At 56.1% G+C, this 94376-nt stretch carries 79 protein-coding genes, 5 tRNA genes, 1 other RNA gene and 4 pseudogenes (1 of these 89 cut by a window edge); 43 read left to right on the forward strand and 46 right to left on the reverse strand.

Going from position 1 to position 94376, the window contains the following annotated elements:
* The 5 genes and pseudogenes from waaA to K5I40_RS20955 form a co-directional block, all read right to left on the reverse strand.
* Positions 1-187: the beginning of a lipid IV(A) 3-deoxy-D-manno-octulosonic acid transferase gene (gene waaA / locus K5I40_RS20930; protein WP_039030212.1), read on the reverse strand. It extends 1088 nt beyond the left edge of the window; the window shows 187 of its 1275 coding nt (coding positions 1-187); it begins with the start codon at positions 185-187; its stop codon lies off the left edge, out of view.
* A 154-nt stretch (positions 188-341) separates the two neighbouring features.
* A pseudogene (locus tag K5I40_RS20940) lies at positions 342-1975 on the reverse strand (sulfatase-like hydrolase/transferase).
* A gap of 18 nt (positions 1976-1993) precedes the next feature.
* Entirely contained in the window at positions 1994-2965 is a 972-nt protein-coding gene (locus K5I40_RS20945; RefSeq protein ID WP_223075509.1) for a glycosyltransferase, read from the reverse strand.
* Between the two features lie 9 nt (positions 2966-2974).
* Complete coding sequence (locus K5I40_RS20950; RefSeq protein ID WP_223075510.1) at positions 2975-3958, reverse strand: glycosyltransferase; 984 nt, start codon at positions 3956-3958, stop codon at positions 2975-2977.
* Positions 3959-4083: 125 nt separating this feature from the next.
* Complete coding sequence (locus K5I40_RS20955; protein ID WP_223075511.1) at positions 4084-5454, reverse strand: O-antigen ligase; 1371 nt, start codon at positions 5452-5454, stop codon at positions 4084-4086.
* 254 nt (positions 5455-5708) lie between these two features.
* Between K5I40_RS20955 and K5I40_RS20960 the strand changes: the two genes are divergently transcribed.
* Positions 5709-6812, forward strand: coding sequence for a glycosyltransferase family 4 protein (locus tag K5I40_RS20960; RefSeq protein WP_223075512.1), 1104 nt, complete (start codon positions 5709-5711; stop codon positions 6810-6812).
* On the opposite strand, the gene K5I40_RS20965 is transcribed toward K5I40_RS20960, so the two are convergent.
* Genes K5I40_RS20965 through rfaD form a run of 5 tightly spaced genes read right to left on the reverse strand, consistent with a single transcriptional unit; the run spans position 6791 to position 11968 of the window.
* A complete protein-coding gene (locus tag K5I40_RS20965) occupies positions 6791-7900 on the reverse strand; it encodes a glycosyltransferase family 4 protein (protein ID WP_223075513.1) in 1110 nt (369 codons plus the stop codon). The genes K5I40_RS20960 and K5I40_RS20965 overlap by 22 nt on opposite strands.
* Entirely contained in the window at positions 7897-9000 is a 1104-nt protein-coding gene (rfaQ, locus tag K5I40_RS20970) for a putative lipopolysaccharide heptosyltransferase III (protein WP_138370826.1), read from the reverse strand. The genes K5I40_RS20965 and rfaQ overlap by 4 nt, the downstream gene beginning before the upstream one ends.
* Positions 8993-9976 carry a lipopolysaccharide heptosyltransferase RfaC gene (gene rfaC, locus K5I40_RS20975; protein WP_223075514.1) on the reverse strand — a complete coding sequence of 328 codons (984 nt, stop codon included), beginning with the start codon at positions 9974-9976 and terminating at the stop codon, positions 8993-8995. The genes rfaQ and rfaC overlap by 8 nt, the downstream gene beginning before the upstream one ends.
* Before the next feature lie 3 nt (positions 9977-9979).
* The gene (rfaF, locus tag K5I40_RS20980; protein WP_223075515.1) at positions 9980-11026 is read right to left on the reverse strand and encodes an ADP-heptose--LPS heptosyltransferase RfaF; all 1047 of its coding nucleotides are present in this window, start codon (positions 11024-11026) and stop codon (positions 9980-9982) included.
* 9 nt (positions 11027-11035) lie between these two features.
* The gene (gene rfaD / locus K5I40_RS20985) at positions 11036-11968 is read right to left on the reverse strand and encodes an ADP-glyceromanno-heptose 6-epimerase (protein WP_039030154.1); all 933 of its coding nucleotides are present in this window, start codon (positions 11966-11968) and stop codon (positions 11036-11038) included.
* 215 nt (positions 11969-12183) lie between these two features.
* On the opposite strand from rfaD, the gene kbl reads away from it, so the two are divergent.
* The 3 genes from kbl (at position 12184) to K5I40_RS21000 (ending at position 15358) form a co-directional block, all read left to right on the forward strand.
* Positions 12184-13380 carry a glycine C-acetyltransferase gene (gene kbl / locus K5I40_RS20990; RefSeq protein WP_039030153.1) on the forward strand — a complete coding sequence of 399 codons (1197 nt, stop codon included), beginning with the start codon at positions 12184-12186 and terminating at the stop codon, positions 13378-13380.
* 9 nt (positions 13381-13389) lie between these two features.
* Positions 13390-14415 carry an L-threonine 3-dehydrogenase gene (tdh, locus tag K5I40_RS20995; RefSeq protein WP_039030152.1) on the forward strand — a complete coding sequence of 342 codons (1026 nt, stop codon included), beginning with the start codon at positions 13390-13392 and terminating at the stop codon, positions 14413-14415.
* Positions 14416-14554: 139 nt separating this feature from the next.
* Entirely contained in the window at positions 14555-15358 is an 804-nt protein-coding gene (locus tag K5I40_RS21000; protein WP_223075516.1) for a glycosyltransferase family 2 protein, read from the forward strand.
* Positions 15359-15379: 21 nt separating this feature from the next.
* Here the strand turns inward: K5I40_RS21000 and K5I40_RS21005 are convergent, their stop codons facing one another.
* The 3 genes from K5I40_RS21005 to gpmM are packed head-to-tail and all read right to left on the reverse strand — an operon-like array spanning position 15380 to position 19168.
* A complete protein-coding gene (locus K5I40_RS21005; RefSeq protein ID WP_039030150.1) occupies positions 15380-16324 on the reverse strand; it encodes a divergent polysaccharide deacetylase family protein in 945 nt (314 codons plus the stop codon).
* A 3-nt stretch (positions 16325-16327) separates the two neighbouring features.
* Positions 16328-17587, reverse strand: a complete 1260-nt coding sequence (envC, locus tag K5I40_RS21010) for a murein hydrolase activator EnvC (protein WP_251929835.1) — start codon at positions 17585-17587, stop codon at positions 16328-16330.
* A 33-nt stretch (positions 17588-17620) separates the two neighbouring features.
* Positions 17621-19168 (reverse strand): 2,3-bisphosphoglycerate-independent phosphoglycerate mutase, encoded by a 1548-nt coding sequence (gene gpmM, locus K5I40_RS21015; protein WP_223075518.1) that lies wholly within the window; start codon positions 19166-19168, stop codon positions 17621-17623.
* Between the two features lie 247 nt (positions 19169-19415).
* On the opposite strand from gpmM, the gene K5I40_RS21020 reads away from it, so the two are divergent.
* From K5I40_RS21020 to cysE, 5 genes are all read left to right on the forward strand, one after another.
* Positions 19416-19847, forward strand: a complete 432-nt coding sequence (locus K5I40_RS21020; RefSeq protein WP_039030147.1) for a rhodanese-like domain-containing protein — start codon at positions 19416-19418, stop codon at positions 19845-19847.
* Between the two features lie 14 nt (positions 19848-19861).
* A complete protein-coding gene (grxC, locus tag K5I40_RS21025; protein ID WP_032615744.1) occupies positions 19862-20113 on the forward strand; it encodes a glutaredoxin 3 in 252 nt (83 codons plus the stop codon).
* A 32-nt stretch (positions 20114-20145) separates the two neighbouring features.
* Positions 20146-20613, forward strand: a complete 468-nt coding sequence (secB, locus tag K5I40_RS21030; protein WP_039030146.1) for a protein-export chaperone SecB — start codon at positions 20146-20148, stop codon at positions 20611-20613.
* On the forward strand, positions 20613-21632 hold the full coding sequence (gene gpsA / locus K5I40_RS21035; RefSeq protein ID WP_039030145.1) for an NAD(P)H-dependent glycerol-3-phosphate dehydrogenase: 1020 nt from the start codon (positions 20613-20615) through the stop codon (positions 21630-21632). Before secB ends, gpsA begins: the two co-directional genes overlap by 1 nt.
* A gap of 79 nt (positions 21633-21711) precedes the next feature.
* Entirely contained in the window at positions 21712-22530 is an 819-nt protein-coding gene (gene cysE / locus K5I40_RS21040; protein ID WP_223075519.1) for a serine O-acetyltransferase, read from the forward strand.
* On the opposite strand, the gene trmL is transcribed toward cysE, so the two are convergent.
* The 11 genes from trmL to K5I40_RS21095 form a co-directional block, all read right to left on the reverse strand.
* The gene (trmL, locus tag K5I40_RS21045; protein ID WP_039030210.1) at positions 22527-23000 is read right to left on the reverse strand and encodes a tRNA (uridine(34)/cytosine(34)/5-carboxymethylaminomethyluridine(34)-2'-O)-methyltransferase TrmL; all 474 of its coding nucleotides are present in this window, start codon (positions 22998-23000) and stop codon (positions 22527-22529) included. The genes cysE and trmL overlap by 4 nt on opposite strands.
* Positions 23001-23101: 101 nt before the next feature.
* A complete protein-coding gene (gene lldD / locus K5I40_RS21050) occupies positions 23102-24289 on the reverse strand; it encodes an FMN-dependent L-lactate dehydrogenase LldD (protein ID WP_039030143.1) in 1188 nt (395 codons plus the stop codon).
* Positions 24286-25059 carry a transcriptional regulator LldR gene (gene lldR, locus K5I40_RS21055; protein ID WP_223075520.1) on the reverse strand — a complete coding sequence of 258 codons (774 nt, stop codon included), beginning with the start codon at positions 25057-25059 and terminating at the stop codon, positions 24286-24288. The genes lldD and lldR overlap by 4 nt, the downstream gene beginning before the upstream one ends.
* Positions 25056-26711: an L-lactate permease gene (lldP, locus tag K5I40_RS21060; protein WP_039030141.1), complete on the reverse strand. Its 1656-nt coding sequence runs from the start codon at positions 26709-26711 to the stop codon at positions 25056-25058. The genes lldR and lldP overlap by 4 nt, the downstream gene beginning before the upstream one ends.
* 276 nt (positions 26712-26987) lie before the next feature.
* Entirely contained in the window at positions 26988-27413 is a 426-nt protein-coding gene (gene nudI, locus K5I40_RS21065) for a nucleoside triphosphatase NudI (protein ID WP_223075521.1), read from the reverse strand.
* Position 27414: 1 nt separating this feature from the next.
* Positions 27415-28002, reverse strand: a complete 588-nt coding sequence (locus tag K5I40_RS21070; RefSeq protein WP_251929830.1) for a deoxynucleoside kinase — start codon at positions 28000-28002, stop codon at positions 27415-27417.
* A gap of 115 nt (positions 28003-28117) precedes the next feature.
* The gene (locus K5I40_RS21075) at positions 28118-28984 is read right to left on the reverse strand and encodes a radical SAM protein (RefSeq protein WP_223075523.1); all 867 of its coding nucleotides are present in this window, start codon (positions 28982-28984) and stop codon (positions 28118-28120) included.
* Between the two features lie 311 nt (positions 28985-29295).
* Complete coding sequence (locus K5I40_RS21080) at positions 29296-29658, reverse strand: YibL family ribosome-associated protein (protein ID WP_039030140.1); 363 nt, start codon at positions 29656-29658, stop codon at positions 29296-29298.
* Positions 29659-29717: 59 nt separating this feature from the next.
* Positions 29718-30308, reverse strand: a complete 591-nt coding sequence (gene mtlR, locus K5I40_RS21085) for a mannitol operon repressor MtlR (protein WP_039030139.1) — start codon at positions 30306-30308, stop codon at positions 29718-29720.
* Positions 30305-31453: a mannitol-1-phosphate 5-dehydrogenase gene (gene mtlD / locus K5I40_RS21090; RefSeq protein ID WP_072036667.1), complete on the reverse strand. Its 1149-nt coding sequence runs from the start codon at positions 31451-31453 to the stop codon at positions 30305-30307. Before mtlD ends, mtlR begins: the two co-directional genes overlap by 4 nt.
* A 108-nt stretch (positions 31454-31561) precedes the next feature.
* Entirely contained in the window at positions 31562-33475 is a 1914-nt protein-coding gene (locus K5I40_RS21095) for a PTS mannitol transporter subunit IICBA (RefSeq protein ID WP_223075524.1), read from the reverse strand.
* A 651-nt stretch (positions 33476-34126) separates the two neighbouring features.
* Between K5I40_RS21095 and K5I40_RS21100 the strand changes: the two genes are divergently transcribed.
* The 5 genes from K5I40_RS21100 to selB all read left to right on the forward strand — a co-directional run bounded on the left by K5I40_RS21100 (position 34127) and on the right by selB (position 39663).
* Entirely contained in the window at positions 34127-34483 is a 357-nt protein-coding gene (locus K5I40_RS21100; RefSeq protein ID WP_039030136.1) for a DUF3302 domain-containing protein, read from the forward strand.
* A 2-nt stretch (positions 34484-34485) separates the two neighbouring features.
* Positions 34486-35622: an HlyD family secretion protein gene (locus K5I40_RS21105; RefSeq protein ID WP_039030135.1), complete on the forward strand. Its 1137-nt coding sequence runs from the start codon at positions 34486-34488 to the stop codon at positions 35620-35622.
* Between the two features lie 92 nt (positions 35623-35714).
* Positions 35715-36323: a glutathione S-transferase gene (locus tag K5I40_RS21110; protein ID WP_039030134.1), complete on the forward strand. Its 609-nt coding sequence runs from the start codon at positions 35715-35717 to the stop codon at positions 36321-36323.
* Between the two features lie 104 nt (positions 36324-36427).
* Positions 36428-37813, forward strand: a complete 1386-nt coding sequence (gene selA / locus K5I40_RS21115; RefSeq protein WP_223075525.1) for an L-seryl-tRNA(Sec) selenium transferase — start codon at positions 36428-36430, stop codon at positions 37811-37813.
* On the forward strand, positions 37810-39663 hold the full coding sequence (selB, locus tag K5I40_RS21120) for a selenocysteine-specific translation elongation factor (RefSeq protein ID WP_223075526.1): 1854 nt from the start codon (positions 37810-37812) through the stop codon (positions 39661-39663). Before selA ends, selB begins: the two co-directional genes overlap by 4 nt.
* Here the strand turns inward: selB and K5I40_RS21125 are convergent.
* Positions 39660-40547 carry an ROK family protein gene (locus tag K5I40_RS21125; RefSeq protein WP_223075527.1) on the reverse strand — a complete coding sequence of 296 codons (888 nt, stop codon included), beginning with the start codon at positions 40545-40547 and terminating at the stop codon, positions 39660-39662. The two genes, selB and K5I40_RS21125, sit on opposite strands and share 4 nt — an antisense overlap.
* A 166-nt stretch (positions 40548-40713) precedes the next feature.
* Here K5I40_RS21125 and aldB point away from each other — a divergent pair, with 166 nt between their 5' ends.
* Entirely contained in the window at positions 40714-42252 is a 1539-nt protein-coding gene (gene aldB, locus K5I40_RS21130) for an aldehyde dehydrogenase AldB (protein WP_039030130.1), read from the forward strand.
* Here aldB and K5I40_RS21135 read toward each other — a convergent pair.
* Positions 42249-43211 (reverse strand): LysR family transcriptional regulator, encoded by a 963-nt coding sequence (locus K5I40_RS21135; RefSeq protein ID WP_223075528.1) that lies wholly within the window; start codon positions 43209-43211, stop codon positions 42249-42251. The two genes, aldB and K5I40_RS21135, sit on opposite strands and share 4 nt — an antisense overlap.
* Before the next feature lie 119 nt (positions 43212-43330).
* Between K5I40_RS21135 and K5I40_RS21140 the strand changes: the two genes are divergently transcribed.
* A complete protein-coding gene (locus tag K5I40_RS21140) occupies positions 43331-44071 on the forward strand; it encodes a MipA/OmpV family protein (protein ID WP_223075529.1) in 741 nt (246 codons plus the stop codon).
* 165 nt (positions 44072-44236) lie between these two features.
* Here K5I40_RS21140 and K5I40_RS21145 read toward each other — a convergent pair.
* The 3 genes and pseudogenes from K5I40_RS21145 to K5I40_RS21155 all read right to left on the reverse strand — a co-directional run bounded on the left by K5I40_RS21145 (position 44237) and on the right by K5I40_RS21155 (position 48899).
* A pseudogene (locus K5I40_RS21145) lies at positions 44237-45318 on the reverse strand (type I restriction endonuclease).
* Positions 45319-45529: 211 nt separating this feature from the next.
* Positions 45530-47488, reverse strand: a complete 1959-nt coding sequence (locus tag K5I40_RS21150; protein WP_223075531.1) for a glycoside hydrolase family 127 protein — start codon at positions 47486-47488, stop codon at positions 45530-45532.
* A 10-nt stretch (positions 47489-47498) separates the two neighbouring features.
* Positions 47499-48899, reverse strand: coding sequence for an MFS transporter (locus K5I40_RS21155; protein ID WP_223075532.1), 1401 nt, complete (start codon positions 48897-48899; stop codon positions 47499-47501).
* 226 nt (positions 48900-49125) lie between these two features.
* Between K5I40_RS21155 and K5I40_RS21160 the strand changes: the two genes are divergently transcribed.
* Complete coding sequence (locus K5I40_RS21160) at positions 49126-49944, forward strand: helix-turn-helix domain-containing protein (RefSeq protein ID WP_138370845.1); 819 nt, start codon at positions 49126-49128, stop codon at positions 49942-49944.
* A 126-nt stretch (positions 49945-50070) separates the two neighbouring features.
* Positions 50071-50541 (forward strand): 4Fe-4S dicluster domain-containing protein, encoded by a 471-nt coding sequence (locus K5I40_RS21165; protein WP_223075533.1) that lies wholly within the window; start codon positions 50071-50073, stop codon positions 50539-50541.
* Between the two features lie 4 nt (positions 50542-50545).
* Here the strand turns inward: K5I40_RS21165 and avtA are convergent, their stop codons facing one another.
* Entirely contained in the window at positions 50546-51802 is a 1257-nt protein-coding gene (avtA, locus tag K5I40_RS21170; RefSeq protein ID WP_138370852.1) for a valine--pyruvate transaminase, read from the reverse strand.
* Positions 51803-51976: 174 nt separating this feature from the next.
* Positions 51977-54007, reverse strand: a complete 2031-nt coding sequence (locus K5I40_RS21175) for an alpha-amylase (RefSeq protein ID WP_223075534.1) — start codon at positions 54005-54007, stop codon at positions 51977-51979.
* Between the two features lie 313 nt (positions 54008-54320).
* Here K5I40_RS21175 and K5I40_RS21180 point away from each other — a divergent pair, with 313 nt between their 5' ends.
* The gene (locus tag K5I40_RS21180; RefSeq protein WP_072036702.1) at positions 54321-55145 is read left to right on the forward strand and encodes a protein bax; all 825 of its coding nucleotides are present in this window, start codon (positions 54321-54323) and stop codon (positions 55143-55145) included.
* Between the two features lie 35 nt (positions 55146-55180).
* On the opposite strand, the gene xylR is transcribed toward K5I40_RS21180, so the two are convergent.
* The 4 genes from xylR to xylF form a co-directional block, all read right to left on the reverse strand.
* A complete protein-coding gene (xylR, locus tag K5I40_RS21185; protein ID WP_039031153.1) occupies positions 55181-56359 on the reverse strand; it encodes a D-xylose utilization transcriptional activator XylR in 1179 nt (392 codons plus the stop codon).
* A 42-nt stretch (positions 56360-56401) separates the two neighbouring features.
* On the reverse strand, positions 56402-57583 hold the full coding sequence (xylH, locus tag K5I40_RS21190) for a xylose ABC transporter permease XylH (RefSeq protein ID WP_223075535.1): 1182 nt from the start codon (positions 57581-57583) through the stop codon (positions 56402-56404).
* A complete protein-coding gene (locus K5I40_RS21195; RefSeq protein WP_138370855.1) occupies positions 57561-59102 on the reverse strand; it encodes a xylose ABC transporter ATP-binding protein in 1542 nt (513 codons plus the stop codon). Before K5I40_RS21195 ends, xylH begins: the two co-directional genes overlap by 23 nt.
* A 70-nt stretch (positions 59103-59172) precedes the next feature.
* Positions 59173-60165 carry a D-xylose ABC transporter substrate-binding protein gene (gene xylF / locus K5I40_RS21200; RefSeq protein ID WP_039031150.1) on the reverse strand — a complete coding sequence of 331 codons (993 nt, stop codon included), beginning with the start codon at positions 60163-60165 and terminating at the stop codon, positions 59173-59175.
* 371 nt (positions 60166-60536) lie between these two features.
* On the opposite strand from xylF, the gene xylA reads away from it, so the two are divergent.
* Complete coding sequence (gene xylA / locus K5I40_RS21205) at positions 60537-61859, forward strand: xylose isomerase (protein ID WP_138370856.1); 1323 nt, start codon at positions 60537-60539, stop codon at positions 61857-61859.
* A 59-nt stretch (positions 61860-61918) separates the two neighbouring features.
* Positions 61919-63373, forward strand: coding sequence for a xylulokinase (gene xylB, locus K5I40_RS21210; RefSeq protein ID WP_223075536.1), 1455 nt, complete (start codon positions 61919-61921; stop codon positions 63371-63373).
* A 112-nt stretch (positions 63374-63485) separates the two neighbouring features.
* Here the strand turns inward: xylB and K5I40_RS21215 are convergent, their stop codons facing one another.
* A complete protein-coding gene (locus K5I40_RS21215) occupies positions 63486-64481 on the reverse strand; it encodes an acyltransferase (RefSeq protein ID WP_138370858.1) in 996 nt (331 codons plus the stop codon).
* Positions 64482-64679: 198 nt separating this feature from the next.
* Between K5I40_RS21215 and K5I40_RS21220 the strand changes: the two genes are divergently transcribed.
* From K5I40_RS21220 to K5I40_RS21235, 4 genes and pseudogenes are all read left to right on the forward strand, one after another.
* Positions 64680-64967, forward strand: coding sequence for a YsaB family lipoprotein (locus K5I40_RS21220; protein ID WP_375540655.1), 288 nt, complete (start codon positions 64680-64682; stop codon positions 64965-64967).
* Positions 64968-65126: 159 nt separating this feature from the next.
* Positions 65127-66038, forward strand: coding sequence for a glycine--tRNA ligase subunit alpha (glyQ, locus tag K5I40_RS21225; RefSeq protein ID WP_003860141.1), 912 nt, complete (start codon positions 65127-65129; stop codon positions 66036-66038).
* Positions 66039-66047: 9 nt separating this feature from the next.
* On the forward strand, positions 66048-68117 hold the full coding sequence (gene glyS, locus K5I40_RS21230) for a glycine--tRNA ligase subunit beta (protein WP_223075537.1): 2070 nt from the start codon (positions 66048-66050) through the stop codon (positions 68115-68117).
* A gap of 232 nt (positions 68118-68349) precedes the next feature.
* Positions 68350-69968: pseudogene (locus tag K5I40_RS21235) on the forward strand (ATP-binding cassette domain-containing protein).
* A 36-nt stretch (positions 69969-70004) separates the two neighbouring features.
* On the opposite strand, the gene K5I40_RS21240 reads toward K5I40_RS21235, so the two are convergent.
* Positions 70005-70295, reverse strand: coding sequence for an HTH-type transcriptional regulator (locus K5I40_RS21240; RefSeq protein WP_039031143.1), 291 nt, complete (start codon positions 70293-70295; stop codon positions 70005-70007).
* 332 nt (positions 70296-70627) lie between these two features.
* Here K5I40_RS21240 and K5I40_RS21245 point away from each other — a divergent pair, with 332 nt between their 5' ends.
* Both K5I40_RS21245 and cspA read left to right on the forward strand, forming a co-directional pair.
* Entirely contained in the window at positions 70628-71338 is a 711-nt protein-coding gene (locus tag K5I40_RS21245) for a DUF3053 domain-containing protein (protein WP_039031142.1), read from the forward strand.
* Between the two features lie 269 nt (positions 71339-71607).
* Positions 71608-71820: an RNA chaperone/antiterminator CspA gene (cspA, locus tag K5I40_RS21250; protein WP_032615822.1), complete on the forward strand. Its 213-nt coding sequence runs from the start codon at positions 71608-71610 to the stop codon at positions 71818-71820.
* Positions 71821-71875: 55 nt separating this feature from the next.
* Here cspA and ghrB read toward each other — a convergent pair whose 3' ends face one another.
* From ghrB to K5I40_RS21280, 6 genes are all read right to left on the reverse strand, one after another.
* Positions 71876-72850: a glyoxylate/hydroxypyruvate reductase GhrB gene (gene ghrB / locus K5I40_RS21255; protein ID WP_223075539.1), complete on the reverse strand. Its 975-nt coding sequence runs from the start codon at positions 72848-72850 to the stop codon at positions 71876-71878.
* A 27-nt stretch (positions 72851-72877) separates the two neighbouring features.
* Entirely contained in the window at positions 72878-74158 is a 1281-nt protein-coding gene (locus tag K5I40_RS21260) for an MFS transporter (RefSeq protein ID WP_039031140.1), read from the reverse strand.
* An 83-nt stretch (positions 74159-74241) separates the two neighbouring features.
* Complete coding sequence (locus tag K5I40_RS21265; RefSeq protein WP_223075540.1) at positions 74242-75180, reverse strand: sugar kinase; 939 nt, start codon at positions 75178-75180, stop codon at positions 74242-74244.
* Positions 75181-75184: 4 nt separating this feature from the next.
* Positions 75185-75934 (reverse strand): sugar phosphate isomerase/epimerase, encoded by a 750-nt coding sequence (locus tag K5I40_RS21270; RefSeq protein ID WP_223075541.1) that lies wholly within the window; start codon positions 75932-75934, stop codon positions 75185-75187.
* 103 nt (positions 75935-76037) lie between these two features.
* Positions 76038-77054 carry a LacI family DNA-binding transcriptional regulator gene (locus K5I40_RS21275; protein ID WP_039031137.1) on the reverse strand — a complete coding sequence of 339 codons (1017 nt, stop codon included), beginning with the start codon at positions 77052-77054 and terminating at the stop codon, positions 76038-76040.
* Between the two features lie 169 nt (positions 77055-77223).
* Complete coding sequence (locus K5I40_RS21280) at positions 77224-77886, reverse strand: OmpA family lipoprotein (protein ID WP_039031136.1); 663 nt, start codon at positions 77884-77886, stop codon at positions 77224-77226.
* A 168-nt stretch (positions 77887-78054) separates the two neighbouring features.
* On the opposite strand from K5I40_RS21280, the gene K5I40_RS21285 reads away from it, so the two are divergent.
* Entirely contained in the window at positions 78055-80382 is a 2328-nt protein-coding gene (locus K5I40_RS21285) for a molybdopterin guanine dinucleotide-containing S/N-oxide reductase (RefSeq protein ID WP_223075542.1), read from the forward strand.
* Here the strand turns inward: K5I40_RS21285 and K5I40_RS21290 are convergent.
* Entirely contained in the window at positions 80345-80791 is a 447-nt protein-coding gene (locus K5I40_RS21290) for an N-acetyltransferase (RefSeq protein ID WP_039031134.1), read from the reverse strand. The two genes, K5I40_RS21285 and K5I40_RS21290, sit on opposite strands and share 38 nt — an antisense overlap.
* Positions 80788-81351 carry a DNA-3-methyladenine glycosylase I gene (gene tag / locus K5I40_RS21295; protein ID WP_223075543.1) on the reverse strand — a complete coding sequence of 188 codons (564 nt, stop codon included), beginning with the start codon at positions 81349-81351 and terminating at the stop codon, positions 80788-80790. Before tag ends, K5I40_RS21290 begins: the two co-directional genes overlap by 4 nt.
* 126 nt (positions 81352-81477) lie before the next feature.
* Between tag and K5I40_RS21300 the strand changes: the two genes are divergently transcribed.
* The 10 genes from K5I40_RS21300 to dppF all read left to right on the forward strand — a co-directional run bounded on the left by K5I40_RS21300 (position 81478) and on the right by dppF (position 92293).
* Positions 81478-82233: an autotransporter domain-containing protein gene (locus K5I40_RS21300; RefSeq protein WP_251931037.1), complete on the forward strand. Its 756-nt coding sequence runs from the start codon at positions 81478-81480 to the stop codon at positions 82231-82233.
* A 205-nt stretch (positions 82234-82438) separates the two neighbouring features.
* A complete protein-coding gene (locus tag K5I40_RS21305) occupies positions 82439-83641 on the forward strand; it encodes an MFS transporter (protein ID WP_039031131.1) in 1203 nt (400 codons plus the stop codon).
* A 265-nt stretch (positions 83642-83906) separates the two neighbouring features.
* A complete protein-coding gene (eptB, locus tag K5I40_RS21310) occupies positions 83907-85598 on the forward strand; it encodes a kdo(2)-lipid A phosphoethanolamine 7''-transferase (RefSeq protein ID WP_039031130.1) in 1692 nt (563 codons plus the stop codon).
* Between the two features lie 91 nt (positions 85599-85689).
* Positions 85690-85766 (forward strand) — tRNA-Pro (locus K5I40_RS21315).
* Between the two features lie 35 nt (positions 85767-85801).
* Positions 85802-85933: non-coding RNA, RtT sRNA (locus K5I40_RS21320), on the forward strand.
* Positions 85934-86578: 645 nt separating this feature from the next.
* Positions 86579-88186, forward strand: coding sequence for a dipeptide ABC transporter periplasmic-binding protein DppA (gene dppA / locus K5I40_RS21325; protein ID WP_039031129.1), 1608 nt, complete (start codon positions 86579-86581; stop codon positions 88184-88186).
* A gap of 177 nt (positions 88187-88363) precedes the next feature.
* Positions 88364-89383, forward strand: coding sequence for a dipeptide ABC transporter permease DppB (gene dppB / locus K5I40_RS21330; protein ID WP_039031128.1), 1020 nt, complete (start codon positions 88364-88366; stop codon positions 89381-89383).
* A 9-nt stretch (positions 89384-89392) separates the two neighbouring features.
* Complete coding sequence (gene dppC / locus K5I40_RS21335) at positions 89393-90289, forward strand: dipeptide ABC transporter permease DppC (RefSeq protein ID WP_039031127.1); 897 nt, start codon at positions 89393-89395, stop codon at positions 90287-90289.
* 10 nt (positions 90290-90299) lie between these two features.
* Positions 90300-91283, forward strand: a complete 984-nt coding sequence (gene dppD, locus K5I40_RS21340; RefSeq protein WP_223075544.1) for a dipeptide ABC transporter ATP-binding protein — start codon at positions 90300-90302, stop codon at positions 91281-91283.
* Positions 91280-92293 carry a dipeptide ABC transporter ATP-binding subunit DppF gene (gene dppF / locus K5I40_RS21345; RefSeq protein ID WP_039031125.1) on the forward strand — a complete coding sequence of 338 codons (1014 nt, stop codon included), beginning with the start codon at positions 91280-91282 and terminating at the stop codon, positions 92291-92293. The genes dppD and dppF overlap by 4 nt, the downstream gene beginning before the upstream one ends.
* Positions 92294-92342: 49 nt before the next feature.
* On the opposite strand, the pseudogene coaA reads toward dppF, so the two are convergent.
* Positions 92343-93292, reverse strand: a pseudogene (coaA, locus tag K5I40_RS21350) (type I pantothenate kinase).
* A gap of 337 nt (positions 93293-93629) precedes the next feature.
* Here coaA and K5I40_RS21355 point away from each other — a divergent pair.
* From K5I40_RS21355 to K5I40_RS21375, 5 genes are all read left to right on the forward strand, one after another.
* Positions 93630-93705: transfer RNA gene (locus K5I40_RS21355), tRNA-Thr, on the forward strand.
* Between the two features lie 8 nt (positions 93706-93713).
* A tRNA-Tyr gene (locus K5I40_RS21360) sits at positions 93714-93798 on the forward strand.
* A 117-nt stretch (positions 93799-93915) separates the two neighbouring features.
* Positions 93916-93990, forward strand: a tRNA-Gly gene (locus K5I40_RS21365).
* A 6-nt stretch (positions 93991-93996) separates the two neighbouring features.
* Positions 93997-94072: transfer RNA gene (locus K5I40_RS21370), tRNA-Thr, on the forward strand.
* Between the two features lie 118 nt (positions 94073-94190).
* Positions 94191-94376: GTP-binding protein (locus tag K5I40_RS21375; RefSeq protein WP_044347782.1), on the forward strand; the 186-nt coding region annotated here is incomplete at its 3' end.

Genomic DNA, 94376 nt, shown 5'->3' on the forward strand with positions numbered 1-94376 from the left:
CGGCCAGCGTTTCGCCCACCGAAACGGAGTGGAGCAGGATACCGTCCGGCGCAACTTTGTTGCGGCAATAACCATAGCGTTCAGCCCAGCGTTTACGGTAGGCAGGCGCTTTACGGCTACGCAGCAGCAGTCGTAGCCACACCAGTGGCTGAATAATATAGAGCAGAGCGGTATACAACAATTCCAAGCGATTATCCGTTTTTTCAGTTTCGGCGGGCAAATTCTAAGCATTTAGACCGTTTAAAGCTATCCCTTTGGCGCTTTTGCTCAGCCATTTGCCTGCGTTACGTGCGTTCACAGATAAAAAAACGGGCATTAGCTGCCCGTTTAATTATTTCTGCTTAACGTTCCGCTTCCGGCAGCTCGTTCAGGTGATAGGTGACGCGCTCCGACAGTCCCCGAATATCACCCCCGGTGATGTAGTAGCTGTCGTCTTTCTGGTTCGGGTTACTGACCGCATACCCCAGCATCTTGTTGATCAGCGTCGCCATCTGGTAATGGTTGAGCGGGACCTGCGGGCTAATGTCGCTCATCGTATACGCCGGGTCGTTGCTGAAGTAGAGGAACGGCACCTGGGCAATGGGCATCTCGACGATGGAGTGACCGAACAGACCGCCATCGCCCACGCGTTCGCCGTGATCCGAGGTAATAAAGACCAGTACCGGCAGTTTGGATTTTGCCATCGCAGTCCGGATCGCCGACGCCAGCTCTTTGTCATACAGGCGCACGGCATCATCGTACTCGTTCTTCTTCTGCGCCACGTCATCACTCAGGCGTGGGGTAGAGAATTTGGCAAAGCCCTGCGGGATATTGCGCTCGTAAGGGATGTGCGGCGCACGGCTGTTCAGCACCATCAGGAAGGGTTTGTTCCAGTCCAGCTTCGCCTGTTCAACTGAAGGGGTCAGCACCACATCGGCACCCACGTCCGGCGCCGGCGGATCTGCGTATCTTCCCACAGGTCGATATCGTGGATGCCAATCCAGTTGCTCAGCCCTTCCAGGCCCTGGGCGGAGATAAACGCCGTCTGGTAGCCCTGCTTTTTGGCATTGGTGAAGATGTTGGTCGACTTCGACTTATAGGCGGCGTAGTTGTCCGGCTCGCGCAGGTTGTTGACCAGCATCGGGATCGCCACACGTGTGGAGACCGCGTTCGACACGATCAGACGGCCGGTCCCCTGATACTGCTGCATCAGCGCGTTCAGCTCAGGCGTGGTGTCGCGCTCATAGCCCAGCGCGCTGACGTGGTGCGGATTCAGGCTCTCGCCAATCGCCAGGATGATGGAGTATTTCCCGACCTGGCTGCCTTCAACCGGCTTAACCTCATAGGGCTCATAGTGCGCGATGTTCTGGTTCTCACCGGAAAGGGCTTCCGGGATCAGGCGAATGGCGCTGTAGCTCATGGCCGACAAACCGTTACGCAGCAGGGAGTGGCGCAGATCCGGGTTGAATTTGTACATCTGCCCGTCGATGGCTTTATAGAACTGACCGGCAAACATCACCACGATAGCCAGCAGGCACGGCATAGCCACCCACTTATGCCACTGCGGCGCAAGGCGACGGGTAAAGACCAGCGCGAAGATCACCGCGACGGCCATGATGACAAAGTAGATCCCAAGCGATCCCAGACTGTCCGTAATGCCGCTGGCGATATCTTTGGTTTCGACAAAGGCCAGCCACACTTCGCTCGGGCCATAAAACTGGCCGTAGAACTGGTAATAGACCGCTTCCGATATCTGCACGATAAAGGTGACCGCCAGCAGGAGCCGGGTCAGGAAGTAACGGGCGCTGACGGCTGCCAGCAGGGAGATAATCAGGTACAGCGACATGTCGCTGGATTTCGGCTGGTACACATGGTCTTTCAGCAGGATGATGATTTCACACAGTGAAAACAGCACCAGGAATACCAGGGTTAATATCAGAGTACGCAGAATATTGCGGCGTGGCGTCAATGACGATCGTAAGGATGCTTTAAACATAAATGGACTCAAAGTAACTCAAAACTTTTTAGTCAGCGGGCGAATGGCTTTACCGAAACCAAAACGCAGTGCACGAACCAGGGTAGGGCGTTTATGCAGTCCTTTACGCCAGATATCTTCAAACAGGCTGAACCAGCGCGCGGCGACCGCTTCGCGGGAGTAGACCTGCAGACGCTTGTCACCCTGCTCACGCATCTGACGATAGAGTTCAGGGTGGTTTTTCAGCCGCATAATGGCATCGAAGGCTTCATCAGGCGTTTTGGCTATCAGGTAATCGAGTTCGCTTTCGCGAATAGCGCGGAAGGACGGTTCATCATCACATACCATGACGGTGCGCCCCAACCAGTTGTTGATCAATTTACTGGCGGGTTTGCGGGCAAGTTTATGATCATGAGATTTACGGAAACTCACGCAAATATCCACATCCTGATAATCGGTCCAGTTATCAAAAGAGATACGGAAACCGATACCTTGTTCGGCCAGACGCTGTTTGAAAGAACCTGAAGTGTACTCTTCCGGGAAGCTATCGACACGACCAAAGTACGCTACTGTTTTGACATCGTTATCGCTCCGCTCGCGAGGCTTAACCCCAGGTTGTGGCCAGTTAGGTATAAAGATGCGCCCAGGAATCGCTGCAACTTCTGGGTTCTGTTCTACCACATAGTCAGCACCAATAACGGGTGGCCGATCGGCACGAGCGACAACGGTAACCCCTACCCAAGGCTTTACGCGTGAGCCGAAGTGGTCGTTGTGCATCAGATTAATTGCATCAGGGCGGCATTCCGTTCCCCAGGAACATTCGATTTGGCCGTTATAGTAGTAGTTCAGGCTTAGAAGGGTCTGGAAAGTCCAGACACCGCGGCCACCACAGTAAAAGCGATGCGGGATATCATCAGGATTTATCGCCTGATCAACTAACATCTGGAAATCAGCAAAATTCGTCGCGATAAAATCCGGTCTGGAGACAACATGCAGTTTGAGCTTGTTCATAATTACACTTTATTTGACGAGTTTCTTAAGACGGAAGTAGCGACGCCCCAGGCGCCAGCGCTGACGCAAACCACGCGCGTTTTGCCAGATCATCGACCAGATGCCGCGATCGAACAGTTCCTGGGTGATTTCGCGTTTTTTCGCGCTGTCTTCGATGTTGTTAATGCTGTGCAGAATACCCAGACCCTCTTTGGCGATTTGCCACTGACAGGCCGGGACACGCTTCACCTGTTCCGGGTAGCGCTTATTAATGGCGTCCAGCATTTCGAGGATCTTCATATAGTGACGTGACGAACGCATACGGGTGTCGTCGGTGCCAGGCGTATGGGAAACCGATGCAGAGTGGATCAGATAGTCGTAATAGACTTCGTCAATATACTGAACGCGTTTTGCGGTAAGCAGCACTTCTGTAGTCCAGGGGATATCCTGATGGCGCAGGCCATGCTCGAAGGTAAAACCCTGGGCTTTGATAAAGGCGTGGCGATAAATATTCAGCCAGGTGACGTGCAGGAATTTGCGCGAGGCCAGCGCCATCTGCAGCCATTCAGGGCCGTCCAGTACGCCGGTTGAGGCCAGTTTGTCGGACGGGAAAATCTTTTTCGACGGGCGGCCATCGTCATAAATATAGGTGCCGTTGCAGGTCGCGACATCCAGCTGGCCCGCAAAGGCGATCTCCAGCAGACGGGGATACATGCCAGGGTAAATAACGTCATCAATATCCGGGAACGCAACGTATTCGCCGGTAGCCACGGCAAGGCCGGTATTGCGCGCGGCTGAGACGCCGCCATTAGGCTGGTTAATGACCTGAAAATGGGTAAATTCGTCGGCATAGCGGGAAATAATTTCAGCTGAGCGATCCGTCGAGCCGTCATTAACAATAATCAGTTCCAGACTCGATAAATTCTGCTGTTTAATGCTGTCAAAAAAAGCGCTCAGAAATTTTTCGCCATTATAAACGGCAACGATGAGGCTTAATTGAGGCGTTTCAGACATGCTTTCTCCGTAAAAATACGCAGCAATTAAAAGGGTATAACCATTACATTCAACGGCATTTCGACAGCCGACAGGCTAAAGCGTTCCGCGCCAGGGTGTTAAACACCTCTGGCGCGGATAAATTATCAGGATGTGAGCTTTTCAGTCGGCGCAGGGCGTAGCGCGCACATGCCAACCAGCAGGCCGGTCAGTAACATATACTGCTCAAGATAGTGATCTTTGAGGTTATGGTCGACCATGGTTCGGCAGAAGAAGCCGACGGTAAAGAGCAGCAGGAACATCCCTACCATCATGTTGCCGCGACGGAACTCCCGCCAGCCGATGTACCAGCAGCCCACCAGCAGGAGCAGCCAGCCCGCGATGCCTACAACACCGTTCTGAATACCGAATTCAATCAGGCCGTAGTGGCTGTGAGGGATGTTAATCCGGTTATCCTGGGTATCCCGGCGCAGCACATAGCGGAAGGCCTCTTTTTTGGCCCCTACGCCTGCCGGGTGTTCGGCAATCAGCATCCAGCCCTGGTGGAAGAAGCTGGCCCGACAGCCATTGGAGTGGTCCATTGGGACGCCCAGGCTATTAACCGGTACCGTTCCGTTCGTTTTGTTATAGCAAAAGCTGGTGAAGGGAGCGTTCCAGCCAGTAACAGCATCACTTTCCAGATTTTGCCAGCGTGGATCCGTTTTCCAGGAGGCGTAACCGAGCAGAGCAGAAGTAATAATCAGACCAACCAGAATGCCACCGGTGACGATAACCCGGCTGCGGCGCATGCTGTGCAGGCTCAGCAGAATAAAGGTAGAGAACAGGCTGCCGACCAATCCGATGGTGCCCCAGCGGGTATCTACCAGCGCGGTACAGACCAGGTTGCTCAATAGCATCAACCCCAGCACCGACGTGTTCAGGCGCAGGAAACGTTGATGTAACAGACCACGCGCCAGCAACTCCGCAAGGATAAAGCCGGTGATCATGTTGACCTGGAAGCTCATGCGGGTGCGGTTATAAACGATTCGCGTTTCGCCCCAGTGAATATAGCCGTCACGCCAGTAGAGCCAGACAGTGTCCAGCAGATGAACGCAGACCACGCCCCAGAAAAAGAGGATCACCAGCGTAAAGTAGCGCGCGGCGGTGATGGAGGGGTATGTCCTTTGGATAGCCGGTAATAGTACCAGGCCCGCACAGAACAGTAATACCGGTCGTAACCACTGGCCGCTCCAGGCAGAAACCATCTCTTTTATGTCTGGCGCGACAAAAAAACCATTAATCAGAATAAAGAAAGTTAACGCCCATATAACAATAAGAACGAACTTAATTTTGCTTAAATCCAGCCGTTGTCTGGTAGTGCTTTTGCTAAAAAACAGGCCAAGGGCGACAGCAACAATGGGATAAATCAAACCATTGCGGTGAAACGGCAGCTGATCGTTGGGAATAGGCCAGACAAAACATAAAGCCAGTACAGCAAGGACTAACAGACCTGTCAGAATGTTACGAGTATTTGTCATATATTTTGGGCTGGTTAAGGATTTTCGGTTCTTACCGGCTAATTAACAATGCAGTGAGCGATTTCCACGGTTTTTCAGTGGGAAATAAAAAGCCAAAGAAAACTATCACAAATACCTGACCTACAGAAGGACAATGTTTGTAAGCAAGAATAATCCCTATCGCGCCTTCCGGCACCGGGAGTTTATGTATTACCGGGTCCGTAACGGTTATAATTTGTTGTTATGCCAGCTATTGCACAATAACCAGGAAAAGTATGCATATTGTTCACACTGAAGCAGACGGGGGTAAGGGCGGCCAGCCGTTACGCATTATTAATGAATCTCATGGGATGATTCAGCGCGGCCATCAGGTGACCATACTTTGCCCGGAGAGTGCCCCGCTGCACGCCCTGGCACGCGATGCCGGGTTAACGGTGGTCACCATGCCGTTAAGGCGCAAGAACCTTCATAACCTGCAGCAGCTGCGCGGCTGGCTGAAAGCGAACCGCCACTCTGTTGATGTCATAAACAGTCACAATTCTGCCGATACCTGGCTGGTGGCGCTGGCTAATCTCACCCTGTCAAATCCGGTCCCGCTGGTGCGTACCCGTCATGCCTCCGGCGTGCCGCGCAATAACTGGACCACCCGCTGGCTGTTTCGCAAAGCCTGCGCCCACATCGTGACCACCGGGGAGGCGCTGCGCCAGCAGATGGCGGACATTGGCGTGCCAATGGCCCAGAGCACCTCGGTGCCCAGCGGCGTCGATACCCGGCGTTTTCATCCGGCGGATAAACAGCAGGCCCGGGCGCACTGCGGTCTGTCGCAGGAGGATTTCTGGCTGGGGGTAGTGTCGCATCTGCGTCCAAACAAAGGCCATAGCGTGCTGTTACGCGCTCTCGCTGCCATTGATAACCCGCACATTAAGCTGGCGATTGTCGGTGAAGGGCCGCATAAAGCGACGCTGGAGCAGGAGATCGTGGCGCAGGGGTTACAGGAGCGGGTGGTGATGGCGGGGCACCGCAGCGATCCGGAGCGCTGGTTCCCGGCGTTTGATATCGCGCTCAGTCCTTCGCACGATATGGAGGGCGTTCCGCAGGGGGTACTGCAATCGCTGGCTTCGCGGATCGCGACCATTGCCACCGACGCAGGCGGCACGGCAGATGCGGTGATTAACGGCCAGACCGGGATGTTGATTGCGCAGCGCGACGAAGCGGCGCTGCGCGAGGCGATTATGAAGCTGTATGAGGACGCTTTGCTGCGCGAAACGCTGGCGCAGCAGGGTTACGATTACCTGTGCAGCCATTTTACCCGGGAATGCATGCTTGAGTCGATGGAGAAGGTCTTCTCCACCGCGGCTCAGCGCAGCAGTTCGCGATAGAGTGCCTGCAGCTCTTTCGCCATTCGCTCCAGGGTATAAGGCTCAGCAGTCGCGCGTGCTGCTGCTGAGTAATCAATGCCCTGCCTGCGTCCTTCAAGCCAGAGTCCGATTGTCTGCTGATAACCGTCGCTGTCGAGCGCGTCGCGCACCCAGCCGTTTACCCCCTCTTCAATCCACTCCGCCGCACCGCAGCCATGGCTGGTGAGCAGCGGCAGGCCGCAGGCCAGCGCTTCGACACAGACGTTCGGAAAGGGATCGTAAAGCGTCGGCAGGATCAGCGCATCAGCGGTGCCGTAAACCTGGCGCACGTCGGCAACCGGCCCCAGAAAACGTACCCGGGATGCCACACCGAGCGTCTGCGCCAGCTTTTCAAATTTGCGGGCGTGCTTGTCGCGCCCGGCAATCAGCAGCCAGACGTCAGGATGCGGCACAATAGCCCGCAGCGCCGTCGCCACCCCTTTACGGCTGAAGCCGGAACCCACATAGGCCAGAACAGGCGCATTCTGTGGGATCCCCTGCGCATCGCGCAGAGAGTGCGTGCGCACCGCCGGGCTGAAGTGGTTGGTATCCACACCGTTGTAGATCACCGTCAGCTTGTCATCCGTCAGGCCAAAGCGGCGGGCAATATCGTCCCGCACCATCTTCGAGTTGCAGATCACTTTGCGCAGTGCAGGGTGAGTAAACATCTGCGCTTCCGCCCGCAAAATATAGCGATGGTAGCGGCTCAGGGACTGCGCCCAGCGCGCCAGCGGCGACTGGATGCGGTTGTACTGCTCAAGCCAGGTGGCGTGTACGCCGTCACCGGCCCGGAAGATGGTTGCCCCCGGAATGCGCTCGTGGCTCTGCACGATATCGAACTGCGCAAACTGCGCCGCCGCGGCGTCGGCAAAGCCCGATTCGCGGTCAAGGCGGTTACGGAATGAGGGATTAACGGTCAGCGTTTTCCAGCCAGCGGCATCTTCCCACTGGCGGGCGATCAGCGTGACGTCCAGGGCCGTATCCTGAGCCAGGACGTTCAGCGCGCGGGAGACGAAGCGCTCCGCGCCGCCGTTAGGGTTATAGGTCTGTCGGACGATAGCCAGCTTCATGCCGGATTTTCCAGCAGCAGGGTATCAATGGCGCTCAGCACCATTTGCGGGGTGATGGCCGTAATACAGTCGGAGACGCCGCTGTCGCCGCAGCCCGCTTTACCGCAGGGCTGACAGGTAAATCCTGCAGTGATGACGCGATAGTTTACTCCCCACGGCGCCCATTTGATCGCCCCGGTCGGGCCGAAGATGGCGACGGTCGGGGTGCCCACGGCGCTGGCGAGGTGCATCGGCATAGAGTCGACGCCAAAGTAGATCCGCGCATGCTTCATCAGCGCACCCAGCTCTTTCAGGTTCAGCTGGCCGCTCAAATCAAACACCGGCTGGGTGAGCGCAGCGCGCAGCTCATCCATATAGGCTGTCTCTTCTTTTGACGGCGCGGCAGAGAGGATAATGGGCAGGCCGCGGGCCGCCAGCGTATCGATGGTCGCCGCCAGCTTATTGATATCCCAGGCCTTAAACATCCAGCGCGACGTGGGGTGGACCAGAATATAAGAACCGCTGCTCAGCCCGAATCCGGCCAGTTTCTCCGCAATCGAGGCTTCAGCCGCGTCGCCCGGCACAAACAGGGTATGTTTGTCGGCATCGGTCTGCGGATGAATGCCGATCCGCCGCAGCGCATCCAGGTTCACCTCCACCATATGGCGGCTGTTATCCTGGATCGCCGGATAGAGGGTGGTAAAGGATTTCACCCAGCGGCGACGCGCCAGCCCGCCACGCTTATCAGGCTTAAAGCCCACGGAGACGCGGGGCTTCAGCCGACGCGCCAGACGCGCGCCGTGCCAGTGTTCGGTCAGGTTGATCAGCACGTCGTAGTCACGCGCTTTCAGGGTGTTCAGCAACGCACGGTACAGCCGGAACTGCGCGAACCAGCCTTTTTTACGCCAGTTACGCCCGATGGTGTGCACCTGGTCGATAAACGGATGGCTGGTGAGCATCGCCTGGGTGTCGTCATACACCAGGGCATCCACTTCGACGTTGGGATAGTTAGTTTTCAACACCGTGAAGACCGGCGAGGTCAGCAGAACGTCACCGTGATGACGCAGCTTAACAATCAGCACGCGCTTCGGTGGGCGCTCCGCTGAGAAAAAATCAGACATAGGCTCTCTCTGCTGCCAGCAAAGGCTCTAATTGCGCAAATACCGCAGTGGCGGACAGGTCGCTCAGCTGCGATGAATGTTCCGGGCGGCAGATATATTGATTTTTGCCGTAGCCGCCAATCAGACCCGGATCCGTCGGGCCGTAAAGCGTAATATTAGGACGATCCAGCGCCGCCGTCAGGTGGCTGAGTCCGGTATCAACCGAGACGACTGCCGTTGCTCCCGCCAGCTCCTGCGCGACGCCATCCAGCTTCATGCGGGGCAGCACGTCCACGTATGCAAACCCTTCTGCCAGACGTTTCGCCCTCGCCTCTTCATGCGGGGCGCCCCACGGCAGCCTGATGCGCAGGCCCGCGTTGCCCAGCAGGCCGATAAGCTCACGCCAGTGCGCTTCCGGCCAGTGTTTATCATCCCGGGTGGTGGCGTGCAGGAAGATGAGATAAGGCGCGTCTGGTTTTGCATCGTGCAGGAAATGCTGCGAAATCGCATAGTCGCCCTGCATCTCTGGTCTGGCATAACCCAGGCTTTTGGCGAACAGCTCCCGGGTGCGTTCTACCGCGTGCTGCTGTTTAGCGATGGCGTGACGGCGGTTATAGAACAGGCTGGCCAGCGGTTCGCGGGCGCTCTGCCAGTCCATGCCGTGCTTCACGCCGTGCGCCAGCCGGGTGACCAGCGCCGCGCTTTTCACCAGCCCCTGGGCGTCGATGATGGCATCGTAACGCTGAGCCTGCACCGCATCGCGAAAGGCCTTACGCTCGGTCTTGATCGGGGCGGAGAACCAGGCTTTGCGCCAGCGACGGATCGCGACCGGGATCACCCGATCGACGGCGGCATGCCAGGTGGGGATCTGCGCGAAGCCTTCTTCCACCACCCAGTCAAAACGGATGCCCGGAATAGCCTGCATGGCGTCAGTGAGCGAGGGCAGGGTGTGCAGCACATCGCCCATGGAGGAGGTTTTAACGATCAGTACCCGCATCCGTTATCCTTCTTCGCTCAACAGCAGCTCGTTGAGCTCGTCGAGGACACGCTGCGGGGTAATATCGATCAGGCTCTGGTGATAGCCTTCGGCGGCGTCACCTTTACGCACTTTGTGGTAGCCGGTGATCAGACGAATGACGCGCGCCTTACTGGACAGCGGCGGCGTGAAGTCCGGGCTGCTCGGGCCGTACAGCGCTACCAGCGGGCGGTTCAGCGCCGCGGCAACGTGCATCAGGCCGGAGTCGTTCGTCACCACCGCCTTACAGGCGGCGAGCAGGATCACCGCCTGCTCCAGCTGGGTCTCCCCGGCCAGGTTACGGCACCAGGCCTGCTGCTCGATGCTCAGGGCGGCGAGAATTTCATTGCCCGCCTCGTGATCTTTCGCCGAGCCGAACAGGACAATCTGATAGCCTTCGTCGATCAGCTGCTTCGCCAGCTCGGCATAGTGATAGTGCGGCCAGCGCTTCGCCGGGCCGAACTCCGCGCCGGGGCAGAAGCCAATCATCGGGCGATCGGCCAGCAGGCCAAAGGTGTTGCAGGTGTGGGATTTCTCACCCTCGTTGACCTGAAGCTGCGGCCAGAGCAGCGGCTGCGGCAGGTCTTTCGCGCTGCGCATCACCCCTTTGTCATAGGCCAGGGCCACATAGCGCTCCACCATCAGCGGCCAGGCCTCTTTATCCAGCACGCGGGCGTCATTCAGCAGGCCGTAGCGCATCTCGCCGCGCCAGCCGGTACGGTGCGGCACCCCCGCAAAGAACGGGACAAGGGCAGACTTAAAGGAGTTAGGCAGCACGAAGGCGCGGTCGTAGCGTTTGTCGCGCAGGTTATGGCCAAGCTTGCGGCGCTCTGCGAGCTCCAGCGCCCCGTGGCCAAGCGGCATCGGGATCGCCTCGTTAACTTCCGGCATCCGCGATAACAGCGGACGGCACCACGCGGGTGCCATCACGTCAATTATCGCCTGGGGATAGCGCGCCTTGAGCGTGCGATAGAGACTTTGCGACATCATCATGTCGCCCACCCATGACGGGCCGATCACCAGTATCTTCATGCTTATTTCTTACGCCTTGCGGTTCAGCCAGGCCATATATTCCGTTACCCCTTCGGCAACGGTCTTAAACGGCTTGTCATAGCCCGCCGCGCGCAGGTTGGTCAGATCTGCCTGAGTAAATGCCTGATAGCGGCCTTTCAGCTTATCCGGGAACGGGATGTACTCAATGCTGCCTTTCTGGTGGTACGCCAGGGTTGCGTCAGCCACCGCCTGGAAGGACTCTGCGCGACCGGTCCCCAGGTTGAAAATGCCGGAAACGCCGTTTTCCCAGAACCACAGGTTAACTGCGGCGACGTCACCCACGTAGACGAAGTCACGCTTGAAGCCATCGCTGCCTTCGAACAGTTTCGGGGTTTCGCCATTGTTCAGCTGGGTATTGAGGTGGAAGGCCACGCTCGCCATGCTGCCTTTGTGGCCTTCGCGCGGTCCGTAGACGTTGAAGTAGCGGAAGCCGACAATCTGGGAGTTCGCTTCTGGCAGCACCTGGCGCACGTATTCGTCGAACAGGAACTTGGAGTAGCCATAAACGTTCAGCGGCTGCTCGTATTCGCGGGATTCGATGAAGTCGGAGGTGCGTCCGCCGTAGGTCGCCGCAGAAGAGGCGTACAGGAACGGAATTTCACGCTCCAGGCAGTAGTGCAGGATCTCTTTAGAGTACTGGTAGTTGTTGTCCATCATATACTTGCCGTCCCACTCGGTGGTGGAGGAGCAAGCACCTTCATGGAAGATTGCGTCGATATCGCCGAACTCTTCACCCGCCATAATCTGGATCAGAAAGTCTTCTTTATCCATGTAGTCGGCAATGTTCAGATCCACCAGGTTTACGAACTTGGTGCCGTCTTTCAGGTTGTCCACCACCAGAATGTCGGTGATGCCTTTGTCATTGAGGGCCTTGATAATGTTGCTGCCGATAAAGCCCGCGCCGCCGGTAACGATGATCATAACTGTAACCTTTGAAGTGTGGAGCCCGGGGACAATCCCGGGCACTAATATTCATATCATATCATTAGTATGACCACCCTTCAGCCATTCACCGACTTAGCGCAAGGGTACACGTGATTTATGCTGCAAAAACGATAACTGTTAAAGCGTCATCTCGTATCAACGTATAGCTTTGGGTAATATGTGCCAAAATTTGTTGAGTCTGGAGAATTGCAATGCGTGGTGATTTTTACAAACAGTTAACCAGTGACCTGGAAACCGCGCGGGCGGAAGGGTTGTTCAAAGAAGAGCGAATCATTACTTCCGCTCAGCAGGCGGATATCACCGTTGCCGACGGCAGCCAGGTGATTAACTTCTGCGCCAACAACTACCTGGGTCTTGCGAATCACCCGGAGCTGATTGCCGCTGCGAAAGCAGGCATGGACACCCACGGTTTTGGCATGGCCTCCGTGCGTTTCATCTGCGGTACCCAGGACAGCCACAAGGCGCTGGAGAGCAAGCTGGCCGCCTTCCTCGGTATGGAAGACGCCATTCTGTACTCGTCCTGCTTTGATGCCAACGGCGGTCTGTTCGAAACCCTGCTCGGCGCGGAAGATGCGATTATTTCCGATGCCCTGAACCACGCGTCGATCATCGACGGCGTGCGTCTGTGTAAAGCGAAGCGTTTCCGCTACGCCAATAACGACATGGTTGAGCTGGAAGCGCGTCTGAAAGAGGCCCGTGAAGCCGGTGCGCGTCACGTGCTGATCGCCACCGACGGCGTGTTCTCCATGGACGGCGTGATCGCCAACCTGAAAGGCGTCTGCGACCTGGCAGACAAATACGATGCGCTGGTGATGGTCGATGACTCCCACGCCGTCGGCTTTGTCGGCGAAAACGGCCGTGGATCCCACGAATACTGCGACGTGATGGGCCGCGTGGACATCATCACCGGCACCCTGGGTAAAGCCCTCGGCGGCGCGTCTGGCGGCTATACCGCGGCGCGCAAAGAGGTGGTGGAGTGGCTGCGTCAGCGTTCCCGTCCGTACCTGTTCTCCAACTCCCTGGCCCCGGCCATCGTTTCCGCCTCCATTAAAGTGCTGGAGATGGTGGAATCGGGTGCCGATCTGCGCGACAAACTGTGGGCCAACGCCCGTCTGTTCCGCGAAAAAATGACCGCCGCAGGCTTTACGCTGGCCGGTGCCGATCACGCCATTATCCCGGTCATGCTGGGTGATGCCGTGGTGGCGCAGAACTTCGCCCGCGAACTGCAGAAAGAGGGTATTTACGTCACCGGTTTCTTCTTCCCGGTGGTGCCAAAAGGTCAGGCGCGTATCCGCACCCAGATGTCTGCGGCGCATTCCCCTGAACAAATTGAGCGTGCGGTGGAAGCCTTTACCCGCATCGGCAAACAACTGGGCGTGATTGCCTGAGGACGTGTGATGAAAGCGTTATCCAAACTGAAAGCGGAAGAAGGCATCTGGATGACCGACGTTCCGGAGCCGGAAGTCGGTCATAACGATCTGCTGATTAAAATTCGTAAAACCGCCATCTGCGGTACTGACGTACATATCTACAACTGGGACCAGTGGTCGCAGAAAACCATTCCAGTCCCGATGGTTGTCGGTCACGAATACGTCGGCGAAGTGGTTGGCATCGGTCAGGAAGTGAAAGGCTTTAAAATTGGCGATCGCGTCTCCGGCGAAGGCCATATCACCTGCGGCCACTGCCGTAACTGCCGCGGCGGACGCACCCACCTGTGCCGCAACACCGTCGGCGTGGGCGTTAACCGCCCGGGCTGCTTCGCAGAATACCTGGTGATCCCGGCGTTCAACGCCTTCAAAATCCCGGACAACATCTCCGACGATCTGGCCTCCATCTTCGACCCGTTTGGTAATGCGGTGCACACCGCGCTGTCGTTCGATCTGGTGGGCGAAGACGTACTGGTTTCCGGTGCAGGCCCAATCGGCATCATGGCAGCAGCCGTGGCGAAACACGTGGGTGCGCGTAACGTTGTGATCACCGATGTGAACGAATACCGTCTGTCGCTGGCGCGCAAAATGGGCGTTACCCGTGCGGTGGACGTCTCTAAAGAGAATCTGAACGACGTGATGGAAGAGCTGGGCATGACCGAGGGCTTTGACGTCGGTCTGGAGATGTCCGGTGCGCCGCCGGCGTTCCGCACCATGCTCGACACCATGAACCACGGCGGACGTATTGCAATGTTAGGTATTCCGCCGTCGGATATGTCCATCGACTGGAACAAAGTCATCTTCAAGGGGCTGTTCATCAAGGGTATTTACGGCCGCGAGATGTTCGAAACCTGGTACAAGATGGCGGCGCTTATCCAGTCTGGTCTGGATCTCTCCCCAATCATTACTCATCGCTTCTCCATCGATGAGTTCCAGCAGGGCTTTGACGCGATGCGTTCAGGCCAGTCAGGGAAAGTTATCCTGAGCTGGAATTAAGTAAAAAGCGCCTGCGGGCGCTTTTTTTTCGCTGGCCTCACGTTTTTTAGTCCACAACCGGATTGCCACCAACTTTTCTTCGCTTTTTTCCCCCTGCGCTTATAGAGTCTTTGGAAGTTTACTCAACTTTACAGCGCCTATGTTCAAGCTCACCGTTTGTTTATTGACCTGTAACTCAGCGCGACTGCTGCGAGAGGTGTTACCTCCGTTGATGGTGGTCGCCGATGAGATCGTTGTCCTCGACTCCGGCAGTCACGACGGCACGTTAGCCATTTGCCAGGAGTACGGCATCAGCACCCATCATCACCCTTATGCCATGCATGGCTTACAGATGAATCACGCCATCGATCTGGCGAGCAACGACTGGGTGTTATGCATGGACAGCGATGAGATTCTGGATGCGGAAACCGTGGATTTCATCCTGCAGCTGAAGGCGGGCGAGGAACCTCATCCGCAGCTGGCGTGGCGCATCTCCCGCTACTGGCACGTATTGGGAGAAGAGGTACGCACTATTTATCCCATCTCTTCACCTGACTTCCCGGTACGGCTGTTTAACCGCACCCAGGCGCGCTTTAATCAGCGGCCGGTGGATGACAAAGTGGAAGGGGCGATCCAGTCGGTAAAAATCCCGGGCCGCGTGCGCCATGACACCTTCTATTCCCTGCATGAAGTGTTCAACAAGCTCAACAGCTACACCACTCGCCTGGTGAAGTACCAGACCATCAGGCCGTCGATTGCGCGCGGTGCAATCAGCGCCATCGGCGCGTTCTTCAAGTGGTATCTGTTCAGCGGCGCGTGGCGCCAGGGGAGAGTCGGCGTAGTGACCGGTCTTTACGCCACCTTTTACAGCTTTCTGAAATATTTCAAAGCCTGGTATCAGCACAAGGAGCAAAAGGCGTCCGCGAGCAAAAAAAAGCACGCGGACTCCCACGTCATTGAGTAAGCCATCCCGCCTGAGGTGGAATTAACTTTTCTTACCCCATCCCTGCCACTGCAGCTGAACATATTTCACCAGCGTGCTCTGGCTGATGCTTTCACCAATCACCGAGAAGTAGCGGGTAACGTAGACCGGCTCCGGCGGCTGTTTAGGTGCGCAAAGCGTCACGCCACGGAAAGGGTTACGCGGTTTTGTGCCAGGCGCAGCGCCGGCGGGCGGCGGGCTGACCGGCCGGGAGGTATCCACCTGCGGCTCGTTGAGCAGGCTGCTCGCCGGAACCAGGGTGATATCCGCAGGCAGGGATGGCAGCATCTGCTGCAATACGCGAACGGTGGACGGATGCGGGTGACCAATAGCGATAGCCGAACCTGAGCGACGGGCTACCTGCACGGCGCGGTTAAACTGGAAGCGGATATCGGCTTCGTTCTGCGTGTCATCGAGGAACACTTTGCGCTTAATCACCTTCACGCCGGTGCCCTGGGCAGCGCGCATCGCCTGGCTGTTGCCGATGGTCATGCTGTCCAGAAAGTAGAGGTTATAGCGCGCCAGGGACTGCATCACCTTCTGCATGCCAAACAGGCTGGAGGTCATGGCGCTGCCCATATGGTTGTTCAACCCTACCGCGTAAGGCACTTTGTTGTACGCCTCGCGGATGATGCGGTCGATCTCGTCGCTGCTCATCTCCGGGCGCAGCGTATCCTTTTCCAGCGGCTGTTTACTGAGCGGCGCCATCGGCAGATGGATCAACACTTCATGCCCGCTGTTATGGGCTTTGGTGGCCATTTCATGCGCGTGAGGTGCGTTTGGCAGGACGGCGACAGAGACGGCGGACGGCATCGCCAGGACCTGATTTTCTGTGTGTGGACGATAACCGAAGTCATCAATAACGATAGCGAGTTTACCTGCGTAAACCGGCATCGCCAGCGCCAGTGCGCTGACGAGGGGAAAAACCATACGACGAAATTGAAGCAAAACTTATCTTCCCAACCACGGCTGTGGATTGACCGCCTGACCCTGGCGACGAATTTCGAAATAGAGTGACGGGCGGCCCTGACCGCCACTGCTGCCCACAAGGGCGATAGCCTGACCGGCCCGCACCTGGGTACCAACGCTGACCAGCGCGCTCTGGTTGTAGCCGTAAAGACTCATGTCGCCTTTACCGTGCTCAACCACAACCACCAGGCCGTAACCCTGCAGCCAGTCGGCGAGAATCACCCGGCCATCGGCAATAGCTTTCACTTCGCTGCCTTCCGATGCGCCGATTACAATCCCCTTCCAACGTAGCTCACCCTGCAGCTGTTCGCCATAGCGATGCAGAATTGAGCCCCGTACCGGCCAGTAGGCCTGACCACGCGGAGAGCCCAGACCGCCGGTGCGGGACATCAGCGAGCGTTCGTTTTCGGTGGGTTTGTAGGTGGTGCCTTTGCGGGAGGCTTCCTGCTGCTTGTCGCGCACGGCCTGCGCTTCACGGGCCTCTTTCTCGGCGCGCGCTTTGGCGGCCGCTGCCGCGCGGGCGATGCTGTTGCGCAGTTTAGATTCGTTAGCGCGCATTTCGCTCAGCTGGCTCTGGCCTTCCTGAATGGAGGACTCCAGCCCGGTAAGGGTTTTCTTACGCTCGTTGCGCGCCTGCTCGAGTTTGGCCTGCTGGGCCTGCTGATCGTAAAGCAGGGTCTGCTGCTGGCTCTGCTTCTCTTCCAGCTCCGCTTTTTGCGTGGTGACCTCTTCCCGCGTCTGCTTCAGCTGAGCGATGGTCTCCTGGCGGGACTGGTTGAGATAGCCGAAATAGGCCTGCAGGCGCTGACCGCGCTGGCTCTCTTCGCCGCTGAGGATCAACTGAACGCCGGTGTGTTCACCCTGGCGAAAGGCCGCGTCTAACTGGGCGGCAAGGCTGCGCTCCTGAGCCGCACGCTGGCGCTCAAGTTTGGCGATAGACGCATTCATCTCGTCTATTTGTTTATTCAACTGGGCGAGGGTGTTCTGGGTTTCACGCAGCTGACGCGCGGCGGCGGAGATGGCCTCTTCCTGCTTTTTGAGTTGCGCAAGCAGCGAGGAGCGCTGCTGCTGCTGCTGGCGTACCGCGCGCTCTTTGGCGGCGATATCGGCCTGAATGGTTTTGAGCTGATCGCGCTCGTCCGCGTGTACGGATGCAGCGCACAACAATACGCCAGCGCTGAGTGCGCTGGCGTACAGTAAAGGCCTGACTGATAACCGTAACGGCTTCACGACCCATGTGATTGAAACAATCGCCTTTCCCCTCATGGGGAGGGATTATTCCACGATGAACAGCGGCTTACCAGTCATCTCTTGCGGGATTTCCATGCCCATCAGGGCCAGCATGGTCGGGGCAACGTCCGAAAGCTTACCGCCATCCACTGCTTTGACTGATTTATCACCGACATAAATCATTGGGACCGGCAGGTTAGTATGCGCGGTGTGCGCCTGGCCGGTGGCCGGGTCGCGCATCTGTTCGGCGTTTCCGTGGTCGGCGGTGATCAGCATCTGGCCGCCCGCCGCTTCTACTGCTTTGGTCACCTTCGCAATGCACTCGTCCAGCGCTTCAATGGCTTTGATTGCCGCTTCCATCACACCGGTGTGGCCAACCATGTCGCCGTTCGGGTAGTTACAGATGATGGTGTCATATTTGCCGCTTTCGATAGCCGCGATCAGCTTCTCGGTCAGCTCGGCAGAGCTCATCTCTGGCTGCAGATCGTAGGTCGCCACTTTCGGCGAGTTGATCAGAATGCGATCTTCGCCTTTGAACGACTCTTCAACGCCGCCGTTAAAGAAGAAGGTAACGTGAGCATATTTCTCGGTTTCGGAGATGCGCAGCTGGGTCTTGTCGTGCTTCGCCATCCACTCGCCGAAGGTGTTCGCCAGGGAAGACGGCGGATAGGCGCATGGCGCTTTGATATCGGCCGCGTATTCGGTCAGCATCACGAAATCGCTGAGCTTAACCTCTTTTTTACGGGCGAAGCCGTCGAAGTCGGCATTCACGAAGGCGCGGGTAATTTCGCGGGCGCGGTCGGCGCGGAAGTTCATGAAGATCAGCGCATCGCCATCTTCCATCGCGGCATCGGCCTGGCCTTCAGCACGGATGACGGTCGCTTTCACGAATTCGTCGTTTTCATCGCGGGCGTAAGCGGCTTCCAGCGCGGCAACGGCGGTGTCTGCCCGGAACTCGCCTTTGGCTTCAACCAGCAGGTTGTAGGCCTGCTCAACGCGATCCCAACGGTTGTCGCGGTCCATGGCATAGTAGCGGCCAATGATGGAGGCCACGCGGCCTTTGCCCAGCGCGGCAAACTTCTCTTCAAAAGCTTTCAGAGAAGATTCAGCGCTGCGCGGCGGGGTATCGCGGCCATCGAGGAAGGCGTGCAGATAGATTTTGTCCGCCCCTTTTTCCGCAGCCAGCTCCACCATCGCCATGATGTGATCTTCGTGGCTGTGAACGCCGCCCGCAGAGAGCAGGCCCATAATGTGCACGGCTTTGCCCGCTGCCGCCGCTTTCTCAACCGCGCCGGTCAGGACCGGGTTAGCAAAGAAGGTACGTTCTTTAATTTCAACATCCAGACGGGTCAGATCCTGATAAACAATGCGGCCCGCGCCCAGGTTGACGTGTCCAACTTCGGAGTTGCCCATCTGGCGATCCGGCAGACCCACTTCCAGGCCGGAAGCATCGATCAGCGTATGCGGACGTTTTGCCCACAGCGCATCCATGACCGGGGTTTTAGCGTTGAAAATGGCGTTATCCTGCTGATCTTCGCGATAGCCATAGCCGTCCAGAATCATCAGTACCATAGGTTTTTTAGAAACCGACATTGCGACAACCTCTTTGCTCAAAAGACAAAAAATTTGCGTAATTTTACTACAGCTGAATCGATCAAATAGCCGCAGAAGATCAAAGAAACCGCCGGGCTAAGGGTAAGGATAGGGGAATTTTGGTCTTTTTTTCGTGGCAGTACGCAGAAAATGGATTAGCTTATTGTCGCTGGCTGTATTTGCCACAACGCACAGGTATACTCCTGTCCTGGTTTTTTATTCACTCAGTCGGGAGTCGTTACCCCCCATGCAAGAAATTATGCAATTTGTCAGCCGCCACCCCATACTTTGTATCGCGTGGATTGGTCTACTGGCAGCAGTACTGTTCACCACTTTTAAAGGCCTCACTTCGAAAGTGAAGGTGATCAACCGCGGCGAAGCAACGCGTCTCATCAATAAAGAAGAGGCCGTCGTTGTCGATCTGCGTCAGCGCGACGATTTCCGTAAAGGTCACATTGCAGGCGCCATTAACCTGCTGCCGACCGAAATCAAAGCCAATAACCTTGGCGAACTGGAAAAGCATAAAGATAAACCCGTTATTGTCGTTGATGGCACCGGTATGCAGGCTCAGGAGCCGGCAAATAACCTCGTCAAAGCAGGCTTTGCTAACGTCACTGTCCTGAAAGACGGCATCTCTGGCTGGAGCGGCGAGAATCTGCCTCTGGTTCGCGGTAAATAAACAGGAGTTGAGTCATGGCCAATATCGAGATCTACACCAAAGCGACCTGCCCGTTCTGCCATCGTGCAAAAGCGCTGCTGGACAGCAAAGGCGTTGCTTTCCAGGAGTTGCCTATTGATGGCGATGCTGCAAAGCGTGAAGAGATGATTAAACGTAGTGGCCGTACGACGGTTCCGCAGATTTTTATCGATGCGCAGCACATTGGTGGCTGTGATGACTTGTATGCGCTTGATGCGCGTGGTGGACTTGATCCCCTGCTGCGCTAAGGCGTTTTAGGACAATTAAAAAGGGTTTTTCCATGTCAGAACAAAACAATACCGAAATGACTTTCCAGATCCAGCGCATCTACACCAAAGATGTCTCCTACGAAGCACCTAATGCGCCGCACGTTTTCCAGAAAGACTGGCAGCCAGAGGTTAAACTTGATCTGGATACCGCTTCCACCCAGCTGGCGGAAGATGTGTATGAAGTCGTGCTGCGTGTTACCGTAACCGCCTCTCTGGGCGAAGAGACTGCATTCCTGTGTGAAGTACAGCAGGGCGGCATCTTCTCCATCGGCGGCATCGAAGGTAATCAGATGGCGCATTGCCTGGGCGCATACTGCCCGAACATCCTGTTCCCGTATGCCCGTGAATGCATCACCAGCCTGGTTTCCCGCGGTACGTTCCCGCAACTGAACCTTGCGCCGGTGAACTTCGATGCGCTGTTTATGAACTATCTGCAGCAGCAAGCTGGCGAAGGTACTGACCAACATCAGGATGCCTGATGAGTACTGTCAATGCGTCAATGACTGTGATCGGTGCCGGCTCTTACGGCACCGCTCTTGCTATCACCCTGGCAAGAAATGGTCACGAAGTGGTTCTCTGGGGCCACAATCCTGAACATATCGCGACGTTAGAAGCCGATCGCTGCAACGTTGCGTTTCTCCCCGATGTGCCTTTCCCTGACTCACTACATCTTGAAAGCGACCTTGCGACTGCGCTTGCTGCCAGCCGTAATATTCTGATCGTGGTGCCGAGCCATGTCTTTGGCGAAGTGCTGCGTCAGATTAAACCGCTGATGCGTGATGATGCCCGCGTGGTCTGGGCGACCAAAGGGCTGGAAGCCGAGACTGGCCGCCTGCTGCAGGATGTCGCCCGTGAAGCGCTTGGGGATGCTATTCCGCTGGCGGTGATCTCCGGCCCGACCTTTGCGAAAGAGCTGGCGGCAGGGCTGCCAACGGCTATCTCGCTGGCCTCCACCGACGAGACCTTCGCTGACGATCTGCAGCAGCTGCTGCACTGCGGCAAAAGCTTCCGCGTCTACAGCAACCCCGATTTTATCGGCGTCCAGCTGGGCGGCGCGGTGAAGAACGTGATCGCTATCGGTGCGGGCATGTCCGACGGCATCGGCTTTGGCGCGAACGCGCGTACCGCCCTGATCACCCGCGGGCTGACTGAAATGTCCCGCCTTGGCGCGGCGCTCGGTGCCGATCCGGCCACCTTTATGGGGATGGCAGGGTTAGGCGATCTGGTGCTGACCTGTACCGACAACCAGTCCCGTAACCGTCGTTTCGGCATGATGCTGGGCCAGGGCATGGACGTGATCGGCGCGCAGGAGAAGATCGGCCAGGTGGTGGAAGGCTACCGCAATACCAAAGAAGTCCGCGAGCTGGCACACCGTTTTGGTGTCGAAATGCCAATAACCGAGGAAATTTATCAGGTATTGTATTGCGGAAAAAATGCGCGCGAGGCAGCATTGACCTTATTAGGTCGTGCACGCAAGGACGAGCGTAGCAGCAGTTAACTGCAGGAAAGCGTTGTCACCTGAATGACCCGGCCGGCAAAGAACTGGCCGGTCATTATCATTACGTCTGGAGTAAGCAATGCCGTGTGAAGAACTGGATATCGTCTGGAACAATATTAAAGCCGAAGCCCGGGCTCTGGCTGACTGTGAGCCTATGCTGGCCAGCTTCTACCACGCGACGCTACTCAAGCACGAAAACCTCGGCAGCGCCCTGAGCTATATGCTCGCCAATAAACTGGCTTCACCGATCATGCCCGCTATCGCCATTCGCGAAGTGGTGGAAGAGGCCTATGCGGCCGACCCGGAGATGATCGCCTCCGCCGCCTGTGACATTCAGGCGGTTCGCAACCGCGACCCGGCGGTGGATAAATACTCCACACCGCTGCTCTATCTGAAAGGTTTCCACGCCCTGCAGTCCTACCGTATCGGCCACTGGCTGTGGAACGAAGGCCGCCGCGCGCTGGCCATCTTCCTGCAAAACCAGGTTTCCGTGACCTTCCAGGTGGATATTCACCCGGCGGCGAAAATTGGTCGTGGCATCATGCTCGACCACGCGACCGGTATTGTGGTGGGTGAAACGGCGGTGATTGAAAACGACGTCTCGATCCTGCAGTCCGTAACCCTCGGCGGGACCGGGAAAACCAGCGGCGACCGTCACCCGAAAATTCGTGAAGGGGTAATGATTGGCGCAGGCGCGAAGATCCTCGGCAATATCGAAGTCGGGCGCGGCGCGAAGATTGGCGCCGGTTCAGTCGTGCTGCAACCCGTACCGCCGCATACCACCGCCGCAGGCGTTCCGGCGCGTATCGTCGGCAAGCCGGACAGCGATAAACCGGCGATGGATATGGATCAGTTCTTCAACGGCCACCATACCTTTGAGTATGGCGACGGGATTTAACTTCTGAGAATGGCGCCAGGGTATCCCAACTGGCGCCAGGCCTCATACACCACCACCGACACCGCGTTCGACAGGTTCATGCTGCGGCTGTCCGGCATCATCGGAATACGGATTTTTTGTTCAGCTGGCAGGGCATCAAGAATGGTGGCCGGCAGGCCGCGCGTTTCCGGGCCAAACAGCAGATAGTCGCCTTCCTGATAGCTAACTGCGCTGTGGGCAGGCGTGCCTTTAGTGGTCAGGGCAAAGATCCGTTCCGGCTTTTCCGCTTCCATAAATGCGGCCTGATCCTTATGGCGGATCACGGCGGTAAATTCATGATAATCCAACCCGGCGCGGCGCAGACGCTTGTCGTCCCACGTAAAGCCCATCGGCTCGATGATGTGCAGACGAAAACCGGTGTTGGCGCACAGGCGGATAATATTGCCGGTATTAGGCGGAATTTCTGGTTCAAATAAGACGATGTTAAGCATGCTGCCCCATTTCATTAGGCTCTGAAATTGCGGGGGGCAGCTTACCATCCCCTCTCCCCTTTGGGGAGAGGGTCAGGGTGAGGGGATCAGACCGCACCAACCTAAGCCGCATTTCCCTGCGCCAGTGGTGCCAGCCCGGCAGGGATCTTACTCAACTCCTGCACCAGCATCTCCTTGCTGATTTCCGGGATGGTTTTCGCGCCGGTCAGCGTCATCGCCACCTTCATCTCTTTCTCGATAAGGTTCAGCAGATTCGCCACCCCCGCCTGACCGTGGGTCGCCAGAGCGTACAGATACGCCCTGCCCAGCAGCACGGTGTCGGCCCCGAGGGCAATCATGCGTACCACGTCCAGACCGTTGCGGATACCGGAATCTGCCAGTATGGCGATATCGCCTTTGACCGCATCGGCAATGGCGGGCAGGGCGCGGGCCGAAGAGAGCACGCCGTCGAGCTGACGACCGCCATGGTTCGACACCACAATCCCGTCCGCGCCAAAGCGCACCGCATCCCGGGCATCTTCCGGATCGAGGATCCCTTTGATCACCATCGGGCCATCCCAGAACTCGCGGATCCACTCCAGGTCTTTCCACGAGATCGACGGATCGAAGTTATTCGCCAGCCAGCCAATGTAATCTTCCAGTCCCGTCGGTTTACCCAGATAGGCGGAGATATTCCCCAGGTCATGCGGGCGACCGTTCACCCCCACATCCCAGGCCCATTGCGGATGCGTCACCGCCTGCCAGTAGCGGCGCATCGCTGCGTTCGCACCGCTCATCCCGGAGTGGGCATCGCGGTAACGTGCGCCGGGCGTCGGCATATCCACGGTAAAGACCAGGGTCGAACAGCCTGCCGCTTTGGCGCGCTCCAGGGCATTGCGCATAAACCCGCGATCGCGCAGGACGTACAGCTGGAACCACATCGGGCGCTTGATGGTCGGGGCGACCTCTTCAATCGGGCAGACCGAGACGGTGGAGAGGGTAAAGGGAATGCCTTTCGCATCCGCCGCCGCTGCGGCCTGCACTTCACCGCGACGGGCATACATGCCGCACAGCCCGACCGGGGCGAGGGCCACCGGCATGGAGAGCGTTTCGTTGAACAGTTTTGTCTCAAGGCTCAGGTCAGACATATTCTTCAGCACGCGCTGACGCAGGGCCACTTCCGACAGGTCTTCCACGTTGCGACGCAGGGTGTATTCGGAATAGGCTCCGCCGTCGATATAGTGAAACAGGAACGGCGGCAGAATGCGCTGGGCGGCGGCGCGATAATCGCTGGCTGCGGAAATGATCATGAATTGTTCTCCCTGGAAATAGCGTTGTCGCCAGGCAGACGGGTAATACGCGCCTGTCGGGCCTGATCTTCATCGAATCGTTTAATGGTGGTGTGGACGAAGCCCAGATGCGCCATCATCGCTGCGCGTGCGGCTTCGGCATCACCGGCAAGAATGGCGTTGAGTACCGCCTCGTGCTGCTCGGTCAGCCTGGCAAAAACGGGGGGCACCAGGTACATGCGCTGGCGGCTCTGCTTAACGGAGGATTGCAGCAGGTCGAAGAAGCCGCGCATGGTCTGGAGCAGAACGACGTTGTGCGAGGCCTCGGCGATGGCCAGATGAAAACGCACGTCCGCCTGCGAGGCGATATCCGGGTCGCTGCTTTGCGTGGCTTCAAAGCAGGCCTTGAGCTTCTCTTTATCCGCCTCGGTCGCCCGCATGGCCGCATGCCAGGCGGTGCTGGTTTCGATGGCGTGGCGGGCTTCGAGGATATCAAAGCTGTAGTCCGGGTCGTTCTCCATCAGGGTTTTCAACGGCTGAACAATGTTCTGTCCGGACCAGTCATCATGCTGCCAGCGCACAAAAGTGCCGCCACCGCGACGGCTCACCAGAACCCCTTCGCTGACCAGGGTCGCTAAGGCTTCGCGCAGCGAGTTGCGCGACACGCCAAGCTGGGTGGCAAGCTGGCGCTCGGCGGGCAACTTCATGCCCGCCTCCAGCTGCATCTCTTCAATCAGCGCCCGCACGCGAGAAGCGATCTCGTCGGACAGGCGTCTGGGCATCACTATCATGGGATCATCCAGGTTAAGACATAGGCCTGCAGGGTGGTGATCACCCCGACCATGCAGGTAAATATCAGGCTGTGTTTAACGGTAAAGCGGAACAGATCCGACTCTTTGCCCACCAGGCCTACCGCCGCACAGGCAATGGCGATGGACTGAGGCGAGATCATCTTGCCGGTCACGCCGCCGGTGGTGTTGGCCGCCACCAGCAGCACATCCGACACGCCAATCTGCTGGGCGGCCGTGGCCTGCAGGGCCGCAAACAGGGCGTTTGACGAGGTATCTGACCCGGTCAGGAACACCCCCAGCCAGCCGAGGAACGGCGAGAAGAAGGTAAACGCGGAGCCGGTATGGGCCAGCGCCAGCGCCAGCGTCGATGACAGACCGGAATAGTTCGAGATAAACGCGAACGCCAGCACCATGCCGATGGAGTAGATCGGCAGCATCAGCTCTTTAAGGGTAGCGGCAAACGTCTGCACCGCAGCAGCCGGCTTCATGCGCAGCCATACCACGGAGAGGAGAGCGGCAAACAGGATTGCCGTGCCGGTGGCAGAGAACCAGTCGAACTTGAATACCGCCGCGTACGGCGTGGCGTCGTGCACCACCGGCGGCATACGCGCGACCATCTTGTCGAGGAACGGCACGGAGATATTCACCACCATGTCGTACAGCGCGCCGTTCGGAGCGAACAGGGCTTTAAACGGCGGAATACTCCACAGGGTAACGGTCGCGGTCAGGAACAGGAACGGCGACCAGGCGCGGACAATCTGTCCCGGCGTGTAGCCGGTGCGGGCCAGGGTCTGATCGACCTGCGAGGCGCCCATATCGGCAAAGCGGAAGATACGCACCGGCTGCCAGCGTTTCAGGAACAGCGTCAGGCAGACCAGAGAAACCAGGGACGAGATAATGTCCGGCAGTTCCGGGCCGAGGAAGTTTGAGCTCAGGTACTGGGCGATAGCGAACGAGCCACCGGCGACCATCACCGCAGGCCAGGTCTCCTTCACGCCGCGCCAGCCGTCCATAATCGCCATGATCCAGAACAGCACGATAATGGTCAGGAACGGCAGCTGACGGCCCACCATCTGGCCAATCTCAAAGCTGTCCAGCCCGGTCACCTGCCCGGCGACCAGAATCGGAATGCCCATCGCACCAAACGCCACCGGCGCGGTGTTAACGATCAGACACAGCCCGGCGGCATACAGCGGGTTAAAGCCCAGCCCGACCAGCAGCGCGGCGGTGATCGCCACTGGCGCACCGAATCCGGCGGCCCCTTCAAGGAACGCGCCGAAGGAGAAGCCGACGATCAGCATCTGCAGGCGCTGGTCCGGCGTAATGGAAAGAATCGACGAGCGGATAATGTCGAACTGCCCGGTCTTGACCGAGATTTTATAGACGAAGACCGCAGCAATGATTATCCAGGCGATCGGCCACAGGCCGTAGAAGAAGCCATAGACGACAGAGGCCAGCGCGCGATCGACCGGCATTTTGTAGAAGAACAGCGCGACCATCAGGGCAATAGCGACGGTGTACGTCGCGGCAAGGTATCCCTTCAGCTTGAGTTTAATCAGCGCGAAGAAGAAAAACAGGATAGGTAGCGAGGCGATCAGGCTCGACAGCCAGATGTTTCCTGCCGGATCGTAGTTTTGTTGCCAGAGGCTCATTGCAGGTCTCCTGAGGACCACACTGGTTGTGAGGCGGTGAGTCTGTGCTCATCTCTGCGTCACATTCAGTGTAAAAGTGGTCCTGCCAATAGTGTGATGTAGGGTTAATGACAACAAATGGTTAACCAAATGTTATTGGTCGGCAATGATTTTGTAAGTGAAGATTATGGAAGTGTGAACCAGGGAAGGGTTGGTTGCGGAATTGGTTGGGCCAATTTGAGCGGGGCTTGCAAAGAATGCACTAACCCCGCGCTCATCAAGCAAAACGAAAAATCGTTAAAGGAGCCCTTTTTGAGCGAAAGTGATCAGGGTGGCCTCGTTTAGGTCCATATCTTTAAGCTTTTCAGGTGATACCCAGATAATTTCCTGAAATTCCTCATTGAAGCTGATATTCCGGTTGGCACTCACGCAATCAAAAATAAGATAGATCATGTAAATTTCCTCAGTGGCACCATCATGATAGGTTTTAAGACGGGTATCGTCCCGGAATGCCCACGGTTGAATGTCAGTGATAAGAAGATCTTCACCTAGCTCTTCCTTGATTTCTCGCCTTAGTGCGATTTCCATTGTCTCACCCGGTTCCATACCGCCGCCAGGGAGGGCCCATTGTCCCGGAAAAACGCCACGGTCCGATGCCATTTTACAAAGCAGATACTCGCCTTTGTTTTGGATCACTGGGCACACGATTATTCTCTGACGCATTTTATCTCCTTAAAAACATAATTTTTTGAATTATTTTATCAGAAAATGATTCGATATTATCAGGATGATTACACACCTGCACCCGTTGGCTTAGATGTTCTGGAAGATTATCCACATAATTCTGGTACTCTGCATGCCAACCTGATATCCATTTAATTTTCATTTCTTCATTAGGAAATTCTTCTGGCCTTATTCCTTGCATTTCATCATTTTTAAGATGAGAAAGAGAATGATCTACTGAATAATTAATTAAAGCAATGATATCGGGTTCTATGAGTAATTCGCTAATTCTTTTCCATAGTTCAATATAGGAGTCGTATTGAATCTTATTTACGTAGCCAGCTTTGTACATAAAACTTATAAATATATAATCTTCAAGATGAGAACGTTCCATTATTAGATTGTAGCCTTTATCCAGCCAGGATTTTATGATCAGTGCACGTTGTATCATAAAATTAAGTTGAATAAGATAACCGTAATTTCTTGTATCATCGAACAGATAAGGCAGAAGAGAATGATGAACGCTTTTTTCATCTATAGCGATTGTGTACGAGTCTTGTTTAAATAAACGTGTGGATAACTTCTTCAAAAGTGTACTTTTACCTACCCCAGAATTTCCGGATAAACATATGTAAAGGGGTGGCCTTTTATTATTGCACTCTTTTTATCTGCAGACCAAGGATCCATATTAAGATAGTTATATCTCATGCCTTAAACTCCCTATCTTCCAGCCAGAAACGGTTATTCTCACATTTTCTCATGATTTCACTATTCCCAAAAATAGCACTGATAATTTTATCCGGTGAGTCGGTCAGCATATTGCCCAGCAGAGTATAATTTTCACCATCGGGGATGATAATGTCAAAATTTGGTTCCATGACTACATTTGCTTTATCCCTCTCTTCGAAGGTAGCCCAACTGATGGGCATAAATGGATATTGTAGTTTCAACATATTCATTTTATATGAAAAAAGATCTGTGTTAATTTCAAGTTTGTCTCTTCTTTCTTTTCCCACCCCTAAAGGACAGAATTGATAAAATCGCCATGCCTGAATTTTATATGGAAGAGCCTCAACCCAGTTAACAATATCATTCAACATATTAATATTAGACTTAGAAACTACAGTAGTAAGTTTTATATTAATATGGTTATTATTGTTTGGTAGCCAAGTTAATATGCTTTTAATGACTCTATGTTGATTACTCATTTTATCACTGCGAATATCTGTGTTAACACGCTTATCAATTCCATCTATTGGCAATCCCACCCAATCCAGAACCGAATTTAACCGCTCATGATCCATAATAAAGCGGTGTCCAACTGTAGATAGATAGGTCATAAAACCCATTTGCTTTGCATATTCAATTAAATGAATATAATCCGCTCTGGACGTCGGTTCACCACCAGTAAATCCTATACGACGGAAACCAATATTATACATGCGCTCAATAATATTTAGCGCGTTTATGAGAGTGGAATCTTTTATACCAGGATTACGGAAGCACAAATCACATCCGAGATTACAGTGTGAGGTTATTCTAAAGTCCAGAAGTAGGTTGCTCATGTCCATTACGAGTCCTCAAATAGAAAAGTAGGAGAAGCATAACCATAGTTACTGTACGGTTATTGATCAGAGTACTCTCTGGCTGGATTTTTTTAAAGTAAAAATGTCGTGTGACTTTGATTAATTCTGAACAACTTAATTCACAAATTTAACAATCTCGGAAGGATTGATTAAAAGCGGGGGTAATAGCGGTATCTACGTGATATTACATGCCGACTTAAATCGGCAAGATGAAAATTTTAAAATACTAAAAGCCCAATATATTAATCGCGCGAATATATTGGGCTAAAACGACTAAATTAATAGAGATGAAACTATCAAAACTCAGTCTTGCAAAAACCGGTCATCTCTTTCAGACCCATTTCACGACCCAGCTCGGTCATCGGGTGTACAACCACCAGGCCACGCACGCTTTTCTTCAGCTTGCCCATATCGGCCTGCTCTTTTTTGGTGATGGCACGGCGGAAAGGCAGTTTGGACAACTTCTGCGCTTCTTTGCTCAGCTTCTGCTCTTTCACGCCGCGCAGGCGCTCGATTTCGGTTTCCAGCGTCGCTTTCTCTTTTTCCAGCTCGGCGTACTTCTCGGCGGCGTCAACCAGCGACAGGCTGGCCTGCTGGTGGCGGATCAGATCCAGGCGATCGCTCAGGCGTTTGATTTCACTCTTTTCGACTTCTTTCATGACAAATGGCTCTAAAAACAGGGGGAATTACTACAAATGATACACGAATGTGCGCAGGCTTACTTCTGAAACGCTTTTTTTAAGCTGATTCGGGAAATCAGCTCGGTCAGGGAGAGTACCATCGTGGAGCGAACGATCTGCTGGTAACGCTGTTTCTGCATGGCGTACAGCTCAGGATCGCTGGTATCAAAATGCGGTGCCGGGGGCAGGGCGGTGACGCAGTGCAACTCGCCCAGCGGGCCGAGGATCTCATCGTCGGTAAACGCATACTCGTTACCGTCGTGATTCAGCTCTTCACGCAATGCCATCAGCAGTTCGGCATCTTCATACTCGTGACGGCTGATGACGCCCAGGCCATAGATCAGTTTCATACGCACGGATAAATCGCCCAAGGGGCCGTCACCGTCGAGCAACGGTTCAACTGCGTATTTCACCGCGTAGTCGTCTTTGCGAAACACCTGAAGCACCAGGATATTCACCGCCTCGGTTAATAACTCGACGGCGGATATCAGGAAGCTTCGTACGGTTTTGCCAGCATTCAGACGCTCCAGCACACGGTTTTCAAAGGCCTGGGTTTGTTCCATTATTGCCTGCATATCTGACAATCTATCTTCCGGGCGCAGGATGACCTGCGCCAGTTCCTGCATCATTTGGTTGCGTTATAAACGTTCACCGCCTCCACAACCACGTTGCTGTTGGCATCCAGACCGGATACCTGCGCCAGCGCGGCCTGTGGACCTTTCTCGGCAATTAGCTGCGCCAGCTCCTGCGCCTGCGGATCTTCTTCGCTGCGGTAGTGCATCGCGGCGGCAATACCCTGAACCAGGTTGCTGTGCGGCAGACCGTATTCCAGGGTGCCAAGCAGCGGTTTGATCAGGCGATCGCCCGCACTCAGTTTGCGCAGCGGCTGACGGCCAACGCGCTCAACGTCATCTTTCAGATACGGGTTTTCAAAACGACCGAGGATTTTCTGAATATATGCCGCATGCTTATCGGCATCAAAACCGTAGCGTTTAATCAGTACCGCGCCGCTCTCATCCATTGCACCTTTTACCACGGCGCGGACGTTCTCATCGAGAATGGCGTCACGAATGGTCTGATGACCGGCTAATTTACCGAGGTAGGCGGTTATAGCATGCCCGGTGTTCAGCGTGAAGAGCTTACGCTCGACAAATGCCATCAGGTTATCAGTTAATTCCATTCCGGCGATCTCAGGCAGCGCGCCCTTGAACTGGGTTTTATCGACGATCCACTCGCTGAAGGTCTCAACGGTCACTTCCAGCGGATCGTTAGTGGCGGATTCTGACGGAGGAACGATGCGGTCCACGGCGGAATCAACAAAGCCGACGTGCTCTTCAACCCAGGCTTTATCTTCTTCAGCCACTGCGGCCATGACGTGGCCTTTCAACTGGGTGGTGCCGCGCACCATGTTTTCACAGGCGATGATGTTCAGCGGGGCCTCGTTGCCCTGAGCTTTACGTTTTGCCAGACCTTTCGCCACCGCCGGCGCGATACGCTCCAGAACCACCGGACCGACGGCGGTGGTGACCAGGTCAACCCCGGCAATCAGATCGATAACGTCGTCGCCAATGCTGCTAACCGCGTTCACGCCGCTTACGGTTTCGACCTGCTCGTTTTCACCTACCACATGCACCTGATAGCTATGACGTGCATTCAGGGCATCAAGTACCGTCTGATTTACATCGGCGAATGTCAGCGTAATGCCCGCGTCTGCCAGCAGTTTGCCGATAAAGCCACGACCGATGTTACCTGCGCCAAAATGTAATGCTTTCATAGTATTAACCTTTATCAATGTTTTTACCCGAGAGGGCTGGGGTGAGGAACCACGCTAATTTCCCCTCACCCTAGCCCTCTCCCCGACGGGGAGAGGGAGGTACAGAACTTACTTGTTCAGCAGCGCCAGAACTTCTTCGACGCTGGTGGTGTTAGCCAGACGTTCGATAACGGTCTCGTCGTCCAGGGCATTGGTCAGGCTGGTAATCACCTGGATGTGCTCGTTGTTACGGGCCGCGATACCAATCACCAGACGGGCGATATCGTCTTCTTCTTCACCGAAGCGCACGCCTGCCGGGTACTGACAGAACACCACGCCGGTTTTCAGGACGCGATCTTTCGCTTCAACCGTACCGTGCGGCACCGCAATGGATTCGCCCAGGTAGGTCGGGGTCAGTTTTTCACGTTCCAGCATCGCTTCAACATATTCTGGCTGAACGTAGCCGCCTTTCACCAGCTGCTCACCGGCGAAGCGAATCGCTTCTTCTTTATGGCTCGCGGTACGGCCAAGGAAGATGTTCTCCGCACCCAGCTTGAACAGGTGGCTGTTGCTCTCGTCGAAGCTGTCCTGCAGGCTGGTACGCACTTTCACTTCGTTATCTTCGTGGCGCTGCGCCGCAACCAGACGTTCGGTCAGACTGGTGTACAGGCCGCTGTCGAGGAAGTTGGTCAGAGAAATATGCTGCGCCTGCGGTACCTGGCGCATCGCACGCTCGGTCAGATCGCGGTGGGTGATGACCAGGTCAACATCCGGCGGCAGGCTGTTAATCGCGCTGTTGTTCACGGAGATCTGGGTCAGACCCGCATCCGCCACTTTCTTACGCAGGACGCCTGCACCCATGGCGCTGGAACCCATACCAGCGTCGCAGGCGACGATGATTTTACGTACGTGGCTCAGGTCGTTAGAGACATCACCCGCAGCCAGCGGCGTTGCAGCAATACCTTTAGACTGGGATTTCATGTCCTGCATACGACGGGTTGCCGCTTCGATATCGTCTTCTTCTTTCACCTTGCTGGTTTTCAGCAGGATTGCAGAGACCACGAAGGAGACCGCCATGGCCGCGAAGATTGCTGCCAGGTTAGCGAAGTAAGCGCCTTTCGGGGTCATCGCCAGTACCGCCAGGATAGAACCCGGAGATGCCGGAGAAACCAGGCCGCCACCCAGCACGCTCAGTGTGAACACGCCAGTCATACCGCCGAGGATAACGGCGAGGATCAGACGTGGGTTCATCAGCACGTACGGGAAGTAAATTTCGTGGATACCGCCCAGGAAGTGGATGATTGCCGCACCGCCCGCAGACTGTTTAGCGCTACCGCGACCGAAGAAGATATACGCCAGCAGGACGCCCATACCCGGACCCGGGTTAGCTTCGATCAGGAAGAAGATAGACTTGCCGAGATCGTGAGACTGCTGAATACCCAGCGGTGAGAAGATACCGTGGTTAATGGCGTTGTTCAGGAACAGGATTTTCGCCGGTTCAACAAAGATGGACGCCAGCGGCAGCATGTCGTGGGCAACCATGAAGTTAACGCCCGCCGCCAGAATTTTGGAGAGCACTTCAACTGCCGGGCCAATGCCGAGGAACGCCAGAATCGCCAGGATCATACCGATGATGCCGGCAGAGAAGTTGTTCACCAGCATTTCGAAGCCGGATTTGATCTTGCCATCGACCCAGACGTCAAATTTCTTAATCGCCCAGCCGCCCAGAGGACCGGCAATCATTGCGCCGAGGAACATCGGCATATCCGCACCGACGATAACACCCATGGTGGTGATCGCACCGACCACGCCGCCACGGTCACCGCCCACCAGACGACCACCGGTATAACCGATGAGCAGCGGCAGCAGATAGGTGATCATTGGGCCAACAAGTTTCGCCAGCGTTTCGTTAGGCAACCACCCTGTCGGAATAAATAACGCGGTGATGATACCCCACGCGATAAACGCGCCGATATTTGGCATCACCATGTTGCTGAGGAATCGACCAAAGCTTTGTACTTTGATCTTAAAATCGGATGACATAAAACACCCCTTCTTCTGTTTACGCAGGCCTTGAGCCCGAGGTTTGTTGTTAATGCGGCGGCAGAGGTTGCCCTGTTCTGATGCGTGAAATCTGGCACTTAATTGTTTAGCTGTCCAGACAGGCCAAATTTGTGTGATCTGAGTCACGTAAATGTAGGGGGTGTGGTGAGAAATGAAGTGATCAATATCACAAAAATGACGTGTAAAAAAAATACAATGAACGCAAAAGCGGCAGCTAAGGCCATTAAATGTGAAACAAATCACATTTCGTCGTCGCGGATTTGTTTCCGGAGTGTGATCAAATCCACAAAAATTTTTATGCGGATTTCTCTGGATGTGATCGCTGGCAACATCTGCTCTTACAATCGACGCCAGGCTGTAACTCAGCAACACTTATAGCTAAAAAAGCGTAGCGGTAATGTGGTATGGCGAAAAGTTCTAAGCTGGATTAAGCTCAAACTGTAAACTTAAGTCTATTATTATTCAGGATATATTTTGACACGCTTCTAAACTTGCATGGAGATATAAGAAAAAACCATACTCCCCGGCTCTGAAATAATAAGTACATCTTTATGTGCTTAAGAATGAATTAATGTGGCTACTTACCATTAATTATTTTAATGAGTTTACGATTTATTTAGTGAGGCAAATATGTTTCTCAACTATTTTGCGCTGGGTGTGTTGATTTTTGTCTTCCTGGTTCTTTTTTATGGAATCATCGCTATCCATGACATTCCGTATAACATGGCCAAAAAGCGCAATCATCCCCATGCTGATGCTATTCATACGGCGGGGTGGATTAGCCTGTTTACGCTCCATGCTATCTGGCCGTTTCTGTGGATTTGGGCAACCCTTTATCAGCCCGAACGCGGGTGGGGTATGCAAAACCACATTCAGCCGCCAGACCGTAATCCCGACGTGGATGCGCTGGCAAAGCGCGTAGCCGAGCTGGAACAAAAACTGGCCGCAGTGCCGCCTGTTGCTGATAAGAATACGCCGGAGCACTAATCATGGATCTGTTGATCATTCTGACCTATGCCGCGTTTGCGTGGGCCATCTTTAAAATATTCCGTATTCCGGTAAACCAGTGGACACTGGCGACCGCGACCCTGGGCGGTGTGTTTATTGTTGCCGCGCTTATTTTATTAATGAACTATAACCACCCGTATACGTTCACGGCGCAGAAAGCGGTTATCTCTATTCCGATTACGCCGCAGGTAACGGGAGTTGTTACGGAAGTCACGGATAAAAATAACCAGCTTATTAAAAAAGGCGAAGTGTTATTTAAAATCGATCCGGGCAGGTATAAAGCCCGCGTCGATCGCCTGCAGGCGGACCTGGTGACGGCGACACACAATATTGATGTCCTGAAAGCTCAGCTGGCGGAAGCCCAATCGAATACCACCCGCGTGTCGGCCGAACGCGATCGTCTGTTAAAAGACTATCAGCGTTATGTAAAAGGCAGCCAGGCGAAGGTGAATCCCTTCTCTGAAAGCGATATTGATAACGCGCGGCAAAATTACCTGGCGCAGGACGCCATGGTGAAAGCGTCGGTGGCGGAACAGGTTCAGATCCAGAGCCAGTTAGAGAGCATGTCTAACGGTGAGCAGTCGCAGATTGCCTCCCTGCGCGCCCAGTTAGCGGAAGCGCAATACAACCTGGACCAGACCGTCATCCGTGCGCCGAGCAACGGCTACATCACCCAGGTGCTGATTCGCCCAGGTACCTACGCGGCTTCACTGCCGCTGCGTCCGGTGATGGTCTTTATCCCTGAGCAGAAACGCCAGATTGTGGCGCAGTTCCGCCAGAACTCGTTACTGCGTCTGAAACCAGGCGATGAAGCCGAAGTGGTATTTAATGCCCTGCCGGGCCAGGTCTTCTCCGGTAAGCTCACCAGCATTCTGCCGGTGGTGCCCGGCGGTTCCTACCAGGCGCAGGGGGTGCTGCAGGCGCTGACGGTGGTGCCGGGTACCGACGGTGTGATTGGTACCATCGAACTGGATCCGAACGCCGACGTGGACGCCCTGCCTGACGGCATTTACGCCCAGGTGGCGGTCTATTCCGATCACTTCGCCCACGTTTCCGTGATGCGTAAAGTCCTGCTGCGTATGACCAGCTGGATGCACTACCTCTATCTCGACCATTAATCCCCAAAAAGGCAGGTATGCGATCCGCGTACCTGCCTTTTTTCTATGCCTGGGCCATACTTATCCTTTTGTTGGCGGATAAGGAGCAGGCAATGAAACTCATCGGCAGTTATACCAGTCCCTTCGTGCGTAAAATCTCCATTCTCCTGCTGGAGAAAGGCATCACTTTTGAATTTATTAATGAACAGCCCTATCAGGCTGAAAGCGGTGTCGCGCAGTACAATCCCCTGGGTAAAGTCCCGGCACTGGTCACCGATGAGGGTGAGCACTGGTTCGACTCGCCGATCATTGCCAGCTACATCGAACTGCTGGATATCGCCCCGGCGATGATCCCCCGTGAGCCCAAAGCGGCGCTCGCTATCCGGCAAATCGAGGCGCTGGCGGACGGGATTATGGATGCGGCGTTAGCATCCGTGCGTGAACAGGCCCGCCCGGCGGCACAGCAGTCTGAAACGGAGCTACTGCGCCAGCGCGAGAAAATCGTTCGTAGCCTCGACCACTGTGAACAGCTGATCCGCGAGGGGAAAATTGCCACCGACAGCGTCAACCTGGCGACCATCGCTATCGCCTGCGCCATCGGCTACCTCAATTTCCGCCGCGTTTCGCCAGGCTGGTGCGTCGATCGTCCGCTGCTGGTGAAGCTGGCGGAAACCCTCTTCCAGCGCGAAAGTTTCGCCCGCACCGAACCGCCAAAGGCTTGACGTAGCCCGTTAACACTTCCCTGCCGGACGCGCTACAATCGCACCTGACATTGACTCCCTCTCCCGTCGGGAGGGGGGAAGATACCTAACCGTCAGGCGCATTCATGACTACTCAGCACGCTCTCTACAGCCAACTCCCCGCGACCGATCGTCTGCTTCGCGATGCCCGTCTTACTCCCGTTATTGCCCGCTTTGGTCACAGCCGAACGGTGGAGACCTTGCGCCTGCTCCAGGACGAAGCCCGCGCCGGGATCCGCGCCGACAATCACCTGCCGGCCTGGTGTGACGACTGGGTGCAGGAGACCGAAAAACGGCTGGCGCAGGATGAAGCCCAGGGGCTGCGGCAGGTGCTGAACCTGACGGGTACGGTGCTGCATACCAATCTGGGGCGCGCGCTGCTGCCTGAGGAAGCGGTTGCCGCCGTTACCCAGGCGATGCAGGTCCCGGTGACCCTGGAGTACGATCTCGACGGCGCCGGACGCGGCCACCGCGACCGGGCCCTGGCGGCGCTGCTGTGCCAGCTCACCGGGGCGGAAGATGCCTGCATCGTGAATAATAACGCCGCGGCGGTGCTGCTGATGCTGGCTGCCACCGCGAGCGGTAAAGAGGTGGTGGTCTCGCGCGGTGAGCTGGTGGAGATTGGCGGCGCGTTTCGCATCCCGGATGTGATGACCCAGGCCGGGTGCCAGCTTCGGGAGGTGGGCACCACCAACCGCACCCACGACCGGGATTACGCCGCAGCCATCAATGAAAATACCGCCCTGCTGATGAAGGTCCATACCAGTAATTACCAGATCGAAGGCTTCACCCATGCCGTCGACGAGGCGGAGCTGGTGCGTATCGGGCAGGAGAAGAGCGTGCCGGTGATTGTCGATCTGGGCAGCGGTTCGCTGGTGGATCTCACCCGCTACGGCCTGCCAAAAGAGCCGATGCCGCAGGCGCTGATTGCCGCAGGCGTCAGCCTGGTGAGCTTCTCGGGGGACAAATTGCTGGGCGGTCCGCAGGCCGGGATTATCGTCGGCAGGCGCGATCTGATTGCCAGATTGCAACAGCACCCGCTGAAACGCGCCCTGCGGGCGGATAAAATGACCCTCGCCGCGCTGGAGGCGACCTTGCGTCTCTATCTCCACCCGGAGACGCTGGCCGAACGGCTGCCGACGCTGCGCCTGCTGAGTCGCGATGCCGCCGCTATTCACCGTCAGGGCGAGCGGCTGCTGGCGCAGGTCGCCGCCCACTACCCGGATTTCGAGGTTCGTGTGGAAGAGTGCCTGTCCCAGCCGGGCAGCGGGTCGCTGCCGGTGGATCGTCTCCCGGGCGCCGCCCTGACCTTCACCCCGCGCGACGGGCGCGGCGGTCAGCTGGATGCGCTGGCGTTGCGCTGGCGATCGCTGCCCGTGCCGGTGCTGGGGCGGATCAAGGACGGGCGACTGTGGCTGGATTTACGCTGTCTGGAAGATGAAGCTCTGTTTCTGGAGATGTTGTTGAAATGATTATTGCCACTGCCGGTCACGTTGACCACGGCAAAACGACGTTGTTGCAGGCGATCACCGGCGTCAACGCCGACCGCCTGCCGGAAGAGAAAAAGCGCGGCATGACCATCGATCTGGGTTATGCCTACTGGCCGCAGCCGGATGGCCGGGTGCTGGGGTTTATCGACGTGCCGGGGCACGAAAAGTTTCTGTCCAACATGCTGGCGGGGGTGGGCGGCATCGATCGCGCCCTGCTGGTGGTGGCCTGCGATGATGGGGTGATGGCGCAGACGCGCGAGCACCTGCAGATCCTCAATCTGACCGGCAATCCGCAACTGACGGTGGCGCTGACAAAAGCCGACCGCGTTGATGACGCCCGGGTGGAGGAGGTGCGCGAAGAGGTGCTGGCCACCCTGCGCGACTATGGCTTCGCGGATGCCACACTGTTTGTCACCGTCGCCACCGAAGGGCGGGGCATTGATGCCCTGCGCGCCCATCTGCAACAGCTTCCTGACCGCGCCCATGCGGATCATCACCGTTTTCGCCTGGCTATCGACCGCGCCTTCACCGTGAAAGGGGCGGGGCTGGTGGTGACCGGTACGGCGCTCTCTGGCGAAGTGCGCGTGGGCGACAGCCTGTGGCTGACCGGAGTTAATAAGCCGGTGCGTATTCGTGGCCTTCACGCGCAGAATCAGCCTGTCGAACAGGCCCACGCCGGGCAGCGCATCGCCCTGAACCTGGTGGGCGATACGGAAAAAGCCGAGCTTAACCGCGGCGACTGGCTGCTGGCCGAAGCACCACCGGAGCCGACCACGCGCGTGATTGTCACCCTGCAGAGCGACGTGCCGCTCACCCAGTGGCAGCCGCTGCATATTCACCATGCCGCCAGCCACGTTACCGGCCGCGTCTCGCTGCTGGAAGGCCGTCTTGCGGAGCTGGTCTTCGATACCCCGCTGTGGCTGGCCGACAACGATCGTCTGGTGCTGCGCGATATCTCTGCCCGCGTCACCCTGGCCGGGGCGCGGGTCGTGACGCTCAATCCACCGCGTCGCGGGAAGCGTAAGCCGGAGTACCTGAGCTGGCTGGCGACGCTGGCAACGGCGACGGATGACCACGACGCGCTGCTGGCGCATCTGGCGCGCGGGGCGGTTAATATGGATGAGTTTGGCTGGGCACGCCAGCTCAGCGGGGAAGGTCTGCGCCAGCTGGTCCAGCAGCCGGGTTTTATCCAGGCCGGTTCCAGCCTGCTCAATACCCCTGTTGCCGCCCGCTGGCAGCGTAAAATTCTGGATGTGCTGGCGACCTACCATCAGCAGCATCAGGATGAACCTGGTCCGGGACGTGAGCGCCTGCGTCGCATGGCGCTGCCGATGGAAGATGAAGCCCTGGTGCTGCTGCTGATCGAGCGGATGCGCGAGAGCGGGGAGCTGCACAGCTACCACGGCTGGCTGCATCTGCCGGATCATAAAGCAGGCTTTACCCCGGAGCAGCAGGCCATCTGGCAAAAAGCGGAGGCGCTGTTTGGGGACGAACCCTGGTGGGTACGCGACCTGGCGCGTGAAACCGCCACCGACGAGCAGACCATGCGTCAGGTGCTGAAGCATGCGGCGCAGCAGGGGCTGATCACGGCGATCGTCAAAGATCGCTACTACCGCCACGATCGCATCGTCACCTTCGCCAACCTGATCCGGGAGCTGGACAGCGAGCGCGGCTCCACCTGCGCGGCGGATTTCCGCGATCGGCTTAACGTCGGGCGCAAGCTGGCGATCCAGATCCTCGAGTACTTCAACCGCATTGGCTTCACCCGCCGCCGAGGCAACGATCACCTCCTGCGTGACGCGCTGCTCTTTAGCGGGGAGGCACAGCCTTAAGTCTCGCTTCTGGCAAGCTTCTGTTTTGCCAGCCACACGGCGCCCAGCCTGCCCGCCTGGTTACCCAACTGGCAGGGCAGGATCGGCACCTGCAGCGATTCCCACTCTTCAAAGGTTCGCAGGTGCCTGTCGAGCAGTTGATAAATTTTCTCCTGCTCGCTGATACCGCCGCCAATCAGCACTACCTGCGGGTCGAACATCGAAATCACGCTGTAGACCCCGCGCGCCAGAAACAGCGCCCACTCTTCAACGGCTTCGCGCAGGTGCAGGTCGTTCTCCATGCGCTCAAACAGCTCTTCGCCTTTCGGCATATCATCCCCGGAGACGCCCAGCGCCCGGCGGCAGGTCTCCATCAGCCCTTTGGCCGAGGCGACCTCATGCATCCCTTCGCCGTTCTTACCGACCGGTATCACCCCGAACTCCCCGGCGCGGTAGTGCGAGCCGCGATAGAGATCGCCCCCGAGCACAATGCCGCCGCCGATCCCGGTGCCGAGCGTCATGCAGACAAAATTCTCATACTCACGCCCCGCGCCGCGCCAGCGCTCACCCAGGGCGGCGCAGCTGGCGTCATTGTCGGCCACCAGCGGCAGATCGGTCAGCTCTGCGAAAAGGTCATACAGGTTGACGTTATCCAGGTACTCCAGCGCGCCCGCTTTCGCCGCTTCGCCGGTATGAGTATTGATGTGTCCCGGGATGCTCACCCCGATCGCCACGATCTCATTTTCGTCCTGGTAAGCTTTGACCACCTCACGCCACTGTTTTTTGAAACTCTCTTCATCCTCTGGCGTATCAAACTGATCGGTGGTGAGTTCATTGCCGTCCTCGTCGATCACGCCGTGTTTAATGTGGGTTCCGCCCACGTCAAAGCCGATAAAAAGCCGCATTTATCCTTACCTCCGCCCGGTTTATGCGCTTTAAGTATGGCTCAGCGCCGGAAACCAAACGTAAAGTAAGGTAATGCGTGAAGGGGCTCGCAAAGCAGAGGACAACTGGCGATATTTTCACCGTCGCGGTCTACCTTTGAAGGACACTACACACAAGGAGACAGTCATGACGAACAACCCTCCATCAGCACGTATCCTGCCTGGCGAATATGGTTTTCCTCTCAAGCTTAAAGCCCGTTATGACAACTTTATCGGCGGCGACTGGGTTCCTCCGGCCGACGGCGATTACTACCAGAACCTCACCCCGGTGACCGGCCAGCCGCTGTGCGAAATCGCCAGTTCCGGGAAGCGCGATATCGATCTGGCGCTGGACGCCGCCCATAAAGCGAAAGAGAAATGGGCGCACACCTCGGTGCAGGATCGCGCCGCGGTATTGTTCAAAATCGCCGATCGCATGGAGCAGAATCTGGAGTTGCTGGCGACGGCAGAAACCTGGGACAACGGGAAACCGATCCGTGAAACCATGGCCGCCGACGTGCCGCTGGCTATCGACCATTTCCGCTATTTCGCCTCCTGTATTCGTGCCCAGGAAGGGGGGATCAGCGAGGTGGATAAAGACACCGTGGCGTATCACTTCCATGAGCCGCTGGGCGTGGTCGGGCAGATCATCCCCTGGAATTTCCCGCTGCTGATGGCGGCCTGGAAAATGGCCCCCGCGCTGGCGGCAGGGAACTGCGTGGTGCTGAAGCCGGCGCGCTTAACGCCGCTGTCGATACTGCTGCTGATGGAAGTGGTGGGCGACCTGCTCCCGCCGGGCGTGGTGAACGTGGTGAACGGCGCGGGTGGCGAAATCGGTGAATATCTGGCGACCTCGAAACGGATCGCCAAGGTGGCGTTTACCGGCTCCACCGAAGTGGGCCAGCAGATCATGCAGTACGCCACCCAGAACATCATCCCGGTGACGCTGGAGCTGGGCGGTAAATCGCCGAACATCTTCTTCGCCGACGTGATGGACGAAGAGGACGCCTTCTTTGATAAGGCGCTGGAAGGCTTTGCGCTCTTTGCCTTCAACCAGGGCGAGGTCTGCACCTGTCCAAGCCGGGCGCTGGTGCAGGAGTCCATTTACGAGCGCTTTATGGAGCGCGCCATTCGCCGCGTGGAGTCGATCCGCAGCGGCAACCCGCTGGATAACGTCACCCAGATGGGGGCGCAGGTCTCCCACGGGCAGCTGGAGACGATCCTCAACTACATCGATATCGGCAAGAAAGAGGGGGCGGATATCCTGACCGGCGGACGGCGCAAGATGCTGGCCGGTGAGCTGAAAGAGGGGTACTACCTCGAGCCGACCATCCTCTCCGGTAAAAACAACATGCGCGTCTTCCAGGAGGAGATCTTTGGCCCGGTGCTGGCGGTAACCACCTTCAAAACCATGGAGGAGGCGCTGGAGCTGGCTAACGATACGCAGTATGGCCTGGGGGCGGGCGTCTGGAGCCGTAACGGCAATCTGGCGTATCAGATGGGGCGCGGGATCCAGGCGGGTCGCGTGTGGACCAACTGCTATCACGCTTACCCTGCCCATGCCGCGTTTGGCGGGTATAAGCAGTCGGGTATTGGCCGTGAAACGCACAAGATGATGCTGGAACACTACCAGCAGACCAAGTGCCTGCTGGTCAGCTACTCCGATAAACCGCTCGGCCTGTTCTAACCTTTCAGCGCAGGCCGCCCATGGGTGGCCTGCTCAATCTGCTTACGCAGGGTATTCAGCACGCCATCCAGCACAAACTGCACCCGCCACGGCTGATAGTCACGTTTACGGAAGATAGCCACCAGATCCAGCCACCACTCCTCCTGATGGGTGAAGCAGGGCACCATCAAGCCCTGGTCAATCTCCTTGTTCAGGCTCTCTTTGGGCGCAAAGACGATCCCCAGATGATTGCGCGCCAGTTCCAGCGCCGTCTGGGTGTTGTCGCAAATATAGTTTCCGGTGACTTTATAATCCTGGACCTGCTTGCTGTGATTCGAGCGAAAACGCCAGATGTTAGCGTCATCGACGATCATTGAATCAATAAGAATGCAGGAGTGGTTAATTAAATCGTCAGGGTGATTAATAGGGTGCTTCTTAATATATTCTGGGGTGGCAAAAGCGGTAACAGAATATTTCGTTAAGGTCGTGGCGACCAGGTTTTCATCTTTCGGTTGAGCATAGGAAATTAAAATATCGCAATCATCGGGAAAAATGACGCCTTCGAAATATTCATTCCGGTCGAGGTTGCAGGTTTTCAGGCTAATGCGAATATCGCCGATATTTTCGATCTCATGAACTACGTGGCGCGCCAGATAGGTAATGATCCCCGTCGGCCCATAAATGGTCACCTTGCCGCGTTTTTCATGCTTATAATCTGCAATAAAATTAACCAGTTGATCGTTCTTTTCCAGCGAGGCGTTGATGAAGGGCAGCAGTGCCTCGCCGAACTGGGTAAGCGCCAGATGGCGGGTGGTGCGCTCAAACACCTTCAGCCCAACGCGGGTCTCAAAATCAGAGAGATATTTACTCACATTGGCCTGGGCCATGCCTAACAATGCGGCAGCGTCACCGATACTGTGCGTCGCGGCAATGACGGAAACAATTTTTAATTCTCTTGGTTTGATTTGCAGCTTGTTCATTGCCTGACGCTCATCTATATGAATTTATATATAATATTATACAAATATCAAAATTGCATTGCGATTTTTGTAACCATTATTATGCGCCGGGTCGTATGACATTTAATGGATTACAAACAATGAAGTTTAAAAATAATTTACTTATCGCGGCCGCTTTATTTACGGCGACGTCCGCAATGGCCGATGATTTTTCAATTGGCGCGGGTGCCGTGTTTAATGAGTCGCCATATAAAGGCTATAACGAGAATGTCTCCGCGGTTCCGTTAATTAGCTACGAAGGGGAACACTTCTACGTGCGTCAGGCTACCGGCGGCTGGATCGTCTGGAAAGATGCCAAAAACGAACTCAGCCTCACCGCCTCCTGGATGCCGCTGAGCTTCGACCCGGAAGACAACGACGACCACGCGATGAAGCAGCTGGACGAGCGTAAAGCCTCGGCGATGCTGGGCGGGGCATACTACCGCCACGAAAGCTGGGGTAGCCTGAAGTTTGCGATTGCCGCCGATGCGATGGATGAGAGCGGTGGCGTGATGGGTGAAATGTCTTACTTCCGTCCGTTCCGCATGGAGCGCCTGACCCTGACGCCATCGGTGGGCGTGCTCTTCCACGATGAGAGCTTCAACGACTATTACTACGGCGTCTCTGCGAAAGAGTCCCGTCGCAGCGGTCTGCAGCAGTACACCGCCGGTGAAACCGTCACCCCGTACCTGGGCGTAGCGGCCAAATACCAGCTGACGCAGAACCTCTGGCTGAACGCCAGCGCCGTCTATACCGTGCTGCCTGACGACGTGAAAAACAGCCCGATGATCGACCGTGACGACAGCTTCGCGCTGATGACCGGCCTCTCCTGGAAATTCTGAGTTTCCAAAAATCAGCCCTCAGGGACGAGGGCTGCCTCAATAAAACTGGGCGGCACTACCCATACTTGATCAGTCTGACAGGCTAAATATGTGAGACGTTGCTATGTTAAAAGATTGCGATATACCATTAGGTTAGGCGGTATTTGCATACCGCCTTATCCACTATTAATTATAAAGTGCTGCTGTTGCTTTTAGAATATCGGCGAAAGAGTAAATGTCATCGACAGTGGCAATAGGGTGTCGTGTTTCATTCTTTTCGATATCAAAAAGACCTATGTACTTTTGCGATCGGTTAAAGTGCAAGCGACATATGGGCTTACGATTATTATCGTCCACTAAAATTCCAAAGTAGCTTTTTGTATCTCTGTGAGTTATTCGTGGGGCATCAAGTACGGCTCTGGTTATTGCTTTAACAATATGAAACCCTTCGAGTTCTTCAAGCGTTGTTACAACATCATTTTCATCTTTTTCCAAAGCTGCTGAGGAGTCTTCAGGATGAATTTCTGGCTCAGAATGGACACTTATAGGAGCTGTTCCGGTAATAGCTGATTTAAGTCTTTCGTTGACCTGATCATTGATGTATTGGCTTGCAGCCTTCTTAGTTAAGGTCAGGAATAGTTCTCTAACTTTTTGTGTTAAAATACCGTCATAAACTCTTGAAGCAAAAAATTTAACAAACTCATCTTCTGGTGTGTTGAGTTGAGTGTGTAGTATTTTTTTATTTGACTAACGTATTTAAGCTCGCCTGCTGCGTTGATTATTGATTCCAGATCGAAGGAAGATTTAGTTAATTTGTTTAACTCAGGAATGATATTCTCATCAATTTCTAATAAGTCAACTTCTAAAAATGGCTTTTCATCCATTTTATTTGGTGCGTCGAGGTCAGTAAAGAATTTATACACTTGACCATTTGTCAGAATCGAGATTCTAGCGTTAGTGACATGGAAATATCTGAATAATTGAGATGCGTGATTGACATTAAGCGGTTCGCCTATCTTTTTACATTCAATTAGGATTTGTACTTCATTATTTTTCATTATGGCATAGTCTATTTTCTCACCCTTTTTGGTACCTACGTCACAGATGAATTCTGGGGTGACCTCACTGGGATCGAAAACATCATAACCTAATACATTATGAATAAATGGCATTACAAACGCAGTTTTAGTCGCTTCCTCTGTTTCGATAGAGTTACTTTGTTGTTTTATTTTATTGGATAAGGCATTTAGCCTTTCATTGAAATCCATGATAAGACCTTATTATCGCTGTGTGTGTTAATGAAATAACACTAAAGAGCATGATGTTCAATATCAGAAGTTAAGCGTTTTGATGAAATTGAATTTTCCGAGAAATAGCTCACAAATATTGAATGATTCATGTCAAAGTTATTTAAACCCGACCGCATTGTCGGGTTTATTTCATCTTAAATAGCGCTATAAGGTAGTGCGAATGTAGAGGTTATTTATCCTCATCCACCCAGATCCGCATCTCCCCTTCGCCACGGTTCGCCCAGCTAAACCACGGAATAAAGGTCAGGATCTGCGCCTGTTGCGTGGTGGGTGCCCTGTCGTACTGCCACAGCGGCTGTTGTTCAGCGTCCGCGGCATGGCGGGTAAAGCCTTGCGTCTGGATCAGCATCTTGTGAGCAAAAATCCCTTTGCCTTCAAACAGCTTAAATTTGCTGTCCGCCGGAAGCGCCAGGTTGTGCAGCCCCGCGCCGTTATCCGCTTCTTCAAGACAGTAAACCAGCGGTCCGCGCTGCAGGGCCACTTTCCCGGCCTGCTGGCGCACCTGCGGATTACCGTAAACCCGGCGGACCGGCATCGGCAGGGTTAAGAGCAGCGTATCGCCCTCCTGCCAGCGGCGGGTCAGGTAGAGATAGCCCTGACGCACTTCTCCCGTGACGGCTTCGCCATTCAGCGTGAGCCGTGGCGCGTCGCACCAGTCCGGCAGACGCAGGGCCAGGGTATGGTCGATGGCCACAGGTGAGACGATCTCGATTTTGACCTGCTCCTGCCACGGATAATTCCCGCTAATCCGCACCTGCAACTCCTCCTCGCCCACCGGGAACGCCATGCTGTTGCCGATGTAGAGGTTAATAAACAGGGCGTCGTCGCGAAGGGTATAGATGTAGTGACCGATCGAGGTCAGGACGCGGGCGATGTTCGGCGGACAGCAGGCGCAGCCGAACCAGCGCTGGCGAACCGGCTTCACGTGATCGTAGATATGGTTAAACTTCAGCGTCTTCGGATGCACCTCCAGCGGATTGACGTAGAAGAAGTGCTTGCCGTCCAGCGCCATGCCGCCGAGCACGGTGTTATACAGCGCCCGCTCCATCACGTCGGCGTACTGGCTGTTGGCCTCCATCTCCAGCATCCGGCGGGCAAGCATCATCAGGCCGATCGAGGCGCAGCTTTCGGCATACACGGTGTCGTTGGGCAGATCGTAATCGCTGCTGAAGGCCTCGCCGCTGCTCTGGGAACCAATCCCGCCGGTGATATACAGCTGGCGTCGGGCCATATTGTTCCACAGGCGCAGGCAGTCCTGGCGTTTGCCTTCATCCTGGCTCAGACGAGCCAGGTGCGCGACGCCGGTCATCAGATAGACGAAACGCACCGCATGGCCGATCGCCGTTTGCTGTTCGGCCAGCGGCTGATGCGCCTGGCTGTAGGCTTTATCCTGCACCATCCACGCCGGGCCGTAGGTGTTCCAGTAGGAGGTTTTGCCCCGCTTCTCATATTCAATGTCGTAGAAGTGCGGCTGGGAGCCGCGCTCCTCGACGAAATACTTCACCAGCGCCAGATAGCGCGGCTCCTGGGTGACATCGAACAGGCGCATCAGCGCCAGCTCGATCTCCGGGTGGCCGGGATAGCCGTGCAGCTGCTGCTCGCCCGGGCCAAAGACGCTGTCGATATGGTCGGCCAGCCTGCACACCACCTCCAGCAGACGGCGTTTGCCGGTGCCCTGGAAGTAGGCCACCCCTGCTTCAATCATGTGTCCGGCGCAGTAAAGTTCATGGCACTCCGCCAGATTGGTCCAGCGTTCTTCCGGCGCTTTTACCGTGAAGTAGGTGTTCAGATAGCCATCGTCGCACTGCGCGGCGGCCACCAGCTCGATCACCTCATCGGCGGTCTTTTCCAGTTCCGCGTCGGGCTTCTGGCACAGCGACCAGGCGACCGCCTCCAGCCATTTCGCCACGTCGCTGTCCTGAAAGACCATTCCGTAAAACTCACCGCTCTGCTGGCCTGCCGCGATGCGAAAGTTGCTGATGGCATGGCTCGGTTCGGCCTCCTCGATGCGATCGTTCAGGGCATCCCACTGGTAGGGAATAACGACGTCGCGCACCAGCTGTTGATACTGCCCCAGAAACGGGTCGCTGATTTTCAGTTTATGCAGGTCGGGTTCCATTATGGACATCATGTTCTCCTCAGGAGTGAGCGTGACGCTGGCGCAGGTCGGTGGCAATGCGCGCCATCATCGGGTTATCGAGTCGGCACTTGCGGATCGCCAGCGCCAGCAGCAGATGGAAAAGGGCAGGCAGCAGGGTTTCCATGGCGGTGATGCCCTGCAACGAGGCGGGAGTCTGGTTGCCCGCGCCCGGCTGGTAGGCCACGAAGATAAACACCAGGCTGATGATCCCGGCGCTGGAGGCCCAGGCCAGCTTGATAAAGAACAGGTTAAAGGCGAAGTTCATGCCGGAGGAGCGCACGCGGGTTTTCCACTCGCCGTAGTCATCGGCAAAGGCCATCAGCGCGAAGTGCAGCGGCAGGGTAAAGCCGAGGATCACGCCGTTCGCCAGAATAACCACCAGCCACAGGGTCTGATGCGCCGGGCCGCCTGGCAGGAACCACATCCCCAGCGCCAGTACTGCCAGCACCAGGTTGGTGTAGTAGTAGAGTTTGACGGTATCGCTGCGGCGCGACAGCAGGTTAACGATCACCGCCCCCAGAATGGCGGCAAAGGTCACCATGGTGAAGAACAGCGAGGTGTAGGCGGTGCTGCCTTCCAGCACGTAGGTGATGAAATACATGTAGCCGCCGCCGCGAATGTTAAAGACGTTGATCAGCAGGAAGGACATCACCAGCATCAGCAGCAGCTGGTCGTTCTGACGCAGACCGGCGAGGTGCTCCCTGAGCGTAAATCTTCCCATCATCGCCAGCGGTACCCGCTCGCGCACCCAGAAGAAGCAGCACAGGAACATCACCACCGCAATGGCGCACAGCACCCCGACGCCCAGCTGATACCCCTGCGCTACGTTGCCCTTGCCGAGCAGATCAACCAGCCAAGGCAGGCCGACGGAGACCAGGAAACCGGCCACGCCGCACAGCACAAAGCGCCAGGACTGGCAGGAGAGCACTTCGCTGTGGCGGGTGGTCATGGTGTTGATCAGCGCGCAGTAGGGCACGTTGATGGCGGTATAACCCACCGAGAGCAGCAGATAGGTGCCGAAGGCCCAGGCGATTTTGACCCCCATGCCCGCGTCCGGCACGGTGAAGGTCAGCACGCCGATAATGCCAATCGGCAGGGCGACCCAGAGCTGCCACGGGCGAAAGCGCCCCCAGCGGCTTTGGGTCCGGTCGGCGATGACCCCCATTACCGGATCGGATATCGCATCAAACACGCGCAGGGCGATAAACAGTGTACCGACCAGCGCCGGGGTTAAGCCAAAGACATCGGTATAGAAAAAGGTCAGGAAGTTCATGATCAGACAGGTGATCACCGTTCCGCCAGCATCGCCCAGGCCGTAGCCGATTTTTTCTCGCACCGTCAGGCGATCGTTGACGGCCTGTTGGGCAAGCTCTGTCTGTGTAATCGGAGTAGAAGTCATGAGGTAACTCCTCGGGTTATCGGATTTTTTATGTTGTTTTGCAGAGTACCCGATTAATTTTGCACTCTTCCCCGGGTCCAACAAGGGAAGGGAAAAGTATAAAAAGATAAGGATTCCGACCTTGTTCGCAAAATGTGATTTAGATCGGGAAGAAGGGGAAATAGCTGTTAATAATCAGGGATAAAGAAAAATAAATCGTTCATTAATAGCGAGAAAGTGAATAACCATGCTCGAATTATCCATAGCGCTTCCGCTTCAGGTGCAAAACGGCGGCTACTTCATCTCCCGGGGCGTAGGGCGACACCCGGCGCGCAGGCTCGACTCGTGGGAAATCATCTTTGTGGAAAAGGGGACGTTAACGATCCAGGAGGAGACAACGGTTTTTGAAGTCCATGCGGGGGAAAGTTTGCTCCTCTGGCCTCATCGTCGGCATAAAGGTATCGAGGATTTTCCCGCCGACTTACGCTTTTACTGGCTGCATTTTGAGGTGCAGGAACAGGCCTCAGCGTCACCCTGGAGCACGCTGCTGTCGGTGCAGCAGCATGGTAAAACAGGCGATCCGCAGGCGATGACCGCGCTTTTCCGCCAGTTTCTGAGCGAACAGGAGAAACTTCAGCGCAGCCCGGCGCTGGAGTTTATTTTGCTGCTGATCCTCCAGCAGCTCTCCCTGACGGCCGGGCAGGAGCCGTCGCCGGATGAAGCGGGCGTCAACCTGGCGTGGAAGGCGCGGCAGCTGATCGGCACCCAGTTTCACCTGCCGCTCTCGACGTCGCAGCTCGCCCGGGAGCTGCACTGCAACGCCGACTATCTCGGGCGGGTGTTTCGTCGGGTCTTTCATCTGACGCTGACCGAGGCGATCCACCGTCAGCGGGTCAGGGCTGCGGAAAAGTTACTCCTCAACGACGCCGTGTCGCTCAAGGAGGTCGCGATGCGCTGCGGGTTTAACGATGTAGGCTATTTCCGGCAGATCTTTCGCAAACACACGGGGCTAACGCCCGGCGTCTGGAAGCGTCGCTACTGCAAGGAGCACATTAATTCCGCCTGATTTCTGGGGCAGATGGCCAGTTTTCGCGGCAGGGTGCACAAAAGTGGTCTTTTTCCCTGTCTGATCAAAGCGCACTCCCTGAACACTCTGGCAACCTGCATTTTTTCAGCAAGGATGGAGCAGGCGATGAACCCGTTTATTGTTGCGGACCCGGCAAAATGTATTGGCTGTCGCACCTGCGAAGTGGCCTGCGTGGTGTCCCATCAGGAGAGTCAGAATTGTGCGGCAGTGACGGCAAGGACGTTCAGCTCCCGCATTCGGGTGGTGAAAGGCGGAACCTTTACTACGGCGGTTACCTGTCACCAGTGTGAAGATGCCCCCTGCGCTAACGTCTGCCCGACCCAGGCGATTCAGCGTGAGAAGGGCGTCTGGCAGGTAGATCAGCAACGCTGTATCGGCTGTAAAAGCTGTATGGTTGCCTGCCCGTTCGGGGCGATGCAGGTGACGGGGGATGCGGGGCGGGTTCAGGCCCTGAAGTGCGACCGCTGCTCGCACCGCGAAGGCGGACCCGCCTGTATAGAGGCGTGCCCGACCCGCGCGTTAAGCTGCGTCGATCCTGCCAGATTACGTGCCGAACGGCTGCGTTATCTGGCGTAAATCGCTACTGACCGTTTTCCCGCCAGGCGATGTCGATCTCTTCTGCGAGGATCTTCACGCCGGCTTCGATTTTCTCCGGGTCTGGCACGTAATTCATGCGCATGCACTGGTGAGTGTGCGGCCACGGCTTATCCAGCCCCGGGAAGAAGTAATCTCCCGGCACCATCAATACCCCACGCTTTTTCAGGCGCTGGTACAGCAGCTCGGTGGTGATGGGTAGATCCTTAAACCACAGCCAGAGGAAAATCGCCCCTTCGGGTTTGTGGATCAGGCAGCGCTCTTCCGGCAGATAGCGGCGGATGGTCGCGATGGTCTCGTGGACGCGCTGATAATAGAACGGCTTAATCACCTCGTTGGACAGGCGCAGCAGGTCGTTGCGCTTAATCATCTCGCACATCATTGCCGGACCAATCCCGCCAGGGGAGAGGCTGATGATACCGTTCATATTGGTGATGGCGGTGATGATTTTCTCGTTGGCAATGATGATCCCGCAGCGACTGCCCGGCAGCCCCAGCTTGGACAGGCTCATGCACAGCACAATATTCGGGTTCCACAGCGGTCGCGCTTCGCTGAAGATGATGCCCGGGAAAGGCACGCCATAAGCGTTATCAATCACCAGCGGAATACCATGCTGGTTTGCCAGCGCATCCAGCTTGATCAGCTCTTCATCGGTGATGACGTTGCCGGTCGGGTTGGTTGGGCGCGAGACGCAGATCATCCCGGTCTCTTCGCCAATATGCAGATGCTCAAAATCGACGTGATACTTGAACTGGCCTTCCGGCAGCAGCTCAATGTTCGGGCGCGCGGAGACGAAAAGATCGTCCTCCAGGCCGGAATCGGCATAGCCGATGTACTCCGGCGTCAGCGGGAAAAGCACCTTTTTGGTGGTGCCGTCGGCGCGTCGGCCCGCGAAGAGGTTAAATAAGTAGAAAAACGCGCTCTGGCTGCCGTTTGTCAGTGCAATGTTCTGTGGTTCGATCTCCCAGCCGAGGGTGTCGCGCAGCATCTCCGCCAGCGTGGCGAGCAGCTCGGTTTTGCCCTGCGGGCCGTCGTAATTGCACAGCGCATCAGTGGCTTTGCCATTTTCCAGCATATCCGCGAGGAGCGTCTGAAAATAGGCGTTCATCTCGGGGATTTGTGCCGGATTACCGCCGCCGAGCATGATGGCGCCCGGTGTGCGCAGCCCGTCGTTGAGATCCTCCATCAGGCGGGTGATGCCTGAATGGCGGGTGAATTTGTCGCCGAAAAGTGAAAAAGTCATAGCAGGTGTTCTGTCGAGCCTATTCTAAGTGTGGCTCACCATAACGCTACAACTGCGCGGGTGCAAATCAGCGTCGAAACGAAGAAGGGTGGCTTTGTGTTGCCAGTTTGCCATCAGGTAGCGAATTATCCTGCAACCCCCTCTCCTGATGGTAGAGGGGGTTATCGATGACGATCAGCGATTGCCCGCCCACACCACCATCACCTTATCGCCCTGATGCTCACGCACAAAGCCGTAGCCCTGCGGCATCGTCAGCGTGGTTTGTGTGCCTGCGCCCACCGCCGGATGGCGGGCCCGGAACTGGCCGAGCCTTTGCCAGTGGGCGACGGTTTCTGCCTGCGAACTGCTGATATCCTGCCAGTTCATGTCCGAGCGCGTACCCTGTAAGGGGTCGGAGCCCGTTGGGCCAAAGGGTCTTGCTGATTCATCTCCGTAATAGATCTGCACACTACCCGGCGCCAGCAACAGCAGTTCGGCCGCACGCTGGTCGCCCTCGCGGAACAGGCGGGTATCGTGGGAGGAGAGGTAGCTCAGGACGTTAAAGCTCTGCAGCTTCTCTGCCATCTGCTGCCAGGTGAGGTCCATACTGGACAGGCAATCCACCGCTTTGGCCGCCTGCTCCTGATAATCAAAATTGATCATCGCATCGAAGCCATGACGGTAGTAATCGCTCTGCATTACCCCGTGCCCCCAGGATTCACCGGTCATCCAGAACGGCGCATCGTCGAGTTTTTTATCCGGGTTGGCCGCTTTCCATGCCTTTAGCGCCTCACTGGCCCGATCCTTCAGCTGCTGCCAGCCGGCCAGCTCAACGTGCTTCGCGGTATCGACCCGGAAACCGTCAATACCGTATTCACGTACCCATTGGCTCAGCCAGTGGGTGAGGTAATCCCGGGGCGTGTAGCCGTCGATGGCTTTTGCTCCGGTATCAGGTTTATGACGATAGAAATTCGGCAGGCCCGATGGGGTGGTGGATTCCGTTTTCAGATCCGGCAGGAAGGCCAGCGACATGGTCAGATCGTCAAAGCCGGGGTTGTCGTAATCGCCAATGTCGGTGCGCACCCACTTCTTGCCCCACCACTTTTCCCAGCCCGCTTTATCGCTGAAGTTGATGTAGTCGTTAAAGCTGTGCCAGCTCTGTCCGGCGGCCGGTTTCCAGTCGGTCCAGCGTTCACCGAGCGTTTTCTTCAGCTCGTCGCCCTGCAGATAGAGGGCGCCAAACTGATACTCCTGCATATCCGCCAGCGTCGCATAACCGGTGTGGTTCATCACCACGTCAAACAGGATGCGGATCCCCCGGCGATGGGCTTCATCCACCAGCTGGCGCAAGTCCTCTTCCGTACCCATGTTGGCATCGAGCCGGGTCCAGTCCTGGGTGTAGTAACCGTGATAGGCGTAATGGGGGAAATCCCCCTTTGTGCCGCCGCCGACCCAGCCGTGGATCTGCTCCAGCGGGGAGCTGATCCACAGGGCGTTAACCCCGAGCTGTTGCAGGTAATCCAGCTTGCTGGTGAGCCCTTTCAGATCGCCGCCATGGAAGGTGCCGATCTCCTGCATGCCGTCCTTATGGCGTCCATAGCTGTTGTCGTTAGACGGGTCGCCATTCTCAAACCGGTCGGTAAGGACAAAATAGACGGTGGCGTTTTGCCAGCTGAACGGGGCAGGCTTGTCTGTCTCTGCACGCTCGAGTAACAGCAGGCCGTTGCTGCCCGGTGCAGGTTGCAGGGTGATTTTTCCCTGCTGCACGGTGGCGGTCTGTTTGCTGTAGAAATCCCGCACCACGCTCCCTTCCGGGAAGGTATTGCCGACGTCGAGCGTTAAGGGTTTGCCGTCCCATTTGGGGCACTGGCGAACCACCGAGGTCACCGCTTTTTCGCTTGTGCTGGCGACGGTCAACATCAGCGTTGGCGTGCCGGAACGGGTATCAATCCGTGCCTGATAATCACCATCGCGGAAAATGCGCCACTGCACCGGATCGCCTTCGCACGGCTTCAGCGACATCATCTCGTTGAGTTTAATGGCGTTTGTGGGCTGCCAGCACGCCTTGTCAAGATTCAGCGTGAGCGGACGGGTACCCTTCGTCAGCTTTGCCTGTGACGTGAAAATCCCCGAACCTTCAGCGGTAAAGGCCGGAAAACCCGGGGCGGACCAGTCGGCGCTGGCTATTGCAGGCAAGAACAGAAGAGCGAGAGCAGAACGTTTCATACCATTTTCCTGTCACAGCATTTTGCTCAGTTTGCCATCTATTTTAGTGGGCAAACTCATCCCCTGGCGCTAACGCGCAGGGAGGAGCAAAGAGGGTGAGTGATCTCACGCTTATTACGCTGTTTTACTGCGATATTGAGCACATTTTGATGAAAATGATGCTTAAGCGAGCGAATTTCAGGTGACAGGGTTTCGGATTTGGACTATTTCTTTGGATGCTCTTCTCGTCTATTTTTGCTAGGATCTGAGATTCGCCTCTCATTTTACGAAAAAAATAAGGTGTTGGAATGTTTCTATCCGACCAGGAGACCTAATGATATCGACTCCCATTCGACGATATGGGGCCGCGATACTCATGTTACTCACCATGGCAATTTCTGGTGAGGTGCTTGCGAAGACGCACACGGATACAACGAGTAAGAAAGCCCACGTCATAAAGACGACAAGTAGTAAGGTTAGCAGTAAACAAGAGTATTCTCGCAATAGTGCAAAGAGTAGTTCACTTCCTGATTTGCGAAAATACCCTTCCGGGACACCAAGGAAAAAAGCGTTTCTCCGGACGGTAATGCCTTACATAACAAGTCAAAATGCCGCGATTACTGCGGATCGTAACTGGTTGATCTCCAAACAGTACGATAGCCGCTGGTCGCCATCAGAACGCACGCGCCTGAAAGAAATATCAAAACGCTATAAGGTGAGCTGGAACGGAAACACGCGTCGTGTGCCGTGGAACTCACTGTTAGAGCGCGTAGATATTATTCCAGGCAGCATGGTCGCAACGATGGCTGCAGCCGAAAGTGGCTGGGGTACCTCGAAGCTCGCACGCAGTAATAACAACCTCTTCGGCATGAAATGTGCGAAAGGTCGTTGTAACAATGCGCCGGGCAAAGTGAAAGGCTACTCACAGTTTGAATCGGTAAAAGATTCCGTGAATGCGTATGTTGTGAACCTGAACACGCACCCCGCTTACAAATCCTTCCGTAAGTCTCGTGCGCAGCTGCGTAAAGCAGACCAGGAAGTGACGGCGAGCAACATGATCCATAAGCTGAAAGGTTACTCAACCCAGGGCCAGCGCTATAACAACTATCTCTTTGCGATGTACCAGGATAACCAGCGCTTAATTGCCGCACATATGTAATCGTAAAAAAGGCCTTCCATCCGGAAGGCCTTTTTTTATATCAGCACTTCACTGTAGCGGTCGCGATACTCTTTCGGCGTGGTGTCATACTCTTTTTTAAACACCGAATAGAAATATTGCAGCGATGGATAACCGCACATCTGCGAAATCTCGTTAATAGACAGCGACGTCGAAATCAGCAGGCTGCGGGCTTTTTCCAGTTTCTCCGCATGAATAACCGCATGAATCGTCTCCCCCACCTCTTCTTTAAAGCGCTTCTCCAGGTTTGAACGAGAAATGCCTACCGCATCCAGCACCTGATCCACTTTGATGCCTTTGCAGGCGTGGTTACGAATGTAATGCATCGCCTGAATGACGGCCGGATCGTTCAGCGAACGGTAATCGGTTGAGCGCCGCTCCACAACGCGGACCGGCGGCACCAGCAGACGCTGCAGGGGCAGATTTTCGTTATCCAGCAGTCGGTGCAGCAGCTTGGCTGCCTGATAGCCCATCTGACGTGTTCCCTGGGCTACGGACGACAGCGCCACGCGTGACAGGTAGCGGGTGAGCTCTTCATTATCGATCCCAATGACGCACAACTTTTCCGGCACCGGGATATGCAGATGTTCGCATACCTGCAGCACGTGACGGGCACGGGCATCGGTCACGGCGATAATACCGGTCTGCGGCGGCAGGGTTTGCAACCAGTCGGCGAGACGATTCTGCGCGTGTTGCCAGTTTTCCGGTGCCGTTTCCAGCCCCTGATAAACCACGCCGCGATACTTCTCCTTTGCCACCAGCTGGCAGAAGGCATACTCCCGTTCCGCAGCCCAGCGTTTACCGCTGGACGCGGGCAGGCCATAAAAGGCGAAGCGGTGAACCCCTTTTTCTTTGAGATGAAGAAACGCGCTCTCTACCAGGGCATGGTTGTCGGTCGCGATATAGTGAACGGCAGGGTAGTTATCCGGCTTATGGTAAGAGCCGCCGACGCCGACGATAGGGACGTCGACATCGACCAGCATTTGCTGGATAACGGCGTCGTCAAAATCCGCAATGACGCCGTCGCCCAGCCAGTCTTTGATATTTTCGATTCGCGTGCGGAAATCTTCTTCGACGAAAATATCCCACTCGGATTGCGACGCCTGCAAATATTCTCCAACGCCTTCGACTACCTGGCGGTCGTAAGCTTTGTTGGCATTGAATAACAACGTAATGCGGTGACGCTTCTCAAACATGGCGCTATTTTTCCAGAATCAGTGACAGATGATAGAGCATCCTCAGGCGCGCCGTTTGGTTGCGGAATCCATCCATACCGCCAGCAGCAAAATGGCACCCTTGACGATATATTGCCAGAATGTCGGGACGTCCATCATACTCATTCCGTTATCCAGCGACGCCATTATAAATGCCCCCATGACCGCCCCGGCGACGCTGCCGATCCCCCCGGCAAGACTGGTTCCGCCGATGACGCAGGCGGCGATGGCGTCGAGTTCGGCAATATTCCCGGCAGACGGTGAACCCGCACCCAGACGCGAGCTTAAGATCAGACCCGCCACGGCAACCATCAGGCCATTGATAGCAAAGACAGCCAGCTTGGTGCGTTCAACATTGATACCGGACAGACGTGCGGCTTCGAGGTTGCCCCCAATGGCATAGATCCGACGACCAAAGGCGGTGCGGGTAGCCATAAACATTCCCGCCAGCAGCAGCAGAACCAGCAGCAGTACCGGGGTCGGCACGCCACGGTAGTCATTCAGCAGCCAGATCGCGCCGAGGACAATTATCGCCGTTAACGCCTGACGCCCGACGACAGAGGTGGACGGTGTAGTCGCTAAGCCTAACGTCTGACGGCGCAGTCTGCCGCGCCACTGCCAGGCGACAAATGCCATCAGGCCAATCGCGCCCAGGGTAAAACCGACGCCGCCGGAGAGATAACTCTGACCAATCTGCGACATGGATGCGCTGGTAGGAGAGACGGTGGTACCGTTGGTGATGCCGATCAGGATGCCGCGGAAGGCCAGCATCCCCGCCAGCGTGACGATAAACGACGGCACCTTGCGGTAGGCCACCCACCAGCCGTTCCAGGTGCCGAGCAGTAAACCAAGCAGCAAGGTGACTACGATAGTCAGCGGTAGCGGCCAGCCCAGCCAGACGTCGAAAATCGCCGCCACGCCGCCAAGCAAGCCCATCATCGAGCCCACGGAGAGGTCGATTTCCGCAGAGATAATCACAAACACCATCCCGACCGCCAGAATGCCGGTAATGGCGGTTTGGCGCAGCAGGTTGGAGACGTTACGCGCGCTGAGGTAAGAGCCATCGGTCATCCAGGTGAAGAACAGCATGATCGCCACAATGGCGGCAATCATGACGAATACCTGCAGATTGAGCGATTTCAGCCCGGAAAACAGGCCCGGCGCGGGTGCCGTAACCTTTAACTCAGAGGGGTTGCTTTTCGACATGGCGTTCGCTCCTTAGTGCGGCTTCCATCACCTGTTCCTGCGTCAGGTTCTGGTTTATCAGGTTGGCTTTCAGTTTTCCTTCGTGCATCACCAGGACCCGGTCGCTCAGACCCAGCACTTCGGGCAGCTCCGAGGAGATGACAATCACGGCGATACCCTGCTGGACCAGCTGGTTGATCAGCTTATAGATTTCATATTTGGCACCGATATCGATCCCGCGGGTGGGTTCATCGAGGATCAGGATGCGCGGATTGAGCAGCAGGCAGCGGGCGAGGATCGCCTTCTGCTGATTACCACCGCTCAGACGCCCAATCGCCAGCTCCGGCGAGGACGTTTTGACTTTCAGCCGCTGTAAAGACTGCAGAATGCAGTGCTGTTCCGCAGCGTCATCGAGGCTGCTCAGCTTGCCGCTGAACTGATCTAAGGCGGCAAGGGTGATATTTTTGCCCACCGCCATGACCGGCACGATGCCATCTTTTTTCCTGTCTTCCGGCACCATCGCGATCCCCTGGGCAATGGCCTGCTGACAGTTTTTAATCTCAACCGGCTTGCCATCAATAAAGATGCTGCCTTCCCAGCGACCGGGCCAGACGCCGAACAGGCACTGTACGGCCTCGGTGCGTCCGGCACCGACCAGCCCGGCAACGCCAAGGATTTCCCCGCGATGCAGCGAGAAGGAGACGTCATTCACCCGTTTGATATGGCGATTCACCGGGTGCCAGGCGGTAAGATGCTCCACGCGCAGCACCTCTTCCCCCAGGGTATGAGGCTCATTCGGGTAGAGGGCGGTGAGCTCACGTCCCACCATCATGGTGATAATGTCGTCCTCGCTCATCCCTTGCGCTTCGCGGGTGCCGATATGCTGCCCGTCGCGAATGACGCACACCGTGTCCGAAATCGCTTTTACTTCGTTGAGCTTGTGCGAGATATAAATGCAGGCAATCCCGTGGTGTTGCAGGTCACGAATGATGTCCAGCAATACCGCGGTTTCCTGTTCCGTCAGCGAGGCTGTCGGTTCATCAAGGATCAGCAGGCGCACCTGCTTGTTCAGCGCTTTGGCGATCTCCACCAGCTGCTGCTGCCCCAGACCTAAATCGCCCACCCTGGTATCGGGGGAGATCGCCAGGCTCACCTGCGCCAGCAGCTTTTCACAGCGCAGGGTCATGGTGTCGTAATCCAGCACGCCATGACGGGCGATCTCCGCGCCGAGGAAGATATTCTCCAGCACGGTCAGATGCTTCACCAGCGCCAGCTCCTGATGAATGATGGCGATCCCTTTGCGCTCGGTGTCGCGAATGTGCGTGGCCTGCAGCGTTTCGCCGGAAAAAACAATCTCACCCTCGTAGCTGCCGTGAGGATAGATGCCGCACAGCACCTTCATTAGGGTGGATTTGCCCGAGCCATTTTCGCCGCACAGCGACACGATCTCGCCGGGGTTTAAGCGCAGGCTGACGTTGTCGACGGCTTTCACCGCGCCAAACGCTTTGGTGATACTTTTCATTTCAAGTAAATAAGACATAACTGCCCCGCATGACCCGGTGAAAACGGTACAAGTCGATGCGCCCCCGCAAAGCGGGGGCGATAATGGATTACAGTTCGCTCTTTTTGTGAAAACCGTCTTTCACAACGGTGGCGTCAATGTTCTCTTTATTGACTTCGATAGGGGTGAGCAGACGGGATGGTACATCCTTCAGGCCATTGTTTAAGCTGGCGTCTGCTTTAGGCTGTTGGCCATTGCCCAGCTCAACGGCAATTTCCGCCGCGGTGGTGGCAAGTTCGGTGATCGGCTTATACACGGTCATGGTCTGAGTGCCCGCCACGATGCGTTTCACCCCGGCCAGGTCTGCATCCTGCCCGGAGATCGCCACTTTTCCGGCCAGCCCCTGGGCGCTGAGTGCCTGAATGGCGCCGCCAGCGGTTGCATCGTTAGAAGCCACCACGGCATCGATTTTGTTATTGTTGGCGGTTAAGGCGTTTTCCATAATTTTCAATGCGTTTTCAGGTAACCAGCCGTCCGCCCACTGGTCGCCAACGATCTTGATTTTGCCCTCATCAACATAGGGCTTCAGCACCTTCATCTGTCCGGCGCGGAAGAGTTTGGCGTTGTTGTCTACCGGTGAGCCACCCATCAGGAAGTAATTACCCTGCGGCACTTTTGCGACCAGGCTTTGCGCCTGTAATTCACCGACTTTTTCATTGTCGAAGGAAATATAATAATCGATATCCGCATTATTAATCATGCGGTCATAGGCCAGCACTTTAATGCCTTCTTGTTTGGCCTCTTTTACCACGTTACTTAAAACCTGGCCGTTATAGGGAATAATAACCAGCACATCGACGCCGCGGTTTATCATATTTTCGATTTGCGACATCTGCGTTTCTTCATTGCCATTGGCAGATTGTACAAAAACTTTTGCACCTAATGCCTCTGCCTTATTGACAAAAATATCGCGATCTTTTTGCCAGCGCTCCAGACGGAGGTCATCAATCGCCATGCCGATTTTGACTTCTTTTGCATGACTCGCCGTACTCGCCAGCAGCAGCGATGCACAAAGAGTGAGGCACAGGTTCTTTATCTTCATAATTGTATTGCCTTTTTGTAGGGTTAGGTTGCTGAGATAAAAGAAACAATCATTGCAAGAGACGTAGCAAATTCTTAACGGGGAATGGCAGGCTGGCAATTACAGATTTTTATCTTCTCGTTATGATATTTGGTTTATTTTCGAATTTATGACCGCGATCGAATTTTAAATTACATAACTTCTTAATTACACATGATTATGGAATTTGCGCTGTGAAATTCGTTTGTCCGCAAATTGATTTTGCGAGCCAGCGCACGTTTGTGCATTCTCTCAATAGCAGTGTGAAATAACGTAATTGAGCAACCTGCGATCACTATTCACTATTACTCCAGTATCTACTTTTCGCCGCACCCCTGATTATGGAGCTCAATATGCAAGCTTATTTCGATCAACTCGAGCGCGTTCGTTATGAAGGCCCGAAATCCTCTAATCCTTTAGCGTTTCGTCATTACAACCCGGACGAGCTGGTGCTGGGCAAGCGCATGGAAGATCACCTGCGTTTCGCTGCCTGCTACTGGCACACCTTCTGCTGGAACGGTGCCGACATGTTTGGCGTGGGCTCGTTCGACCGTCCATGGCAGCAGCCAGGCGAAGCGCTGGAGCTGGCGAAGCGTAAAGCGGATGTCGCCTTTGAGTTCTTCCATAAGCTGAACGTGCCTTACTACTGTTTCCACGACGTGGACGTCTCACCGGAAGGCGCATCGCTGAAAGAGTACCTGAATAACTTTGCGCAAATGGTCGATGTGCTGGGCGAAAAACAGCAGCAGAGCGGCGTGAAGCTGCTGTGGGGTACCGCCAACTGCTTTACCCATCCACGCTATGGCGCAGGCGCTGCCACTAACCCGGACCCGGAAGTGTTCAGCTGGGCGGCCACCCAGGTGGTGACGGCGATGAACGCCACCCACAAGCTGGGCGGGGAAAACTACGTGCTGTGGGGCGGGCGTGAAGGTTACGAAACGCTGCTGAACACCGACTTGCGCCAGGAGCGTGAGCAGATTGGCCGCTTCATGCAGATGGTGGTGGAGCATAAACACAAGATCGGTTTCCAGGGCACGCTGCTGATCGAGCCGAAACCGCAGGAGCCGACCAAGCATCAGTACGACTACGACGTGGCGACGGTGTACGGCTTCCTGAAGCAGTTCGGGCTGGAAAAAGAGATCAAAGTGAATATCGAAGCCAACCACGCGACCCTGGCTGGTCACTCGTTCCATCACGAGATCGCCTCCGCTATCGCGCTGGGCATTTTCGGCTCCGTGGATGCCAACCGCGGCGATCCGCAGCTGGGCTGGGATACCGACCAGTTCCCGGTCAGCGTGGAAGAGAATGCGCTGGTGATGTACGAAATTATCAAAGCGGGCGGCTTTACCACCGGTGGCCTGAACTTTGACGCCAAAGTGCGCCGTCAGAGTACCGATAAGTACGATCTCTTCTATGGTCATATTGGGGCCATGGACACCATGGCGCTGTCGCTGAAAGTGGCTGCCCGCATGATTGAAGATGGCGAGCTGGATAAGCGCGTAGCGAAACGCTACGGCGGCTGGAACAGTGAGCTGGGCCAGCAAATTTTGAAAGGCCAGTTATCGCTTACCGAGCTGGCGAAGTACGCTGAACAGCATAACCTGGCGCCGCAGCACCAGAGCGGTCATCAGGAGCTGCTGGAAAACCTGGTGAATCATTACCTGTTTGATAAGTGACAGGTATTGCCGGGCGGCGCTTCGCTTGCCCGGCCTACATTTTTTAAGGAGCCCAGGGCATGTATATCGGGATCGATCTTGGCACGTCGGGTGTGAAAGCCATTCTGTTAAATGAACAGGGCGAGGTGCTGGCAACGCAAACAGAAAAACTGCACGTTTCACGGCCACATCCGCTCTGGTCTGAACAGGATCCTGAAGCCTGGTGGCTGGCCACGGATCGCGCCCTGAAAGCGCTTGGCGAGAAACACTCCCTGCGCGAAGTGAAAGCGCTGGGGATTGCCGGACAGATGCATGGCGCCACGCTGCTGGATAAGGACAACCGCGTCCTGCGCCCGGCGATTCTATGGAACGATGGCCGCTGCGCTGAAGAGTGCGCCCTGCTGGAAGAGCGGGTGCCGACCTCGCGTGAGATCACCGGCAACCTGATGATGCCGGGCTTTACCGCCCCGAAATTGCTGTGGGTCCAGCGTCATGAACCCGAGATTTTTAGCCAGGTGGCGAAGGTGCTGCTGCCAAAAGATTATCTGCGTCTGCGTATCACCGGCGAGTACGCCAGCGATATGTCCGATGCCGCAGGCACGATGTGGCTCGACGTGGCAAAACGCGACTGGAGCGAGACAATGCTCGAAGCCTGCCATCTCACCCGCGACCATATGCCCGCGCTGTTCGAAGGCTGTGAGCAGACCGGCGCGCTGCTGCCGTCGGTGGCTGAACAGTGGAATATGCCCGCCGTTCCGGTCGTGGCCGGTGGCGGAGATAACGCTGCGGGCGCGGTTGGCGTGGGTATGGCCGATGCCGGACAGGCGATGCTCTCGCTGGGCACCTCCGGCGTCTATTTCGCCGTGAGCGACGGCTATCGCAGTAATCCTGACAGCGCGGTACACAGCTTCTGCCATGCGTTACCGGGGAAATGGCATCTGATGTCGGTGATGCTCAGCGCGGCGTCGTGTCTGGACTGGGCGGCGAAGCTGACCGGGCTAGAGAGCGTGCCGGCTCTGCTCGATGCCGCACAGCAGGCCGATGAAAACGCGGGTACCCTCTGGTTCCTTCCTTATCTTTCCGGCGAGCGCACGCCGCATAACAACCCCCAGGCAAAAGGGGTGTTTTTTGGCTTAACCCATCAGCACGGCCCGGCCGAACTGGCGCGCGCCGTCCTCGAAGGGGTGGGCTATGCGTTGGCCGATGGCATGGATGTGGTGCATGAGTGCGGGCTACAGCCGACCAGCATTACGCTGATTGGCGGGGGGGCACGCAGCCCTTACTGGCGGCAGATGCTCGCGGATATCAGCGGGCAGAAGCTGGATTACCGTACCGGCGGGGATGTCGGGCCTGCGCTGGGAGCTGCACGTCTGGCGCAGATTGCGATGAATCCGGGTAAGCCGCTGTCAGAGCTGTTGCCACAGCTGGCGCTGGAACAGCAGCACACCCCGGACCCCGTCAGGCATGCTCGCTATGCCGAACGTCGCGAAGTGTTCCGCAAGATCTATCAGCAGCTTCTGCCACTGATGTCGTGAAACTGCGCCGGGTGGCGGCTTCGCCTTACCCGGCCTACGATCGTTGCTTGCGCGGCAAGCGAAGTTTTGTAGGCCCGTGCAAGCGAAGCGCCGCCGGGCAAACAAGCCGCATCTAACTGACAAACCTGCGCGTATCAATCCGCTGTAGCAGCATCGACAGCAGCAGGCTAACCGCCACCGTGATCGAGAAGATCCAGACGATATCCAGCAGCGGCCAGCTTTTTAACTCCACGCCACGGGTGCGCAGGGCGTGGATCACCAGCGCATGAAATCCGTAGATCCCAAGCGAGTTACGTGAAATTAACCCCAGCAGCGGCAGGGGGCGTGTATTAAGCGTGTTTTTCACCAGCGTAAAGAGTGCAACGGCACAGATAAAGACCATCGGACCGCAGTAGAGGTACCAGGTATCGGCGAAGGTGCCGCGCCACTGCAGTTCGTGCAGCGTACCGCGGGAGATAACGGCGACCGCGGCAATAAACAGGGCGGCGCAAAGAACATTCATCCAGCGTCTGCGGGTATCCATCATGCCCAGCGCGCGGCCCAGCATGCCGTACAGCACGTAATAAAAGGTGTCGCCGTTGATATAGAGATTGATCGGTAGCCACTCAAATCCGCCAATTTTTTGCGAGACCGTGTTGGGATTCGCCACGATGCCGATAACGATCATTAGCGCCAACAGCATTTTGCCGCTCGCGCTTTTTACCTGCAGCAGCGGGGAGAGCAGGTAAATGACGATGATGGCGAAGAAAAACCACAGGTGATAGAACACCGGTTTTTGCAGCAGGTATTTCAGCGACAGCTCGCTGTTAATGGACGTGAACAGCACGATATAGAGAAACGCCACGGTGCTGTAAAACAGCAGACAGAGGCCGATGCGTAAAAAGTGGCGCGGCTGCGCGCTCCGTTCGCCAAAAAAGAGATAGCCGGAGATCATGAAAAACAGCGGTACGCTCACACGCGAGGCAGAGTTGAGAACGTTGGCAACATCCCAGTTAACGAGGCTGATGCTCGGGGCATTAGTAATGTACCAGGTGGTGGTATGGATCATTACCACCATCAAACAGGCGATCCCCCGCAAATTATCAATCCAGTTAATTTTGTCCTGCATCCATCCCTCTGTTTACGCATTAAAAAGAGTCTGACCGTGATATTGATTCAGACGCTCGTTGGAAAATTCTGAGTTTGCATCGTCCTGCTTGTGCCGGAACGGTGAGATTCGCAGAATGCCGGGCCATACTCTATAAAGTTTAGATATTAAAAATAACAGCCACAGCACAGGGCGGTAATATAAATGATGATACGCGCGATGTTGCTTCTGCTTCCGGCGTTACTGGCCGGTTGCGCGGCTCAGGAGACGTCCCCGGCGCAAAAAGCGCAAACCAAAAAAGTCAGTCCGGTGCGTTCGCTGGATATGGAACAGCTGTGTAAGGATCGGGCGGCTCAGCGCTACAATACCGGCGCGCAAAAGATAGACGTCACCGCCTTCGAGCAGTTTCAGGGCAGCTATGAAATGCAGGGCTTTACTGCCCGCAATGAGAGTTTCATCTGTTCTTTCGACGCAGACGGCCATTTTTTACACCTTTCGATGCGCTAATAGCGCCGCGTAACGAGCTGGCTGCGTCTGCAGGGCGCTGTCAGCTATGCTTATTTCCCAATTTTCCCTAAACAACCCCGTTTCGTACTGTATATCTTGCACTCAGCGGGTATACTGAACCCTTCCATTTAAAACCACACGTATCCAGCACGAAATCCTATGCAAAAGTTTGATACTAAGACCTTCCAGGGCCTGATCCTGACCTTACAGGATTACTGGGCTCGCCAGGGCTGCACCATCGTTCAACCATTGGACATGGAAGTGGGCGCCGGCACCTCACACCCGATGACCAGCCTGCGTGCACTGGGGCCAGAGCCGATGGCAACCGCCTATGTACAGCCATCCCGCCGCCCGACCGATGGTCGCTACGGTGAAAACCCGAACCGCTTACAGCACTACTATCAGTTCCAGGTGGTGATTAAGCCGTCTCCGGACAATATTCAGGAGCTGTACCTCGGGTCGCTGAAAGAGCTGGGTATGGATCCGACCATTCACGACATTCGTTTCGTGGAAGATAACTGGGAAAACCCGACGCTGGGTGCCTGGGGTCTGGGTTGGGAAGTGTGGCTGAACGGTATGGAAGTGACGCAGTTCACCTACTTCCAGCAGGTTGGCGGTCTTGAATGTAAACCGATCACCGGTGAAATCACCTACGGTCTGGAACGTCTGGCCATGTACATTCAGGGCGTAGACAGCGTTTACGACCTGGTCTGGAGCGACGGCCCGCTGGGTAAAACCACCTACGGCGACGTGTTCCATCAGAACGAAGTGGAGCAATCCACCTATAACTTCGAATACGCGGACGTGGACTTCCTGTTCACCTGCTTCGAGCAGTACGAGAAAGAGGCCCAGCAGCTGCTGGCGCTGGAAACTCCGCTGCCGCTGCCAGCCTACGAGCGTATTCTGAAGGCCGCCCACAGCTTCAACCTGCTGGACGCCCGTAAAGCGATCTCCGTCACTGAACGTCAGCGCTACATTCTGCGTATTCGTACCCTGACCAAAGCCGTTGCAGAAGCTTACTACGCGTCCCGTGAAGCCCTTGGTTTCCCGATGTGCAACCGAAACAAATAAGAGGCGGCCATGTCTGATAAAACTTTCCTGGTGGAAATCGGCACCGAAGAGCTGCCACCAAAAGCCCTGCGCAGCCTGGCGGAATCCTTTGCTGCGAACGTCACCGCGGAGCTGGACAATGCTGGCCTCGCACACGGCAAAATTGAGTGGTTTGCTGCTCCGCGTCGTCTGGCGCTGAAAGTGGCAAATCTGGCCGCTTCCCAGCCCGATCGCGAAGTAGAAAAGCGCGGCCCGGCGATTGCCCAGGCGTTTGACGCTGAAGGCAAACCGAGCAAAGCGGCAGAAGGCTGGGCACGTGGCTGCGGGATCACCGTTGACCAGGCCGAGCGTCTGACCACCGACAAAGGCGAATGGCTGCTCTATCGCGCCCACGTGAAAGGCGAAAGCGCAGAAGCGCTGCTGCCGAACATGATCGCCACGTCGCTGGCGAAGCTGCCAATTCCAAAACTGATGCGCTGGGGCGCAAGCGACGTGCACTTCGTGCGTCCGGTTCACACCGTGACCCTGCTGCTGGGTGATACCGTTATTCCTGCCACCATTCTGGGTGTCGCATCCGATCGCGTGATCCGCGGCCACCGCTTTATGGGCGAGCCGGAGTTCACCATCGATAACGCCGATCAGTACCCTGAAATCCTGCTGGAACGCGGTAAAGTCATTGCTGACTACGAACAGCGTAAAGCCCGTATTAAAGCGGACGCGGAAGAAGCGGCACGTAAGATTGGCGGTAACGCTGACCTGAGCGACAGCCTGCTGGAAGAAGTGACCTCGCTGGTGGAATGGCCAGTGGTCCTGACCGCGAAGTTCGAAGAGAAATTCCTCGCCGTTCCGGCCGAAGCGCTGGTTCACACCATGAAGGGCGACCAGAAGTACTTCCCGGTTTACGCCAACGACGGCAAGCTGCTGCCGAACTTCATCTTCGTGGCGAACATCGAATCCAAAGATCCGATCCAGATCATCTCCGGTAACGAGAAAGTGGTTCGCCCGCGTCTGGCGGATGCGGAGTTCTTCTTTAATACCGACCGTAAAAAACGCCTGGAAGATCACCTCCCACGCCTGCAAACCGTGCTGTTCCAGCAACAGCTGGGAACGCTGCGCGACAAGACCGATCGTATCGCGGAGCTGTCCGGCTGGATCGCCCGTGAAATCGGGGCTGACGTTAACCACGCTACCCGCGCGGGCCTGCTCTCCAAGTGCGACCTGATGACCAACATGGTGTTCGAATTTACCGACACCCAGGGCGTGATGGGCATGCACTACGCGCGCCACGATGGCGAAGCGGAAGACGTTGCCGTGGCCCTGAATGAGCAGTATCAGCCGCGCTTTGCCGGTGACGATCTGCCGTCCAACCCGGTTGCCTGTGCGGTGGCGATTGCCGATAAGATGGACACCCTGGCGGGTATCTTCGGTATCGGACAGCATCCGAAAGGCGATAAAGACCCGTTCGCGCTGCGTCGTGCTGCGCTGGGCGTGCTGCGTATCATCGTTGAGAAGAACCTGAACCTGGATCTGCAGACCCTGACTGAAGAAGCGGTGCGTCTGTACGGTGAGAAGCTGACCAACGCCAAGGTGGTGGATGACGTCATCGACTTTATGCTGGGCCGTTTCCGTGCCTGGTATCAGGACGAAGGCTATACCGTCGACACCATTCAGGCCGTTCTGGCGCGTCGTCCGACCCGTCCGGCAGACTTCGATGCACGTATGAAGGCGGTGTCCCACTTCCGTACCCTGGAAGCGGCATCGGCGCTGGCTGCGGCCAACAAGCGTGTCTCCAACATCCTGGCCAAGTCCGATGAGAAGCTGAACGAGCGCGTTAACGCCGCGACGCTGAAAGAGCCGGAAGAGATCGCCCTGGCGATGCAGGTTGTGGTGCTGCGCGACAAGCTGGAGCCGGTCTTCGCGGAAGGTCGCTACCAGGAAGCGCTGGTGGAACTGGCCGAACTGCGTGATGTCATCGACGCCTTCTTCGAGAAAGTGATGGTAAACGTAGAGGATAAAGATCTGCGTATTAACCGTCTCTCCATGCTCGAAAAACTGCGCGAGCTGTTCCTGCGCGTGGCGGATATTTCGCTGCTGCAGTAAGGTGCGAATGCCCGGCGGCGCTATGCCTGCACGGGCCTACAGATGCTAAAACCCGCTTCGGCGGGTTTTTTTATGGTTGAAACGGTCAATAAAAAACCGTTATTCTGGTCCCCGTTAACTTTCTCCCCCTGGAGCGCCCCCCAAAAATGAACAACCACGACTGATGAATTTCGATCCTTGCTAAACGCCACCGCGTCGGCAGGGGATGTTTTGATTTCATTCAGGAGTGCTTATGGCTCATTTTGCGCAGTCCCCTTCTTTTATTTTGCATCAGGTCACCTGCCAGTTTCCGACAGGCGATACCCTTTTTGGTCCGCTGAATTTATCACTTGAGCCGGCGCTGTGCGCCTGGTGGGCCGTAACGGCAGCGGCAAGACCCGTCTCCTGCGTCTGCTGGCCAGTCTGGACACACCCGCCAGCGGCCATATCGAACGCTTCGGCACGCACAGCTATGTGGCGCAACAGCACGATATCTCCCCGCACACCACGCTGGCGCAACTGCTTGGCTACGAGGCTATCTTCGCGGCCCGCAAACGCATCGACAGCGGGGAGTATCTGCCCGAGGATCTGGAGTGTCTGGACGGTTACTGGGACTTAGCCGAACGGCTGAGCGAGGCATTTATCAGGGCCGGGCTTCCGGCGTTTGAGCCCGACAGGCTGGCCTCTGAACTGAGCGGCGGCGAGCGGGTTCGCGCCCTGCTGTGCGGCGCGTTTACGGCGAACGCGGATTATCTTTTGCTGGATGAGCCCACCAACCACCTCGACCGGCAGGGGCGGGCGTGGTTTTACGCCCAGCTTGCCCGCCAGACCGGCGGCGTGCTGATCGCCTCACACGATCGTGAGCTGCTGAGTCAGGTGCCGCGCATTCTGGAACTCAGCGCGTCCGGTTTGCACAGTTACGGCGGAAATTACGCGGACTATCAGCGCCAGCGGAATGCGGAGCAGCAGGCTGCCCGTGCGGCGCTGGAGCATGCAGCGACCGAGCGTAAACGCACCCGCGCACGTCAGCAAAAGGAGCATGACGACAGCCTGCGCCGTTCGGCGAAAACCCTGCGCACGGTCGACACGCTCAATATCGCCTCCTTTGAGCGCGTCAAATATAAAGGGGCGGCAAAGGAGCGCCCGGGCGCATGGCGCAAACAGCATCATGACCAGCAGGATGCGCTGAACGCGGCGGTTAACCAGGCGCGGGATCGGGTGGAGGAGGATAACCCGGTGATGTTTACCCTGCCGGGCAGCCAGGTGGCAGAGGGCAAGCAGGTGCTGGTGCTTGAAGAGATGTTGCTGCCGCACGTCACGATGGCGCCGCTCAACTGGCGTATGAATGGGCCGATGCGGGTGGCGTTGCGCGGGCCGAACGGCTGCGGGAAATCCACCCTGCTGAAAGCGATCCTCGGCGAATGCGAGCCCATTGCCGGTTCCTGCCGGGTGTCGGTCAACGTGGCCTATCTCGACCAGCATTTATCCCAGCTGGATCTGTCGCAATCTGTTATCTCCCATCTCAATCTGCATAACACGCCGCTGGAGGAGGGGGTGCTGCGCAGCCGCCTGGCTCAGCTTCAACTGGGTGCCGATCGGGTTACGCTTCCGCTCTCAGCCCTCAGCGGCGGCGAGCGCTTAAAAGCGGCGTTAGCCTGCGTGCTGTGGCGGGAAGAGGCGACGCAGCTCCTGCTGCTCGATGAACCCACCAATCACCTGGATCTGGCCTCCACAACGGCTATCGAGGCGGCGCTGGCAGGCTTTGCAGGCGCACTGCTGGTGGTGTCCCATGACGAGGCTTTTCTGGATGGCTTGAAGCTGACGCATGAACTGGTGTGGCTGGACGGGGAGTGGCGCGGTGAAAGACGGTAAACACAAACCCCCGCAAATGCGGGGGCTAAATCAAAACTATTCAGTCAACTGCTTGCGGAGTGCCGGGTTAGCCTGAATCAGACTCATCAGCTTCAGCTCGGTCATGGAGGGCTTCACTCTTTTCGATTCCCACTCCTGAACCATCGCTACGCTGACACCCATTGCTCGGGCGAAATCATCAGTTTTCATCCCTGTCCCTTTGCGTAAGCGCTCAAATTCCGTAAAGGGGTTAGACTTTTGCTTAAGGGCAACCGTCTGCGGTACATCTTTAAAAACAATCTGCTCCAGACTGCTTAACAGATCGAACATAGGATCTTTTAATTCCATTGAGAACTCCTCTTAAATCACACTGCGGGATCGTGAACATAGAGAGCAATTTAAGAATAGTCGCTAAAACTCACAGGAGATCGTAACGTGCGTGATTAATTGTCAGAGATACGTTTCGCTGGCGGGTTTTTCGAAGCGATTAACTATGCTAATGACTTGATTATTCAGTAGCGCCATAGCACCAGGTATTTTTTTGTAAATCGTAAGAATTTATATGGCAATAGTCGTTTTACATGAAAAGAGTATCTTGCCGGCCTGACCTGGACTATTCTTGTCACCGTTGGGCACGCGTGTGCCGGTGTGCGCTTTTTTGGGTGAAAGGAGTAATAACAATGGCGACAGGAAAGCCCTGCTCTCGCTGGTTTGCGCCGCTTGCGGCGTTGTTAATGGTAGTGAGCCTGAGTGGGTGTTTCGATAAGGAAGGCGATCAACGCAAAGCGTTTATCGATTTCCTGCAAAATACTGCGATGCGCAGCGGCGAGCGTTTGCCAACGTTGACTGCGGATCAGAAAAAACAGTTTGGTCCCTTCGTTTCTGACTATGCGATTTTGTATGGCTATTCACAGCAGGTGAATCAGGCGATGGACGCCGGTCTGCGTCCGGTGGTGGACAGCGTGAATGCGATTCGCGTGCCGCAGGATTATGTGACCCAGCGTGAGCCGCTGAGCCAGTCAAACGGCGCACTGGGTGTGCTGGGCCAGCAGCTGCAAAACGCCAAAATGCAGGCTGATGGCGCGCACTCCGCGCTGAAGCAGGGCGACGATCTGAAACCTGTGTTCGACAAAGTGTATGACAAGGTCGTGACCAAACCTGCCGATGCGCTGCAGCCGCTGATTCCGGCCGCGCAGATCTTCACGCAGCAGCTGGTGCAGGTGGCGGACTTTATTTCGCAGCAAGGCACCCAGGTGAGCTTTGTCTCTAACGGCATTCAGTTCCCGACCTCGCAGCAGGCCAGCCAGTACAATGCGCTGATTGGGCCGCTGGCAGCGCAGCACCAGGCGTTCAGCCAGGCGTGGGGCGCGGCGATGGCCGCCACGGAATAACGTCAGACGTCCAGATTGCATGAATAAAAACCCCGCTGAAAAGCGGGTTTTTTATGTTCTCAGAAAATAAAGCTTGTCTTTGATCCGCTAACTATGTCTTAATACACCCCGTCGGTTTGTTACACAGACCTAAAGCAGTTTAGTAAAGCAGTCCAGATGCGTTATCCTTAGATACCCTTCGTAGTGACCCTTCCTTCATCGCTTAAAAATCTGTAACACATTCCATCATCGCGCCGGAAGGCAAAACAAATTTTTAAAAGGTAATCTCTATGTCTGGTAAAATGACTGGTCTGGTAAAATGGTTCAACGCTGATAAAGGTTTCGGCTTCATCACTCCTGACGATGGCTCAAAAGACGTGTTCGTACACTTCTCTGCTATCCAGAACGATGGCTACAAATCTCTGGACGAAGGTCAGAAAGTTTCCTTCACCATCGAAAGCGGCGCTAAAGGCCCAGCAGCTGGTAACGTTGTAAGCCTGTAAGCTTCCAACTCAGCTAAAAGAATTTAAAAACCCGCCTCTGGCGGGTTTTTTTCGTTCAGGGTTTTGCCTGCGGATTAACGCAGTTTTTATCAACCTTGCCCTGCAGGGCGTCGATCAGATTATCCACCGCACAGGCCGCCATGTTGTAGCGTGTTTCGTGCGTGGCAGAGCCAATGTGCGGCAGCGCCACCACGTTAGGCTGCTTCAGCAGCTCTGAGCTGGCCGGCAGCGGCTCCTGCTCGAACACATCCAGCCCCGCCGCGTGGATCTCGCCGTTTTTCAGCGCCGCAATCAGCGCCTGCTCATCCACTACCGGCCCGCGTCCCGCATTAATAAAGATGGCGGACTTCTTCATCTTCTCAAACTGCGCTTTGCCGATCATATGGTGAGTTTCATCCGTCAGCGGCAGGATCAGGCAGACAAAGTCCGCTTCCTGCAACAGGGTATCCAGGTCACAGTGGCGGGCGTTAAAACGTTCCTCGGCTTCTTTATGCTGGCGGCGCGCGTTATACAGAATCGGCATGTTGAAACCGAAGTGGGCGCGCTGGGCCAGCGCCAGGCCGATGCGGCCCATGCCAACGATACCCAGCGTTTTGCCATGCACGTCGGTGCCGAACCAGTCCGGACCGATGCTTTTGGTCCACTCCCCGGCTTTAACGCGCTCGGCCACTTCCACCACGCGACGCGCGGTGCTGAGCACCAGCGCCATCAGTGTATCCGCCACGGTTTCGGTGAGTACGGTTGGCGTATGCATCAGCACGACATTGCGGGCATTCAGCGCATCGACGTCGAAGTTGTCATAGCCCACCGAAATGGTTGAGGTTGCACGCAGCGCAGGCATTTTCTCCAGCAGCGCGGCATCCACTTTTTCGCTGGAGCCGAGCAGCCCGACAGCATCGGCGAACGCCTCAGCATGCTGCTGCACCGTCTCCGGGCTCAGGTTGTTGACCCGGGTAACGGTGAAATGATCTTCAAGGCGCTGCTGTAACGCATCAGGCAGGGCTTTATACAAAATGACGGACGGCTTCATGCTAATCTCCGTTGATTTTAAAAGGGTTCAGGCGTGGCGTGCGCCGACGGGAATGTTTTGATTATTAGCAGGCTTAACAATCAAAGTAAGCCACACTGAGGCAAAAAGCGCCACCCCCATAAAGATGTACGAGGCCGACGGGCCGCCGGTCACTCCGTTCAGATACCCCACGAACCATGAACCAAAGAATGAACCCAGCGCACCCATGCTGTTGATCAGCGCCATTGCGCCACCCGCCACGTTACGCGGCAGCATTTCCGGGATGATGGCAAAGAACGGACCGTACGGGGCATACATGGCGGCACCGGCGATCACCAGCAGGGTGTAAGAGATCCAGAAGTGGTTTGCGCCCACCGCCCAGGAACCAATAAAGGCACAGGCAGCAATCAGCAGCAGCGGCCAGACGAAGAGCTTGCGGTTTTGCAGTTTATCCGACGCCCAGGAGACCACAATCATGGCGATGGTTGCCGCCAGATACGGCACGGAAGAGAGCCAGCCCACCTCGACCATGCCGAGGTTATCGCCCGCGCTACGGATGATGGACGGCAGCCACAGCACAAAACCGTAAACCCCGATGCTCCAGGTGAAGTACTGCATGCACAGCAGCACCACGTTGCGGGAGCGGAAGGCTTCGCCGTAGTTACGCACCGCTTTCAGACCCTGCTGCTCTTTATCCAGCTGCGCCTGCAGGGCCGCTTTTTCATCTTCCGAAAGCCATTTGGCCTGGGCCGGTTTGTCTTTGACCAGCACCCACCAGCAGAAAGCCCAGATCACCGCCGGAACGCCTTCAATAATGAACATCTCGCGCCAGCCGAAGGACTGGATCAGATACCCGGAGACCACCGACATCCACAGTACCGTGACCGGGTTGCCGAGAATAAGGAAAGTATTGGCACGCGACCGTTCGGATTTGGTAAACCAGTTGCTGATGTAGATCAGCATCGCCGGCATTACCGCCGCTTCCACCACGCCGAGAATAAAGCGAATGGCCGCCAGCGCCGGGATGTTATTCACTACCCCGGTGAGTGACGCACAGGCACCCCAGAGGATCAGGCAGATGAAGATCAGTTTGCGCACGCTGCGGCGTTCGGCATAGATTGCGCCGGGGATCTGGAAAAAGAAGTAACCGAGGAAGAAGAGGGCGCCCAGCAGCGAGGAGACGCCTTTGGTGATCCCCAGGTCTTCCGTAATGCCTGCGGCAGACGCGAAGCTGAAGTTCGCACGATCAAGGTACGCCAGGCTGTACGTGATAAACACGACGGGCATGATGTACCACCAGCGTTTTACTGCGTTTGTTGCACTGTTCATAGGCTTGCCTCTGTGGTTGAGGAAATGACCACCGCTGTCTGTAGGGTACAGGGTGGTTTGTTTGTTTATTCCCGAGAGGGGATTTATTCCCCTAACTGTTCCCGGGTAGGGAGTCCTTCGCTGTCGCCCTGAACCTGAATCGCCAGCGAACCAATAACATTGCCGCGCGTGACGGCCTGATGCAGCGTTTTGCCTTCCAGCAGAGCACTGACCACGCCCACCGCAAAGCCGTCACCCGCGCCGACGGTATCGACAACGTTCTCGACCTTCACCGCCGCCACCGCACCCTGCTCGCCGTCGGCGGTTTTATACCAGGCTCCATCGGCACCGGTTTTCAGGATCACGGCTTTCACGCCCTTGTTCAGATAAAAATCAGCGATCCCTTCCGGCGTTTTTTCTCCGGTCAGGATGAAGCCCTCCTTCAGGCCGGGTAACACCCAGTCGGCCTGGAAGGCGAGGTGGTTCAGCTTTTCCACCATCTCCGCTTCGCTCTTCCACAACACCGGACGCAGGTTCGGATCGAATGAAATGGTTTTGCCCGCAGCTTTCATTGCCCCCGCCGCGCGATCGAGCAGGGCGTAAGAGCTGGTGGACAACGCCGCCGCCACGCCGCTCAGGTGCAGATGCCTTGCCGCGGTAAACCAGATCGGATTGAAATCTTCCACTGACAGATGGCTGGCAGCAGAGCCTTTGCGGAAATACTCCACAGTGGGATCGGTTCCATCCGTGACTTTCGATTTCAACTGAAAACCGGTGGGGTAGCGTCCATCCAGGGTCACGCCTGCGGTGTCGATGCCCTCTTTTTTCAGGGTGTCGAGCACGAACTGGCCGAAGCTGTCATTGCCGACGCGGCTCACCCAGCCCACCTTCAGGCCAAGGCGCGCCAGCCCGGTGGCAACGTTCAGTTCCGCGCCCGCAACGCGCTTCATAAAGTGGTCGACTTCGCTTAAGTCGCCGGTGTGGGTAGCCACAAACATGGCCATAGCTTCACCAATGGTGATGACATCCAGAGCATTCGGCATCGCGTTACTCCTCACGCAGCAAATTGACGTAGTGACGGGTGACAGCCGTCAGGTCTGGCCCTTCAAGAGGAAACTCGATCCCACGCGGCACATCGGCGGGCAGTTGTTCCAGCAGGGCCTGCCAGCGGGCGCTGTTGTTGTCCGGCGGCACGGCGCGATACTGCTGCTTATGCGGGACGGCGGCCTTAACGTGGATATAGCTCACCGCAGGAGCCAGATGCTTCGCGGCCTCTTCCGGGGATTCGCCCACCCACAGCCAGTTGCCCATATCAAACGTCAGCGTGACCGGGAGATTCATCACCCGGCAGGCCGCTTTGAAGCGCTGCATCGGCGCCAGCTGGCCGCAACGGGTCTGGTCGTTTTCTACCACCAGCGTCATGCCGGTCTCATCCAGCAGGGCACGAAGCGCGTCAAGCTGCTGCTTGTCGCTGAAGTTACCAAGGGAGACTTTCAGCCACAGGGCGTTGAGCGTCGCGGCTTCGGCAAGGTAGCGGGGTAGCATCGGGTTGAGAGCGCCATCCGGGGTAAACAGGGCATCCGGGGCGGAATAGCAGGCCAGCAGGCCGAGCAGTTCAATGGATCCGGCAAGCGTGGGTAAGGATGCCAGCTCGGCATCGCTGAATAACTCCCGGCGGATCTCGACGCCGTCGGCGCCTGCTCCGGCGATCACGTGCAGCATGGCGCGCTGGCCCCCTGCTTCACGTACCTTGTCAGCGCCATAGGCGGCGGTGACGACAATAATTTTTCTGCCCATCGGCGGACTCCATCACGTAGCTGATACTCTTTACGCTAGATGGAACCGGTTCCAAAGAAAAGTTCAGTATGCTGGATTTATGATCGCCATCACGAAGGGGGGGTTAACGAGCCGTAGAGCCGCGGACGATCAGCTCCCCGGAGAAGACCTGCTCGCGGACGGCATCGTCAGCACCGTTGATCCGGCGCACGACCTGCTCGACGGCGGCGAAGCCGATCTGCCAGGTAGGCTGTTTGAGGGTGGTAATGCCGACCCCGGCCAGCTCGGCCCACTCCAGCTCGTCAAAGCCCAGCAGACCGATATCGCTGCCCCAGTGCAGGCCAATGCGCTTGAGCGAGCGGGCAACCTGCAGCGTCAATGCGCCGTTGGCGGAGATGACCGCCTTGCGCATGCCGCGATGGCGGGTATGGAACTCACGCAGGGCGTTATCCAGCCGTTCGGCTTCATGGAGCGGGATTTCGACGTTCTCGGCGACCACGCCAGCATAGCGGGCAAGGGTGGCGCGGAATGCGCTCAGGCGTTCGCGGCGGGTATTGACCATTCCCAGCGGCTCGCTCAGGAACAGAATCGCTTCAAAGCCTTGTTCTATCAGGTGTTCGGTAGCGGTTGTCGCGGCCTGGGTATTATCCAGCCCGACCACATCGCAGGCGAAATCCGGGATTTTGCGGTCAATCAGCACCATCGGCAGGGCGGACTGTTGCAGGCGGTTCAGCCCCTCTTCGCGCATTCCCACGGCGTTAACCACGATGCCCTCAACCTGATAGCTGCGCAGCAGATCGAGGTAGTGTAGCTCCTGGTCGAGCTCGTTGTTGGTGTTACACACCAGCGGGGTAAAGCCTTTTTCCCGGCAGGCGGCTTCGATGCCGCTGAGGACGTTAACAGAGTAGGGATTGGTAATGTCGGCGATGATAAGCCCGATCAGGCGGGTACGGCCACGCTTCAGACCGCGTGCCATCAGGCTTGGGCGATAGTCGAGGTCGGCGATAGCCTGTTCAATGCGGGCCAGCAGCGCGTCGGAAAGCAGGTTTTTTTCACCGTTGAGGTAACGGGAGATGCTGGTTTTACCGGTTTTCGCGGCTTTCGCTACGTCGCTGATGGTGGGCCGTGTTGATTTGCTCATCGCTGATTTCCTTGCCTTGGTTGAGCATACCTTAGCGCGAAAATGCCCGGTGGCGCTACGCTTACCGGGCCTGGGGTTTGTGCGGCCTGATGCCCTCACCCCGACCCTCTCCCACGGGGAGAGGGCGCAAACACTAAAAACGGCAAACAGGTTGCCGTTTTGCTTTTACCTACTGCACCGGACTTAAAGTGATCTCAACGCGGCGGTTCTGCGCTTTGCCTTCCGCCGTGCTGTTGCTGGCGATCGGATTCGCCGGGCCCATGCCGCTGGTGCGAATGCGGTTCACCGCCACGCCCTGGGTGATGAGCGAGCTGGCCACCGCGTCAGCACGCTGCTGGGAGAGACGCATGTTCAGATCCTGGCTGCCGGTGCTGTCGGTATAGCCCAGCACGTTCACCGCGGTTTTTTCGTACTCTTTCAGCACCATCGCCACGCCGGTCAGGGTGTTGGCACCCGCCGGTTTCAGCGTTGCGCTGCTGCTGTCGAAGGTGACGTTGTTTGGCATGTTCAGAATGATGTTATCGCCACTACGGGTCACGCTTACGCCGGTACCCTGCATTTTGTCGCGCAGCTTCGCTTCCTGCACGTCCATGTAATAACCCGCGCCGCCGCCCAGCGCTGCGCCTGCTGCGGCACCAATCAGGGCACCTTTGCCGCGATCTTTCTTCGAGGAGGAGAGCGCGCCAACACCTGCGCCCACCAGGGAACCGATGCCTGCGCCAATGCCTGATTTACCCGCTTCGCGTTCGCCGGTGTAAGGGTTGGTGGTGCAGCCTGAAACAACCAGGGCGCCGCTCACTACGGCGGCAATCATAAGTGCGCTTTTTTTCATCTTCTTTCCTTAAGCTTTTTTATTCTTTGCCACGACGGGCGTGGCGGTTGATTATGACGTCCAGTTACGGAGAAAATTCCGGGGATAACTCTTAAATTTGTGTCAAATCATAAACAGTCTCAATGAAGGCTGAGAAAACCTGCAACCGGCAATCCAGGAGCACACGCTGTGACCACTTCAACAAAAACCATTCTGACTGCAGCCCACTGGGGGCCCATGCTGGTCGAAACCGACGGCGACAGGGTGCTCTCTTCCCGTGGCGCGTTGCCGACAAAGCATCCCAATTCCCTGCAGACCGCGGTGCGCGACCAGGTGCACAGCAAAACACGCGTGCGCTGGCCAATGGTGCGTAAAGGCTTTCTCGCCTCGCCGGATAATCCACAGGGGGTGCGCGGACAGGATGAATTTGTGCGCGTCAGCTGGGACGAAGCGCTGACGCTTATCGATGCGCAGCATAAACGCATTCGCCAGAGTTATGGTCCATCGTCCATTTTTGCCGGTTCGTACGGCTGGCGCTCCAACGGTGTGCTGCACAAAGCGGCCACCCTGCTTCAGCGCTATATGAGCCTGGCGGGCGGCTATACCGGCCATCTGGGGGATTACTCAACCGGCGCGGCGCAGGCCATCATGCCGTATGTGGTGGGCGGCAACGAAGTCTATCAGCAGCAGACCAGCTGGCCGCTGGTGCTGGAGCACTCTGAGGTGGTGGTGCTGTGGAGCGCTAACCCGCTTAATACCCTCAAGATCGCGTGGAACGCCAGCGACGAGCAGGGAATACCCTACTTTGACGCGCTGCGTAAAAGCGGCAAGCGCCTGATCTGCATCGATCCGATGCGCTCCGAAACCATGGATTTCTTTGGCGACAGCGCCGAGTGGATCGCCCCGCACATGGGCACCGATGTGGCACTGATGCTCGGCATCGCCCATACGCTGGTGGAAAACGGCTGGCAGGATGAAGCCTTCCTGGCGCGCTGCACTTCCGGGTATGAAAAGTTTGCCGACTACCTGACCGGTGCGACAGACGGTATCGCCAAAACCGCCGAATGGGCTGCCGACATTTGCGGCGTTCCAGCCGATAAAATTCGTGAACTGGCGGCGTTGTTCCACCATAACACCACGATGCTGATGTCCGGCTGGGGCATGCAGCGCCAGCAGTTTGGCGAGCAGAAACACTGGATGCTGGTTACGCTTGCGGCAATGCTCGGCCAGATTGGCACCCCCGGCGGCGGCTTTGGGCTTTCGTATCACTTTGCCAACGGCGGTAACCCGACGCGTCGCGCGGCGGTGCTGGCCTCAATGCAGGGTTCGGTCAAAGGCGGTACCGACGCGGTGGATAAATTCCCGGTCGCCCGTATTGTTGAAGCCCTGGAAAATCCCGGCGGTTTTTATCAGCACAACGGTCTGGATCGCCATTTCCCGGATATTCGCTTTGTCTGGTGGGCGGGCGGCGCCAACTTTACTCACCATCAGGACACCAACCGCCTGATCCGCGCCTGGCAAAAACCGGAGCTGGTGGTCATCTCCGAGTGCTTCTGGACGGCGGCGGCGAAGCATGCCGATATCGTGCTGCCGGCCACCACCTCGTTTGAACGCAACGACATGACCATGACCGGCGACTACAGCAACCAGCATATGGTGCCGATGAAGCGGGTTGTGGCCCCGCGCGATGAGGCGCGTGACGATCTTGATGTGTTTGCCGAGCTGAGCGAGCGCTGGGAGCAGGGCGGCGGCGAGCGTTTCACCGAAGGCAAAACCGATCTGGAGTGGCTGGAGACGTTTTATGAGATTGCCGGGCAGCGCGGCGCGGCCCAGGGCGTAACCTTAGCGCCCTTTGCCGAATTCTGGGAAGCCAATGCCATCGTCGAAATGCCGGAATCCGAGGATAACGCGAAATTCGTGCGCTTCGCTGATTTCCGTCGCGATCCTGAAAGCCATCCGCTTAAAACCGAGAGCGGCAAACTCGTGATTTATTCAGATCGCATTGCCGGCTTCGGCTACGCCGACTGTCCGCCTCACCCGATGTGGCTGGAGCCGGACGAGTGGCACGGCAACGCCGAGCCGGGGCAACTGCAAATTCTTTCTGCCCACCCGGCGCACCGTCTGCACAGCCAGCTTAACTACTCTTCCCTGCGCGAGCAGTACGCGGTGGCCGGGCGCGAGCCGGTGACGCTGCACCCGGATGACGCGAAGGCGCGCGGCATTGCCGACGGCGACGTGGTACGCGTCTGGAACCATCGCGGCCAGGTGCTGGCAGGGGCGGTGGTCAGCGAAGGCATCAAACAGGGGGTGATCTGCATTCACCAGGGGGCATGGCCGGATCTGGATCCTGATAACGACGGGATTTGTAAGAACGGAGCGGTCAACGTGCTGACCAAAGATCTCCCCAGCTCGAAGCTGGGGAACGGCTGCGCGGGGAATACCGCGCTGGCGTGGCTGGAAAAATACCAGGGGCCGACGCTTACGCTGACGGCGTTTGATCCGCCTGCCAGCTCATAAGCCAGGTCGGGTGCTGGGTATCTTCCTGCCAGGCGCTGTCTTCGATGCGAAAGCCCTGAGCATGATAGAAATTCACCGCCCGATTGTTCTTCTGGTAGACCTCGAGGCTTAAATACGGGTAGCGCTGCTGAACATGGTTTATCAGCGCATGCCCGATGCCCTTGCCGGCCCAGGCGGGATCGACAAACAGCGCCCCGATGAACTTCGACTCCATCACGCTGATAAACCCGCGAAGCGCGCCTTCCTCTTCCCATACCCATGTCTCGGCCGAAGGCAGGTAAACTTCCCGCACCACCTCCTCGCTCTCTACCCAGTACTGCGCATCGATAAACGGATGGGCGACGGTTGTGCTCTCCAGCCAGAGCGTCAGCAGGGGCTCGACGTCGTCGCTGAGCCATTTGCGGATCATGTATGACCTCCCGGGTAGCAGTGGCAGGTGGTGACGTGATCGTTGACCAGCCCGCAGGCCTGCATAAAGGAGTAACAGATGGTGGTGCCAACGAACTTGAAGCCGCGTTTTTTCAGCGCCTTAGAGAGGGCGTCCGAGGCGGGCGTTGAGGTGGGGATCTCCGCCAGGGTTGCCGCCCGGGTCACCTGCGGGGTGTTATCGACAAAGGACCAGACAAAATCGGAGAACCGCTCGCCGTTCTCTTCCATCGCCAGATAAGCCCGGGCGTTGCCGATAATGGCTTCGATTTTACCCCGGTGGCGAATAATGCCCGCATCCAGCACTAACCTGTCGACATCGGCAGTAGTCATCCCGGCGACCAGAACCGGATCGAAATGGTGAAAGGCCTGACGATAATTTTCCCGCTTTTTAAGCACGGTGATCCAGGATAAACCGGCCTGCTGGCCCTCAAGACAGATCATCTCGAATAAATGTTTTCCGTCAGTTTCCGGCACTCCCCACTCTTTATCGTGATAGGCGATATAAAGCGGATCCTGGCTAACCCAGCCACAACGTTGCATCGGTTCTCTCCCTTTTGCTACTGAAATGACAAAAATTTCAATCGACCCGGCTTGACGTGTCATCTAAAGAGACAATAGTTAATACAGGCTGATACGCAACATCCCTCATGTCGCAACCAGGCCTCAATTACACAATCACAAATATCGCCGAATTCGGCTCTTCTCTGGAGTCGCTTTGATGATTATAAAAAAATAAGTGGCCGCCATGCCGTTACCGGTCTGGTGAGTTTCCTCGCCTGTCTGCTGACAGGCAACACAGCAAACGCCTGGCAACAGGAATATATCGTTTCGGATACGAAAAGTAATACCACTGAGCGTTATACATGGGACGACGATCACCAACCGCGTTATGAGGACATCCTCAAAGAGCGAATTCTCTCTTCGCAGAATACGTCCGGTTTAGCGCTGAATTTACCTGATGAATCGCCCGTGGAAGCGACCAGCTCCATGAGCGTGGGCTGGAGTATTCCCGTGGCCCGCCGTTTTACCACCGGACCGGTTGCCGCCTGGCACTATGACGGCTCCACGCCCAATATGTACAACGAGTTTGGCGATAGCGTGAACACGCAGTCGCTAATCGATCCGCTATGGCATGCCAGCGTCAGTACGCTCGGCTGGCGCGTTGATACACGCGTGGGCGATCTGCGACCCTGGGCGCAAATCAGCTATAACCAGCAGTTCGGCGATAATCAGTGGAAAATGCAGTCCGGCCTGGGACGCCTGGCACCGTCCACGCAATATGGTAACTGGATGGATGTCACCGTCGGGGCAGATATGCTGATCAACCCCTATATGGCGGCCTATGCTTCTATGTCGCAGGCCGAAAACATGACCACCGGCGAAGATTATCTTTATACTCTCGGCGTTAGCGCCAGGTTCTGAATTAAGCGCATAAGTGACCTGTGCAGCACCGGAAGTAAGCCTTCTCCGGTGCGGTTCAGACGGCAGTCCAGGTCATTCATTCCTGATTTTCGGCATTTCATTCCACGCCCTCTGCATTTCATGCCGTTTTACCCCTGGTAAGTTGGGGTTTTAGTTATCGTTGTCAGCAGTGAATTTCCCTTTCTTCTGCTGCAGGACAACTGCCATGAACACATCATCTTACAACCGCACCCGCTGGCTGACCCTTATCGGCACCATCGTGACCCAGTTTGCGCTGGGTTCGGTCTACACCTGGAGCCTGTTTAACAGCGCCCTCTCCGATAAACTCGATGCACCGGTCAGCCAGGTGGCTTTCTCCTTTGGCTTGCTGAGCCTGGGCCTGGCGCTCTCCTCGTCCGTTGCCGGTAAATTGCAGGAACGCTTCGGCGTTAAGCGCGTCACCATGGCCTCCGGGATTTTACTGGGGGTTGGCTTCTTCCTGACCGCGCACTCCAGCAATCTGATGATGCTGTGGCTGAGCGCCGGGGTGCTGGTGGGGCTGGCGGATGGCGCGGGCTATCTGTTAACCCTGTCGAACTGTGTGAAATGGTTCCCGGAACGTAAAGGGCTGATCTCCGCCTTTGCCATTGGTTCTTACGGTCTTGGCAGCCTGGGCTTCAAATTTATCGACAGCCATTTGCTCGCCACCGTCGGCCTTGAGAAGACCTTTATGATCTGGGGCGCCATCGTGCTGGTGATGATCCTGTTCGGTGCCACCCTGATGAAAGATGCCCCGCAGCAGGAAGTGAAATCCGTTAACGGTGTGGTCGAGAACGACTTTACGCTGGCCCAGTCAATGCGTAAGCCGCAGTACTGGATGCTGGCAGTGATGTTCCTGACCGCCTGCATGAGTGGTCTGTATGTGATTGGCGTGGCGAAAGATATCGCCCAGGGGATGGTAAAACTGGACGCGGCAACTGCGGCCAACGCGGTAACCATTATCTCTATCGCCAACCTCTCTGGTCGCCTGGTGCTGGGGATCTTGTCTGATAAAATTGCCCGTATCCGCGTCATTACTATCGGCCAGGTGGTTTCGCTGGTGGGGATGGCGGCACTGCTTTTCGCCCCGCTCAACGAAGTGACCTTCTTTGCGGCTATTGCCTGCGTCGCGTTTAACTTCGGCGGCACCATCACCGTCTTCCCGTCGCTGGTAAGTGAGTTCTTCGGCCTTAATAACCTGGCGAAAAACTACGGCGTTATTTATTTAGGCTTTGGTATCGGCAGTATTTGCGGTTCGCTTATTGCTTCGCTGTTCGGCGGCTTCTATGTGACCTTCTGCGTAATATTCGCCCTGCTTATCCTTTCTCTGGCGCTTTCCACTACGATTCGCCAGCCGCAGCGCGAAATATTTAAACAAGCGCATGCCTGAGTAAAACCCCTCTAAGGGCCGGATATTCCGGCCTTTTTTTTCGCTGCACTCCGTAAAAAACAGGCCGGTGGTATGTCATCGGACTTGTTTTTTTGTAAATATTTGCAGGGATCACATTCTCTGCTGCCACTTTTTCTTTTCCCTGTGGTCTACTTACCGCGCTTACAGACGTTTCCTATAACGTACTCCCAGGCAATGAAATATGTTGTTCACTTTTTAACCAAGAGTGAGACGGCTCTACATTATCTTTTTCCAGGTTGCATTAATGAAATATATCAAAGCGATGACGCAACAAAAGCTCAGCTTTTTGCTCGCGTTGTACATCGGTCTGTTTATGAATGGCGCGGTTTTTTTCCGTCGGTTTGACGGTTATGCGCAAGACTTTACCGCCTGGAAAGGAATCGCTGCGGTCGTTGAACTGGTTGCCACTGTGCTGGTCACCTTCTTTTTACTGCGTTTGCTGTCGCTGTTTGGCCGCCGGATATGGCGCGTTCTCGCCACGCTGGTGGTGCTGTGCTCGGCGGGTGCCAGCTATTACATGACTTTTATGAACGTGGTGATCGGCTACGGCATTATTGCCTCGGTGATGACCACGGATATTGACCTCTCGAAAGAGGTGGTCGGTATCCACTTTGTTCTCTGGCTGGTTTGCGTCAGCATCCTGCCGCTGCTGCTTATCTGGAACAACCGCTGCCGCTATACGCTGTTGCGCCAGCTGCGTACCCCGGGACAGCGTATCAGAAGCGCCGCGGTGGTCGTCCTGGCGGGACTGATGGTCTGGGGACCTATCCGCCTGCTGGATTTACAGCAGAAGAACGTTGAACGTACCTCCGGCGTGGATATGCCGAGCTACGGCGGCGTGGTGGCGAACTCCTATCTGCCGTCCAACTGGATCTCCGCGCTGGGGTTATACGCCTGGGCGCAGGTGGACGAGTCGTCCGACAACAAATCGCTGATGAACCCGGCGAAGAAATTTACCTATCAGGCGCCTGCGGATATTGATGACACCTATGTGATCTTCATTATTGGTGAAACCACGCGCTGGGATCATATGGGTATGCTGGGCTATGAACGGGATACTACGCCGAAGCTGGCACAGGAGAAAAACCTCGTCGCCTTCCGCGGGTACTCCTGCGATACCGCGACCAAGCTCTCGCTGCGCTGCATGTTCGTGCGTGAGGGTGGGGCAAGCGATAATCCACAGCGTACGTTGAAAGAGCAGAATGTCTTCGCGGTGCTACGCCAGCTGGGCTTTAGCTCCGACCTCTACGCGATGCAAAGCGAGATGTGGTTCTACAGCAACACCATGGCCAACAACATCGCCTATCGTGAGCAGATTGGCGCTGAGCCGCGTAACCGCGGTAAGAGCGTGGACGATATGCTGCTGATCGACGAGATGCAGCGCTCCCTGCAGGGCAACCAGGACGGTAAGCATATGATCATCCTGCATACCAAAGGGTCGCACTTTAACTATACCCAGCGTTATCCGCGCAGCTTTGCGAAATGGACGCCGGAGTGTAAGGGCGTGGATAAAGACTGCAGCAAACAGCAGCTGATCAACTCCTATGACAACTCGGTGACCTATGTGGATCACTTTATCGACAGCGTGATTGACCAGGTGCGTGATAAGAAAGCCATTGTCTTCTACGCCGCCGATCACGGTGAGTCGATTAACGAGAAAGAGCATCTGCACGGTACGCCGCGCAAGATGGCGCCGCCGGAGCAGTTCCGCGTTCCGATGATGGTGTGGATGTCTGACAAGTATCTGGAGAACCCGGAGAAAGCTAAAATGTTTGCCCACCTCAAAGAGCAGGCGGATATGAAAGTGGCGCGTCGTCATGTGGAGCTGTATGACACCATTCTCGGTTGCCTCGGTTATACCTCGCCAGACGGCGGGATTAACGAGAATAACAACTGGTGTAAAGTGCCGGACAGCGCTGCGAAAGCCGCGAAGTAACGGGCCTGGCGACTTTATAGCCGATCGAATGGCTTTTTCAGAATAAGGGATTGACGGGGTTGCAGCGTAGCAGTAAGATGCGCTCCGCATTCGGCGAGTAGCGCAGCTTGGTAGCGCAACTGGTTTGGGACCAGTGGGTCGGAGGTTCGAATCCTCTCTCGCCGACCACATTCGAAACCCCTGCTCTTTGAGCAGGGGTTTTTTGCATCTGAAGGTTATGAGGATGAGGACCTCCGGGGCAGGAGGTTCGACTCGAGCGAAGCGAGAGAACGTTGCTTCAGCAACGGCCCGAAGGGCGAGTCACGAAGTGACGAGTTATCCTCTCTCGCCGACCACATTTGAAAACCCCGCTCTTTGAGCGGGGTTTTTCGCATTTAGCATCCGCAGAAATCTGTCGCATTAAAGCCTTATCCTTCCAGACTTACTAAAATGCGGCCTACCTCTCGTTCCCCCTGCCTGCTAACGTTTTTGTGACATATTCCATTGTATTTTTTTATATATGGAATGATCTTTTTTCGCGTTGCTTATACATAACCTCAGCATTTTCCCCTGTGCGTTTTAACGTTCACGGCATTTAGTGCGCAGATAATCGCCATTCTGTAAGAAAATTTACGCGGGTTGAATAAATGTTAATCACTGGTTGTAGGAGAATGCGCAGAGAGTTGTGCTGCATCATGGCGGGTAGCATAAATTTCCCTGCTGAAAATACGCCCCGGTAGTTTTTTTAATCTTTGTTTGCCGATTCTCACACTTAGCGTAAATCCCCGTCACCTGTATTGACGTTTTCACATTCTGTTGACAGATTGTAGGGCACGAGGGGCAATTCAGGGAGGATCTGCGCTGCAACTCAGTCGCTCTTCTGAAAGGAATCTCCATCCCTTATAACGCCTTAGGGCAGCACCGACCGGACCGGGTAAAAAATAAATTAAAGGTCAGGCGGAGTAACACAACAAAAAACATCACATTGGAGCAGAATAACAATGAGTATTTCCTTGAAGAAGTCAGGGATGCTGAAGCTTGGTCTGAGCCTGGTAGCCATGACTGTCGCAGCAAGCGTACAGGCAAAAACCCTGGTCTACTGTTCTGAAGGCTCGCCGGAAGGCTTTAACCCACAGCTCTTTACCTCTGGTACAACGTACGACGCAAGCTCTGTACCTATCTATAACCGTCTGGTTGAATTCAAAACCGGTACCACAGAAGTTATTCCGGGTCTGGCAGAGAAGTGGGAAGTCAGCGAAGACGGTAAAACCTATACCTTCCACCTGCGTCAGGGCGTGAAGTGGCAGGACAGCAAAGAATTCAAACCTACGCGCGATCTGAATGCAGACGACGTGGTGTTCTCCTTCGACCGCCAGAAAAATGCCCAGAACCCGTACCACAAAGTCTCCGGCGGCAGCTATGAGTACTTCGAAGGTATGGGTCTGCCGGATCTGATCAGCGAAATCAAAAAAGTGGACGATAAAACCGTCCAGTTCGTGCTGACCCGTCCGGAAGCGCCATTCCTGGCTGACCTGGCCATGGACTTCGCCTCTATTCTCTCTAAAGAGTATGCGGACAACATGCTGAAAGCCGGCACCCCGGAAAAAGTTGACCTGAACCCAATCGGTACCGGTCCGTTCCAGCTGCTGCAGTACCAGAAAGACTCCCGCATTCTGTACAAAGCGTTTGAAGGCTACTGGGGCACCAAGCCGCAGATCGACCGTCTGGTCTTCTCCATCACGCCTGATGCCTCCGTGCGTTACGCCAAGCTGCAGAAGAACGAATGCCAGGTTATGCCGTACCCGAACCCGGCTGACATCGCGCGCATGAAGCAGGACAAAAACATCAACCTGCTGGAGCAGGCGGGTCTGAACGTTGGCTATCTCTCCTTCAACACCGAGAAGAAACCGTTTGATGACGTGAAAGTGCGTCAGGCGCTGACCTACGCGGTGAACAAAGAAGCGATCATTAAAGCGGTTTACCAGGGCGCTGGCGTTGCTGCCAAGAACCTGATCCCACCAACCATGTGGGGCTACAACGACGACGTTAAGGATTACACCTATGACGTTGAGAAAGCGAAAGCGCTGCTGAAAGAAGCAGGCCAGGATAAAGGCTTCACCGTTGAGCTGTGGGCAATGCCAGTCCAGCGTCCATACAACCCGAACGCTCGCCGTATGGCCGAGATGGTTCAGGCTGACTGGGCTAAGATCGGCGTCCAGGCCAAGATCGTGACCTACGAGTGGGGCGAGTACCTGAAGCGTGCTAAAGCCGGTGAACACCAGGCTGTGATGATGGGCTGGACCGGTGACAACGGGGATCCGGATAACTTCTTCGCAACCCTGTTCAGCTGCGCCGCGGCGAAAGACGGTTCTAACTACTCTCGCTGGTGCTACAAGCCGTTTGAAGACCTGATTCAGCCGGCACGTGCTGCAGAAGATCACAACAAGCGTATCGAGCTGTACAAACAGGCTCAGGTTGTGATGCATGACCAGGCTCCGGCGCTGATCGTGGCTCACTCCACCGTATATGAGCCAGTGCGTAAAGAAGTTAAAGGCTACGTGGTTGACCCACTGGGTAAACACCACTTCGAAAACGTCTCTGTTGAATAATTAAAAGCAACGCCAGGCGGCGCTGCGCTTGCACTGGCCTACGGCATGTAGGCCGGGTAAGCGTAGCGCCACCCGGCAGCAGTGCTTTATTCCCTCTCTGAAAGGGGAGGGAATAAGATTTGTGAGCAATACAGACGTCACGCCTTCCGGCGAGCGTCATTAGAGAGAATCCGGGTTATGTTGCAGTTCATCCTCCGACGTCTGGGACTTGTTATCCCCACGTTTATCGGTATCACCCTTCTCACCTTCGCTTTTGTCCATATGATCCCCGGTGACCCGGTAATGATTATGGCGGGCGAGCGTGGCATTTCTCCTGAACGTCATGCACAGCTGTTGGCCGAACTGGGGCTGGATAAGCCGATGTGGCAGCAGTATCTCCACTATATCTGGGGTGTGATGCATGGTGATTTAGGTATCTCGCTGAAAAGCCGTCTTCCGGTGTGGGAAGAGTTCGTACCACGATTTAAAGCGACGCTGGAACTCGGTGTCTGCGCCATGATTTTTGCCGTCGCCGTGGGTATCCCGGTGGGCGTGCTGGCTGCGGTAAAACGTGGCTCTATCTTCGATCACACCGCCGTTGGCCTGGCGCTGACCGGTTACTCCATGCCTATCTTCTGGTGGGGCATGATGCTGATCATGCTGGTATCGGTGCAGTTGAACCTGACTCCGGTCTCAGGGCGCGTCAGCGATATGGTCTTCCTTGATGACACCAACCCGCTGACCGGCTTTATGCTGATCGACACGGCTATCTGGGGCGAAGAGGGCAACTTTATTGATGCGCTGGCGCACATGATCCTGCCTGCGATGGTGCTCGGGACAATCCCGCTGGCGGTTATCGTGCGTATGACCCGTTCGTCGATGCTGGAAGTGCTGGGCGAGGACTACATCCGTACTGCCCGCGCCAAAGGGCTGACCCGCATGCGCGTGATTATCGTCCATGCGCTGCGTAACGCCATGCTGCCGGTGGTAACGGTTATCGGCCTGCAGGTGGGTACGCTGCTGGCAGGGGCGATCCTGACCGAAACTATTTTCTCCTGGCCGGGCCTGGGTCGCTGGCTGATTGACGCACTGCAGCGCCGTGACTATCCGGTTGTGCAGGGCGGTGTGCTGCTGGTGGCGACGATGATTATCCTCGTTAACCTGCTGGTCGATTTGCTGTACGGCGTGGTGAACCCGCGTATTCGTCATAAGAAGTAAGGGGCCATCATGTCACAAGTTACTGCAAATAAAGCTGCACCGGTGCCAATGACGCCGCTGCAGGAGTTCTGGCACTACTTCAAGCGCAACAAAGGTGCAGTGGTGGGGCTGGTTTACGTTTCCATCATGATCCTGATTGCGGTGTTTGCGAACGTGCTGGCGCCGTATAACCCGGCGGATCAGTTCCGCGACGTGCTGCTGGCCCCGCCAGCCTGGCAGGAGGGTGGAACATTTGCCCACCTGCTGGGGACCGATGACGTGGGCCGCGACGTGCTCTCCCGTCTGATGTACGGTGCACGTTTGTCACTGCTGGTTGGCTGTCTGGTGGTGGTACTCTCGCTGATCCTCGGCGTGGTGCTGGGCCTGATCGCCGGTTACTTTGGCGGCCTGATTGATAACACCATTATGCGTATCGTCGACATCATGCTGGCCCTGCCAAGCCTGCTGCTGGCGCTGGTGCTGGTGGCGATCTTCGGCCCGTCAATCGGCAACGCCGCGCTCGCCCTGACGTTCGTTGCGCTCCCACACTACGTGCGATTAACCCGTGCGGCGGTGCTGGTGGAAGTGAACCGCGACTACGTTACCGCCTCTCGCGTGGCGGGTGCCGGTGCGATGCGCCAGATGTTCGTCAACATTCTTCCTAACTGCCTTGCGCCGCTGATTGTCCAGGCGTCGCTCGGTTTCTCTAACGCCATTCTCGATATGGCCGCTCTTGGCTTCCTTGGCATGGGTGCGCAGCCGCCAACACCGGAGTGGGGCACCATGCTCTCCGACGTGTTGCAGTTCGCGCAAAGCGCCTGGTGGGTCGTGACCTTCCCGGGTCTGGCGATCCTGCTGACGGTGCTGGCATTTAACCTGATGGGTGACGGTCTGCGTGATGCACTTGATCCCAAACTGAAGCAGTAAGAGGCACGAGATGGCGTTATTAAATGTAGATAAATTATCGGTGCACTTCGGTGACGTAGGCTCCGAGTTTCGCGCCGTAGACCGTGTTAGCTACAGCGTAAATCAGGGTGAAGTGGTCGGCATTGTGGGTGAATCCGGTTCCGGTAAGTCGGTGAGCTCACTGGCGATCATGGGGCTGATTGATTTTCCCGGCCGCGTGATGGCGGAAAACCTGGAATTTAACGGGCAGGATTTGAAGCGCATTTCTGAAAAAGAGCGCCGCAATCTGGTCGGTGCCGAAGTGGCGATGATCTTCCAGGACCCGATGACCAGCCTTAATCCGTGCTATACCGTCGGCTTCCAGATCATGGAAGCGATCAAGGTGCATCAGGGCGGTAACAAGAAAACCCGTCGCCAGCGGGCGATCGACCTGCTGAACCAGGTGGGTATTCCTGACCCGGCCTCGCGTCTGGATGTCTATCCGCACCAGCTCTCCGGCGGGATGAGCCAGCGTGTGATGATCGCCATGGCGATCGCCTGCCGTCCAAAACTGCTGATTGCCGATGAACCGACAACCGCGCTGGACGTGACCATTCAGGCACAGATCATCGAGCTGCTGCTGGAGTTACAGCAGAAAGAGAACATGGCGTTGATCCTGATCACCCATGACCTGGCATTAGTGGCCGAAGCGGCGCATAAGATCATCGTGATGTATGCCGGGCAGGTAGTGGAAACCGGCAACTCGCACGATATCTTCCGCGCGCCGCGTCATCCTTATACTCAGGCGCTGCTGCGTGCCTTGCCGGAGTTTGCCCAGGATAAGGCGCGTCTGGCGTCACTGCCGGGCGTGGTACCGGGGAAATACGACCGCCCGACCGGCTGTCTGCTGAACCCGCGTTGCCCGTATGCCACGGACAAATGCCGCACCGATGAGCCAGATCTCTATACGCTCAGTGACGGTCGCCAGTCTAAATGTCACTACCCACTCGATGATGCCGGGAGGCCCACACTATGAGTACGCAAGAGGCCACCATGCAACAGCCGCTGTTGCAGGCTATCGATCTGAAAAAACACTACCCGGTGAAGAAGGGGATGTTTGCCCCTGAGCGCCTGGTGAAAGCGCTGGACGGCGTCTCCTTTACCCTCGAGCGCGGTAAAACGCTGGCGGTGGTGGGGGAGTCCGGCTGTGGGAAATCCACGCTGGGCCGTCTGCTGACCATGATTGAAACCCCGACCGGGGGCGAGCTTTACTATCAGGGGCAGGATCTGCTCAAGCACGATCCTAACGCGCAGAAACTGCGTCGCCAGAAAATCCAGATTGTGTTCCAGAACCCGTATGGTTCGCTGAACCCGCGTAAAAAGGTGGGGCAGATTCTGGAGGAGCCGCTGCAGATCAACTCCACGCTGAGCAAAGAGCAGCGTCGCGAGAAGGCGCTGGCGATGATGGCCAAGGTGGGGCTTAAGACCGAGCACTACGATCGCTATCCGCATATGTTCTCCGGCGGCCAGCGTCAGCGTATCGCTATCGCCCGTGGTCTGATGCTTGACCCGGACGTGGTGATCGCCGATGAACCGGTTTCCGCGCTGGACGTTTCCGTCCGTGCGCAGGTGCTGAACCTGATGATGGATCTGCAGCAGGATTTAGGTCTGTCGTACGTCTTCATCTCTCACGACCTGTCGGTGGTGGAACACATTGCGGATGAAGTGATGGTGATGTATCTGGGCCGCTGCGTGGAGAAGGGCACCAAGGATCAGATCTTTAATAACCCGCGCCATCCGTATACGCAGGCGTTGCTCTCTGCGACGCCACGTCTGAACCCGGATGAACGTCGGGAGCGCATTAAGCTGACCGGCGAGCTGCCAAGCCCGCTTAATCCGCCGCCGGGTTGTGCCTTCAACGCCCGCTGCCGTCGTCGCTTTGGGCCGTGCACCCAGCTGCAACCGCAGTTAAAAGACTACGGCGGACAACTGGTAGCCTGCTTTGCGGTCGACCAGGACGAAAACGGCGAGAAGCCTCAGGCGTAAGTCATAAAAAAACCGGCGAATTCGCCGGTTTTTTATTGGATGCGCGACACTATTTTCGTAATCGGATCTGGTCGACAGCGTGCTTTTCACTTTTGGTGAGGATCAGGCTGGCGCGCTCACGCGTCGGGAGAATATTCTCTTTCAGGTTCACGTAGTTGATCTCATTCCACAGTGCGGTCGCCACATTAACGGCCTCTTCTTTTGAGAGCTGTGCATAGTTGTGGAAATAAGAGTCAGGATCGGTGAACGCCCCTTCGCGGAACTTCAGGAAGCGGTTGATGTACCAGTTTTGCAATAAGTCTTCCGGGGCATCGACATAAATAGAGAAGTCGACAAAGTCAGAGACAAAGACATGATGCGGGTCATGAGGGTAGTCCATCCCGCTTTGCAGAACATTTAACCCTTCCAGAATCAGAATGTCCGGCTGCACCACCGTTTTGTCCCCGTCCGGGATGCGGTCGTAGATCAGATGCGAATAGACTGGAGCCGTAACGTTCGCGCGCCGGATTTCAAATCTGAAACGAATTTCACCAGACGATGCATATCATAAGAGAGCGGGAAGCCTTTCTTCTTCATCAGGCCGCGTTCTTTTAACACTTCGTTGGGGTGCAGGAAGCCGTCGGTGGTGATCAGCTCAACGCTGCGATGCTCCGGCCAGCGGCTCAGCAGCGCCTGCAGCACGCGCGCGGTGGTGCTTTTACCCACAGCCACGCTGCCGGCGATACTGATGATATAAGGAATGCGCTGCCCATTAGTCCCGAGGAACTGCTCCAGGACGGCCTGTCGACGAAGGTTGGAACTGATATAGAAATTCAGCAAACGCGACAGAGGCAAATAAATTTCGGCGACTTCTTCAAGCGACAGGTCTTCGTTTATCCCTTTTAACCGTGCGATTTCGCCTTCCGTTAAGGTCATCGGGACGGAATCACGCAGAGCAGCCCACTGGCTGCGGCTAAACTGGAGATAAGGCGTCATTAACGTTTGCTCTTTTTTGCTCATAAGCATGCTTGAGTGAGGCGTCTCATCCCACAACAGAGGCTAGCCATGCGGGGTATGGCGCATCACATAATAGTTAATTTTGGACAATGGGCAGGAGGGTAACACCAGATGAGCCGAATAATAAGAAAAAATATGGCTCCATGTTACGTTAAGCGGGAATCGTCACAGACCGGGTTTGGGCCCCTTTCACGGCAGTATATGGTGAATATTTGCGCGTGCTTGCCTGAAAATACAGCGTTATTCTCTCTTCTCGCACAAAATGTGAGCGAAAGAACAATTTATGCAAATTTTTAGTTGCATGACTGCCCATGTCTCCATAGAATGCGCGCTACTTGATGCCGACTTAGCTCAGTAGGTAGAGCAACTGACTTGTAATCAGTAGGTCACCAGTTCGATTCCGGTAGTCGGCACCATCAAGTCCGGTGGGGTTCCCGAGCGGCCAAAGGGAGCAGACTGTAAATCTGCCGTCACAGACTTCGAAGGTTCGAATCCTTCCCCCACCACCACTTTCTGGCAGCGTTAACGCCGCCGGAGTTGGTTGAAAAAATTAACCAGCTCGAACTTAAAAAGAGAGAAATCTCTTTTTTTGTTACAGAAAGAACTGGGTAGCCGAGTTTCAGGATGCGGGCATCGTATAATGGCTATTACCTCAGCCTTCCAAGCTGATGATGCGGGTTCGATTCCCGCTGCCCGCTCCAATACGTGCTGATATGGCTCAGTTGGTAGAGCGCACCCTTGGTAAGGGTGAGGTCCCCAGTTCGACTCTGGGTATCAGCACCACTTCACTTCTCCCTCCCGTTTCTCTCTGTTTCAATTTAAATGTATTCAACAGTTCAGGCATTTCGCCTGGTTGATGTGGTGATATCACCGATTTATCCGTGTCTTAGAGGGACAATCGATGTCTAAAGAAAAGTTTGAACGTACAAAACCGCACGTTAACGTCGGTACTATCGGCCACGTTGACCATGGTAAAACAACGCTGACCGCTGCAATCACTACCGTTCTGGCAAAAACCTACGGTGGTTCTGCTCGTGCATTCGACCAGATCGATAACGCACCAGAAGAAAAAGCTCGTGGTATCACC

Source organism: Leclercia sp. LTM14 (genome assembly GCF_023736175.1).
GTDB lineage: Bacteria > Pseudomonadota > Gammaproteobacteria > Enterobacterales > Enterobacteriaceae > Enterobacter > Enterobacter barmai.

Excerpts from the sequence above, each read along its gene's own strand:
- K5I40_RS21265 (WP_223075540.1), bottom strand. The coding sequence starts at position 75,180 with ATGCCGAATGCTCTGGATGTCATCACCATTGGTGAAGCTATGGCCATG.
- mtlR (WP_039030139.1), bottom strand. The coding sequence starts at position 30,308 with ATGATGCAGGAACTGGCGCAGGTCATCCTGCGCCCGGAAGATAGATTG.
- K5I40_RS21140 (WP_223075529.1), top strand. The coding sequence starts at position 43,331 with ATGAAGTTTAAAAATAATTTACTTATCGCGGCCGCTTTATTTACGGCG.
- lldP (WP_039030141.1), bottom strand. The coding sequence starts at position 26,711 with ATGAGCCTCTGGCAACAAAACTACGATCCGGCAGGAAACATCTGGCTG.
- K5I40_RS21165 (WP_223075533.1), top strand. The coding sequence starts at position 50,071 with ATGAACCCGTTTATTGTTGCGGACCCGGCAAAATGTATTGGCTGTCGC.
- K5I40_RS21155 (WP_223075532.1), bottom strand. The coding sequence starts at position 48,899 with ATGACTTCTACTCCGATTACACAGACAGAGCTTGCCCAACAGGCCGTC.
- K5I40_RS21270 (WP_223075541.1), bottom strand. The coding sequence starts at position 75,934 with ATGGGCAGAAAAATTATTGTCGTCACCGCCGCCTATGGCGCTGACAAG.
- xylH (WP_223075535.1), bottom strand. The coding sequence starts at position 57,583 with ATGTCGAAAAGCAACCCCTCTGAGTTAAAGGTTACGGCACCCGCGCCG.
- K5I40_RS21290 (WP_039031134.1), bottom strand. The coding sequence starts at position 80,791 with ATGATCCGCAAATGGCTCAGCGACGACGTCGAGCCCCTGCTGACGCTC.
- tdh (WP_039030152.1), top strand. The coding sequence starts at position 13,390 with ATGAAAGCGTTATCCAAACTGAAAGCGGAAGAAGGCATCTGGATGACC.
- avtA (WP_138370852.1), bottom strand. The coding sequence starts at position 51,802 with ATGACTTTTTCACTTTTCGGCGACAAATTCACCCGCCATTCAGGCATC.
- K5I40_RS21110 (WP_039030134.1), top strand. The coding sequence starts at position 35,715 with ATGAAACTCATCGGCAGTTATACCAGTCCCTTCGTGCGTAAAATCTCC.
- K5I40_RS21105 (WP_039030135.1), top strand. The coding sequence starts at position 34,486 with ATGGATCTGTTGATCATTCTGACCTATGCCGCGTTTGCGTGGGCCATC.
- K5I40_RS21160 (WP_138370845.1), top strand. The coding sequence starts at position 49,126 with ATGCTCGAATTATCCATAGCGCTTCCGCTTCAGGTGCAAAACGGCGGC.
- rfaQ (WP_138370826.1), bottom strand. The coding sequence starts at position 9,000 with ATGTCTGATTTTTTCTCAGCGGAGCGCCCACCGAAGCGCGTGCTGATT.
- selB (WP_223075526.1), top strand. The coding sequence starts at position 37,810 with ATGATTATTGCCACTGCCGGTCACGTTGACCACGGCAAAACGACGTTG.
- K5I40_RS21080 (WP_039030140.1), bottom strand. The coding sequence starts at position 29,658 with ATGAAAGAAGTCGAAAAGAGTGAAATCAAACGCCTGAGCGATCGCCTG.
- dppB (WP_039031128.1), top strand. The coding sequence starts at position 88,364 with ATGTTGCAGTTCATCCTCCGACGTCTGGGACTTGTTATCCCCACGTTT.
- K5I40_RS21135 (WP_223075528.1), bottom strand. The coding sequence starts at position 43,211 with ATGAACAAGCTGCAAATCAAACCAAGAGAATTAAAAATTGTTTCCGTC.
- rfaF (WP_223075515.1), bottom strand. The coding sequence starts at position 11,026 with ATGAAGATACTGGTGATCGGCCCGTCATGGGTGGGCGACATGATGATG.
- K5I40_RS20945 (WP_223075509.1), bottom strand. The coding sequence starts at position 2,965 with ATGAACAAGCTCAAACTGCATGTTGTCTCCAGACCGGATTTTATCGCG.
- K5I40_RS21175 (WP_223075534.1), bottom strand. The coding sequence starts at position 54,007 with ATGAAACGTTCTGCTCTCGCTCTTCTGTTCTTGCCTGCAATAGCCAGC.
- cspA (WP_032615822.1), top strand. The coding sequence starts at position 71,608 with ATGTCTGGTAAAATGACTGGTCTGGTAAAATGGTTCAACGCTGATAAA.
- tag (WP_223075543.1), bottom strand. The coding sequence starts at position 81,351 with ATGCAACGTTGTGGCTGGGTTAGCCAGGATCCGCTTTATATCGCCTAT.
- K5I40_RS21215 (WP_138370858.1), bottom strand. The coding sequence starts at position 64,481 with ATGCAGGACAAAATTAACTGGATTGATAATTTGCGGGGGATCGCCTGT.
- xylB (WP_223075536.1), top strand. The coding sequence starts at position 61,919 with ATGTATATCGGGATCGATCTTGGCACGTCGGGTGTGAAAGCCATTCTG.
- secB (WP_039030146.1), top strand. The coding sequence starts at position 20,146 with ATGTCAGAACAAAACAATACCGAAATGACTTTCCAGATCCAGCGCATC.
- K5I40_RS21180 (WP_072036702.1), top strand. The coding sequence starts at position 54,321 with ATGATATCGACTCCCATTCGACGATATGGGGCCGCGATACTCATGTTA.
- dppF (WP_039031125.1), top strand. The coding sequence starts at position 91,280 with ATGAGTACGCAAGAGGCCACCATGCAACAGCCGCTGTTGCAGGCTATC.
- lldD (WP_039030143.1), bottom strand. The coding sequence starts at position 24,289 with ATGATCATTTCCGCAGCCAGCGATTATCGCGCCGCCGCCCAGCGCATT.
- K5I40_RS21195 (WP_138370855.1), bottom strand. The coding sequence starts at position 59,102 with ATGTCTTATTTACTTGAAATGAAAAGTATCACCAAAGCGTTTGGCGCG.
- kbl (WP_039030153.1), top strand. The coding sequence starts at position 12,184 with ATGCGTGGTGATTTTTACAAACAGTTAACCAGTGACCTGGAAACCGCG.
- K5I40_RS21220 (WP_375540655.1), top strand. The coding sequence starts at position 64,680 with ATGTTGCTTCTGCTTCCGGCGTTACTGGCCGGTTGCGCGGCTCAGGAG.
- dppC (WP_039031127.1), top strand. The coding sequence starts at position 89,393 with ATGTCACAAGTTACTGCAAATAAAGCTGCACCGGTGCCAATGACGCCG.
- K5I40_RS21240 (WP_039031143.1), bottom strand. The coding sequence starts at position 70,295 with ATGGAATTAAAAGATCCTATGTTCGATCTGTTAAGCAGTCTGGAGCAG.
- xylF (WP_039031150.1), bottom strand. The coding sequence starts at position 60,165 with ATGAAGATAAAGAACCTGTGCCTCACTCTTTGTGCATCGCTGCTGCTG.
- K5I40_RS20955 (WP_223075511.1), bottom strand. The coding sequence starts at position 5,454 with ATGACAAATACTCGTAACATTCTGACAGGTCTGTTAGTCCTTGCTGTA.
- cysE (WP_223075519.1), top strand. The coding sequence starts at position 21,712 with ATGCCGTGTGAAGAACTGGATATCGTCTGGAACAATATTAAAGCCGAA.
- rfaD (WP_039030154.1), bottom strand. The coding sequence starts at position 11,968 with ATGATCATCGTTACCGGCGGCGCGGGCTTTATCGGCAGCAACATTATC.
- mtlD (WP_072036667.1), bottom strand. The coding sequence starts at position 31,453 with ATGAAAGCATTACATTTTGGCGCAGGTAACATCGGTCGTGGCTTTATC.
- aldB (WP_039030130.1), top strand. The coding sequence starts at position 40,714 with ATGACGAACAACCCTCCATCAGCACGTATCCTGCCTGGCGAATATGGT.
- K5I40_RS21245 (WP_039031142.1), top strand. The coding sequence starts at position 70,628 with ATGGCGACAGGAAAGCCCTGCTCTCGCTGGTTTGCGCCGCTTGCGGCG.
- K5I40_RS21125 (WP_223075527.1), bottom strand. The coding sequence starts at position 40,547 with ATGCGGCTTTTTATCGGCTTTGACGTGGGCGGAACCCACATTAAACAC.
- glyQ (WP_003860141.1), top strand. The coding sequence starts at position 65,127 with ATGCAAAAGTTTGATACTAAGACCTTCCAGGGCCTGATCCTGACCTTA.
- K5I40_RS20960 (WP_223075512.1), top strand. The coding sequence starts at position 5,709 with ATGCATATTGTTCACACTGAAGCAGACGGGGGTAAGGGCGGCCAGCCG.
- K5I40_RS21275 (WP_039031137.1), bottom strand. The coding sequence starts at position 77,054 with ATGAGCAAATCAACACGGCCCACCATCAGCGACGTAGCGAAAGCCGCG.
- K5I40_RS21280 (WP_039031136.1), bottom strand. The coding sequence starts at position 77,886 with ATGAAAAAAAGCGCACTTATGATTGCCGCCGTAGTGAGCGGCGCCCTG.
- dppA (WP_039031129.1), top strand. The coding sequence starts at position 86,579 with ATGAGTATTTCCTTGAAGAAGTCAGGGATGCTGAAGCTTGGTCTGAGC.
- xylR (WP_039031153.1), bottom strand. The coding sequence starts at position 56,359 with ATGTTTGAGAAGCGTCACCGCATTACGTTGTTATTCAATGCCAACAAA.
- K5I40_RS21260 (WP_039031140.1), bottom strand. The coding sequence starts at position 74,158 with ATGAACAGTGCAACAAACGCAGTAAAACGCTGGTGGTACATCATGCCC.
- K5I40_RS21075 (WP_223075523.1), bottom strand. The coding sequence starts at position 28,984 with ATGGACATGAGCAACCTACTTCTGGACTTTAGAATAACCTCACACTGT.
- grxC (WP_032615744.1), top strand. The coding sequence starts at position 19,862 with ATGGCCAATATCGAGATCTACACCAAAGCGACCTGCCCGTTCTGCCAT.
- K5I40_RS21000 (WP_223075516.1), top strand. The coding sequence starts at position 14,555 with ATGTTCAAGCTCACCGTTTGTTTATTGACCTGTAACTCAGCGCGACTG.
- xylA (WP_138370856.1), top strand. The coding sequence starts at position 60,537 with ATGCAAGCTTATTTCGATCAACTCGAGCGCGTTCGTTATGAAGGCCCG.
- rfaC (WP_223075514.1), bottom strand. The coding sequence starts at position 9,976 with ATGCGGGTACTGATCGTTAAAACCTCCTCCATGGGCGATGTGCTGCAC.
- gpsA (WP_039030145.1), top strand. The coding sequence starts at position 20,613 with ATGAGTACTGTCAATGCGTCAATGACTGTGATCGGTGCCGGCTCTTAC.
- lldR (WP_223075520.1), bottom strand. The coding sequence starts at position 25,059 with ATGATAGTGATGCCCAGACGCCTGTCCGACGAGATCGCTTCTCGCGTG.
- trmL (WP_039030210.1), bottom strand. The coding sequence starts at position 23,000 with ATGCTTAACATCGTCTTATTTGAACCAGAAATTCCGCCTAATACCGGC.
- K5I40_RS21020 (WP_039030147.1), top strand. The coding sequence starts at position 19,416 with ATGCAAGAAATTATGCAATTTGTCAGCCGCCACCCCATACTTTGTATC.
- K5I40_RS20965 (WP_223075513.1), bottom strand. The coding sequence starts at position 7,900 with ATGAAGCTGGCTATCGTCCGACAGACCTATAACCCTAACGGCGGCGCG.
- ghrB (WP_223075539.1), bottom strand. The coding sequence starts at position 72,850 with ATGAAGCCGTCCGTCATTTTGTATAAAGCCCTGCCTGATGCGTTACAG.
- K5I40_RS21150 (WP_223075531.1), bottom strand. The coding sequence starts at position 47,488 with ATGTCCATAATGGAACCCGACCTGCATAAACTGAAAATCAGCGACCCG.
- selA (WP_223075525.1), top strand. The coding sequence starts at position 36,428 with ATGACTACTCAGCACGCTCTCTACAGCCAACTCCCCGCGACCGATCGT.
- K5I40_RS21095 (WP_223075524.1), bottom strand. The coding sequence starts at position 33,475 with ATGTCATCCGATTTTAAGATCAAAGTACAAAGCTTTGGTCGATTCCTC.
- glyS (WP_223075537.1), top strand. The coding sequence starts at position 66,048 with ATGTCTGATAAAACTTTCCTGGTGGAAATCGGCACCGAAGAGCTGCCA.
- K5I40_RS21100 (WP_039030136.1), top strand. The coding sequence starts at position 34,127 with ATGTTTCTCAACTATTTTGCGCTGGGTGTGTTGATTTTTGTCTTCCTG.
- K5I40_RS20950 (WP_223075510.1), bottom strand. The coding sequence starts at position 3,958 with ATGTCTGAAACGCCTCAATTAAGCCTCATCGTTGCCGTTTATAATGGC.
- gpmM (WP_223075518.1), bottom strand. The coding sequence starts at position 19,168 with ATGTCGGTTTCTAAAAAACCTATGGTACTGATGATTCTGGACGGCTAT.
- K5I40_RS21305 (WP_039031131.1), top strand. The coding sequence starts at position 82,439 with ATGAACACATCATCTTACAACCGCACCCGCTGGCTGACCCTTATCGGC.
- eptB (WP_039031130.1), top strand. The coding sequence starts at position 83,907 with ATGAAATATATCAAAGCGATGACGCAACAAAAGCTCAGCTTTTTGCTC.
- nudI (WP_223075521.1), bottom strand. The coding sequence starts at position 27,413 with ATGCGTCAGAGAATAATCGTGTGCCCAGTGATCCAAAACAAAGGCGAG.
- dppD (WP_223075544.1), top strand. The coding sequence starts at position 90,300 with ATGGCGTTATTAAATGTAGATAAATTATCGGTGCACTTCGGTGACGTA.